Source organism: Microbacterium sp. NPDC076895 (assembly GCF_040687115.1).
GTDB lineage: Bacteria > Actinomycetota > Actinomycetes > Actinomycetales > Microbacteriaceae > Microbacterium.
The window spans coordinates 1-111,530 of record NZ_JBFBMQ010000004.1 but is presented as its reverse complement, the minus strand read 5'-3'; the positions used below and the strand labels follow the sequence as shown (position 1 = coordinate 111,530).

Below are 111,530 nucleotides of genomic sequence, written 5' to 3'. Positions count from 1 at the left end.
AGACCCGGCTCGTTGCCTCCGTAGTAGCCGTCCTTGATGAGCGACTCGAACTTGTTCTTCCGTTCGTCGCCGTTCGAGGTGCCGTGCCACTTGGCCTTGCCGCCCTCGAGCTTGTAGACGTAACCCATGTCGTTCAGGAACTGCTCGTAGTCGTCGCCGTACCCAAAGAATTTCAGTGCGTCTTGAGCCACCTGGGCACAGGTGGATTCCTTGGCCCCCGGGTAGACGTGTGGTTCGCCGTTGATCCAGAAAGTGTCGTTGTTGAACCACGAGCTTGGCGGAGTCTGGCCGTCGACGTCGAGCGAGGACTCGATGTCGCCGTACATGCGGTCCTGGATACATCCGCTCAGAGCAAGGTAGAGAGCCCGCCCCTTCACTTCCGAGGTTGGGTTCATGCTCGTGCATTTCGCCGCACGCTTCGGAGCGGCCGACTGCCAGGTGCCGCCGTTGTCGGCACAAGCACTGGACCACTCGCTGGTTGCCAGAGCGTCGGCCCGCGAGCTGGAGATGCCAACGACTCCGACCGCTACCAGCACGGCGAAGACCGCCAGCAGAGCGACTGGCGGACGAAACAAGTGAAGGCAGTTCCGAAGAACTGCCTTCACCGAGTCAGATATGTGAGCTAGTAGTGGACTTGGTTGTCGATACTGCATTTGCTAAAGCAATTTTAGCATAAGCAGATTATCTAGAGAAGTAGATTAGTTCCAGCCGTTGAGTACCCAGCGGTCACCTTCGGGAATCCAAGTGACGGCGGTCGTATCGACATACCCATCGAGCTTGGCCACGTTCGGGTTGTCGGGGTCGCCCTTGTAGTGGGTGACGGCGTCGATCAGGATTACTACCTTTTCGTCGCTTTGCGTGATGACCTCAAACGCGTCGACGGTCTGGCTCCGCTCAAGGACGTCCTGCCCGCCATTCCAACTGGCATAGTCTCCGAGGGCGTTGTTGACATTGTTCTCGTAGATGCCGTTGATGGCCGAGTCATCACGCCAACCCGCCTTGAACTGGGCGTCGTAGTAGAGATCAATCTGAGCCTTCGCGACCTTCTCCTCGAACTCGTTCTCGAGGAGGTAGGCGTCGGAGTACTCAGCGGTGTAGATATCGCCCGCGAGGTGGGTTGTCTCCATGGCGTTCATCCAGTCGTTCCACTTGGCGACGAACTCTTCAGGGGTGGCGTCAAGCGGGATGTCGAAAGCGTGAGGGTCTGCTTCAGCGGCGACCATCTCCTCGATGGTCGGCACGTCCTCGGTGACCTCTGGGCCCGGCGTCGTGGTCTCGACGGCGGCCGGGGTCGTGGCAGTCGGTTCACTGCCCTCTGGGGCACAACCAGCCAGAGCCAGTCCGGCGATGGCCAGGACGGAGGCGGTCTTCCAGCCCTCTCGCTTGAGGCGTTCGCTGAAAGTTGCTGGTGCTGTGGTTTCGTTTCGTTCCATGGAGGTTGGGTCTCCTTGCCGCGGTGCGGCGTGAAGTTGATGGGTGCAGCCCGTCCGGCGTCGCTGGACGACGCACTCCCCAGGTCGGGGTGTTCAGCATCTTGCCATATACAGGAGGCCGCTTAGGTATGACATCGCGAACGCACGGGCGACACACGCCCCCAGTTGGGGCGGTGCCGCGTCTCGACGACGGGCCGGCCAGCTCGAGCCCCGACCGGGGCTCTACGGCGATGTGATGCGGATGGGCCTACCGAGAGCCTCAGATTGGTATCTCGATAATGCTCGAATTATATCACAATTATCGCAATTGGTCAATATAATTGCCGTCAAGCTATTGACAATAGCTACCATATATGACATTATGAACATATGCCAAGTGGCGATACTCATATCGCAGCCTTGGCAGCATAAGTCGGCAGGCCGACCCCCTCTTGAATAGTTACTCGAGAGCGGCTCGGCCCGTCGACTTCCCGGCGGTCCCCGTAGCCCCGGTAGGGCAACTTCGAAAGGAGCCCTCGTGGGCAACTGGAGCGAACCAATGGGTGGAGCCGACGCGGACGGCAACGAGCTGACCGTCTCGTTCGGCAGCGGCCCGGCGGAGGGGCACACCCTCCTCGGCGACGGGGACCGGAGCATGTCGAACTTCTTCGACTCCGCGAACCACGACCACTACGGGTCGGGCAACGGCCCGCACGACAACGGCACCAGCCGCGACCAGTACACCGGCCTCGGCCACTGACCGAAGGTCGCCGTCTTGATGGAACGTTAAGCCATCCATCCCGAGCATGATGTAAAACTGCTCACTTATTTTTGAAATGATTTATAATTAGGTAATGAATATATCGAGAGAGGAACAGAAGGAATTCGCAAGGGCGGCGTTGTCCATCCTTGACCATGACTCGTCCCCCGACGTCATTAGCTCATTGAACAAGACCGTCTCACTCCTGGTCTCGTGGGTCGGCGAAGAGAACAGCATTGCCGTGAACCTGTCGGAGTACATCGGCGAACTCAATCACATCGCCCAGGATGGCAAGGACAGCGGTTGGAAAGACGAGTTCAAGCGGATTCTCGAGGCCGACCTGGGGATCTAGGTTCCCTTGCTCTCGGAGTGACGACTACCTTCCAGGCGGCAAACCTCGGAGCTAGTTGAAAGTGGCCTCAGTCCAGCTCCTCCGCTTGTCCGTAGTTCGCCCGCGAGGCTCCAAGCTGTGTGCAATCTCCGGGGCTTCGCTATTCGGGTTACCTCTCAAGACGACAGAAAACGCCTCGAGCCTTCGCAGCCGTGACAGTGGCCGCCAGCTCTGGACCAGTACCTCCGCCCAGAATCGACTTGGTGCAACGACCCGGTCAGGGAGCCTGCCCAAGAGGGTTTGGCCAGGCAGCAACGTAACCGTCTGTGCATCAAGCTGCTCCCCATCGAGCCAGATCAGACCGCATCCCCACACGCCCCCGTCAGTCGCATTGGCGTAGATGCCCTCTACGACAACCGTCGCTCGTCCGATGTTGGCGATGCGAATCTCCCAGACCGCCGGACCCTCCATACTGGCGACTATCTCTACTTCCGTCGGCCTATCCCGCCAGTCTTCCGGCAACAGGCTTGCCCGTGTGCGGACTGTCCAGAGTGCCAAGAGGGTGTCCGGGTACGCCTCACGGACGAAGAGGATTATCGAGATAACTGCAGAGAGAATGCCCAGTGCCAACGAAATGAGGCTCAGGGGGAAGGCCGCGATATCCATCTAGCTTTCCGAGCTAGGAGGCGGTGGCAGACAGGTGGTCGGCGAGATCCACCACCACAGAGTCTTCAAGGAAGGTCGCCGCGTAGTCATCGAAGAGACCGAACTCGGCAGTCGATTTGTGCAGATGGCCTCCGAGTTGATTGAACTGGGACCACACGACCTCAAGCAGCTGATCCGGATCGCGTGGATTCCAAGCAAAGACGAGTGCAGCCCCAAGGTCACCCTCGTAGCCGATCAGCAAAGACTCGAACCCGGGCGAGGAGGCAAAACCGTCTGCCGCAATCGCACGCAAAACGAAGGGAGAAACGGTCGCAACCTCCTCGATGATTTTGCCGATACCGAATGGGCCAGCCAGCACGACGGCCGTGGCCGTTGACGCCAACATCGCGTCGGCCCGAGCGTTCAAGTCGACGGTCATAGTGCCCTGTCTCCAGGACGCCAGTCATCCTCGCTGGAGCGGGTATTCAGGCTCGGGTGGTCTCGTTTGAGCTGGGCGATCTCGCCTTGCACTCGCTGGATCGTCTTCCATGCGTAGTCCTTGTCGATCTGGTCCGGGTAGTCATGCCACTTCCGCGTGTGTTCCCGAACGGCTCGCCGCTGCCCTTCGAGTTCGGCCCTTGCTCGTGCCGTGTTGTCGGCCATGCCACCACCCCGTCATCGTTCGATCGACTCAGCCTGCCATATACGGGAGGCCGCTCGCATCTGCCAGATTGCGGACGCTGGGGAGATGGCAAAGCGACGACCCACGGGCGACTGGGACGCCCTGGCGACGACGCTGGGCACAAACATCCAACGGGTGCGGGTCGAGCGTGGGCTCAGCCAGGAGCAGGTCGCTTACGCCGCGGGACTCAGCCGCTACACGTTCCAGAAGTTCGAGAAGGGCGAGTCGATGCCGGGCACTCCGGCGAACCCGTCGCTGCGGAACATCCTCGCCATCGCCCAGGTGCTTGAGGTCGACATCGACTCCCTACTCCCCGACCCGCTCCCAGATCTGCGAGCCGGACGACCGTAGTCTCAACCCATGTGCGGCCGCTACGTCACACCACGTCTGGAGGGCATCGAGCCCCTCTTCGAGGTCGATGTCATTGGCGAGGATCTGCCCGAGCAGAACTGGAACACCAAGCCGACCAACCTCGTGCCGGTCGTGGTGCAGACCGAGAAGGACGGGCGTCGGCTCGAGGCAGCTCGCTGGTCGCTGATTCCCACCTGGGCGAAGGAGCCGCCGAAGTACCCGACCTTCAACGCTCGTGCCGAGGAGGCTGCTGGCAAGGCGACGTGGAAGGCCAGCGTCAAGTCGAAGCGGTGTCTGGTGCCTGCTCAGGGGTACTACGAGTGGCTGACCGAGGGGAAGGTCAAGACGCCGTTCTTCATCTCGGACCCGGAGGCTCAGATGCTGGCCTTCGCCGGGCTCTACTCCTGGTGGCGTGCCTCGGAAGCCGACCCCTGGCTCCTGACCACCACCATCCTGACCAGAGCTGCCGTTGGCGGAGTAGCCCGCATCCACGACCGCACCCCGGTGACGTTGCCGGGCTCGGCATGGGCGGAATGGCTCGATCCGCAGACGGCCGGAGACCAGTCGCTGCTCGACTGGGCGGTGGCCGAGGCGACCCCGGTAGCAGAGCGGCTGGATGCCTACGAGGTGGCACCGCTCAGGGGCGATGGTCCGGAGCTGACTCTCCCGGTCTAGCTGGATGTCGGTCGGTCGGCGTAGGCTCACCCTCTCGAAGATACGTTCGATAGGAGTAGGGCATGCCGGAGCATCACGACGACCCCATCACGGTCGTCGTGGATGAGGATGGCCAGCCTTCGTCGTTCGTCTGGAATCGCTTCGAGTACTTCGTGACTGGCGTGCCGCAGCGTTTCTACCGACGTCGCGGAACCTGGTGGCGACAGCCTCGTCTGATCGACCGGCTCGACTTGGAACTCTGGCGGGTCGAGGCAGCGATGCTCGGAGACCAGGCACGCTCATTCGACCTGCGTCGTGACGCCGAGCCGGAGGCGTGGTTCCTAGAGCTGGCGTGGGAGTAGCCGGTGTTCACGCATCTCCACGTCGCCAGCTCCTACTCGATGCACCACGGAGTCTCCGACCCCGAGGTGCTGGTCGAGGTGGCTGCCGAGCAAGGTGCCACCGCCTTGGCCCTGACAGACCGAGATGGTCTCTACGGTGCGGTCAAGCATGTTCGAGCCTGCGTGCGGTTCGGTATCGCCCCGATTCTCGGTGCCGACCTCGACCTTGGCGAACATGGTCGGGTCACGGTGCTGGCTCGCTCTGGCGGCGGGTACGGCGAGCTGTGCCGGGTGGTATCGGCGGCACGCTCGAGCCAGCTGGATCGCACCGTGCTTGCCGGTAAGGAGAAGCTGGTGGTGCTGGTCGGGCCGGAGTCCGATGTCGGCAGGCTGGTGGCCGCACGGGAGATCTCAGAGGCACGCCGGGCACTGGAGGCCTGGCGTGCTGCCGTTCCGGCGTCGAGTCTGCGGGTCGAGGTGGTCTGCCATCTGGCCGAGCCGGGGCAACCGGAGTCGGTGACCACTGCCAGCCGGATGCTGGGGATGGCGGAGGCCCTGGGCATCCCTGCGGTACTCACCAACGCCGTCCGCTACTCGTCTCATCGGGAGGCGGCCACCGCCGACGTCGCCGATGCCGTCTCGGCCTTGAGTCCGCTCGACGTGCTGGAGCTGCCACTCACCGCCCAGGCCTGGCTGAAGCCGGAAGCTCAGATGCGGCAGGTTGCCCGGATGGTGGTCGACGTCGGAGACCATCCTCGTTCGGCGGTGCAAGAGCTGCTGGCCGAGACGGAGCGTCTGGCGGAGGCTTGTGCCCTCGATGCCGAGGCGGATCTCGGGATGAACCGGCCGCACATGCCGGAGCCGAGCGTGCTGGGGATCGGCTCGACCGAACCGCTGCAGGCCCTCTGGGAGCAGGCTCGGGCGGGCATCAACCGCCGCTACGGAGGCCTCGGCCGGGGGCGGTTCGAGCTGGCGGAGCGTCGGCTGGCTCACGAGATGCAGACGGTCGAGCAGCTTGGCTTCGCCCCGTACTTCCTGACCGTCTCGCGGGTGGCTCGCATCATCCGGGAGATGGGCATCCGCGTCCAAGCCCGCGGCTCTGGCGTTGGCTCGGTGCTGAACTATGCCCTCGACACGTCGGGTGTCGACCCGCTCAACGAGGGGCTGCTCTGGGAGAGACACCTATCGACGGAACGCTCCACCCTGCCGGACGTCGACATCGACGTGGAATCGGCTCGGCGGCACGACGTCTACTTCCGACTGTTCGAAGAGTTCGGGGCTGAACGCCTGACCCTGATGTCGATGGTCTCCACCTACGGCTCCCGTGGTGCGGTGCGAGATGCCGGGCTGGCCCTCGGGATGGAGCCGGACCAGATCGACTCCATCGCCAAGAGCTTCTGGCGGTTCTCGGCCAGGCGGATTCGGCAGGCTCTAGCCGAGAAGCCCGAGCTTCGCGATCTGGCCGAGGCGGTGCGTTCCTCGGAGCAGCTCGACCTCCTGATGGATGTCACCGAACGCCTCGACGGCCTGCCCCGGCACGTCTCGATGCACCCCTGTGGGGTCATCATCTCGGACGCCTCACTGCTGGACCGAACCCCGGTCGAGATGAGCGGCATCGGGCTGCCGATGAGCCAGTTCGACAAGCACGACATGGACCCGATGGGTCTCAGCAAGTTCGACATCCTCGGCGTGCGGATGCAGTCCGCCATGGCACACGCCGTGACCGAGATCGCCCGCACCACCGGCCAGCACATCGACCTCGACGCCGTCCCCAGAGACGACCCGGCCGTCTACGAGATGCTCCGCACCACCGAGAGCCTCGGCGTCTTCCAAGTCGAGAGCCCTGGGCAGATGCAGTTGCTCGGCAAGCTCCAGCCGGAGAAGTTCGACGACCTCACCCTGGAGATCTCGCTCTTCCGGCCGGGTGCCATGAAGAACGACATGGTGAACAACTACCTGGCCCGCCGCCACGGCGAGATGGACGTCCAATACGCCCACCCCAAGCTGGAGCCGATACTGCGGCAGACCCGGGGCGTCTTCGTCTACCACGAGCAAGTCATGCTGGCCATCGACCTGCTCACCGGCTGCGGGCTGGGGCGTGCCGACGAGATTCGCCGCCGACTCGCCGATCCCGAGCAGCTCCCCGGCATCGAGCTATGGGTGCGAGGGCAAGCCACCACGCGAGGCGTGCCCGGGACGGTCATGGACCGGCTCTGGCCGAGCATCGAAGGGTTCGGCAGCTTCGGATTCTGCAAGGCCCACGGTGCCGCCTTCGCCCTGCCGACCTACCAGTCCGCCTGGCTCAAGACGCACTACCCGGCCCACCACCTGGCCGGGCTCCTTACCCACCAGCCGGGCATGTGGGGCCAAGACGTCATCGCCGCCGAAGCTCGGCGACTCGGCATCCGGCTGCTGCCCGTCGACGTCCAGAAGAGCGGCCTCGACTTCCGCATCGAGCAGGCCGGCCCCTACGACACCCAAGCTTCCATCCGTGTCGCCCTGACCGAGCTGGTGGGCATCTCCGAGGCCGAACGAAGCCGGATAGTCGAGCATCAGCCGTTCAGCTCACTGGCCGACTTCCGCACCCGTGTGCGGCCGAGACAGGCGACGCTCGAGACGCTGGCGAAGGTCGGAGCGTTGGACGCCTTCATCGGCTACCAGCCCAAACGACGGCACGAGCTACTGGCCCACATCCGCTCGCTGAAGACCAAGCCCGAGCGAGTCGCCTCGACCCAGCTCTCCTGGGACTTCGAACTGGAAGTGCCACGACTCGAGGGAGCCGTGGCCGAAGACCTCCGAGGGCGAACCCAGACCGACCTGGAGCTGCAGACGATGGGCATGAGTACCGAGGGCCACCGGATGCAACGCTTCCACCAGCTCTTCCGAGAGCTGGGCGTCACACCATCCAGCAAACTCCTCGAGCTGCGAGGCGGAAGTGAGGTTCTCGTGGCCGGGGTGCGTCGAGCCACCAACACCCCGCCGATGAGATCTGGCAGGAGAACCGTGTTCGTGACGCTCGACGACGGCACCGGACTCTGCCACGTCGTCTTCTTCGATGACGCCCAAGAAGCAGTGGGAGCCAAGGCCTTCCGCACGCAGTACCTGCTGGTGCGGGGCAAGACGCAACGAGCCGGAGCGAAGACCGTATCCGTGATTGGCGAGATGGCCTGGGACCTGCTGGAGGTAGTTGCGGAGGTGGGTCAGAGGGAGGCTGCCAAGGAGGCGGCGATCGCGAGATGAGTCGCTCCAGGGGCTGTCGCTACTGGCGATGTCGCAGCTTCAGCCGGTCAGATGCGACTCCGGCCGCGATTTGTAGTTGAGCAAATTAGTTGTTCAGCCCTGGCGGGACGGACCCGGTCGGTTCCAGCTCCACCCCTACCGACCCAGGTTTCGCTTCGTTACCGGCTCAGCCTTCGGAAGGTCGGCATCGACAGCTCGGCCCGGGATCGATCGCCAGAGGGCACCGTTCTCGATGCTGAATTCGATAGTGGCCACCACTCCGGCCGGGACTTCACCGAGTTCAAAGATGTGAGTCTTGCCTGCATCGAGCGACGACAACACGAAGACGCGAGGGAACTTGTCCTCTCCCGCCCAGGTCACCTGAACACCGGTGATGGGCTTGTCGCGAAGGTTTCGGATGGCGAGCCTGCCGGTCGGCTCGACCCAGCTACGCACCGCCTCTCGAGCGGTGGCATCCTCGTCCCTGAGCTTCCTCCGAACGTCACGCCGCCCGGCGATAACGTTCCAGGCCGTGAATCCAGCGGAGGTGAACGCCACCGCTGCCGCGATGATCGAGATGACCACCGCGATGTTCCATGTCCAGAATTCAGCCTGCTGAGCCACGAGCCACTCTCCCGAGCGGGATGGCACTGAGGGCATAGGAGATCTGGAACACCGCGTCGCGGTCGATGGCGGCGTTGATGCAGAGGATGAGCAACGAGTCGACTAGTTCGACCACTTGCTTGCACCGAGTGATCCGCGTGCTGTTGGCACCGAACTTGCTCGCCGTGCGTGCTTCCTTCGACACGGCCCGGAGAACGTCGGCCACGACGTCACTGCTGCGGAGCGGGTCCTGGTCGACGCGGGTCGTCCATCGCTTCGAGAGGTACTTCCGCTTCCGGTACTCGAGTGTTCGTTTCTTGACCGCCGGAGGCTGGATGTCGTAGGTCTTCAGCCCCTCGACCTCCTGCCTCCACAGGGTGCTTCCGAGCCCGGTTCGGCCGCTGACGAGTGTGTCGTGGACAGCCTTGACACCGACGAGCTGAGGCAGGCGTGTTTCGCGGCGTTGTGCCAGGGTGCCCGCGGCATCTCCAGCCAGGGAGTCGATGAGGGCGGTAGCCCCGAGCAGGTCAGAGTGGGCTTGGCTGAGAGCCTGTTTGGCGGCTTGGCCGTGCGGGCGAACACAATGTCCCTTGACGGCCTCGCGAAGCGTCTGCAACGCTTCGATCAGTCCGAGCAGCTGTGGCTCCGTCACTGGCAACACTCCCACCCTTCAATACCTGCAGCCTCTTGCCACAGCCCTTAGCATGTTGCCAAAACTACAACGACGTAGTTCGCACCGTCTTGGTAAAATAGTAGTTAGGACGGAATAATCCATGGAACCGGAGAGCAAGACAGAACGAAGAATCCCAATCGATGACGGCAATGTCATCGACTATTCCGTTCTGGCTCTCTCCGAGCTTCTGGAAGACCGCAGCACCCCTCCCGCGGAGCGTCGACAGTTCGACCACGCGATGCAGGCCCTTGCCGACCTGAGCCTGGCCATGTTCCGGCACCTCCCTCGCGGGGAGGCCCTGGCTTTGGAGATGGGCGAGGCTGATGCTCGAGTGTGTCTGAATGCTCTCAAGCGATACATCGCCATGGATCGCTTGCCAGACTTCCTTCGGCATGACGACGACCCGGACCGGCTCAGCCATCTAGCGGATGGTCTCGAAGCTCGCCTCGTCGCCTAACCAAGAATTGCGAGCCGGAAGCCCACGCTTCCGGCTCTCTTTGTTTCCGCCAGTGTCTACTCCACCCTCTCGCCGGTGTCGCTGTAGTTGTAGTGGATGTCGTAGTTGGCTGGGTCGACGCCTTGGGAGGAGATCCACTTGGTGACTTCGGCCTTGTAGAGCGTGATGGTCTGGCGGCGGGAGGCTTCGTCACCAGAGAGATCGATGTCGGGGATGGACAGCTTGACGTTGAGGCGGAGCTTGTCGCCACCTGCGGTGGAGTCGGCGTTGATCTGGTAGGTCAGGTTCTTGTACGGCAGGTGCGAGACCAGCGGGTCGAGGTCTTCGGATTCGGCGGCGTAGAGGTTCTTGCAGCCGAAGTCGCCGTAGATGAGTTGGTCGGTGTCGAGGCAGTTGACCAGCACTGGGTAGCCGGACGTCGTGACGCCGGTGTTCGGAGCCGCGTACTCGTACTGGATCTCGTAGGACTGCTTGATGGAGGCGATGTCGACGATGAAGCTGCCGGAGTAGCCGGTGCCTTTGCCGTCGAGGTAGGTCTGCTTGGCTGAGCCGTCTCGGATGGTGGCGTCGCGGATGTCGCTGGCTTCGGCGTCGCTGATGCCGTTGTAGCGGACCATCTTCAGCAAGGCGGCTTCGAAGCCGTCGAGGTAGTCGCTCGGCAGGTTGTTGACCTGCCCGCTGTAGCCGCCGATCTCGACGCCCTCGCCGTACTGGTTGTCCTCGCCTCGAGGCCAGAGCCAGATGACCAGCCCGATGAAGAGCAGCACCAGCAGGACGGCACCGGCGATGACGATTCGCTTGCGTGGGGCGTCCATCAGTAGAGATCTCCCGAGCGGTCTGGGTTGAGGTTGTTCTTGGCGTAGAGGTAGGTGTATTCCCCGTTGCTCCAGGCGTCGAGGTCGTACTCGCGGGCGGCGGTGAAGCTCGGGTTGCAGTAGGCGGCTTCTCCGACGATGACCTTGTTGCGGGCGGTGTCGACGCCGAGGACGATGCCGGTGTGGCCGCATGGCAGTCCGTCGTCGCAGATAGTGCTGCCCTTGCGGGTGCCGAAGATGGCGTAGGTCTGCGGGACGGTGCCGACCTCGGCGTCAGGGTTAACCTCTGAGAGGGCGTTGACGACCTTGCCGCCGTCCGCTCCTTGCCAGTTGAGCGTTGTGTACTTGCGGACGAAGTACGAGCTGAAGGTCACGCAGTTGTCGGTGAGCAGATAGCAGGCTCCAGAAAGGTATTGGGCGTCGTTGTTCGGGTCGCCGTCGTCGATCTGCAGGTAGGTCTGCATGAACGCCTTGGCCTGGTCGAGGGTCATGCCCCCATCGGTCGGGCCGCTGCCACCGCAGGAGCTGGTGACGTTGGTGCCGAGGGTCGCGAGCAAGGCCTCGGCACTCTCGCCTCGGGCGGTCGCGGTCGCTTTGATGTCGCCGGGATACTCGTAGAGGTAGGTCCAGGCGATGGCGACGTCGCTGGCGGTCGAGAGGGTCGCCAGGTAGTCGTAGAGCGTGGTGTCGGTGCCGAAGCTCTTGTCGAAGTCCCGCTGGTAGTCACCGCGTCGGATGTTGTTCGGGTTCAGGCCCTTGATGTGGTCCAGCAGGTAGTTCAGCTCCGAGAGGAGGAACTTGTCGTTGACCTCGGTCGGCACCCCGTCAGGAACGTAGCCGTTGGACGCGAAGACGCTGCCGCCGTAGTCGTTCTTGTAGTACTTGTCGAAGAGGTCGGCCCCGATGTCGTTGCGGACGTAGGCCGTGGCGTCACCGCGTTGGCCCGGGTCCCAGGTGAACTGGGCGATGCCCCAGCCACCATCCGGCCAGACCGGCTTGCCATCGGCGTGCGGCATCTCTTGCCGGAACGGACTGAAGCCGCTCTCGTGCTGGATGCTTCCCGCGATACCGGCAGCCTGCTGGGCTGTGAGCCCGGCGTCGGTCCAGAAGTTGTAGATCTTCGAGGCGTTGTCGTCGCCACGGAGGGCCTCGACGGTCGCCGCTGAGCTTGCTCCACGGGCTGAACAAGCCACGGCTCTCGGGTCGTAGAAGAGAATCTCGTTGCTCGAGTAGAAGCGTTCGTCGAACACCGCGAAGGCCGCGTTCGGGATCGCCACGTTGAGCAAGACCGCGATGAGTGCGGCGAAGATGCCGACCGCCCGGCGGCGGAGCGTCAGGGCCCGCATCAGGCGGCACTGCCTCCGTCGAGGGTCAGGATGATGTTGTAGTCGGCGGTGAAGACCTTGAAGTAGCTCAAGACGCTTTGGCTGAGGTCGGCTCCGGTGCCGAGGCAGTTCTTGCCGATGACCCAGTCGCGGTCGTCGCCGTTGTCCTCTTCCGTGCCCTGCTCGCCGTATGGCGTGGTGCGGAAGGCACAGTTGTCGAGGTACTTGGCGTAGAGGCTGTCCTTGACAGCGACGTCTTCGACCGGGGCGTCTTCCTCGGCATCGTCCTTGACGTAGCCGTTGTTGACCATCCAGTCGGCGACCTCGCCGGTGTCCATCGCCAGCTCGTCGCTGGAGAAGCCGTAGCGGAGGTTGCACATCACGTCGGCCTTGATGCCGAGATCCTCGTAGTCCTCGTCCTCGCAGATGTTGAACTGCTCAGCCAGTGCAGCTGCGTTGACCGTGTTGCCGGTCAAGGCCGAGGCGAAACTCCTCGGAATCATGCCTAGGAAGCGATCGACGAAGCTCCCGGAACCAACGATTGAAGCCGTGTTGCGGATCAGGGTGCCGACGAACGAGTACGGGTTGCTGACGTCGAACGGTGTCGCGGCGGCGAGCTGCGACTCGGCCTTGGCGATCTGGGCTTGGCCGTCTTCACGGGTCTGCATGTAGTCGGTCAGGTTGGCCGCGGTCGTTGGTGTGGCCCCAGTAGCCGAGGCGACTGCTCCGTAGACGCCGGAGGTGCCGGTGTACATCGCGGCCGACATGTCGGTGTAGCGAGCCAGCTCGTTGATGTCGACGTCCTCGGCCTGCTCCATGATCATCGACTCGAGGTAGCCCATCGCAAGGTCGGTGGCGATGGTTCCGGCCACGGCCTTGATGACGGTGCCAGCAAGGCCGATAGGCGTAAGGCCAACGGCGAAGCCAACGATGGCGGAGCCTGCTCGAACCAGCGGGTTCTGCACGATGCCACAGGCCTGGGTGTTACCGCCCAGCAGTGACTTCGCCGTTTGGTAGACGCTGTTGAGCATGCCCGCACCCGTGCCGCCGACCATGAAGCTCGACATCGAGGTGCTGAGGGATGATTTCTTCGGAACTTCGCCGAGTGCGGCCAGCTTCCACATTGAGCTGTCGGTAGCGGACTTGCCGTAGTTCGGGTTGGCAATCGGCTGGCCGACGCCGTCGATGCCGATGGTCTCCCGTGGGTCCGTCTCGGTCCACTTCGTGGCCGCGTAGCTGACTTCTTCCGGCTTGGCCTGCCCGGCCTTGATTGAGCTGGAGACACCGAGCATGGCCATCGCGAACTGCATCAGACGTTCGTTGCGGATGACCTTGGCCGACAAGCTCAGCATGCGAGTCGCCTGGTAGATGGAACATGCCGAGTCCGCCGTGCCGATGATGCCAATGCCCTTGACGGCACCGGCCAGGCCTTTGCTGGCGTTGACTTCAGTCTTGGCCTTCTCGAGGCTTGAGTTCTGCTTGTCGAGTTCCGCCTGGTCGTACTCGGTGACGGTGCCATCCGCGTTGGTAATGGAGTACTTGCCGGTCTCGTTGCCGTCGTCGTCGAGGACTGGCTTGGCATCAACGCCATTGATCTTCGGCGGTGCCTCGGCGTTGACCGCCTTGTTCAGGCTCTCATCGAGTTCCTCCTTCGTGGAGCCCTTGATCTTCTTGGTCTTGTTCAGGCCACGCTCTTTCAGAGCCTTCGAGGCACTCGGGGTGTTCAGGCTGTACCACTTGACGTTGAAGGACTTGTAGAGATCTCGCAGCACGGCCGGGTTGCCACGAACCGAACTCCAGACCTTGGCCGGGTCACGCACCTCGGTGCCGTCCGGGAACTGCAGCCCCTGGATGCGGTTGCGGAACCGCTTGTCGCACGTGCCGTAGCCGTCGCCACAGTCGACCTTGATCCCTGCCCGCTCGAGAGCCGTGATCTGGCGATGCCCCGCGGTCGAGAATCGGCAACGTACCGAGACCTTCTCGCCGCAGATCCCGGAGGTCATGCCCTGGATGCGGGTCTTCACGACGTGGACGTAGCGAGACTGCAGCCCGGACGTGATGTCGTCGAGGGAGGTCGAGAAGATGTTCTCGGCGTACATCGGCAGCATCGACGGGGTCAGCACGACAGCCCCGCCGGTCAGAACGAAGACGATGATCCCAACGATGGTGAAAGTCGGCCCGCGACGGAACCGGCCCTTGCCAGTGACCTTCTGCGGCTGGTTCGCCGGAGCGGTGACGTTGGTGACCCAGTTGCCTGCAGCCTGTTCGGCGTTGCTGATGTTGTCGGAGTCCGGCTGTTCCTCCATCGCGGGAGCCCCACCGGCTTGCTCAGCGGCGGCCAGCTTGGCTTCGGGGTCCTGGTAGGCACCCTTGCCTTCAGCGAACTTCTCGTCGATGTTCTTCGCCATCGACTACCTCGAAGCGGGCTGCCTACCGAATAGTCCGCAGCTCATTAGAGAAGTAATACCAGTATGAAATTCCCCGAACCCCATTACTGCGGTTGATTATGAGGCTTGAGCGAAATGATTGCAATAGGCCACGAGGCCTGCCCATAGGCGACCCCTACATGCCGAGGTAGATAGCCCCCATGAGGAGAACCACGATCAGCCAGATGCCGAGCAGGGCGTCGACTCGAATGAGATCCCGCTCTTCCAGAGCCAGATAGAGCCTCATGAGAAAGGACGGCGGAGTGCGATGGGTGGACGGCGACTTCGTCATAACTGCCCCTGACTGTGAAGCATAAGCGTCACAAAATCAACACTTTTATGAGGGGGGGGGGGGCGAACTTTTCAGGGGTGGCCTGCGTTGTCGAGGCGACAACGAGCGAGCTTCTTCCCCGTCTCCGCCGCTCCATCCGCGATGATGCCGATCGGCACGGCACTGTGTCTGTCCTGTGCCAGCCGACCGTGCCCGGCACAGAATGGATGACCCATGACCACGCAACGCCCCGAGTGGCTCACCGAGCAGTGCCCTGACTGGTGCGAGATCGACCATGCCGAGCAAGTGCTGCCCGGCGACCGTCTCCATGCCGAGTGTGGCATCACGGTGCCGGTCATCGCCGAATACACGACCAGGGGCCACGACGGCGAGCTGCTCCATCACGAGGAGCCTGCCTATATGACCGTTGGCCGCTACCGCCGAGTTGGCGAGCAGACCAGCTGGCTCTCTATCGGCGAGGACGAGCGACAGCACCTGGAGATCTCGCTCGAGAGTGCCCACCGCCTCGTCGGCGTCCTCCGCGACGAACTCGGCCTCTGATAAGACTCGGGGTGGCGACCCCTTCGCCACCCCGACATCTGGGGTCTTGCCTAGGCCACCAATCCGCACCTGTATATGGCAATATCTGAGACACCCAGGATCTCCATAGAGAGCATCTACCCCTCGCCCAACTCACGAAGGACCCCATGCTGAAGCACGCCCTCGCGACGGTCGGGGCCGTCGCCGTCCTCGCTCTCGCCCTGACGGGATGCTCCGCCAGCCCGAACACCTCGGCGGAGCCGTCAAGCTCTACGGCCAGCGAGGTCTCCGACGACCAGCACCTCATCGAGGTCGCCCTCTGGAGCTACTACCAGTCCTGGTACAACTCCGACTGCGACTCGTTCGAGAAGCTGACCACGCCCGACCACCGCCAGGAGGTCATGCAGTACTACTACCAGCTCGACTACACCTGCGAGAACTTCCAGGCGTCGACTGAGGAGTGGTTCAGTGGCAAGACCGACGACAACCTGGTCATCGGCCAGGCGAACATCGACGGCGACACGGCCTCCGTGACCGCCGAAGAGAGCGTCTCCTGGGGTGACGACCCCGTCGTCACCAACTACCAGCTCACCCTCACCAAGGCGAGCGGGTCGTGGCTGGTCTCCTCGGAGAAGCTCACCGACGGCGAGCCCATCCCGAACGAGACGCCTACTTCGCCCAGTGCGGAGTACTCCTGCCCCGACGGATTCGCCGAGGCATTCGCGTCTGGCAACGCCATCGCCAAGGAGACCACTGAGACCGGTGTCACCACCGCCACTGAGTTGGGGTTCCCTGCACTCGAGGGTCTGGTGAGTTGCGTCGTCTACTACAAGGGTGTCGCTTACGAGGGTGACAAGAGGACCTGGGTTGCCTTCATCGGTGCCCCTGGTGTCTCGAAGGATGACCTGGGTGATGCTCTGACCGAGAGTGGACTCTCCTTGGTTGACCCCAAGGACGGTAGCTGGTTCGACGTCAACAGCCCGCTCTATGCAGACTGGTTCCGCCTGCGGAACTACGACGACCCGTCGCTGAGCAACACCTCCGATGACTGGGTTCTCGACTACCTCGATGAGTTCCCGGGTTCGGAGGCCTTCATCAGCGGCCACATCAAGGTCGCCGGTGCCAACTAGCCCATAGGGCAACGGCCACTTCGGTGGCAAGTCGGAAATTCCGGCGTCCCCATACTGCTTCGGCAGAGGCCTCCGATTCACTTTCGGGGGCCTCTGTCATGCATAAGGAAAAGCCCCCGCATCTGGATGATGCGGGGGCTAGGTGCCTCACTATGAGGCGGTGGTTGCGTCGAGTTCTCGGCGAACCACCTTGGCGATGTCAAGCAGTCGCTCCATGCTGATGCCCTGGTTAGCCGAGTGCGTCAGCAGCATGCAGTAGCCGAGCAGGATGTCGACCGGGGCGATGGCCTCGTCGGCCACCTTGAGCTTCTCGTCGCCGTACTCGCTCTCCGGACGGTAGAGCGGGCCGAGGCCGAGATGCATGAGAGCGAGGTCGAAGGCGTACATCATGTCGAGCGGGTCCGGCGTGCCGCCCTTGAAGAGCCGCCGCATGTACTCGCTGACGAACTGGTTCAGCACCATGTGCTGAATCGCCAGAGCCTCGGAAGGCTTGAAGCCTGCTTCGACCAGCAGCTCATGCCCGGCGATGTCGGCCTGGCTTTCGATGTGGCCGTAGTCACCGTATCGCGGGGACACGTTCTCGGCTGCCTCTACGAACGCTCGAATTCGAGCGTCCTCACGGGAATTGGACATGTTGCCTCCTCGGGCAGATGTATCTCTACCGGAGACGACGGGGTTGCCACGCTTCGGCAGACCAGTCCGCCCTCGTGTCAGAAATGACGGGATGCGAGGAGAGGCTGGTCGGCCGAAGCAGCTGCGTGAGAAGTGCTATCGGAGCTGTTTGGAAACGCTCAACGATATGCTCTATTTATAGCATATTTGTTCGATAAAGTCAATATGCCTATGACTTCGGCCCTCGCATGCAGTATTGACAAATCATCGCGTTTATGCTAAAATACGGATATTGCCGTTGAGCTTATCTAGTTCCGGCAGGCACTTCATTAGTTGCGTTTCTTCGACAGGCCAGCCTGCCCCGTTTCGACCATTTCAACGGGTCGAGGGCGGACTGGTCTGCCGAAGCATGGCAACCCCGTCGTCTCCGGAAGGGACGATGAAGTTGGGAGAGCCACATGGCTACATCAGCAAACATCCACCCCACCGCGATCATCCACCCGACCGTCGAGCTTGGCAACTGGGTCACCATCGGCCCCGGCGTCAAGATCGGTGCGAACGTCAAAGTTCTCCACAAGACCACCATCGGTGAGAACGTTGTCATCCAGAACGACTGCGAGATCAACGCCCGCGAGATCGGTGCCAACACAACGATCGAGTTAGGTGCTTACGTAGCGAGCCTTCGCATCGGTCGTCGCGTGACGATTGGGTACCACAGCCACATCACCGCGAACATCGGCGACCGCACCCGCATCGGAAGCAGCTCCCGCATCGGAGGCAGCTCCAGCCTCGGAGGCACCGTAGGCAAGTTCTGCCGCATCGGTAGTGGCGTTGTCGTGGAAGGTGGGCTCGGCAACAGCGTGACCATCAAGGACAACGCACTCATCGGTACAGGGGCACACATCGACGACAAGGCCACCATCGGCCGCTACGCCGTCGTCGGAGTCGGTGCCTTCGTGGACAGGTTCACAACCGTGCCCGAGCGAGCAACCGTGATCGGCCAGGGTGAGATTCTAATCCTCACCAAGTCGACGATGGACGAGTACCGCAATCGCAACCAATGAAGCGAACAGCCCCGCACAGCAATGTGCGGGGCTTCTTCTTTCAGCCCTACCAGTCGTCCGGGTGGCGATAGCTCAGCTTCTCCGGCGTTCCAGCCTCCAATAGACCACGCCAGACCTCAACCCCGACACCTCGCAGCTCCTCGGGAGCAGCCGACCGCCACAGCTCGTCAGCGTCAGTGCCGTCAAGACGATCCCCTGGCAGGACTTGCAGAATCAATGCCTGGGTGAGTCCTGCCGCACGTACCAAGTGCCGACGAACTGCAGAGGCCTCGGATTGCACGTCGTCAGGGTCTGCGTTATCGGCCAATCCGCTGAAGAGCCCTGACCAGTCGTGCAGGAAGCCCCAGGGCGTATCGATGTCTTCGAGTGCCTGGAGTACCGTCACCCATTCGACTTGGAGCAGAGGACGAACCGCCGCCCGACGCTGAGCAACATCCTTCGTGGTGACGGACTGAATGACCTCGAGCGAGTCCCACGACGCGGTGATACCCGAGCGTCGAAGAATATCGCGTCCAGTCGGTCGTGCCTCGAGCCGGGCAATGCAAGCATCCACCAGGGCGAATGCGACATACGTGCGGTCGGCCACCTGCGACCGTCTGATTTCACTGGGGTCGAGTGGAAACTCGCTCCGCCCCTTTCGATGCCGGAACTCGGCCATTCCGTAGGCCCAACGCTCGAGCCCGAAGACCAAGGTGGCGTACACCTGAGCGTGCCGAGCGAGCTGGCGAAGGTCCGCAACGTCCTCGCCCGACGCCTTGGCCCACGGTTGTTGTTCATCACGCTCATCCGCCGACGAGGCCTCGGCAAGCTGAGCAGCCAAGTAGCGAGCCTCGACCTCCGGGCGGGCGTACTTCATCTCCTCCAGGAGAGCCTGCTCTATGCGGTCTATGACCGCCGCCCTCATATCCCTAAACGGCTTGCCAGTCGGGAATCCCTCCAGCTTCTTCCGTCTGTTCGGGGCATCGAAGCCCTCGAAGCGTTTGCCAACCGCAAACACCATCTCGGCCAGTTCGCGGTCTTGCTCGCTCGGAAGCTCATCGATGGCGGCACCGATTCTCGCGGCCGTTGTCTGTGCAGCCCACTTCCGCACGGCCTCGTACTCGGTGACCTTCTCGCCGAAGAGTTCGACGAGAAGGTCCGGGTGGTCGCTGAGCCACTTGCTGCTGAGGGAGTGTGCCTGAGCCGGGTAGTCCTCAAGCCGGAACCTCAGCTCACTCTTCCCGTGACGGTTGGCCATGAACTCAGTCTGCCGTGCCGCGGCTTTCGCTATCGCTTCGCTATTGCTCTATCCCTCGGCTGTTCGAGCAGACCACCACGGCCTCAGAGTCAGAACCAAGCCCGGTGACAGCGGGTGTCCCAGTTCATCTCAACCCCGGAAGGTGGCTCAGGCCTCATGTCCATCATCACCATCAGCAACCCGAGCGGACCCCTCCTCCGCCAGTTGCTCACCTTCGAGGAGGCAGCGGCGAATCTCGACCAGATCCGCTCCTTCTTCTTCGAATCCGATCACGACTGGACCCTCACGGAGCTGGCGTACCTCCGCCAGCTCATGGGTCCGCTGTACACCCTCACGAACGTCATCGAGGAGCAGCTCGAGAACGAGACCGTGTGGGCCGAGGCGTCGGAGCAGTACAACGCCCGCCAGGCCAAGCAGGCTCACCCGGCGAACGGCCTCCGCAAGACGGGAGACCGCTCGTGAACGAGGAGACGAACGGCTACATCCTCCCGGCGAGCCGGATGCCGTCCACCGTGGTGGCTCCGGCGATGGGCCAGATGTCGGGGCTGCTCGGTGGGCAGCCGCTTCGCCGGCCCGTCCAGAAGCAGCTCGACCGTGACATCGAGCAGTTCACCGCCAACACGATCCTGGTCATCTACCGGCAGCAGGCCGAGCAGGGTCTGGCCCGGATGCAGGCCCAGGCGAACTACGAGCTGGCCCGCTTCACGGAGCAGGCCGAGGCCGAGCTGGCGACCATGCACGAGACCGGGCGTGGGCAGATCGCCGACGCGGCTCTGGTGCAGGTCGCGGCCACGGGTGCCCTGGCGGACTCCATCGCCAAGGCCAACCCGATGATCGCTCCGCAGGCGTTCAAGATCGTCGAGGCCCAGGCCACGGGTGCCGCCATCGCCCTGATGAGGTGGTGACGGCGATGCCTGTCGAATTCATGGCCGTCCTGACGTTCTGCGGGATCTGCCTGCTCGGCATCGCCGGGTACTTCGTCTGGGCTCACTTCCAGGGCAAGGCCTGGAGCCGTGGCTACGACTACGGACGCTCCCAGGCCCGCCCTGTCGAGCCCAGCCTCGAGTACCGGCTCCAGCAGCTCGTCGACGGACGCGAAGTCCTGAAGGTCAGCATCAACGAGGCAGTGGCCGAAGAACACGCTCGAGGGCACGACGCCCGCGTCGCCCTCGTGCGGCTGCTCAACTCGCAGGGAGGTGGAGCGGTCAAGTAAGGGCTAGAGCTTCCGCAACCAGCTCGAGGTACGGGGGTCGGGTCGACCGGCTCGACCCCCGCCTCCTCGGAAAACCACCTCAACGGGCCGTGTCGTTGTAAAAGTCACAACCACGGCTAGCGTCTCCACTTTTCACGGCATTGCACGGGCCTCTAACCCCGGTTGCCGAGCGGAGACGGGTCACGCAGGTCGGTGGGTTTAGTGCCCTCCGCACCCCTGTTCAGCACACCCATTTTCAGGCATAAGTAGCCCCAGAAAGCGTTGCGGCGTCAGGTCCGGCAACGTGAAAGGACATCCGCTCCATGAGCATCAAGAAGCAGAGCATCACCAAGACCGCCGAGGTCGTCACGCCCAAGAAGAGGTACTCGGTCATCATGGCCGACCCGCCGTGGGACGTGCAGCAGAAGGGTCATCTCGGGGCCAGCGAACACTACGACCTCATGACCATCGAGCAGATTAAGGGCATGGGCGACGCCGTCAAGGCCCTGGCCGAGGACGACGCCCACCTGTGGCTGTGGGTCACCAACGCGGTACTCCTGAACGGTGACGCCAAGGCCGTCATGGACGCCTGGGGGTTCACTCCCCGCTCGCCGCTGACGTGGGTGAAGCCCCGCATCATGCTCGGCAACTACCTTCGCAACTCGACCGAACACCTCATCTTCGCCACCCGCGGCAAGGCCCCGGTGCAGTTCAAGTCGCAGGGCACCTGGACGTTTGCTCCGCTGCAGGACCACTCGCACAAGCCCGAGGAGCAGTACGCCATCATCCGCCGTGTGTCGGGCGAGGACTCGACGAAGCTCGAGCTTTTCGCCAGGCGTCGTGAGCATGGCTGGGACGCCTGGGGCAACGAGATGCCTGACTCCGACGTCAGCCTCGCCCCGTGGGGCTTCCCGATCCCGGCCGACTTCACTCGTGACGAGAGGGACTCCGCCAAGGAGGCCCAGGCGTGATGTGGGACGACAACTATGCAGCCGAAGAACCCACTCTCCAGCCTTTTGGATGGCGTCATCGTCCTGCTGGCCGCCGCCATCCTCGCTTCGATCACGGTCTGGATCATCCAGCAGATCTGGGTGTGGCTCGTGGGCATCGCAGCCGCCGCCGTACTCGTCACGGCCGCCGTCATCGTCGTGCGAATCCTGCTCCGTCGACGCGGCCTGTGACGGTTGACCGCAATACCGGAATCGTTCTCAATAAGGGAACGACACGAATGAAGGGAGGGCGAAATGACCACTAACTACGAACCACCGAAGGGTGTGAAGGCACGGCGAAACTCGCCCTCCCGGAAGTTCCGGCTGGTGCCGGTCTGGCTCCCGCAGCCGGATGTCAGGAAGCTCGGCGAAGCGTTCCTGATGCTCGCCACTCACCAGGCCGAGATGGAAGCCCAGCGAGTAACGGAGTCGCAGCTCGACGACGCCGAGGAGGCCACCGATGAGCCGTCCTAAGAACGTCTGGGTGTGGCGTCAGATCTGGTGGCCGCGTCCCTTCTCGCCGGAGACGGCGGTCGAGGTGCTGGATCGTCTGGCGACCGACCGTCAGCTCGGGCAGCTCGTCTTCGAGGCGGTCGGCGAGCCTGGCGGAGTCAGCTATCGCGTCGGCATTCGCCCGCACCACGTTCGAGAGCTGACTTCCCTCCTATCCAAGCTGGTGCCGGATATCCACATCGCTGAGCCAGCCAGCGACGCTCGCCCCCAGCTGATGTTCGCGGGCCGAGTGAAGACCACCCACCCGCGTCTGGCCCTCAACGTCGACCGGGTCACGGCGATCAGTCGTGCCGTGCTGGCAGGACTTGCTTCGGCCAACGCCGAAGGCGAGCAGGTGGTGCTGCAGGTCCTGCTCGGGGAGCGTCAGACCCCGGAGTTCGTCAGCAACACCTCGACCGACCCACAGCAGTCCTGGTTCGACCTCCTTGTCGGCGGCACGGCCCGTGCCGGAGCGGATGCCCGCTCGAGCATGAAGACCCGCTCCGGCGTGCATGGCTTCCGCACCACCATCCGCATCGGGGCCACCGCAGACGCTCCCGCGAGGGCGAAGACGCTGGTCTCGACAGTGCTGAACGGTCTGCGAGTCGCCCAGTCCGCTGGAGTGCGACTGCACTTCACCGAGGAGGCACCACACCGTCTGGAGACGGTGGCGACGCCGTGGCAGTACCCACTGGTCCTGTCCACCCGTGAGCTGGCACCCCTGACCGGCTGGCCGCTGACTGCAGACCCCGACGCTGTCTTGCCGGGCCAGCCTGGGGCTCACCCCCGCGTGGTGGCACCGCCGGACTTCCTGGCCGCCAGCCAACATCCGTTCGCTGAGGCGACGGCACCTGGTCGGCAGATTCGCTTCGGCATCGACGCCCGCTCGAGTACCCGGCACAGCTTCCTCATCGGCCCGACGGGTGCCGGGAAGAGCAGCTTGATGCTCCCGCAGATTCAGGCGGCCATCGACGAGGGACGCAGCGTGCTGGTCATCGATCCCAAGACCGACCTCGTCACCGCCGTCCTCGAACACATCCCAGAACACCGCAAGAGGGACGTCGTGATCATCGACCCGCTCTCGGATAGGCCGGTCGGCATCAACCCCCTGAAGGGAGCCGGACGTAACGCCGGACTGGTCGCCGACACTCTGCTCGGCGTCTTCCGCGACCTCTCCGGCGAGGCCGCCTGGGGCATCCGCGTCAACGACGTCTTCGCCGCCGCCCTCACCACCCTGGCCCACTACGACGGAGCGACCCTGCCAATGCTGGTGCCGCTGCTGACCGACGAGCATTTCCGAGCCAAGGTGCTTCGCCAGGTCACCCATGACCCGCTCGGACTCGGTTCGTTCTGGGCCGAGTACGAGGCCATGACGCCGTCGATGCGAGCCCAGGTGGTCGCCCCGGCACTAACTCGAATCCGGCAGTTCCTGCTGCGTCCCCAGATGCGGGCGATGCTCGGCCAGGCCGACCCGAACTTCCACCTCAGCGAGCTGTTCACCAGCCGCAAGATCGTCCTCGTCCCGCTTGGGCGTGGACTGCTGGGACTGGAAAACGCTCGTCTGCTGGGCAGCCTCATCGTCGGGCAGCTGTGGCCGCTCATCCAGGCCCGTGCAGCCGTGCCACCGGAGCGACGTCACATCGTCTCGGTCTTCATCGACGAGATCGGCGAGTTCATCTCCGGCTTCGGCTCCTCCGACCTTGCCGACGCCCTCAGCCAGGCTCGCGGCTACGGGGCAGCGTTCACGATGGCCGCACAGTTCCGTCGCCAGGTACCGACTTCCCTGATCGAGGCCATCGATGGCAACGTCGGCAACAAGCTCGTCTTCGGACTCAACTCCGCCGAGGACGCCGCCGCCTACGCCAAGCAGGCACCCGGCCTGGAGCCCGCCGATTTCCAGCTCCTGGAGACCCGACACCTCTATGCCAACCTCACCCAGGGCGATCGCTCGACCGGCTGGTTCTCCGCCAAGGCACTCCCGCTCGCTCCGGCAAGCAGCGACCCCATCGAGCTGCGACAGCTCTCCGCCCAGGCCTACGGTCGACCTATCGGAGACGTCGAGACCGAGGTGCTGACCGCCATCGGCCTGCAGTCCAACGGCGAACGGCTCACCGAAGTCGACACCGAAGACGACGAGCCGGTCGGGCGTGCTGGTGGCCGAAAAGGCGACCGCTCATGAGCCCGGTCGACACCTATACGGGGCATCAGTTCGCCCATCACTTCGGGTCGAAGAACTACGGCGAAACCAGCCGGAACCGCCCCGATGCTCGCCCTGGCCGGGACAAGACTCTGCTCCCATTCCCAGCAGTTCGCTCCTGGCTGGCTCGCCCCGCCCACGTCCTGCAGTCCTGCCGTTCCCTCGACTCCCTCTCAGCCCTTGGAGGTCATCGATGACGCTCCGACGCCCTGACCTCGAGGCCATACTCAGCGACCGTGACTGGCTGATCCTCGGCTCCGTGCAGCAGTATCGCTTCCTCACCACCCGGCAGGTAGCCCGACTGCATTTCGACCTCAAGCCCGAGACGAAGCCCATACCCAGACGGGCGACCCTGGCGATGTCACGCCTCCGCGGCCTCGGGCTCGTCGAGAGTCTGCACCGTCGTATCGGCGGTGTCCGGGCCGGATCGGCCGGAATGGTCTGGCAGAACACCAACCTCAGCAGACAGCTTCTCGCCGGGCGTTCCGAATCCACCGACGCGGTGCCTGCGAGTCGGATGCGTCGGCACGAGCCAGGTGCCGTCTTCCTGGAACACACCCTCGCCGTGGCCGAGACCGCCATCGACGTGATGGACGCCACCAGAGACCGACACGTAGCCCTGGACCGCCTCGAGCTGGAGCCGGATGCCTGGCGAAGCTACCTCGGCAAGCACGGTGGAGTCGTTCGCCTCAAGCCGGATCTCGCCGTCTCGACACGTACCAGCTCGGGCGACGTCGACCACTGGTTCATCGAGGTCGACCGCGACACCGAACCCCCCGGCCGCATCCTCCGCAAGTGCATCCAGTACCAGGATCACCGCCGAGCAGGCACCGAGCAGAAACGACTCGGCGTCTATCCGGCCGTGGTCTGGATCGTGCCGAGCGACCGGCGACAGGAGCAACTCCGTCGCCGCATCGACCAGGACCCGCAAGTACAGAACCGACTCTTCGTGGTCATCCGCCCCGAAGAGCTGGACCTGCTGCTGACCCTCGGATTGGAGGACTTCCGCCTCCGGGCAGACCACTAGAGCCGGGCACTGCTGCTCCCGAGCAGCCCGGAAGCAATCAAGTAACGGGAAGGAGGAAACCAATGAAAGAAGAAACGAAACCGGACAGCGACTTCACCGAGGCACTCGTCGAGGAGGTAGTCGGCTGGCCGAAGGACGAGCAAGAAGTCCTGAAGATCATGAGAGGCATCATCAACCGGCTCAACAGCGGAGGTAACGCTGGCGAGTGGGACCTGTGGGAACACGGCAGTGCGATGGTGGCCTACATCCGCAACATCGACCCAGAAGCAATCGACAGTACGTACCTATGGCCCGACTTCGAAGGCTGCTTCATCGAGACGGCAGAGAGTTGGCCCATCGCACGAGCAAGCACCCTGGGTCTGTTCGCCGAGTGGATCATCCAACGAGCGGGGCCAGATGCTTCCATTTCGGAGGTTCTCGCCGACCTAAACCCTGAGTACTTCCGCGAGTTCATGAAGCGGATGCGGTTCGTCCGCTACGCGGGCGGTATCCACATCTTCCGAATGTGACCCGACCAGCGAACTAGTGCCCTCGGGGCGACCGGCCAGCCGTCACTGGCGAGCCGGTCGCCCCACCCCAACTTCACCCCGGCATGCCCGATGCCTGGCGTGAGCCATGCCGTTTTCAGGCAGCACATCAACTTCAGCGGGTGGGCAGAAAGGAGGGATACCCCTTCATGAACTACGAATATCAACACCAACCAGAGTCGACCGAGACTCGACCCGAGCCACAGCCCGACTACGAGCTGGTGGCCAACCGGCTCCAGACTGCGACGTCGCGAGCTGCGGCCCGCCGCATTCGCACCCTCTGGGAGCAACACGGCACGCCCGTGGCCGCCTTCTTCGAGATGGACGGCGTCGACCCCAGCTCCGAGACGCTCGAGCAGGACTTCACGGCGTCCTACGTCACCAGCTACGCCGACCAGGAAGACCTCATCGACGGCGAGATCGCCTCGTGGGGCTGGGTCACCGAGCTTCGCCAAGCCATCCAGAACTACGACCCGGTCCTCCAAGACATCACGGTCTTCGACCGCGACGCCATCGTCAGCTTCCTCTACGGGCACTACCTCATCACCGAGATGGGAGGGGCACTCCATGTCTTCAATCGGGACTACTAACCCCGGCGAGCAGGAGCCGAGTAGCCAGGGCAACCGCGAGATGGGGGTCCGACCGACACGGATTCTGGACTTCGCCGACGACCACATCGCTCGGCTGGCCAGCCAGGCACCAAGCCGACAGGCCGCCAGACGGCTCCGGACGGGGCTACAGGAGTACAGCACCCCGTTTGCCCTGTACCTCGAGCTGGATGATGTCGACCCCTACGCCGACACCCTTCTTGACGATTTCGAGGTGAACTTCCGCGGCTACTACCCATCGCGGCGGGAACTGATGGACGAGACCCTCGAGGTGCTGGGGTTGCGGCAGGAGCTGGATGACTTCTTCGACAGCCATGAGGAGTTCACCGGCCTGCTGACCTTCGACTACCAGACACTCTGGGAACTGCTGCAGGACCGCTTCGAGATGGTCGAGATCGCCGGAGGCCTCTATGTCTTCGAGCGATAGCGAACACCGCGGCCATGACCCCGCCGACCAGACGCCCGAGCAACGCCGGGAGCGATGGGATGCCGAAGCAGAGCGTCGGCACCGCATCCACCACGGCCTCCACGAGTACGGCGAAGAGCAGTTCCTGGCCTTCCTGCAACTGCCGGAGACCAACCCGGACGACCCGGAGCTGCTCGACAAGTTCGCCATGTACTTCGTGGAGAGCTTCAGTGACCCGATACGGGTCGCCCTGCGGTTCGTCGGCTCGACGTTCACCGGCGAGGAGGCCGCACGCTTCATCGTGGGCGTGGACCGCCGACGAGGCACCGTGACGGTCGATGTGACGCGAGCCGTCGAACACATCCGAGACCACTACCGGCTCGTCAGGATGGGCGACCGGACACACGTCTTCGAGCAGCCCGTCGAGGAGCCGAGACAGTGATTCCCGACGACGTGAGCCGGGCGGAAGCAGGCGGCGGCATCGACCCCCGTTACGGCCCGAACTTATCCACAGATATGCCTCTGACCGGCCATTTTCCTGACTCGAAAGGACTGGACTCTTTGCCCGAAAAGAGCGTCAATGGACAAGACGGAATAGGAGAACTCTCACCAATGAACCCAGTCGCACCATCGCCGCAACCACTCGCCCCGTTCGCTGGCTTTGCACAGTCGCTGGCTCCGAAGGTCGCCATCTCCTACATCCGGGTCTCGTCCGAACGGCAGGCCCGTCGAGGCGGTGGCGACGTCGAGGGCTTCTCCATCCCGGCCCAGCGTGAAGCCAACAAGGCGAAGGCTGCCAGCATGGGAGCCATCATCGTCAAGGAGTTCGTCGACGGTGGTGAATCCGGCACGTCGATCCGTCGCCGCAACGACCTCAAGGCGATGCTCGAGTACCTCGACGACCACGAGGTCGACTACGTCATCGTCCATAAGCTCGACCGCCTCGCCCGCAATCGAGATGACGATTCCGACATCACCCGCGTGCTTCGAGGACGAAGCGTGCGTCTGGTGTCCACGACCGAGCCGATTGACGAGACTCCTGCCGGGATGCTGCTCCACGGCATCCTCGCGTCGATGAACGAGTTCTACTCCCGCAACCTCTCCATCGAGGTCCTCAAGGGCATGAACATGAAGGCCCGCCTCGGGGGCACCAACGGCCGGGCTCCGCTCGGCTACCGCAACCTTCAGACCGTCGATGACGAAGGCCGCGAGTTCCGCACCGTCATCCTCGACGAGGAACGGGCTCCGCTCGTCAAGAAGGCATTCGAGCTTTACGGCACCGGGGACTGGACGCTCTCGACCCTCGCCGAACACCTCGGTGACCTCGGCCTGACGACCGTGCCGACCCCTCGGATGCCTTCGGTTCCCGTCTCGGAGACGCACCTGAACAAGGTGCTGAGCAACCCCTACTACACCGGCATCGTCACCTTCCGAGGAGCCCAGTACGAGGGACGTCACGAAGCCCTCATCGACCCGGTTCTCTGGCAAACCGTCCAGGGCATCCTCGCCAGCAAGGTCAACGGCGTTCGCACACGCAAGCACCCGCACTACCTGAAGGCGACCGTGTTCTGCGGCCACTGCGGCGAGCGGATGCGAGTGAACATGTCCAAGGCAAGGTCAGGGCTCCGCTACCCCTACTTCATGTGCGGAGGACGCCACTCGGGTCGAACGAAGTGCAAGTTCCAGGCCACCCTCATCTACGAGGTCGAGCAGAAGATCCCCGACCTCTACAAGGCAATCGAGCTTCGCCCCGAGTTCAGGAACAGCGTCGAGGCCATGATCCGCGAGAGCTTCAAGACCACCCAGGTGGCCGTCGCCCAGGAAAAGAACGCCCTCCAGACCGAACTCAGCAAGCTGGATCGTCAACGCCTCAAGCTCCTCGAAGCCCACTACGCCGGAGCCGTGCCGGTCGACCTCCTGGGCGTCGAGCAGGAACGCATCGCCAAGTCCATGACCAGCATCAAGGCCAAGCTGGAAGCCCTGCAGGGTCACAGCGACATCGTCGAGAAGAACCTCACAGCCGCACTCGACCTGACCGTCGACGTCGCACGGGCCTACGAGGAAGCCCCCGAACACATCAAGAAGATGTTCAACCAGGCATTCTTCGAGCAGATCCGCATCGTCCAGAACGACGACCACGCTGACGGCTTCCGCCTCGTCGGCGACCTGAACGAGCCGTTCGCCACCCTGCTCAGCAGCGACGTCCGAACCGCCGAGGCGGCCTGGACCCTCACCCAGAAAACCAAGAAGCCCGCTGATGCCAGCGGGCTTCTTGATGTTCACTATCGCGGTGTATCTACTCTGGCCAATGGTTTGAGTAAGACACTTTTGGTGGAGCCTAGGAGATTCGAACTCCTGACATCCTGCTTGCAAAGCAGGCGCTCTACCAACTGAGCTAAGGCCCCGGGGCTTGCGTGGGGCTACCAGGACTTGAACCTGGGACCTCTTCATTATCAGTGAAGCGCTCTAACCGCCTGAGCTATAGCCCCGTGTGGTGCCGGCACATCGCACCGTCAACCTCCAAGACTTTACCCGAAGCGACGCGGTTTCCACGAATCCGGATGCACGCTGGCCGGAGTTCGCTTAGCCGATCCTTCATTGCGCGCCGTCATGGCGAGTTGTTGACTGAGCGGCGTGACCGATGCAACGCACGCCCACGAACCGCACGCGACCGGCGTCAGCCAGAAACTGAACTGGCTCCGTGCGGGCGTTCTCGGTGCCAACGACGGCATCGTCTCCGTCGCCTCGCTCGTGGTCGGTGTCGCCGGCGCCACGACGGACACGCCGGCCCTCTTGCTCGCAGGTGTCGCGGGCCTCGTGGGTGGCGCGATCTCGATGGCCCTCGGCGAGTACGTGTCGGTCAGCAGCCAGCGCGACAGCGAGCGAGCGCTCATTGCGAAGGAGCGGCGCGAGCTCGCCGAGATGCCCGAGGAAGAGCTCGAGGAGTTGACCCAGCTCTACCAGGATCGCGGCCTGAGCAGAGACACCGCGGTGCAGGTCGCGAAGGAGCTCACGGCCCACGATGCGCTCGCTGCTCACCTCGAGGTAGAGCTGCACATCGACCAAGACGATCTCGTGAGCCCGTGGCAGGCAGCGTTCTCCTCTGCCGTCGCGTTCACGTTCGGCGCTCTCCTACCCCTGCTGGCGATTCTTCTTCCGCCGCCGGAGTGGCGGGTTCCGGTCACCGTCGTGGCAGTGCTCATTGCGCTGGCCGTCACCGGCTCGATCTCAGCGCGCCTGGGAGGAGCATCGCAGGGACGCGCGGTGCTGCGCCTGGTCATCGGCGGTGCGCTGGCGCTAGCTGCAACCTATGCGATCGGCACACTGCTGGGCACGACCGTCGTCTAGCCCGGCTTTCGCCGGCGACGCCGCGCGCGCGCCGCGTCAGTTCGAGGTGAATCCGACGAGCAAGCCGCCCGTGACCTTCACCGCAAGGTTGTAGATACCGGCAACGACGGCACCCATGACGGTGACGACCACGAGGTTCAGGATCGCGACGATCGCCGAGAACGCCAGCACCTGCGGGAGGGACAGCACTGCCGACAGCGAGAACGTGCCGTCCGTGAAGCTGCCGATGAACTCGTCAGCCTGACCAATCAGGCCCGTCGTCTGCAGGATGAGGAAGATCAGCACGAAGAACACGACGGTTGCGATCGCGATCGCCACCGCAGCCAGGAACGACAGCTTCACGGCCGACCAGAAGTCAAGGTAGACAAGGCGCAGGCGCACCTGCTTGGTCGTGGTCTTGCTGGACTTCTTGGCGAGTTTGTCGGCTACCGTCGTCATGCGTCGGGACTTCCTTCAACGATCTGGGGGGAGGCGGCGTCATCCGACGCATCCGTGGCCGCGGCGACTTCTGCCACAACCCGCTCTCCGTTACGCGCGACCGCGATGATGCGATCCTCGTCATCGGGGCGGGCGAAGACGACACCCATGGTGTCGCGACCCTTGGCGGGGACCTCGGCCACGGCAGAGCGTACCACCTTGCCGCTGGCAAGAACCACCAAGACCTCGTCGTCCTCCGAGACGATCAAACCCCCCGCGAGGACCCCACGATCCTCGGTCAGCTTCGCGACTTTGATGCCGAGGCCGCCGCGGCCCTGCTCACGATACTGGGCGACATCCGTGCGCTTCGCGTAGCCGCCCTCGGTGACGACGAACACGTACCCCTCGTCGCGAACCACGGATGCCGAAAGCAGGCAATCATCTCCACGGAACGACATTCCCTTGACGCCCTCGGTCGCCCGTCCCATGGGGCGAAGCGCAGAATCCGTGGCCGTGAACCGCAGCGACATGCCCTCGCGGCTGATCAACAGGATGTCGTCACCCTCGTCCACGAGCATCGCGGAGGTCAACTCGTCTCCGGCATCCTCACCCTCGCCGGCGCGCAACTTGATGGCGATGACGCCGCCCTGGCGGTTGGTGTCGTATTCGGTCAGGCGCGTCTTCTTCACCAGTCCGCTGCGGGTGGCAAGCACCAGGTAGGGCGCTGCCTGATAGTCACGGATGTCGAGGATCTGGGCGATCTCTTCCTCGGGCTGGAGCGCAAGGAAGTTCGCGACGTGCTGGCCCTTCGCGTCGCGCCCGGCCTCGGGAAGCTCGTACGCCTTCGCGCGGTACACGCGGCCCTTGTTCGTGAAGAACAACAGCCAGTGGTGGGTTGTCGTCACGAAGAAGTGCTCCACGACGTCGTCAGCCCGCAACTGCGCGCCCCTCACACCCTTGCCGCCGCGGTGCTGCGACCGGTAGTTGTCGCTGCGCGTGCGCTTGATGTACCCGGCGCGGGTGACGGTGATGACCATCTCTTCTTCGGGGATGAGGTCTTCGACCGACATATCGCCGTCGTAGCCGGGCATGATCTCGGTGCGTCGGTCGTCGCCGAAACGGTCGACGATCGCGGTGAGTTCCTCACGGATGATGGAACGCTGGCGCATCGGGTCGGCGAGGATCGCCTGGAAGTCCAGGATCTGAGCCTCGAGCTCGGTGGCCTCGTCGATGATCTTCTGTCGTTCCAGCGCTGCGAGCCGACGCAGTTGCATCTGCAGAATCGCGTCGGCTTGCACGTCGTCGATCTCGAGCAGGTCCTTCAGGCCCTCGCGCGCATCATCGACGGTCGCCGAGCGACGGATGAGGGCGATGACCTCGTCGAGCGCGTCGAGCGCCTTGAGGTACCCGCGCAGGATGTGCATCCGCTCTTCGGCCTTGCGGAGGCGGTATCGGGTGCGCCGGACGATGACCTCGACCTGGTGTTCGATCCAGTAGCTGATGAATCCGTCAAGCGGCAGCGTGCGCGGCACGCCGTCGACGATCGCCAGCATGTTCGCGCCGAAGTTTTCCTGCAGCTGCGTGTGCTTGTACAGGTTGTTCAGTACGACCTTCGCGACGGCGTCGCGCTTGAGGACGATGACCAGGCGCTGACCGGTGCGGCCCGATGTCTCGTCACGGATGTCGGCGATACCGGTGATCTTGCCCTCGCGGGCAAGGTCGCCGATCTTCACAGCGACGTTGTCGGGGTTGACCTGGTAGGGCAGTTCGGTGATCACCAAGCACGTGCGGCCCTGGATTTCTTCCACATTGACCACCGCGCGCATCGTGATGGATCCGCGGCCGGTGCGGTAGGCATCCTTGATGCCCTTGGTGCCGAGGATCTGCGCGGCAGTCGGGAAGTCAGGTCCGGGAATGCGCTCCATGAGCGCTTCCAGGAGTTCCTCACGGGTGGCCTCTGGGTGTTCGAGTGCCCAGAGGGCGCCCGCGGAGACCTCGCGGAGGTTGTGCGGCGGGATGTTCGTTGCCATGCCGACCGCGATACCCACGGAACCGTTGACCAACAGGTTCGGGAAGCGGGCAGGCAGAACGATCGGTTCCTGCGTCTGTCCGTCGTAGTTGGGCTGGAAGTCGACGGTCTCTTCTTCGATGTCCCTGACCATCTCCAGCGCGAGGGGCGCCATCTTGGTCTCGGTGTATCGCGGTGCAGCAGCGCCCTGGTTTCCCGGGGTCCCGAAGTTCCCCTGGCCGAGAGCAAGCGGGTAACGCAGCGCCCACGGCTGCACCAGCCGGACGAGGGTGTCGTAGATCGCCGAGTCACCGTGCGGGTGGTACTGACCCATGACCTCACCGACGACGCGCGAGCACTTCGAGAAGGACTTGTCGGGGCGGTACCCACCGTCGTACATGCCGTAGATCACGCGGCGGTGCACGGGCTTCAGGCCATCGCGCACGTCGGGAAGGGCGCGACCGACGATGACGCTCATCGCGTAGTCGAGGTAGGACCGCTGCATCTCCAGCTGCAGGTCGACCTGGTCGATTCGACCGTGGTTGTGCTCCGGCTCGGGACGTTGTTCGTCTGCCATGTCTGTCTCTACTTCGTCGTTTCGATGTGCTCGCGTACTCAGATGTCCAGGAAGCGGACGTCTTTCGCGTTGCGCTGAATGAACCCGCGGCGCGACTCCACGTCCTCGCCCATGAGAATCGAGAAGATCTCATCGGCGGCCGCAGCGTCATCGATCGTGACCTGCCGGAGCGTTCGGGTCTCGGGATCCATCGTGGTCTCCCACAGTTCCTCGGCGTTCATCTCACCGAGGCCCTTGTAGCGCTGGATCGCGTTGTCCTTCGGGATGCGTTTGCCCGCCGCGGCTCCCTCGGTCAGAAGCGCGTCACGCTCGCGGTCCGAGTACACGTACTCGTGGGGAGAGTTGGTCCACTTGATCCGGTACAGCGGGGGCTGCGCGAGGTAGACGTAGCCAGCTTCGATGAGACCTCGCATGTAGCGGAACAGCAGGGTCAGCAGCAGCGTCGTGATGTGCTGGCCGTCGACGTCGGCATCCGTCATCAGCACGATCTTGTGGTACCGAGCCTTCGCAATGTCGAAGTCCTCACCGATGCCCGTCCCGAAGGCCGAGATCATCGCCTGGACTTCCTTGTTACCCAGGGCTCGGTCAAGACGCGCGCGTTCGACGTTCAGGATCTTTCCGCGAAGGGCGAGGATCGCCTGCGTGTGTGGATCGCGACCACCGACAGCCGAACCACCGGCCGAGTCCCCCTCCACGAGGAAGATCTCGCTGATCGACGGATCCTTCGAGACGCAGTCCTTGAGCTTGTCGGGCATCGCCGCCGACTCGAAGACGCTCTTGCGGCGGGCGGTCTCCCGAGCCTTACGCGCTGCAAGTCGTGCGGTCGCAGCATCGATGGCTTTGCGGATGACGTTCTTGGCCTGCGCGGGATTGCGATCGAGCCAATCCGTCAACTGGTCGCCGACCACCTTCTGCACGAAAGCCTTTGCCTCGGTGTTTCCGAGCTTCGTCTTGGTCTGGCCCTCGAACTGCGGCTCAGAAAGCTTCACCGAGATGACGGCGGTGAGTCCTTCGCGGATGTCTTCACCCGTGAGGTTGTCGTCTTTCTCCTTGAGCATGCCCTGGGCACGGGCATACCTGTTCACCAGGGTCGTCAACGCCGCGCGGAATCCCTCTTCATGAGTTCCGCCCTCATGGGTGTTGATCGTGTTCGCGAAGGTGAACACATTCTCGGTGTAGCTCGTGGTCCACTGCATCGCCAGCTCGAGCGAAATGTGGCGCTCGGTGTCTTCGGACTCGACCTCGATGATCTCGTCATTGACGACCTCGGTCTTGCGCACCTTGTTGAGGTACTCGACATAGTCGACGAGCCCGCGCTCGTAAAGGAAGTCGTCGTGGGGCTGGGTAGCAGCCGTGCCGCTGGACTGGTCGTCGACGACGTAGGCGGACTCAGGACGCTCGTCTCGAAGCGTGATGCGCAGCCCCTTGTTGAGAAACGCCATCTGCTGGAAACGGGTGCGCAGGGTGTCGTAGTCGAAGTGGACGGTGTCGAAGATCCCGGCATCCGGCCAGAACGTGATGGTCGTTCCGGTCTCGTCGCTCGGCTCACCCTTCTCGAGCGGCGCGAGCGGAGTTCCACCGTCACGGAACGACTGACGCCAGACGAATCCCTGGCGCTTGACCTCGACCTCGAGGCGGGTCGAGAGGGCGTTGACGACAGAGGAGCCGACCCCGTGCAGACCACCGGAGACCGCGTATCCGCCGCCGCCGAACTTTCCGCCGGCGTGGAGTACCGTCAGCACGACCTCGACGGTGGACTTTCCCTCGGTGCGGTGCATGTCGACGGGGATTCCGCGGCCGTTGTCGACAACGCGCACGGCACCGTCTTCGAGGATCGTGACCGTGATCGTGTCGCAGTAGCCGGCGAGGGCTTCGTCGACCGAGTTGTCGACGATCTCGTACACGAGATGGTGAAGGCCGCGCTCACCGGTCGAACCGATGTACATGCCGGGCCGCTTGCGCACCGCCTCCAGTCCCTCGAGGACCTGGATCGCGTCAGCTCCATACTCGTTCTGGACCTTGCCGGCGTTTGCGAGCTGCGGATCTTCGGGAACGCTTTCCGGGACTTCTGAGGGCATGGTGAGAGGCGCTCCACATCGACGATAGGACTGTCGGTCAGTCTATCAAGTCCAGGCTCCGTTTGAGCGCTCTACGGGCCTGTGGCGCGATGAAAATCGTCGCGACGTCCCGGGAGGTGGTTCAGCCGTAGGTATCGCGTGGACCGCGGCCTGGAACGGCTCTCGGCCCCCATTTCCAGGAGGGGACGTCCGGCCCGATGAAGCGGACGCTCTCGACCCCAGCATCCGGGAAGCGACGAATGATCTCGGTGAGGATCTGTGAGCGCATGTTCTGCAGCTGCCGGGCCCACGCTGTCGAATCGGCCTGGACGGTGAGGATGCCGTCGACAAAGCCGACCGGACGGGTGTGGCGCGCTGTTTCGGCCCCCGCTACCTCGTTCCAGGTGAGAACCACATCCTCCCGAGCAAGCTGTGCGTCCCACCCGGCTTCCCGGGTGAGAGCGGTGAGAACATCGCCGACACCCTTCGGATCCCGGCCCGGAGTGAACGGCTCGTTCTCGTCATCCGTTCGACGCCGGCGTCGCCGCGCGACGCGGGCAGTGGGGGCGAGCCCTCGCAGGCGCAGGTACGTGGCGACGGTTTCGGGTATCGAGGATGACTGCTGCGCATCCATGCTCACGACGCACCTCCCTCAACCGGACCGTCTGCCCCGGTGCCGGGTGAGGTTCCGGAACCACTCAAGGTGCCCGCCTCGACACGGACAGTGCCGACGCGAAGCTCAGCAGGAACATCCTGCTCAACCGCGGCAGTCACGATGACTTGTTCGAACTGGCCCACGATGTCGGCGAGGCGCACCCGACGACCCGCGTCGAGTTCGGCGAAGACATCATCGAGGATGACGATCGGGTCACCGAGCTGCGACTCAGCTCGGAGCAGGTGAGCCGACGCAATGCGCAGGGCGAGGGCCAGCGACCACGATTCGCCGTGCGAGGCGTAGCCGCGTGCGGGCAGACCTCGAAGAGAAAGCAACAGATCGTCCCGGTGCGGACCCACAAGGTTGACCCCGCGCTCCAGCTCCGACGCGCGCTTCTCGCGCAGTGCGGCGCGGAATCTCTCGAACAGGTCACCGGTTTCGGTGACACGAGCCGGTCCCTCATCGTCATCGGGATCGGCACCATCCACAGACAGCACCCACCGCGCGTCCGGCGTGTGATCCGCGCCGGCTATCGATGCGTAGGCATCAGCGATGGGTCCCGCGAGGTCCCGCACGAGCGCCTCGCGCGCGCGCATGATCTCGACCCCGAGAGCGACGAGTTTGTCATCCCACACATCCAGGGTCGGCAAGGCCTCAGCGTCTAGGCGCCGGGCCCGTGCCGATTTCAGTAGCGCACCCCGTTGCTTGAGAACGCGATCGTAGTCGGCGAGCGTCGCCGACAGTCGCGGGTATCTCTGCACGAGAAGCTGGTCAGCGAATCGGCGCCGCGCGCCCGGATCACCGCGAACGATCTGCAGGTCCTCCGGCGCGAACAACACGACATGTGCGTAGCGACCAAGTTCGCCGGTGCGGATGCCGGTTCCATTCACCTGCGCACGGTTCGATCCCTGCCGATTGATCTGCACATCGACGTTCAACCGACGTTCACCGTGGGCAAGGGTTGCCCGAACGATCGCGAACTCCGAACCATCGCGCACCAGCGGAGCATCCGATGACACCCTGTGGGAGCCGGCGGTCGCGAGGTACGCGACAGCTTCCGCAAGGTTCGTCTTGCCCTGACCATTGCTTCCGACCAGCACCGTCGGTCCGGTGGAGAGCTCGAGCTCGGCGCGAGCGTAGTTGCGGAAGTCGGTGAGACTCAGCCGCTCGACGATCATCGGTACAGGCTATCCGCCACGAGGGACGCGCAACCCGCGTCGGGGATCAGCGCAGCAGCAGGTTGGGCTGCAGCAGGTACTTGAAGGAGTCCTCGCCCGAGCGGTCGACCGAGGTCTGCGCGGTGATGAGTACCGGACTGAGCTTGTTGGCGTTGTCGCTGGAGGTGAAGGTCACCCGTGCGAACTCGCTGCGAACCGCACCGAGCGCCTCGAGCAGGTACTGGGGGTTGAGGCCCAGCGTGACATCGTCACCGCTCAGCGTCGCATCGACAGACTCGGTAGCCCGCGCCTGTTCCGTGCCGGCGGCATCCATTGACACGCCCTCTGCAGTGAACGTGAACCGCAGCGGTGCCGACCGGTCCAGGACTAGCGATACCCGCCGGACCGCTTCGGCGAACTCCGAGGTGCTCACGACGGCGTGATGTTCGGTCTGCTCCGGGAAGAGCCTGCGCACCGGCGGAAAGTTGCCCTTGATCAGCAGCGACGTGACGGTCTTGTTGCCCGCGGTGAACGCGATGATCTCGCGGTCGCCACTGCCGGAAAATGCGATGGAGATCTGCCCCGAGTGTGCGAACGTCTTGCCGACCTCGGTGAGAGTGCGCGCGGGAACGAGTGCCGTCGCGCCCTCTTCGGATGCTCCTCCAGCGGGATCCCACGGGATCTCGCGCAGCGCGACACGATAACGGTCGGTGGCAACGAGGCTCAGGCGGGTCCCCGAAACTTCGAGCTGAACGCCGGTGAGCACCGGAGTGACATCGTCGCGAGAAGCGGCAAACGCGACCTGCGCGATCGCGGTGGCGAAATCCTCGGCCGGGACGAGTCCCGATTCGCCGGTGACCTCGGGGATTGCGGGGTACTCGGCAACCGGCATGGATGCCAGGGTGAAGGTCGCCGACCCACAGGTGAGCAGGATGCCGCCGTCATCGTCGACGCGCACAGTGACCGGGGCGTTGGGCAACCGGTTCGCGATCTCGGACAGCAGTCGTCCGTGGACGAGGATCGTGCCCGGGTCATCGACAGTCGCCTCGATGAGGGTTCGCGCCGACGCCTCGTAGTCGAAGGCCGAGAGCGAGAGGCCGTCTGCGCTGGCCTCGATCAGGATGCCCGCAAGGATCGGCTGCGGGTTGCGTTGTGGCAGGAGCTTGACGACGAACGACACAGCCTCGCTGAACACATCGCGGTTGACTTCGAACCTCACGTGCGCTCCCTCGATCCGGTTGGGCTCTCCCATGCTAGTGCCCACATGTCTTGTGACCTCAAGAGATCCGCTGGGCTCACGCTGACCCCCGAGCCGCACTTAAGGTCATCGAACCGGATTCATTTCAAGAAGTTCTTTGTCATGGTGTTAACGCCTGTGGAAACTGGGGATGAATCTCCCGATCCCTTGTGCCGAGCCGAAACCACATTCGTGTCATTTGTGGAGGGGCTGCGGATGAGTTGCGTGAAGCGGTGTGCTGGAGCTCACCGCTGACGCCCGTGTTCCACAACCGAGGGTCGTTTCACTCACAGCTGAGAGCGCTGCTTCCACACTTATCCACAAGTTATCCACACTGTGGGGAACGCGTATTTTTGTGCCCGCGATAGCGCTGTGTCAAGTGAGAATCCATGAGGCTCCTATGAGCCCCAGATTGCGCGTGTGAGAAGACGCCTCAGCGTCCGTTTCGACCGAGCTGAGCGGTGATCTCGGAGACCTGGTTGTAGATCGAGCGCCGCTCCTTCATGAGGTCGCTGATCTTCTTGTACGCGTACATGACCGTCGTGTGGTCGCGGTTTCCGAAGAGTTGACCGATCTTGGGGAGCGAAAGACTCGTGCGTTCGCGGCACAGATACATGGCGATCTGTCGAGCGGTGGCGACTGCCTGCGAGCGGCTCGATCCGTACAGGTCATCGACCGAGAGCTTGAAGTAGGTGGCGGTGGCCGCGATGATGTCGGTCGGCGAGACGACGTTGGCGTCATCTTGATCGATGATGTCGCGCAGCACGGTTTGGGCAAGCGAAATATCCAGGCTCGAGCGATTCAAGCTGGCAAAGGCCGACACCCGGATGAGCGCGCCCTCGAGTTCACGGATGTTCGACGAGACCGCGGTGGCGATGTACTCGAGCACGTCGTCGGGAATGTGGAGCCGCTCGCTCTGCGCCTTCTTGCGCAGGATCGCGATGCGGGTTTCGAGGTCTGGTGCTTGAACGTCTGTGATGAGCCCCCACTCGAACCGGCTCCGTATCCGATCTTCGAATCCGGTCAGGTGCTTGGGTGGCACGTCGCTGGTGATCACCACTTGCTTGTCGTGATCGTGGAGCTGATTGAAGGTGTGGAAGAAGGCTTCCTGGGTCTCTGCGCGGCCCTGCAGGAACTGGATGTCATCGATGAGCAGGATGTCGACATCCCGGTACCGAGCCTGGAAGGCGGCGCCGCGGTTGTTGGCGATCGAGTTGATGAAGTCGTTCGTGAACTCTTCGCTCGAGACGTACCGAACTTTGATGCCGGCATAGAGGCTGATCGCGTAGTCGCCGATTGCGTGCAGGAGGTGGGTCTTGCCGAGGCCTGAGTCGCCATAGATGAACAGCGGGTTGTACGCCTTCGCGGGAGCTTCCGCGACGGCGACTGCCGCTGCGTGAGCGAACCGGTTGGACTGCCCGATGACGAAGTTGTCGAAGGTGTACTTCGGGTTCAAGCGCGTGTCGGTGCGTGAGGAGGTACTCGTCGATTCGACGGGCTCCTCGGCAGCGCGGTGCACGGATGCCGAGGGCGGTGCCGCCAACGGCATGACCGCCGTCAGGTGAGACTCGGCAAGGTCCGGATTTACGACGACACGGAAGGCCGACACGCTCTCGCCACTGCCATCTTCGGCGTGTGCGAGCGCCTCGAGGATCGGCGCGCGCATCCTCTTGTTGATCTGCGCGGCGGTCAGTTCGTTCGGAACATCCAGGTAGAGGGTGCCCCCCATGACGCCCTGAGCTACCGCGAGATTGAGGAACCCCTCCAGCTGCGGGGTGATCCGATCGTCTCCACGCATGATCTCTAGCGCGGCGGTCCAGACCGGAACATCCGGAATCTCCTGGGTCGACATGGCCCCCCTCAGGCTTCAGCGGCATCGGTGCGGCGAGCCCGTCCCCGGCTGTGGATAACTTTCGGAGCAACGGTAGTCAGCGGCATCCGTCAGCGCAAAATCAACTGTAGACGCCATGCGCGTGTCGTCTCCAGATGGTGGATGACGCTGGGGATAATGTCCCTTCGCCTCCACTCGGTTTGAGTTCGAGCGCTGCGCGACGTACCCTTAGTCGGTTGACTTGTGCCCTCGCGGCAGTCCCCGATTCATCGTCCCGGTGTGAGCATCCCGGCGACACCTCATCCGGAAGTGATCTCATGAGCAAGCGTACGTTCCAGCCCAACAACCGCCGCCGCGCCAAGAAGCACGGCTTCCGCGCCCGCATGCGCACCCGCGCCGGCCGTGCCATCCTCTCGGCTCGCCGCGCCAAGGGTCGCAGCGAACTTTCGGCCTGACCTCACAGTGCTTGCGCGCGCCCACCGGATCACCCGGGGCGCGGACTATCGTTCCGTCGTCCGCCGGGGTCGCAGGTGTGTGGGCGCGCATCTCATGAGCTACACGGCGGTTTCGGTGGATGCCACTCCGTCGCGGTTCGGGTTCATCGTCAGTAAGCAGGTGGGTTCTGCTGTCACCCGCAATACGGTGCGCCGCCGGCTGAAGGCGATCAGCGCGGGTCTCGTGGACGAGATTCGCCCCGGCTCGCAGGTCGTCATCCGTGCCTTGCCCGCCGCAGCCGACGCACCGTACGAGGTCCTCGCGGGCGAGGTCAGGCGTTGCCTCACGGGAGAGCACCGATGAGTGAGTTGCCCTCGTACGCGCTCGGCCATGCTCACCTCGACGCTGTCGACGCGGCGCGTGCGCTCCCGCTTGTTCCTCGTAACGCTGTGCTCGCGGTGCTCCACGGGTATCGCGCGACGATCTCCCACCTTTACGGCGACGTGTGCCGGTACTATCCCTCGTGCTCGGCCTATGCCGTGGGTGCAGTACAACAGCACGGCGCTCTCAAAGGATCGGCGCTTGCTGCGGCACGGCTGAGCCGATGCCACCCGTGGGCCGAGGGTGGCGTCGATGACGTTCCGCCCCACGAGCACTTCCGATTCGATCTCACCCGGCACGGGTTCGTCGTGCCACGCAGAAAGGACTGATCCTTGCTGGATCTCCTCGCCAGTGCGACACCCTCCCCGTCCCCCACCGCGGCGGCTGGAGGCGGCTTCGACCTGTTCGCGATCATTCTGTGGCCGCTGAAGTGGGTCGTCGAACTCATCCTCGTCGCGTGGCATTGGCTCTTCACCGCGATCGGACTGCCACCGGCCGACGGCATCACCTGGGTACTCGCGATCGTCGGACTCGTCGTGGTCGTGCGCGCCGCGCTCATCCCGCTGTTCGTCAAGCAGATCAAGTCGCAGCGCAAGATGATGGAGATCGCTCCGGAGCTGCGGAAGATCCAGGACAAATACCGCGGCAAGAAGGACCAGCTCTCGCGAGAGGCCATGAGTCGCGAGACGATGGCGCTCTACAAGAAGCACGGGACGAGCCCCGTCTCCGGTTGCCTTCCACTGCTGGTGCAGATGCCGGTCTTCTTCTCGCTGTATTCGGTGCTGAGCAGCGTGAAGGTCAACGCGGAGCTGGGTCTCGGTGGCGTCGGAGCCCTCAGCCCCGAACTTACGAAGCAGTTCTATGACGCTTCCCTCTTCGGCGTCGCATCGCTCCACGAGACCCTCATCGATGCCTGGAACACGGGTAACACCCCGGCGGTCATGATCCTCGTGGTGCTCGTGGTTCTGATGATCGCGTCGCAGTTCTTCACCCAGCTGCAGATCATTTCGAAGAACCTCTCCCCCGAGGCAAAGACCGGCCAGGCCTACCAGATGCAGCGCATCATGCTGTGGGTACTTCCGTTCGCGTTCGTCTTCTCGGGCGTCTTCTTCCCGCTGGGTGTCGTTCTGTACTGGTTCACGAGCAACATCTGGACGATGGTTCAGCAGTTCATCGTCATCCGCGAGATGCCGACCCCCGGCTCTGAGGCGGCGAAGCAGCGCGAGGAGCGACTGGCCCGCAAGGGGAAGGCCATCGACTCCAGCGGCAAGGTCGTTCCGATGGACAAGTACCTGGCCGAACAGCAGCGACTGCTGGAAGAGGCCGAGAAGGCTAAGGCTCAAGCTCCGAAGCGTGAGCAGCCGATGAGCAAGCAGCGCGCGAAGAAGCAGGGCCAGCGGCCGACGGGTGGGACCAGTTCCCGGCCGCAGAACCAGCGTCCCCCAGGCAGTGCGGCGGAGGGCTCATCACCCACCCCGGAACCGAACAACTAGGAATATGAGGGTGGAGATGACAACGACCCCCGACACCGCTTCGTCTCGCGCGGAGGCGACCATCGAGGAGCTGGAGCAGGAAGGCGACGTCGCCGCTGATTTCCTAGAAGGCCTTCTCGATATCGCGGATATCGACGGCGACCTCGCATTGGACGTCCGCAACGGTCGTGCCTACGTGTCGATCGAACGGGACGGTGGAGAAGGAGCCGCGGGCCTCGGCGCTCTCTCCGACCCGATGACCGTGCAGGCGCTGCAGGAACTCACCCGCATCGCGGTCCAGAATCAGACGGGCCGTTTCTCCCGCTTGATCCTGGACATCGGTGGGTCGCGCGACACCCGGCAGCGAGAGCTCGACACTCTCGTCGATCGCGCCGTAGCTCGGTTGGACGAAGGAGCATCGCAGGCCTCACTCCCGCCGATGTCCAGCTACGAGCGCAAGCTCATCCACGACCTCGTTGCTGAGCGTGGCCTGGTTTCGGAGTCGTACGGCGAGGGCGCCGATCGGCACACCGTCATCCGTCGCGCGTAAGTGCATGTTTCACGTGAAACATCGATGAGCACTCTTGAGGCAGAGCCTCTGGCAGCCGCGGGTCTCTTCGGCGATCGCATCGGTCTCGCCCGTCTATTCACCGCAGCGCTGGCCGATCAGGGCGAGACCCGTGGGCTCATTGGACCCCTCGAGCTGCCGCGGCTGTGGACGCGACACATCCTGAACAGTGCGATCGCTGCCCCGCTGTTCCAGGGGCACGTCGCCGACATCGGTTCGGGCGCAGGACTTCCCGGGATCGTGCTGGCGATCGCGAGGCCTGATGTCAGGTGGACACTCGTGGAACCGATGGAGCGGCGTGTTGCCTGGTTGACGGAGCAGGCTCATGCGCTGGGGCTCGACAACGTCGCGGTCGTTCGAGCACGCGCCGAAGAGTGGGCTCCCGCGGAGCCCGTGGACGTCGTTACGGCGCGTGCTGTGAGCGCGCTTCGCACACTGATCCCGATGACAGCTCCACTCGTGCGTCCTGGGGGCAAGCTCATCCTGTTCAAAGGACGTGGCGCCGAGGCGGAGATTGACGCCGCGCAAAAGCAGATCCGCCGATTCGGGCTTACCGACGTCGGGGTGCTGACCCTTGGTGAAGGCGTTCTCGATGAGACGACTCGCGTCGTGCACGCCACGGTGGGTGACTGAGTGTGCGAAGCAATGACGACTGTGAAGCGGATGTTTCACGTGAAACGGTGAGCCGCCACGACCGACCCGGGGTCGATTCGGTACCCGCACATAGAGTAGAGAAGCCCTTGACCCGATCGGAGCGTTTCACGTGAAACACGACGAGGATCCCGCGACGGACTCGTTCTACGACACCCCCTTGGCGCGCGAACTCGCAGACCTCACGGCACGCCGCCGAGCCCTTGACGCTATCCCGCTGGAGTACTCGGGTCGGCGACGGATCTTCACGGTGTCGAATCAGAAGGGTGGGGTCGGCAAGACCACGTCGACCGTCAACCTCGCAGCTGCATTCGCGCACATGGGTGCCACGGTGCTGGTCGTCGACCTCGACCCGCAGGGCAACGCGTCCACTGCGCTCAGCATCCCGCACAATGCGGAGACACCGAGCGTCTACGACGTTCTCGTCGAGGAGCGACCACTGTCAGAGGTCGTCCAGCAGAGCCCTGAGTCCCCCAGGCTCTTCTGTGCTCCGAGCACGATTCACCTCGCGGGAGCTGAGATCGAACTCGTTTCTCTCGTGGCTCGCGAGCGGCGGTTGCGGACAGCACTGGAGAAGTATCTGTCCACGACGGGCGCGGACATCGACATCGTGCTGATCGACTGCCCACCCTCCCTCGGCCTGCTCACCATCAACGCGTTCACCGCCGCCGACGAGGTCCTCATTCCTATCCAGTGCGAGTACTACGCGCTCGAGGGGCTCAGCCAGCTGATGGGAACGGTATCCATGATCCAGAAGCACCTGAACCCCACGCTGGAGCTCTCGACGATTCTCCTCACGATGTACGACGGCCGCACCCGTCTCTCGCAGCAGGTGGCTGATGAGGTTCGTGCGCACTTCGCTGATCAGGTGCTCACCACGGTCATCCCGAGGTCGGTTCGCATCTCCGAGGCGCCGAGCTTCGGGCAGACTGTGATCGCCTACGATGGGCAGTCCGTCGGAGCGGTGGCGTATCGCGAGGCTGCCGTGGAAATCGTCCGGCGTGATCAGCACCCGGATGTCGCGACCGCGGAAGCCGCTGGGATATCTCCGCACGATCGTGGCACTGAAGAGAGGGACGCGTGATGGCCAAGAGAACAGGGCTTGGGCGGGGAATCGGCGCACTCATTCCCACCACCGATCAGGGCGAGAGCCGCCCCGTCGACGTGTTCTTCCCCGAGGCGGCGCCCGCCGAGGATCTCGTCACGGTGCCGGGAGCGCGGCTGATCCACGTCGATCCGAACACGATCGTGCCGAATCCTCGGCAGCCTCGCACCAACTTCGACCCGGACGAGCTCGCGGAACTCGTCCACAGCGTGCGCGAGTTCGGGGTGCTCCAGCCCGTCGTGGTCCGCGATCGTGGCGATGGCACCTATGAGCTCATCATGGGCGAGCGCCGCACCCGGGCCTCTCGGGAAGCGGGTCTCGACTCGATCCCGGCAATCGTCCGCGATACGGCAGACGAGAACTTGCTGCGAGACGCTCTGCTCGAGAACCTGCACCGCTCGCAGCTCAATCCGCTCGAAGAGGCGTCGGCGTACCAGCAGCTGCTCGAGGACTTCGGCATCACGCAGGAGGAGCTTGCGGGCCGCATCGGGCGGTCTAGGCCCCAGATCAGCAACACGATCCGCCTGCTGAAGCTGCCGATCCCGGTGCAGCAGCGAGTCGCAGCTGGGGTCATCAGCGCCGGCCACGCCCGCGCGATTCTGTCGGTTGAGGGCGAAGCGGCCATGGCTCGGCTCGCCGACAAGATCGTGAACGAGGACCTTTCCGTGCGTGAGGCGGAAGCTGCAGCAAAGGGTGCAGCATCCGCCGGGCGCAAGCCGGCCAAGCCGCAGGCTGGTAGCCGTCGCGGTCACCTCGACGAGCTCGCCGAGCGGCTCGGTGATCGCCTAGACACTCGCGTGAAGATCACCCTCGCTGCCAAAAAAGGGCAGATCAGCATTGATTTCGCTAGCATTCAGGATCTCAATCGCATTCTCGCGGAGCTCGGTGTCGACGGCTTCGGGTCCTGATCATCCACAGCTGGGCAACCCGGGCTCACGGCGACGTACGCTGGAGTCATGACGCGCGAGAATTCGGCCCCGACTCGTCGGGCGAGTCTTGAGCTGTTGCGCGCCGAAGCGGCCGATGAACTGTCGGTTCTGGTCGAGGAAAGGCTGCGAGCGGGCGAGGATCCGTGGGAGTTCATGGAGGATCTCCCCACGGTGGATGAGCTCGTCGTGTTGATGCTTCGCGCCGAGAACATCCTCACGACCGGGTTGCCCTCCACCGGCATCCGGCATTACCGCGTGCTCCGGCAGATAGCGCTCGACTATCCGCCACTCACCCGAGCTGTGTGGCGGCTCCTCGGCTCCTCGCGCCACCGCACCTGGGACGCGCTGCTCCCCGACGTCCCCTGACTCGTACGTGTCAGCTGTCGCGCTGAGCGCAGAAAGACGGATGCCGCAGTTCCGAGGAACCGCGGCATCCGTGTGGTGGCGAAGATCAGCCGATGAAATCGGCCAGATCCTGCTCGAGGGCGTACTTCGGCTTGGCGCCGATGATGGTCGTCTTGACCTCGCCGCCCTGGAAAACCTTCATCGCCGGGATCGAGGTGATCTGATACTTCATCGCGAGATCGGGGTTCTCGTCGACGTTGAGCTTGAGAATGGTGATCTTGTCGGGGTGCTCGGCCTGGATCTCATCCAGCACCGGGGCGACCATGCGACACGGGCCGCACCACGCCGCCCAGAAGTCGACAAGAACGGGGCCATCGGCCTGCAGGACATCCTGGTCCCACGTCGCCGAGGTGGTTGCAGCGGCAGTCATGTGTTCTCCTTCGTCAAATCTCTCGGTTGTGAAAACGCGTCAGTGGGCTCGATTGTTCCTGGGCATACCCCGGCGCTCAGGCCAGAGCCTCGCTGGGGACGTCGACAGGCTCGTCAGGCAGCGGGTCGGTGGCGTCCTCGAGCAGGGCGGCGAGGTAGTGCTCAACGTCCAGGGCAGCAACCGCGCCCGATCCGGCGGCGGTGACTGCCTGCCGGTAGGTCGGGTCGATCACGTCACCGGCGGCGAAGACGCCGGGAAGTGACGTGCGCGAGGAGCGGCCTTCGAGCTGGATCGTGCCATCCTCGGTGAGGTCGAGCACGCCATGCACGAGGTGCGTGCGCGGGTCGTGGCCGATCGCGACGAAGATCCCGTCGAGCGCGAGCTCGGAGGTCTCGCCGGTGGTGGTGTCGCGCAGCGTCGCACCCGTCACCTGGTCGCCACCACTGATGTCGATGATCTCGCTGTTCAGGATGAACTCGATCTTCTCGTTCGCGAACGCGCGATCCTGCATGATCTTCGATGCGCGCAGCTCATCGCGGCGGTGAATGATGTACACCTTTGAGGCGAATTTGGTGAGGAACGTCGCCTCCTCCATGGCGGAGTCGCCACCGCCGACCACCGCGATCACGCGCTCGCGGAAGAAGAACCCGTCGCAGGTCGCGCAGTACGAGACTCCGCGGCCCGAGAAGGTCTTCTCACCCTCGATGCCGAGCTTGCGAGGCGCGGAGCCTGTTGCGAAGATCACGGCGTGAGCTTCGTGCACCGCTCCCGACCCGAGGGTCACGGACTTGACCGGGCCGTCGAGTGACGCGGAAACGACGTCGTCGTAGACGATCTCAGAACCGAATTTTTCTGCCTGGACCTGCATTTTTGCCATGAGGTCTGGACCCATGATGCCTTCGGGGAAGCCGGGGAAGTTCTCGACCTCGGTGGTGTTCATGAGTTCACCGCCGGCTTCGACCGAGCTTGCGATGACGAGCGGCTGGTGCCCACCACGGGCCGCATAGATTGCTGCGGTGTATCCGGCAGGGCCGGACCCGATGATGATGACGTTGCGCATGAGCGACCCTTCGTTGCGGTTCCGGATGCTTCAACACATGCTATCCGCGCGGCATTCCCCGGGTCCGGTGGCCTGGAGTGTCGTTCACCGTTCGGAGGAGAGACGTTCACCGTCGAGAGATGATCCGCCGGATGGTCTGCCATGCCGCGGTGAGCTCGGGAACGCGCAGCAAAGCGAGGATGCCGATATAGACCGCCAGGGCGACGACGCCGATCAGAGCCGAGCCGAGTGCGCCGGTGAACTGATTCTGGAGCATCCAGCTGGTTTCAGCGCCGGACAGAAGGTACACACCCCAGCCGACCAGTCCGGCTGGCACGGCAGCCGCGGCAAAGAGCGCAAGGGACGGCATCCATCGTCTGATTCCGATGCGGGAGAGGCGGCGACGGAGGAACCAGGTGGCCAGGGCCAGCTGGACGCACACCGCGAGAGACTGACCGAGCGCGATCCCGGCGGTGACGAACGCTGTCGGCAGGTTCAGTGCGAGCACCGCCGTGATGATGACGATGCTCGCCTGCACGAGGGTGAAGAAGAACGGGGTTCGGGTGTCGTTGTAGGCGTAGAAGACGCGCCCGATGATGAACAGCACGGTCTGGGGGATGAGCCCGACGAGGAAAGCGAGCAGCACCCACGACGCATCCACTGCGTAGTCCGCTGTGGTGGTGAAGATTCGGGAGGCCGGTACTGCGGCGGCGGCGAGGACCGCGGTGGAGATCACCATGAACAGGCCGAGAAGACGGATGCTGCGCGCGATGTCGGCGCGGACCTCTTCGTCTCGGCCGGCGGCTGCGTGCTCGCTCAGCTGCGTGAAGTAGGGGGTACCGATCGACAGGACGAACACCGAGAAGGGCAGCATGTACAGCAGCCACGCGTTGGCGGCGACGGTGGCGGCCGGAGCGTCACCCGACACGACCGACATGATCTGGCTCTGCACGATCCCCGCGACCTGACCGACCACGACCATGAGGAAGGTCCAGCCTGCGAGGCGTCCGATGTTGCGAAGGCCCACGCCTCGCCACGCGAAGTCGGGGCGCAGGTGCAATCCGGCCCGCACCCAAAAGACCATGAGCACGGCCGCCTGCACGACGATGCCGAGGGTGGCGGTGCCTGCGAGCAGCGCGATCATCGTCGGTGTCCAGTCGGCGACCTCCGTGACCGGGCCTCCGAAGATCACGATGAAGACACCGAAGCCCGCGATCGAGATGACATTGTTGGCGATCGGCGCCCACGTGAACGGGCCGTAGACGCGCCGGGCATTGAGAATCTCGCCGAGGAGGGCGTAGAGCCCGTAGAACAGCAGCTGCGGGATGCACCAGTAGGCGAACGCGGTAGCGAGAGCCAACTGGTCGGGCGTGAACTGTGACGCGTACAGCTGCACGAGCAGGGGAGCTGCGATCGTGCCGATGGCAGTGGTCGCAACGAGCGCGACGGTGCCGAGAGTGAACAGCTTCGAGATGAACGCGCGACCGCCGTCGGCATGCGCGGCGGCCTGCACGATCTGTGGCACGACGACCGCTGTCAGCAGGCCCGTCGAGATGATCGCGTAGAGGTTGTTGGGCAGCTGGTTCGCGATTGTGAAGGCGTCGGCTGCGCGGCTGCCCACGGAGCCGACGGCTGCGACCAACACGACCGAGCGAAGAAACCCGGTGAGCCGCGACACGAGCGTACCGGCGGCGATGAGGGTGCTCGCACGCCCAATGGAACTCACGACTGCTCCTCCGCTGCGGTGCTGTCGGCATCCGTCGCAGCCTGAGCATCGTCTGTTTCGGGGCCCTCTGCTTCAGGGCGGCGACGGATGCGACGGACCGTTCGGACCGCGCCGATAGCGAGGAACGCAGCCGCTAGAACCGACAGGATGACCAGACCGATCGTCTCCCAGTCGGCGCGCACGTTGACTTCCAGTGACTGGTCGTCGCCGATCCGCACGCCCGTCGGGCTTGTCAGCGACAGATCCACTTCGACGGTTCCGCTGCCAACCCGCGCCTTCACCGGCAGCGAGGCCCGCGTGCTCTGCTGTGGTCCGATCTCGACCTCGATGTTCTCGGTGACCTCGAGCCGCAGATCGTCGCTGTGGGCGTGCAGGGTGACGGTGACGGGGTAGGGCAGGTCATTCTTGATGCCCACGGGGATCTCGGCGTCGGCGGCGACCAGCTGAATCGGGCTCGGCGGCAGGATCGCAACCGATGACAGGGTCGCCTCGGTGTCCGCGGCGTGGGCATCAAGTGCTTCCTCCCACGCGGCATCCTGCCCCGCCCAGCCGAGACTCAGGAGCTGCAGAATCTCAGCGCGTTCGACGCCGGTCAGCAGCAACGGGTCGGCGATGACACTCGCGAAAGACTCGATGCGCTGCTCGCCGGACAGCAGCGCCGGCACGGCCTCGACCCGGGCTGTCGCGAGAGGCTCGTCGGCGATGGAAACCTCGCTCGGTTCGCTGCCGATAAGGGCGCTGAGTCCGCGCGGCTGGGCACCCGGCAAGGTCCGAGCGCCGTCAATGGCCGCACGCAGGGCGACGGCAGTGCGGGTCGGGTCGCGCTGGAGCGCAACGACCGTCGTCGTTCCGGTCAGCGGGAGAGTCTCGAGGGCGGATGCCTCGGCGAGGGATGCCGCGCGGTCCAGGGCATCGGGGCTGGCGGCGGCCGCTGACAGTGCAGCGCTCACGTCGGCGTCGGCGACGAGTAGTCCGGCATCGCCTGCGCGGGCATGCGCCGCGGGCGAGGAGGTCGCGACGGCTGTCGTGTCGGTGAGCGTCAGCGCGCCACCGGTGCCGAGCGCCGCGACGACGTCGGCAGTCACCGCGTCGGGCCACCAGATGTCAGTCGTTGCGCCGACGTCCAGCAGCTCGTCGAGCGTGGGGAGCCCGGACTCGTCATCCGTGTCGGATTCGGACGGAGCCGTGGAGCCGGTGGGTGTCGGCTCGGGGTCGTTGCCCGAGAGGCCGGCGGGGTCGATGTACGCGGCCAGCGAGGTCGGCACCAGCGGCGGCACCACCCCGGCGGCGACCTGGGCGGAGGGGTCGGCGTCGCCGAACTGCAGTGCGAACCGATCGTTGGGCAGCGCCTCGAAACGTGCGAGCCAATCGCGTGCGGTCGCCGGGGCGGTAGTGCCGAGCACCCGGATCGCGGCAACGATGGCGGGGTCGATCGCGATGATGGCGTCAGTGCCCTGCACCCCGGTGAGTGCTGCCGTCAGTGCGCCGTCCTCAGCCGTCAGTGACGCTAGTGCCTCGGCGCTGAGCAGACCTCGTCCCGTCGGCGGGGCCGTGATCGGCACGATGACCGCGACATCCGCGGCGGCCCCGGTGGGGACGACGAACACTGACGCCGACTGCAGGGTCCGCCCCGCAACCGTGACGCTCGCGAGCACGGGGTACACGCCCGGGGCTCGGTCGGTGAGCACTGGGTCGTTTGCCAGGACGCGCACGATGGCGCTTGCTCGCTCGCCGGCCGCGGCAGGGTCGAGCGAGGCGGTGCCGACGATCGTCGGCGCGCGCTCGCTACGGGGGGAGGTGAGCCAGTTGCCGACCTCTGCCCGTGTGGACAGGGGTTCCGTGCCAATCGCGACCGTCGCCTCGCTGGCGGGCAGCGGCGCCGAACCTGCCGTGAGACCGAGAGAGATGGCCAGCGAGTCGCCGGGTGAGACGACACCGCCGCCGAGTGAAGCGGCCACGAGCTGCGGATCAACGGCTGTTGCGGTCGGGGCCGGCGTTGCTGCCGCAGCGGCTGGCGCGGCATCCGTCGTGAGCCCACCGGCTGCGAGAAGAACCCCGATCACGACCGTTGTCGACAGGCGCCGGACGAGTCGTCTCAGACCGGTGCGGCGGCGCGGCACAGGGTGGCCGGGGGGCACGGATGCGGGGAGCGGGGTGGGCGCGGTCATGTCGTGTCGCGGGACGACCGCTGATCGTGCGGATCCCGCCGGAATTCTACGGTCCGCGGCTCGGAGCATCCCGCAGGCCGTCCGCGCTTGAATGGATCCGTGACGATGCCTCTTCATCCCGACCCCATGATCTGCGCCGCCCTCGCGTCTGACCTGACCGCCGCCGGATTCACCGCTGAGGCTTTGCGAAGTGCCTGGGGCTCTGTCGGCGACGCCGCGATCGGACGCGGACTGCGCGACCCGGCTGTCCGTGCGCTCGTGGGACGGGGCGACGCGCTTGCGACGCTCGCTCGCCTGCTCGGACTCGGGATGCAGCAGCCGGTGAACGCCGTCGATGCGGCGCTGCCCCGCACCGGCGTGGCGGGACTCGTCACGCTCGGCCTCGCGGCGATCGAGGGTGACGCCGTCGTACCGACTGCCCTGATCAGGCCGCAGGAATGGGGCGGTGGGGCGGATGCTGATGCCGGCGAGTGGTGGATCGCGAGCGATCTCGACGAAGCTGCTCTGGGGGGCGCTCTGCCGACCGATCACGTGCTCGGTGTTGGGGGAGCGTCGCTGACCTTGGCGGGCCTGCAGGTGACCACGCCGGCTGGGCGAGTCCTTGACCTCGGTACCGGATGCGGCATCCAAGCCCTTCGCGCCCGCTTGTACGCCGGCGACGTCATCGCCACCGACATCTCGACCCGTGCCCTGGGGTTCGCGCGCCTCAGCGCCGCACTCAACGGCGTCGACGGCATCGATGTGCGCCACGGCAGTCTCTTCGAGCCGGTTGTCGGCGAGCGTTTCGACCGTGTGGTCTCCAATCCACCGTTCGTCATCACGCCCCGCGGTGCGACCGCCGGAGGTATCTCGGTTCCCGCCTACGAATACCGCGACGGTGGTGCGGTCGGGGACGATCTCGTGCGGCAGGTCGTCACCGGAGTGGCCGGCGTGCTCGCCGACGGCGGCATCGCGCAGTTCCTGGGCAACTGGGAGTATCGCGACGGCCGCGATGGCCTCGACCGCGTGCGGGAATGGGTGGCGGCGGCATCCGTGCCGATGGATGCCTGGATCATCGAACGCGAGATCCTCAGCCCCCTCGACTATGCGCAGTTGTGGGTGCGCGATGGCGGTACGCCGCCGGGCTCGCCCGAGTACGCCGCACTCATCGACCTGTGGCTGGAGGATTTCGAGGAACGCCGGGTGACCGGCATCGGCTTCGGTTATGTTCTGCTGCGCCGGCCCGCTTCCGCCACGGTTCCCCTTTCGCGCTTCGAGCGCGTGAGCTCGCCTGCTCCGCAGGAGGGGCTGGGCGCGGATCTTGCCCGGGCCCTCGAGGTGCACGATGTGCTGGGCACTCGCGATGACGTCGGGCTTGCAGCATCCGCCTTCACGACCCCCGCCGATGTCACTGAGGCGCGCCACTTCGTTCCCGGTGCCGAGGACCCGACCATCATCGAGCTGCGTCAGGGTCGGGGCTTCGGCCGCACGCTCGCGGTCGATCCGGGGCTCGCGGCGCTCGTCGGCGCGTGTGACGGCGAGCTCCCGATCGGGGTGCTGATCGATGCGATCGCCGAGTTGCTCGAGGTGGATGCCGCAGCGCTTCGCGCCGATCTGCTGCCTCGCGTTCGCGAACTCGCCTTCCTCGGCTTCCTCGACCCCGTCGCCTGAGCCTCGGGACCGGCATCCGCCCAGAAACCGGGAGCGGAGCGGGGTGCGGGTCAGGGGGCTGGCACCGGGTCTGGCGGGAGCCGACGCTGGGTCGCGGCGCGAGGCATCCGACCAGAAACCGGGAGCGGAGCGGGGTGCGGGTCAGGGGGCTGGCACCGGGTCTGGCGGGAGCCGACGGAGTCGGCGAGGGCATGTCCCCCTGACCCGCACCCCGCGCAGCGGACTCCCGGACCGCGCAGCGGACTCCCGGACCGCGCAGCGGACTCCCGGACAGCGCAGCGGGCTCCAGGACGCCGCAGCGGACTCCAGGACGCCGCGGGCGACCGAACACCCACCGGTAGGCTCGGAGCCATGCTGAACATGGCTGAGGGTGTCGCGCGCCTGGGCGCCCTTGCCACCTCTCCCGTCGTCGCTGCCGTTGCGGCGGCCTTCGAGGAGGCGGGCTTCGAGCTGGCGATCGTCGGCGGTCCCGTGCGCGATGCGCTGCTGGGACGAACCACGCACGATCTCGACTTCACGACGAATGCGCGACCCGACGACATCCTGCGCATTGTTGCGCCGTTGAGCACGGCGCACTGGGATATCGGGCGGGATTTCGGCACGATCGGGGCGCGGATTGCGCTTCCCGTTGGAGGTGCTGAACAGGTCGAGATCACGACCTATCGCGCTGACAGCTACGACGGTGTGACCCGCAAGCCGACTGTCGAGTTCGGTGACACGCTTGAGGGCGATCTCGTGCGGCGGGATTTCACCGTCAACGCCATGGCGCTGCGGGTTCCGTCACAGAAGCTCGTCGATCCCTCCGGCGGAGTGGAGGATCTCCTCTCCGAGCGGCTGCGAACACCGGCCGATCCCGATGTGAGTTTCGGTGACGATCCGCTTCGGATGCTGCGCGCCGCCCGCTTCGCCTCCCAGCTGGAGTTCGAGGTCGATGCCGACACCATCTCGGCGATGCACCGGTTGCGCGAGAGCATTCAGATCGTCAGCGCCGAGCGCATTCACGGTGAGCTCGTGCGGCTCATGCAAGCCGATGACCCGTTGCGCGGCATCCGTCTGCTGGTCGAGACGGGTCTCATGGAGCAGTTCCTGCCCGAGGTTCCGGCGCTGCGGCTTGAGATCGACGAGCATCACCATCACAAGGATGTCTACGAGCACTCACTGACCGTCGTGCGCCAGGCGATAGAGCTCGAGCACGAGCGGCACCCCGGTGCCGCACCCGACGTGCCGCTGCGGCTTGCTGCGCTGCTGCACGACATCGGCAAGCCGGCCACGCGTCGCCTCGAGCCCGGGGGCGGGGTGACCTTTCACCACCACGACATCAAGGGCGCGCGGATGGCGCGAAAGCGCCTGAAGGAACTGCGGTTCGATGCAGCGACGATCGACACGATCACGACGCTCATCGAGCTGCATCTGCGGTTCTTCGGGTACGCCGAAGGGGCGTGGACCGACTCCGCAGTGCGCCGGTATGTGCGGGACGCCGGTGACGAGCTCGAGCGCCTCCACATCCTCACCCGCGCCGATGTCACGACCCGTAACAAGCGCAAGGCAGCGCGTCTGGCATCCGCGTATGACGACATCGAGCGACGGATCGCTGAACTTGCCGCGCAGGAGGAGCTCGACGCGATGCGCCCCGAGCTCGACGGGAACCGGATCCAGGAGGTGCTGGGTATCGGTCCCGGCCGCGAGGTCGGCGAGGCTTACCGGTTCTTGCTTGACCTGCGGCTGGATGAGGGAGTGCTCGGCGAGGCCGAGGCCGAGAAGCGCCTGCGCGAGTGGTGGTCAGCGCGGGGCTGACCCCCGGGTCAAAACCCCCACGGTTCGACTGTCACAGAACGCTGATTCCGAGCCCCGCGAGTCGCAGTCTGTGACAGCGGAAGGGGCGATGGGGCGTCAGCGCAGGTCGCGCGCGAGCGCGATGGCGTCGCCGGCCAGGGCGGCCGACGTGTCGGCATCCCGCATCCACAGCGGAACCGCGCGGGTCGGGATGCCGTCCACGGCGAGTCCATCGACGGATGCCGCGTCTTCCTCCGCGACGAGCCAGCCATCCAAGACGCCCTGCGCGCCCCGAGCTGCATCCGCGCCCCGAGCTGCATAGTGGCGGGCGATGGCGGCGGCATCCGTGTCGACTCCGATCGCCGTGAGGCAGGCATCGGCCATACCGCGTACGACCCTGCCGCCGATGACCGGCGCGACCCCGACAACCGGAGCGGATGCCGTTCGGAGCGCGTCGCGCATCCCCGGAATGCCGAGGATCGGCCCGATCGAAACGACGGGGTTCGAGGGGGCGATCAGGATCACGTCGGCATCAGCGATGGCTTCGAGGGCCCCGGCGGCCGGTCGCGCCGTCTCGATTCCGTCGTTCTCGAAGCGCACCGCCGGGATTGTGGCACGGTGCCGGGTCCACCATTCCTGAAAGTGCATGCGCTGACCGTCGGCGGTGTGCACGTGGGTGTCGATCTCGTCCTCGGTCGCCGGAAGGAGCGTCGCTCCGAGAGGCCAGCGCGTCCCGAGCCGGCGGTAGACCTCGCTGAGCGGCACCCCGCTTCGAAGCCAGGCGGTGCGCGCGATGTGCACGCCGAGGTCGAGGTCACCGAGGGTGAACCAGTCGGGTGTCACCCCCCAGGCCTGAAGCTCCGAGGCGACTCGCTCGGTCTCGTCGCGCCGACCCCATCCCCGGTCCTGGTCGTTCTGACCGCTCAGCGAATACAGCAGTGAGTCGTGGTCGGGCGCGATCCGCAGGCCCGCTAGCCACCAGTCGTCTCCGGTGTTCACGACCACGCGGATGTCGTGAGCGTCGTCGTCGGGAAGGCCCTGCGCCGCGGCATCCCGCCGCGCCCACCCGCGCACTCCGCTCACGAAACGAGCCCCGCCGACGCCGCCCGAAAGTACCGTGATCCGCACGCAGCCACGCTACCCGGCGACACCGGCCGCCGCCGCGCCTACACTGGACCGCACCGGCGCGCACAGACGCCCGCGCCCATCACGATCAGTGCCGATCGGAGTCCCCATGCCCTCGCCGTGGTCCCCCGGGTCGGGTACCACCCCCGACGCCTCGAGGCTGATCATCGAGCGCGCCCGCGAGGAGTTCGTGCTCGGCAACGATACTGATGCGCGGGTCGGCGACGTGCGGGGCGTCGTGCGCGAGAGCTGGCGGCGTTCGCGCGACGGACGTGTGGGCGTCGAGGGTCTTCCCCCGCTCGCCCTGAGCGCCGAAGAACTCGAGCTGCTTCGGGCGCAGCATCCGCTCGGTTCTGTCATGGACATGATCCGGGGACTGCTGATCCCGGGAGCCGCCGAGGAATCGGGGGTGATCGTCGCGATCGGAGATGCCGCGGGACGGCTGCTGTGGGTCGAGGGCGACCGCACGTTGCGATCCCTCACCGGCGATATGGGCTTCGTGCCCGGAGCCGACTGGTCGGAGAAGGCAGTCGGCACGGCGGCGCCGGGAACCGCCCTCGCCCTGGATCGTTCGGTGCAGATCCGCGGCGCCGAGCACTTCAACCGGCTCGTGCAGCCCTGGTCATGTACCGCGGCGCCAGTGCACGACCCCGAGACCCGCCGCCTTCTCGGGGTCATCGACGTGACCGGAGGCGACCCTGCCGCGTCGGCCCAAGCGCAGCTGCTGGTGGATGCGACAGCCCGTGCCGTCGAGGGTGAGCTGCTGCTCTCTCGTCTGCGGGAGCGGGCTTCCGGCCCGCGCGCTGCCGCGGACGGGGTTGAGGTCGACACACCCAAACCCCGGCGGGCCCGGCCGGCTTCGGCATCCGTCGTGGCGACCCTTCGCGTGCTCGGCCGAGACCGCGCCCTGCTCGAGACCCTCTCAGACGGACACCTGCGGGTGAGTGAGCTGACAACGCGGCACGCCGAGATCCTGCTGTGCCTCGCGACCCATCGCCAGGGCGTCTCGGCCGAATCCCTCGGTGAACTCGTGTACGGCGATCCTGATGCGGGAACGACGCTGCGGGCCGAGATGGTTCGGCTGCGCAAGGTTCTCGAGCGGATCGCGCCGTCGCTCGCGCCGGAATCCCGGCCCTACCGGCTCACGGTGCCGCTCGAGACCGATGCGCATCAGCTGCTTTCGCTCCTTGATCGCGGCGCGCACCGGGTTGCGCTCGCGGCTTATCGCGGCGATGTGCTCCCCGACTCGGCGGCCCCCGGCGTCGAGGAGTTCCGCGATACCGTCCGGGTGACCCTGCGCGAAGCGATGCTGGCAGAGGCCAGCCTGGATGTGCTCCTCGCCTTCGCTGACACGGATGCCGGAGCCGACGACGTCGAGGTGCTTCGCCTGTGCCTGTCCATGCTCCCTGCCAGGTCTCCGAAGCGGGCCGGCTTGGTCGCGCGCATCGACCGTCTTGAGCGCGTCGACCCCTGACGCGTTCCCCGCCGAGTTGGTGTTCGTCTTGCCGAGTTGGTGTGCCCAGGTCAGGACAACTCGGCTGGATAAGGGACAACTCGGCTGAATGAAGTGCAACTCGCCTGGGGTGTTTCACGTGCAACGGATGCCGTGAGCCCCGTGCAACGGAATGCAACGTTGCCTCACCTAGCGTCGACCCATCGCGACGACGGCCGTCGCGACGCAGTCGAAGGAGACTCAGCATGACCATCGTCGAAGAGGGCGTTTCGAGCGTCTACGCCGCGCCGGGCGAGCGCGGGTCCGTTGCCACCTACCGTCCCCGATACGGCCACTACATCGGCGGCGAGTTCGTCGAACCGATCAAGGGCCAGTACTTCGAGAACATCACCCCCGTCACCGGCAAGCCCTTCTGCGAGGTCGGCCGCGGCACCGTGGAAGACATCGACCGGGCAGTGGATGTGGCCTGGAAGGCCTTCCAGAGCTGGAAGCGCACCACCCCCGCAGAGCGCGCGGTGATCCTCAACAAGATCGCCGACCGCATGGAGGCGAACCTCGAGGCCATCGCCGTCGCCGAAACATGGGAAAACGGCAAGCCCGTCCGCGAGACGCTGGCCGCCGACATCCCCCTCGCGATCGATCACTTCCGCTACTTCGCCGGCGTGCTGCGTGCCCAGGAGGGGTCGCTGAGCCAGATCGACGAAGACACCGTCGCGTACCACTTCAACGAGCCCCTCGGTGTGGTCGGCCAGATCATCCCGTGGAACTTCCCGATCCTCATGGCGACCTGGAAGCTTGCGCCCGCGCTCGCTGCCGGCAACTGCGTCGTGCTCAAGCCTGCCGAGCAGACGCCGGCGTCGATCCTGTTCCTGTTCGATCTCATCGGTGACCTGTTGCCGGCGGGCGTGGTGAACATCGTCAACGGCTTCGGCATCGAGGCGGGGGCTCCGCTCGCGCAGCACAAGGGCATCCGCAAGGTCGCGTTCACGGGTGAGACCACGACCGGGCGCCTGATCATGCAGTACGCGTCGCAGAACCTCATCCCGGTCACCCTCGAGCTCGGTGGCAAGAGCGCCAACGTCTTCTTCGAGGATGTCGCCCGCGAACGCCACGACGACTACTACGACAAGGCGCTCGAAGGCTTCACGTTCTTCGCCCTCAACCAGGGCGAGGTCTGCACCTGCCCCTCGCGCGCACTCATCCAGCGCTCGATCTACGACCAGTTCCTCGGCGACGGCCTGGAGCGAGTCGGCAAGATCATCCAGGGCAACCCGCTGGACCCGGCCACCATGATCGGGGCGCAGGCATCCAACGACCAGCTCGAGAAGATCTTGTCGTACATCCAGATCGGCAAGGATGGCGGGGCCAAGCTGCTCGCCGGTGGCGAGCGGGTCGACCTCGGCGGTGACCTGAGCGGCGGCTACTACGTCGCGCCGACCGTGTTCGAGGGCACGAACGACATGCGGATCTTCCAGGAGGAGATCTTCGGCCCGGTCGTCTCGGTCACCTCGTTCGACGGGTTCGATGACGCCATCCACATCGCCAATGACACGCTCTATGGCCTCGGCGCCGGGGTGTGGAGCCGCTCGGGCGACACCGCCTACCGCGCCGGCCGCGCGATCGAGGCGGGCCGCGTGTGGACGAACACGTACCACCAGTACCCGGCACACGCCGCGTTCGGTGGTTACAAGCAGTCGGGGATCGGTCGCGAGAACCACCTGAAGATGCTCGACCACTACCAGCAGACCAAGAACCTCCTGGTCTCCTACGCCGAAGGCCCGATGGGCTTCTTCTAAACCGGCACCGTCGGGGCGGCATCCATCAGGGGTGTCGCCCCACGTCCCGAATGCAGGATCAAACGGCCATCCGGCCGCTGAATCACGCAGCCGGCCCCTGTTTATCCTGCGTTCGGCACCGGCCACTTCGATCAAGGAGACACCATGGTCAGCATCGGCACGTACGAGCGTGTCGCGGTCACCGACGAGGCTGCAGCGCTGCTGCGGGAACTCGCCGGGCAGCACGGCGCCCTCATGTTCCACCAGTCGGGCGGATGCTGCGACGGCAGCGCACCCATGTGTTACCCGGTCGGGATGTTCCTGACCGGTCCCAGCGACGTGAAGCTCGGCATCCTCGAGATCGACGGGATCGATCCGATCGAGTTCTTCATGTCGCAGTCACAGTTCGAGTACTGGAAGTACACGCACCTGACGGTGGACGTGGTCCCGGGCCGCGGCGCGGGGTTCAGCGTCGAGAGCCCGACGGGTAAGAGGTTCATCATCCGCTCCCGGATGCTGAACGACGCCGAACTCGAGTACTTCGGCCTCGGCCCCACGGCCTGATGCGGGCGCCCGACCTCCGCTCGGCGATATGGCGGGGGCGGCGGGGTAGTACGGTGTCGGCATGACGGATGCCGAGTCTCGCGCTGCCGATGAGCAGCGGGCGGCGGATGCCGAGATGCCCTCTGCGGAACGGCTGAAGGCCTTCACGGATGCCGTCGTGGCGATCGCCATGACGCTGCTGATCCTGCCGCTCATGGACAGTGTGACCGACGCCACCGAGTCGGGGGCGGGAGCTTGGGTGGCTGCGGAGTGGCCGAGCCTGCTCACCTTCATGCTGAGCTTCGTGCTCATCGCCAACTTCTGGATCACCCACCACCGCATGTTCGCGAAGGTCGAGCGTGTGAACCAGGCCCTGCTGTGGCTGACCATCCTGTGGATGTTCACGATCGTGTGGCTCCCTGTGGCCACGGCGATCACCAGCACATTCGAGCCGGACCCGATCGAAAAGCTCTTGTACGTCGGTTCGCTCATCGTCACGAGCCTGGTGCTGACCCTGACGCGCGTCTACCTCATCCATCACCCCGAGCTGCACCGCGAGAAGCCGTCGCGGCTCCGGGAAGGGCTGATCGTCGGTGTCATCATCACGGCGCTCTTCACCGTCGCCCTCCTCATGATGCTCATCGTCCCGACGCTCAACTACTGGTGGATGTTCCTGCTGTTCCTGACCAGCCCACTGCACGCACTGGTGATGCGGATGCGGGGCGAGACGCCCGGACGCCGCGCCTGAGACCCGGGCCGCACCGGCAGCGGAGAACGGCCGGTTGGGCCGCGGATGCCGCATCCGATACACTGTGAAGGTTGTCCGGCATCCGCTCATGCGGAATCAGTCCGGACACGTGCACACACCCTCCTGCTGTCGGGAAATGCCCGACAGCCGTTCTAGTCCGAAGGAGGTGGGTCAGTGACGCACACACACCAGTACGAACTCATGGTGATCATCAACCCTGAGATCGACGAGCGCCAGGTCCCCACGACCCTCGACAAGTTCCTCGCAGTCATCACCAACGATGGTGGCTCGATTGAGAACGTCGATGTCTGGGGCCGCCGTCGCCTGGCTTACGAGATCCAGAAGAAGACCGAGGGCATCTACGCCGTCGTCAACTTCACCTCGACCAGCGATGCCGCACAGGAGCTCGACCGTCAGCTCAAGCTGAACGAGCAGATCATGCGCACCAAGGTGCTGCGTGCCGAGGAGGCCATTGCGATGGTCGCGTCGGAGGCAAAGCGCGCCGAAGAGAAGGCGGCCCGCAAGGCTGCCGCACCGGCTCGGGCTGCGAAGGCGTAATCGTCATGGCCGGCGAAACCGTCATCACCGTTGTGGGCAACCTCACGGCTGATCCCGAGCTGCGCTACACGCAGAACGGGCTTCCGGTCGCGAACTTCACGATCGCATCGACGCCGCGCACTTTCGACCGTCAGGCCAATGAGTGGAAGGACGGCGAAGCGCTGTTCCTTCGCGCGAGCGTCTGGCGTGACTTCGCCGAGCACGTCGCCGGCTCGCTGACCAAGGGCTCCCGCGTCATCGCGACCGGGCGCCTCAAGCAGCGCAGCTACCAGGACCGCGAAGGCAACAACCGCACCGCCATCGAGCTGGAGGTCGACGAGATCGGCCCGTCGCTGCGTTACGCGACAGCTCAGGTCACGCGCGCCGCGAGCAGCGGTGGCGGCGGTGGCGGTAGCCAGTCCCGCGGTCAGGTTGCCGACGAGCCCTGGTCGACCCCCGGTTCCTCGAACGCCGACGCTTGGGCTGCCCCCGGCAGCTACGGCGACGACACCCCGTTCTAAGCACTACGGATGCCGCGGCATCCGTTCACACGTAAGGAAATCCCATGGCTGGAAAGTCAAGCGGCGATCGCCGCAAGCCGCGCAAGGGCGGCAAGCCGGTAGCACCGGCAAAGGCAATCCGGGTCGGCGTCATCGACTACAAGGATGTCGCAACCCTCCGCAAGTTCATCTCGGAGCGCGGCAAGATCCGCGCCCGTCGTATCACCGGTGTTTCGGTGCAGGAGCAGCGTCTGATCGCCCGCGCGATCAAGAACGCGCGCGAAATGGCGCTCCTGCCTTACGCCGGCGCTGGCCGCTAAGGAGTCCCCATGTCGAAGCTCATTCTCACGAACGAGGTCGCCGGGCTCGGTAGCGCCGGTGACGTTGTCGAGGTCAAGGACGGGTACGCCCGTAACTACCTCATCCCGCAGGGATTCGCCGTGGCCTGGAGCCGCGGTGGCGAGAAGCAGGTCGCCTCGATCCGCGCTGCACGCGAGGCTCGTGCGATCCACGACCACGAAGAGGCTGTTTCGCTCAAGCAGAACCTCGAGTCGAACAAGGTCAAGCTCGCCATCAAGGCTGGCGCCGAAGGCCGCCTGTTCGGTTCGGTCAAGCCCGCGGATGTCGCGGACGCTGTCAAGGCCGCCGGTTTTGGTGACCTCGACAAGCGCAAGATCCACATCACGTCGCCGATCAAGTCGGTCGGCGAGCACGAGGCCACGATCCGTCTGCGCGACGACGTGACCGCCGTGATCACGCTGCAGGTCGTCGCCGCGAAGTAATCGCGAGACGCCCCGAAGGGCGGATGCCGCAGACACGCAGTCTGCAGCATCCGCCCTTCTGCGTCAGCGGCGTGCAGGGCGTCGGGCGACCAGTGTCGCGGTGACGCCGACGTCATCCGCTGAGGATGCGTGTCCATCGTTCGCCTCCGCTCCCCGAACAGCCGGTCATTGAACGCACGATTTGCGCGGGATCAGACGCCGATTCGCGTGAAGCACAATCCCCGTTGCCCCTGCAGGACGTTTCGCCCTTTGCTCGTCCTACTTGCACGTTCGCGGGGTCCCTGGTAGGAGAATCCCCGCCGTTTGTACACAGTGGACGGTCCCGAAGCGAACCTTCAATCCCAGGTTCAACCACAACCTTGTCCACAATCTGTGCGTAAAACAAAACCCAGATCACGTGGATATTCGCATGCCCATTTCCGTAGACCCCCAGGCTTTGTCCACAGGCACTTCTCACAAGCTCCACGGCGTTTCCCGCATCTTCTCCACAAAGTTATCCACAGGCTGTGTTGCGGGTGTCGGACCCCATCCCTAGCGTGGTCCTGCCCGGTGGGGAGGCGATCCGCATTCGGCGCGGAAACCGGATAGCTGTACGGCCTCGGCAACCAGCCCGAACGCTCGCCCCAGCGAGTCGCGGGCAGTGAACGCACGACGGTTGACGTCATCACAGTGAAGGGGGATACATGTCGATTGCGGACATCTCGGAGGATCGGCTCGGCGGACCCCGTGAGCACGAGCGCACTCCGCCGCACGACATCCTCGCCGAGCAGAGCGCACTCGGCGGCATGCTGCTGTCGAAGGATGCCGTCGCCGATGTCATCGAGACCCTGCGCGGCGCTGACTTCTACATCCCCAAGCACGAACTGATCTTCGAGGCGATCCTCACGCTCTACTCGCACGGTGAGCCGACCGATGTCATCACGGTCACCGACGAGCTCATCAAGACGGGTGAACTGCAGCGCGCCGGCGGCGCCGACTATCTGCACACGCTCACCTCGATCGTCCCTACCGCCGCCAACGCCGCCTATTACGCGTCGATCGTCGCGGAGCGCGCGCTCCTGCGTCGTCTCGTCGAGGCCGGTACCCGCATCGTCCAAATGGGATACGCCGGGCAGGGCGAAGCCGTAGACCTCGTCAACTCCGCGCAGGCGGAGATCTACTCGGTCACCGGCGCCGAGGCAGCCGAAGACTATGTGCCGCTCGAGACCGCGGTCGATGCCGCACTCGAAGAGATCGAGGCGGCCCGGGGCCGCGATGGCAAGATGACCGGCATCCCGACGGGCTTCAGCGGTCTCGATCAGCTCACGAACGGGTTGCACCCCGGCCAGATGATCATCATCGCCGCTCGTCCCGCGATGGGTAAGTCGACGCTCGCCCTCGACTTCGCGCGGGCCGCGGCGATCAAGAACAACATGCCGACGATCTTCTTCTCACTCGAAATGGGGCGCAGCGAGATCGCCATGCGCCTCATGAGTGCCGAGGGCGCCGTGCCGCTGCAGAACATGCGCAAGGGCACGCTCGACTCCCGCGACTGGACGACGATCGCCGCCACCCGAGGCCGCATCAATGAGGCACCGCTCTACATCGACGACAGCCCGAACATGACCCTCGTCGAGATCCGGGCAAAGTGCCGCCGACTCAAGCAGCGCGCCGGCCTGAAGATGGTCGTCATCGACTACCTGCAGCTCATGACAAGCGGCAAGCGGGTCGAGTCGCGTCAGCAGGAGGTCTCGGAATTCTCCCGTGCGCTGAAGCTGCTCGCCAAGGAACTCGGGGTTCCCGTGATCGCGTTGTCGCAGCTGAACCGTGGTCCCGAGCAGCGTGCCGACAAGAAGCCGGCGCTGTCTGACCTGCGTGAATCGGGTTCGATCGAGCAGGATGCCGACATGGTCGTGCTGCTGCACCGTGAAGCGGCCTACGAGAAGGACTCACCCCGCGCTGGCGAGGCCGACCTGATCGTCGCCAAGCACCGTAACGGACCCACCGACACGATCACCGTCGCATTCCAGGGCCATTACTCGCGCTTCGCCGACATGGCCCCCGGCGACTTCGGGTAGGTGTAGGTTCTCGGCGAAGATGGCGGATTCTCAAGTGAAGTGGCGGGCAAATGGCGGTTCCGCCACTTGTGTGAGAACGATGCGAGGCGCAGCGCCCGTGTGGATGATAGGTCGGCGACCGCGTCGACGACTCGATGAAGAGGAGTGGGCGTTTGGGTCTTGCTGAACTGATGACGGCCGTGGAGGGCGCGCTCGGACTGAGCAACGTGAAGCCCATTGGATCCGGCGGGCAGAAGATCGTGGCGACCGCCGACTTCGGTAGCCAGTCCGCCATTGTGAAGATCGTGCTGATCCCGCCAGGCCCGAACGGTTTGATGATGCTCGAGCGCGCGCATCGCGAGGTGGAACTGTTGGCTGCAGTGGACTCGATCGCCGTGGTTAAGGTTCTGACCGACGCCGTTGAGATCGGCGATTCACCCGACGCAGTCTGCTGGGTGGAAGAGCGTCTCGAGGGAGATGACCTCGATCACCATCTGACTTCGCCGTGGGACGAGAGTGACGTGTGGACCCTTGCTGAGGACCTTGCCATCGCGCTTGAGGCCTGTCATGAACAGGAGGTCGTGCACCGCGACTTGTCGCCCCGGAACATTCGATGCCTTCCCACAGGCCGGTACGTGGTCATGGATCCGGGACTCGCCCGTCACCTTGCCAGGGCGGCCTTAACGGGGTTTATGCAACCCGGAAGCTTCGGATGGATGTCGCCAGAGCACGTTCCCGGGGGACGTGCCATCCCGGCAAGCGACATATTCTCCGTCGGCGTGCTTCTCTACTGCGCGCTTACGACCGAGCTCCCGATCCCCTACGCACATGATGATCCGGACTACTATCGACGGCTTGCTCACGATCAGGCGCCGTCAGTTCGCGCGGCCCGAGCTGACATTTCAGACGAGCTCGTTCGATTGGTCGACCGGTGCCTGAGTCGACAGGCGGCCCGACGGTTCCTTGACGGCGACGAACTTCTCGAAGCTGTGCGATCGATGCGGGGAGGCATCTAGTGGCTGGGGTTCTGATTCACGATGGGCGGCGGATCGGGCATCGATCTTGGACGGTCGATGCCGTCCGAGGTGGCCACGCGGCGGGAGCGGTCCTCACTCCGTTCTCCACCCCGCGGATCTCGAAACCACGGCATCCAAACGTCCGTGAGGTCGCTGATGATGTCCGCAGTGTCGGCGGTGAGGTTCTGTTCGACGCGATGACACACGCTCGACAACTGCCCACGACGAATCGCACCGACTTCTACGACGAGTGGGAGCTCTGGGGTGGTGCGGGACGAGGACTGGACACGCCTGCGATGCGTCTTGAGCACGTAGAGCGAGTCTTCGGGTATCAGACTGGACTCGGAGTCCCGCTCCTTACGCCAACGCTGGTCCTGAGCTCACCGAGCTCCCCCGAGGCTAATCAAGTGCTCGAGACTGCGAGTCTGGCGCGGGGTCTCGACCCGATGGCGTGGCAATCACTAGCGGGGACACACAGCTTCTGGGCAGCCGGACCAGAGTTGGATGCTTTCGTAGGGACGCTTGCCGGGCTTCGAGCACCGAACTGGGTGCTCACTCTAGCGAACCAGGTTTTGATAGATGGGGTTCCAGACTTCAGCAACACGGACGCCCACGTTGGTCTGGCGCGAACCATTCACTCCCTCTCGCTGCGTTCGCGAGTGATTCTGGCGCACTCGGACTATGTCGGGTTGCCGGCAATCGCTGCTGGTGCGGATACCCTCGGGAGCGGTTGGGACAGGGGACAACGGTACTTCGATCCTCAGACATTTCGCATCGACTCGAACCCGGGCCCTCGGATTCCGGCCTCGTATGTCACACAGGGTGGGCTGCACGCGGTACTTCGTCGCGATATGGCGGAAGCCGTGGAACGGTGGAACCCGGTACGCGCGTCGGCGATCCGAGGCGGCCCGATGCCGCCAAGTGACAATGTCGAGCGGGTGCATCATCTCGCCCAGCTCACCGGTGTCGTTCGTTCCGTGGCCTCGATCAACGATCGGCGGGATCGAGTCGCCGCGATGCGCGCTCGCTACGCGGCGGCTGCTGGCGCGTTTGAAGAGATCATGCAGAATGTGCCACGGGTCATTCGCCAGCAGGACAAGCGGGCGTGGTGCGAAGACCCGGACGGGGTTGTCGCCGCCTACGCCGCGGGCGAGGGGCTATAGCTTCTTCTGTTCACGACCCCGTCGAAGCGATGTCGCTCGCGAGTTGCTCCGACAGTGCGAGGCGACGGCCCGGGTCTGGGTGCCCGATCAGTGGTCGGACGAACCAGGAGTCACCGATCGCGAGTCCGATCCGCATAGCCTTGAACTGAGACTTAACCGCCTGCAAGTCTGCCGGGCGCTCTAAGAGCACCACGCCGACGGCGTCTGCCCAGGATGCGTAGCGGAAGGCCTGTGACAGACCCCTTCTCCAGTCACCAACCTTGGCTTCGAGTGCGTACGCGCGCCCGATCGGCTCGAGACCATCCCGCCGACGGTAGCCTCCGCCGAATTGCTGCGCGGCGCCTGCGCGAGATAGTGCTTGCAGGCGGCTCCGGGCCTGGCGCCCTGTCGTCCCGAGCGCGCCCGCCAGATGCTCGGACGTTCGTGTCGCACGGGGTGAGAGTCGGGCGAGCAGCGCGCTGTCGGCTTCAGAGGTGACGAACGGGATGCCCTCGGCGATTCGTTCTGCGAATCGATCTCCCACGCGGGTGACAGCCAACAGGTCCACGACTCCTCGTGCACCGCGGAACTCGGGAGCCAGGACCAGACCCTTGTCAGCTCCAGGCAGGCGAAGTGCGAGAGATCGGAGGGCGGGGTCGAGTTCTCGTTCACGAATCGGTGCAAATCGCTTTCCGCGCTGGGCGGATTCACCCAGTTCAGTAACGGCACGATCCGATATCAGCACTCGATCAGCGTAGTCGCGTGCCGATTGCCTCTCTTGCCGGCGGAGTGCCGACCGCGCGACTGACTGCTCAGCGATCTTGCGGTCGACTCCGTCGGGTCGAGACGCCGCTAAGACGCGTTCCGCTCATCATCCGCCGCACGGCGGTCCTGAGCGTAGCGACGGGCGGCTTCCCACCAGTAGTTGTCGCGCACCCGATACAGCAGGGTCCGCTCGCCGGGGACCCTGCCGACGAACTCGAGGAAGTGCGCATCGCGCAGCTTGTGGATGAGCGGGTGGACGATGCTTCCCAGCAGACCGGTTGCTGTGACGATCTGCTTGGGCGAGAAGGTGTCGCCTTCGAGGGCCGCGATCTCGATGACGACAGCGTTCATGTAGCTGTTGCCGAAGAACAGGCGCGACTCCTCTGGTGCGATCGGCTCCACTATCGTCATGCCCCGAGTTTCGCACAGGTGGCCGACGTCGGGCACTCGCGCGAAGGAGATTCTGAGGCGACTTCCTTCCCTATGTTGTCTATCTCACATACACAACTTGATTCTGCCCGTTTCGAGGGTACAGTGAATGTGACATTCATTAGAACGTACGTCACGTAGTACGGAATTGCTCAGATCACAAGAGCGATTCGGTATCACGTGACTTACGTAATCGTGGTGGTTTCGTGCATGGATGCGTGCGCGAGTGAGCGGCCATGATGGCCGCATGTTCACAGACCAGCCCAGCTCTGAATCTGGCTCAAGCCTGTTCTCGCACCGGGGAGTGTCGGGACTGTGACCGGGCCGGCGTCGACGATCCGGATCCGCAGACCGGATGATCAGGTCGACGTCGTTGCTCTGGAAGATGTCCGTCTCCGACAGTTCGACACAGCGATCCCCTGGCGCGAGTTCCGCTGGCATCGCAAGCAGCGGCACTTCTCTGGCTCGTACTGGTCGGCGACGATGGAGGCGCCGGTCGGGTACGAGTCGCGGCTGGAGTACGTGAACCTCCTGTTGGCGGACTTCGACCCGCGAGTGGTGTGGATCCTGTCACAGCCGTTTCTGGTCGAAGGTGACGACCGCGGAACTGCCCGCCGCCACGTCCCGGACTATCTGTTCTTTCACGCCGATGAGTCGGCATGCGTGGTCGATGTGAAGCCGGCGGAGAGGCTGTCACGCCCGAAGGTGCGCGATTCGCTGGCGTGGTCGCGTCGGGTGGTCGAGGGCCACGGCTGGGAGTACCGGGTGCAGTCCGAACCTGACCCGGTGCTGCTGGCCAACGTGCAGTTCCTCGCCGGCTATCGGCGCGGGTTCCAGTTCCGGAACGCCGAGGTCGTAGCCGCGGCCGAGGAGGTTCTGACGCCACAGACGCTCGGTGAGGCGGTGCGAGCCGTCACCCCGATCACGGGCGACATTAGGTTCGCCCGCTCCCTTGTGCTGCACCTGCTGTGGACGCGGCAGCTGCGCACGGACCTGAGCCAGCCACTGAGCACCACCAGCCTCTTGGAGCCCGAATGAACCCCAACGACCTGCGCCGCGGCCTGACGTTCTCGCACCACCGTGACTCCTTCGTCGTCCGCCGCGTTCTGGGAGGCACGGTCATCGCCCAGGATCAGCGCACCCATTGCACCCGACACCTCGCCATCGACGTCGTCCTTCGGGCGGTCGAGGAAGGAACCCATGGTTCTGCCAGTGCGGGCAAGACCACCGGCCATGACCTACGCCGTGTGTGTGCACGCATGGGGATCCCCGAGATCGCGGCGACCTCCGGTGCCGGCTCCAAGTCCGCCGTGGAGTCCATGTTCCGCGTGATCGACGACATGCTGAGCGACCTTCCTGGCCGCCGACGTGTCGCGTGACCATCAGAGAGGAAGTCCAGATGAGGAACACATGGAAAATCACTCCGGGCGCACAACTCGCCTACGACGGGGAGATGTGCACCGTCGCGGAGATCGGCGACGGCGCCGTCATCGTCCGCACCGCGAGAGGGAGCACCCGTCGGCTGCGGATGATCGACGTGCTGCGGCCCGCTTCGGAAGGCGGCAAGGCTCACATCCCAGGAAGGCTGGGTGACGACGAGGAGTCGCAGCCGTTGATGCTTGTGTGGTCGGATGCGACGGAGTCCGCGCAGGCCACCGCCCACGACCGCGCCGACCATGTTCGTGAGGTGCTCACCGGGTACAAGTCGGGAAGCCGGGAGATCGCCCGTGAGGGAGAACCTCGACTGGAGTATCACCCGCAACGTCCGCTGCGGGAACGACAGAAGGCCAAAGCCAAGGAACTCGACGTCGGGCTGCGGACGCTGGAACGGTGGGTGGCCCGCTACCGGGACACCGGCGAGGCCGCTCTGGTCGACACTCGCATGTCGCGCACGGGACTGGCGCTGACGAACTTCGATCCGCGCTGGGTTGACGCCGCTCGAACCGTCCTCGACGAGCAGGACGATCAATCCAAGGTGCAAAAGAAGATCATCCTCGCCCGGATCCGAGCACGCACCGAGCGACTCCACGGCCCCGACGTCGTCCCGCTCCCGTCGACCGCCAGCGGGTACCGGGCGCTGGGCGAGCTCACTCGAGGCCGGGGAACCTTCGCCGGGTCGACGAAGGCCAAGCGGTCGATCGCCAACCGCCCGCCCGCCCCCTACGGCCGGCTGACTGCGACTCGCCCGGGCGAGTTCGTCCTCCTGGACACCACCCCGCTGAACGTGTTCGCGGTCGCGCCCGTCACCGGGAAGTGGGTGTGCGCGGACCTCACGGTCGCGATCGACCTGTACTCGAGGTGCATTCTCGGGTTGAGGCTGACGCCGGGGTCGACGAAATCCATCGACGTGTCCGGTGTCCTCGCCGAAGCGATGCAGCCCTTTGACACCCCCAAGAACTGGGCAACGACGGCCCGCTGGCCGTACCACGGGGTCCCCGACACGGTTCTCGTCGACCCCGCCCGCACCGATGTGGCCCGCTTCACCCGGGCGGGGATCCTGCCGGAGACGATCGTCATCGACCACGGCCGCCCATTCCTCTCCGAGCATGTCACCACGGCATGCGCGCGCCTGGGCGTTTCGATCCAACCCGCCCGCATCTACCAGCCGACCGACAAGAGCCCCGTGGAGCGGTTCTTCCGCACTCTTGACTCTCTCTTGCAGGAACTCCCCGGCTACAAGGGCGCCGATGTGTCCGGTCGCGGTGACGACGTGGAAGGAGAGGCGGTGTACACCGTCCCGCAGCTGGAGCAGATCATCCGCGAGTGGATCGCGACGGTCTACCATCTCCGACCCCACGAGTCTCTCGCCGATCCGAACCTGCCTGGCGTGAAGATGAGCCCCGCGCAGAGGTACGACCAGGGGCTCGCCGTGGCGGGGGCACTGCGGATGCCCACTGACCGAAACGTGCTGCTGGAACTCCTGCCTGTCGTGAAGCGCCAGTTCAATCACTACGGGGTGGAGATCCACAAGCTCCGCTACACCGGCGAGTCGGTCGCGAAGTACCGCAACCGTGCCCGGTCGATCCACCGGGACAAGGGCACGGAGTGGCCGTTCGTGGTGAACCCGGATGACTTGACCAAGATCTACTTCCACGACCCGGAGGACCGCACCTGGCACACCCTCGAGTGGGAGCACAAAGACGCGTTCGACACCCCGTTCAGTCTGGACGCGCTCGAGTACGCGAAGAAGATCGCCATCAAGCAGGGCCGCCCTTCACAGGTCGACGACGTCGCCGCGCAGCTGCTGGAGGACTGGGGTGCCGGCCGGGCGCTCACCCCGTCTGAACGGCGGATGAGTGCACGGACGGCCGCGCGCCTCAACGACCGTGAGCCTGACCCGGACGGGGTGTGGTCGTTGCGGTCGATCCAGCGGCTCCTCGACGCTGAGCTCGCTCCCGCCGCCGAGCTCGCAGACGAGCTGACGGGCTCGGTGCGCGATCCGCGCCGGCGCGTCAACGTGCCGGAGGGTGGTGATGACGACGACGAGGACGACGTCGACGAACCCACGATCCGATCCGACTATCACTTCGAGCCGATGGAGATGATCCGATGACCGCTGCAGCAGCCGCACCCGCAACCGCAACCGCGCCGACTCTCGACCGGCGTCAGCGGAGCCTGTCCACATATGAGGGGTGGAAGGACTTCGCCGAGCGGCCACCCCGCGAACAGCCCGAGACACTGACCGTGGATCAGCTCGACGCGCTCGACCCGGGCGCGCAGGCACGATACGACGCTGAGCGGCGGGCGTGGCACGCGAACATCCTGCTGCGCACCCGTCAGGTGCATGGCGTGCACACCCAGCTGGCCGACATCCTCGACAGCAACCTGCAGGACTCCGACCGGGTCAAGTCGGCCGCCGCATTGGATGCCCCACCGGCGTTGGGGAAGTCGACGGTGGTGAACACGTTCGGGCGGGACTTCCACCGGCAGCGGATCGCCGAGATCGGTGAGTACCTCGACGCGGATCGCGACGTCCCGCATCTTCCGGTGTGCCACATCACGGTGCCGGGCAGGTTGACGATCAAGGGCCTGCACATGATGATCCTCGGGTTCTACGCACACCCCGCAACAGCCGGCATCCTCCACCGGTCGATGGCAGGCAGGGACCTCGCACGTGCCGCGGCGGACTGCATCGAACGGCACGACACCCGCCTGGTGATCATCGATGACCTGCACTTCCTCAGCATGCGTACCCGTGACGGGGTGGAGGTCGCGAATCAGTTGAAGTGGCTGTCCAACGAGTACAGCGCCACGTTCCTGTTCGCCGGCGTCGCGCTGCGTGAACGCGGTCTCGTCGGTGAGGGAGCGGTAGGCAAGGAGGCGGCGATGGCGCAGACGTTCCGGCGGTGGACGGTGCTGAGCCTCGACCCGTACAGCCTGCGCACCAAGCACACCCGCGACGATTGGTGCAGCCTGCTCTGGCACATCGAACAGGCGCTCGTGCTTGCCGATTCCCGCGACGGGATGCTCGTCGATATGTCCCGCTACCTGTTCGCCCGCACCACCGGCAATATCGGGTCGCTGATGGACCTGATCCGTCGTGGAGCGTCCCGCGCCATTCGCACCGGCCAGGAAAGCATCGACCGGGCGCTGCTCGACGACATCCGCATCGATGAGGGCGCGGAGACGGAGCGCGGCGAACTCGAGGCCCGCCTCGACAAGCAGGAGGCCGCGCTTCGGGAACGGCGTCGCGCCAAAGCAGCAGCGAAGCAGCAGCCCGCGGAAGAGAAGCCGGCCGCCTGATGGGCGACATGACCGACGAGGTGCGTGTCCTCCCGTTCCGGGTTCGTCCGCTGCCGGATGAGCCGTTCGATTCGTGGGTGGAAGCGTTGGCGGCCGCCAACCGTGCGACGATCGCGGAGATGGGGTGCGCGCTCGGGCTGATCGAGCAACGCGATGGCAGGGCAGTGTCGGCGACATCGTGGATGGCAAGCCAATGGGCGACCGAGTTGACGGATCGGCAGGCGCAACGGCTGGAGCAGTCGACGGGAGTCCCAGCAGTGCAGTTCCAGGAGATGACGAGGATGCGGTTCGCGCGCCACGCAATCCGATACACCCGGCAAGGAAGAATCAGCTCCCGATGCCCGGTCGGAGGGACGGCCGGCCGCTACTGCCCGGAGTGTCTTGCCGACTCCGGAGGCAGGTGGCGGATGTCATGGCAGTTCCCGTTCACCTTCGCGTGCGTCCGTCACCGGCGGATCCTTGCGGACGAGTGCCCCGAGTGTGGCCGGCCGCCCCGCCGCACCGGGCACCCGCTCGCCGGCATCCCTCAGCCCGGCCACTGCCACAATCCCCTCAAGGGTGCCGGCACGGGACCGATCGCCAGCCGCTGCCGCACCGACCTCACGACGAACACGGAACGTATCGCCGCTCCGGATGCGGTGCTGCACGCGCAACGCCGCATGATGCAGATCCTGGCCACAGGGCAGGGACGGTTCGGGATCTACGAGCACGCCCCTCAACCGGCCGTCACCGTGCTCGAGGACATCCGGCTCCTCACCCGAACGGCAGGAGTCGCACTGTCCAAAGGTGACCGCATCGAGGTGCCGAAGCTGGATGCCGAGCTCCTCACGCGTGCGCGCAAGGAGAAATCGGAATGGTCATGGGCGGGACCGACGAAGGCTGCAGACGGTGCTGTTGCCGCCGCGATCGCCGTCGCTGCGCTGGAGGATCCGGACCGGGCGGTGACCCTGATGACCGGTCGCGTTGCCGTCAGCACCTCCTACGCCGGTCAGACGCCGCAGCTGCAGACCCTGATCGCGGCAGCGCTGGGTCGTCGTCGTCGGCCCACGGTGTTCCTGCAGTCCGCGCCCCCGTCCGGGATGAGCCCGACCGAACGGGCCCGGGAGGTGCCCGCACAGTTGTGGGGCGAGTGGGTCACCCGATACGCGCCGCAACGGGTCGGAAACGAGATCGCGGCGTCGGCTCTCGCGGCGGCGGTGGTGTTCACCGGCACAAGGCTCACACACTCCGCAGCCCTCGCGCTGCTCGACCCACATGCACCGGCCCGGCAGGTCACTCATGTGATGCGTGACCTCGGTCGCAGCTCACACGACGTCGACACTCTGCACGCGATCCTCCGGCTGACCACGTTCCTAGACACCCACCACGTGCCCATCGACTACGCCCGCCGGCGCGACCTCGACTACACCGGGATCCTCCCCGAATCCCAATGGCAGGAAGTGTGCCGGGCGGTGGGCGTGTCTCCCGGTAGTGGACGACGATGGCGTCTGGCTCGCGCATTCCTGTACCGGATGCTGTCCGGGAACCCGCTTCGGACGCGCCCGGCGGGGTTGGACGCAGCGGGAGTCACCTCGCACACCGTCGCCCGCTTCATCGAAGAGCTGCCGCAGGCGGTGCGGGCACGGCTCGAACAGGTCGCCGCCGAGTTCCTGGCCGCCAACGGCATCGACGAGCCAATCACCTGGATCCCCCCATTCGTCGCCATGACCTCGGCGGATGATGGTCAGCTCGGCCCGGCGTTATGGCCGCCCAGCCGTCCAGCGCGGGCCGCGGTCACCGCAACCTTGCCGCCAGGGGAGTTGGTACGGGCGTACGCGGCGGGTGCGTCGACCTATGAGATCGCCGCGGACACGAACGTGTCCCGGCAGACCGTGGGTCGCATCCTCGCCGACGTCGGTACCCCGACGCGTCGAGGACGACCCCCCGCCTTCACCCTCGATCCTGACTGGCTGCGCGATCACTATGAGACGCAGAAGCGGACCATGGCGCAGATCGCGCACCTCGCCGGATGCAGCGAGATGACCATCAACCGCCACCTACACCTCGCCGGCATCACCGTCCGCCAGCGGGGAAAGCGCGAACCGGACCTCAACATTCCGGCCGAGTCTTCGACGAGCACGCCAATGCCAGACAAGCCAAGGACGTCATGATGACTGAGAAGAAGCGAACCTCCCGGCGACTGCAGCACTCTACCCGGAAACGCATGAGGGTGACGGGAGAGAAGTACACCGCGGCGCTGCAAGCAGTCATCGAGGCGGCGCCTTTGCCGGGTTCAGCCTCGCCGCGCGATCCGAGCGAGAAGCTGGCGCCTCCCGCTGTGGCGGAGCACACTTCCGATGACGCCCGTGCTTAGGGCTGAGCTCGGCGGCGGATCGTCTGGGATGACAGCCGGGGAGAAGTTGCCTCGTGACGTGGAGCGTATCTGGCTGGGAGGCCAAGCCGTGGTCGGCATCGCACCTCGCGCCGCTGTTCACGCAGCTCACTGCTGACGAGACGGCGCCGGTGTGGGCGCGTCGCGCCGTGAGGTTCATTCACCGCTTCGCGCGCGAACACGGTCAGTCGCCGAGCTTCCGGGAAGTGTTCGCCGAGCTCGCCGCGCATGATCCCGACGCCGCGGTGCATCAGGAGGCGTGGTCGTCGGCGTCGCTGCGGTATCTGACGATGGTGCACTGGCGGCGCCGCGGATGGATCCGCTTCCGACGGGAACCGCGCACCCTCCGATCCGGTCCCGCCGCGGGCGAATTGTTCACCCCCACGGTCGCGCGGGATATGCCGATGCGGCAGTCCGACCTCTAGGCGATGTTCGGGGGCGAGTCGGGGTGGGAGGAGTCGAGTGCGCCGAGGAGTTCTTCCAGCGTGACCCGTAGCTCGTTGTAGCCCATCACGTAGAACAGCGCGTCGGAGTTCGAGGTTTCGCTGGCGTCGAAGTCCGCGATGAGCCGACGGGCCTCACGGATCGCCACATCGAGCCACGGCTCGACATCCGGCAGGCCGCGGATCCACGTGTCGATGATGGTGAACGGTACGGGTGTGTATGCGTGGGCGTCGACGCCGACGTGGAACTGGTGTCCGTTTGGGCCGTGGTCGCGGGCGTGGGTGTGGCCGTGTAGCAGCGGGATCCCGTCGTCCCAGCGGGGTCGGTGCGTGGTGTGCCGGTCCGACTCCTGGGAGTCGCCCTTGTACGGGTAGTGGGAGGCGAGGATCCGATACCCGCGCCGGGTGCCTTCGATGACCTCCGGCAGTATCGTCCACCTGGCCGCCTCGTAGAGGGGCGCGAACCGTTCGATCGCCTTCCTGGACTGGGTTGCTGGCGAGACGCGGTCGTGATTGCCGGGCACCAGGTATCGGCGGCCGTGCAGCTGCGCGGTCAGACCGATCGATTCTTCGATCGGCCCCAGCGCGACGTCGCCGAGGTGCAGCACCACATCGGTCGGGCCGACCGTCTCGTTCCAGCGGCGGATGAGTTGGGTGTTCATCTCCTCGACGGTCGCAAACGGGCGCCCCGCAAGCTCGCTGATCCGAGCGTGGCTGAAGTGGGTGTCCGCGGTGACGAAGTCGACCCGGTTGAAGTCGAACCACGAATACTCGCTCACGTCTACGCCTCTCGCAGTTGGGGTGTCTTGCAGAATCTAGCGACGTCTAGCGTTTCCGTAGACCCGGATAGATATCCCTAGAGTTCGTCGAGGTCGATCCCGAACTTCCGGGCGACGTCGGCGAGCGGGATATCTTCGCTTGTCGCGGGACGTTCCCGGGCGATGCGGGCGATCTCCTCATCCTCGGCCGCATCCTCCGCCTCGGCGATCGCCGCGAGTTCCTCGAGCAGGATCTCGACGGGGGTGCTCTCGGCGGTCGCGCGGCGCCGGATCTCGGCGGCGGCATGGGCGAGGGCGTACATCCGCTCCCACGGGTAATCGCCGTGGCGGGCGATCGCGACGGTGTCGCGGGTGTAGCTGCGCTCATCCCCGGGGACGAGCCACCTTTCGGTGCCGTCAGAGGCGAGGAAGAAGTCCACGTAGCAGTTCCCGCACGGCATCCGGTAAACCCCCGGTTCGGTGGGCGCGGACTCCGTGCTGCGCGCGATCATGTCGCGGATGACCCGCTCCCAGTCGACGCTGTCATCACCATGCGACACAGGTACCCCCTTCGATACAGAACAGAGGAGCATGTCATGCCGTCAACGTTCTGTCCACAGGAACTGCCGCCTACTACTCGGAGGACGTGGTCTGGGAGACTGTCCGGATGCGTTCGACAGCCTTGATTCACCCGGGAGTGCCATCTATCCGGGCGCGGCGGTCGGCGATGTTTGTGGTGTTCGCGCTGGCCGGGGTGGGGTTTGCCACGTGGGTGTCTCGTATCCCGTTGATCCGGGATCATCTGGGGGTCAGCACTGCTGGGATGGCGGTGCTGCTGTTCGGCCTGTCGGCGGGGGCGGTGCTCGGGTTGACGCTGGCGCCGCTGGTGCATCACTGGCTCGGTTCCCGCCGTGGCCTACTGGTCTCCCTGATCGGTGTGGCCGGGGCGTTGGTGCTGATCGGTGTCACCGCCGACGTGTTCCGGGTCGCCGTGTTGGCGTTGTGTGCGCTGGTCGTGTTCGGGTTCTTCTACGGCACCACGGATGTGCTGATCAATGTCGAGGGTGCCGCGGTGGAGCGCGAGTTCGGGAGGACGTCGCTCCCGCTGATGAACGCGTTCTTCAGCATGGGAACCGCCGCCGGGGCCGGGATCGGGGCCGCGGCGTCCGCGTTCGGTGTCTCGGTGGTTCTGGACTTCACGGTGATCGCGGCGGTGATCGTCCTGTCGGCGGTGGTCGCCGCGCGTTCCATCGCGCGTCCCCACCCCGAAGGACAGGACGTCCATGACGACGTCGACGAGCCAGGGAAGGAGCGGGCGCGGTCCAGCGCGCTCGGCAATGTTGCTGGGATGTTCCGGGATGGGCGGCTGTTGCTGATCGGGTTGATGGCGGTGGGCGCGGCGTTCGCGGAGGGCTCCGCGAACGACTGGATCGCGCTGGCCGCGACCGACGGGCACGGGTTCTCGAACACGGCCGGCGCGCTGGTCTACGGCACCTTCGTCGCGGCGATGACGGTCACGCGCATCGTCAGCGGACCCGCGATCGACCGGCTGGGACGCTTCCCGGTCCTGGCCGCGTCCGCGGTCGTCGGGCTCGTGGGCCTGGTCGTGTTCATCACGGTCCAGACTCCCTGGGTGGTGTTCGTCGCCGCGGCGCTGTGGGGCGTCGGGGCGTCGCTGATCTTCCCGGTCGGGGTGAGCGTCGCCGCCGACCATCCGACCCGATCGGCGCATCGCGTCGCCTTCATCTCGATGTTCGGGTACGCGGCGTTCCTGATCGGCCCGCCCGTCATCGGCATCCTCGGCGAGCACATCGGCATCCTCGAAGCCCTCTGGTTCGTCGCGATCATGCTGCTGCTCTCCCTCATCGCCATGCCCGCCATCCGCAACAAGCGCACCGCCCGCCGCCGATCCTGACGACCATGGGCACGATGCCATGCGTTCCCGGCTGATGGGCCCGCGTTCTCGGACGGAGGTTGCTGTCCTCCCTTCCCGCGTTCTAAGTCCGGCGCCGGCTCGGCGAAGCGCGGCCGGTCGTGGTCCTGCGTCCGAGCGAGGCGGTGCGGCGTGTGCAGGGTCGCAACACCCTAGACGCCTCCGCCGTGTCCGCGACGGCTGCCGCCGCCTGGCAGCAGGCAGCGGACGAGATCGAACGGCTCAGCACCCTGCTCTGAGGGGATCGTGCCCTGGCGCACGCCGCGTGGATGATCCCGGCCGCGCAACAATAGTACAGGTGTGCATTAGCGGGAGTAGGCTGGTGCCCGACCGCGCTCTGCGCTGGTCCGCCTCGCGATCGACGACACCGGGAGAAGCATCCATCATGACCACGCAACAGGCTTGGCTGTTCACCGACGCGGATCAGCCGCTCGAGCTCGTCGAGTTGCCCGTCCCGACGCCTGCGGAGGGTGAGGTGCTGCTGGAGGTGAAGGCGGCGGGACTGTGTCACTCGGATGTCGGCATCATCACCGGGGTCGGGAAGGGTTGGAACGCGAAGCAGCCCATCGTCCTGGGTCATGAGGTCGCTGGCGTCGTTGCGCAGCTCGGCCCGGGTGTGGACCGGTTCCAGGTCGGTGACCGGGTCGCGGTGTCGCTGCCGGTGCATCCGATCGGGCGCGGCTGGACCGCCCGCGCCGACGCGATCGGGCTCGGCCGCGACGGCGGGTACGAGCACTACACGTCCGCGCGCGCGGACGAGCTCGTGCCGATCCCGGACGGGGTGCCGTTCACGCAGGCGGCCGGCGCGACCGACTCGGTCACGACCGCCTACCATGCCGTCCGGGTCACCGGCGGGGTGACCGAGGGAACGGTCATCGGGATCATCGGGCTGGGCGGGTTGGGCCTGAACGGCGCGCGGATCGCCGTGCTCGCCGGCGCCACGGTCTACGGCGTCGACACGAACACGAAGGTCTTCGACGCGGCGAGGGAGGCCGGCCTTGCCGGCGTCTATACGGATGCGGCGGAGCTGGCCCAGCACGACCCGGATGTCGTCATCGACTTCGCCGGCTTCGGCGCCACGACCACGGCGGCGATCCACAACGTGAAGGGGGGCGGCCGGGTTGTGCTCGTGGGTCTGGGCGTGAACCGGGCGGAGTTCGACACGGTCGAGCTCGTCTCCCGCAATGTCACCCTGGTCGGTTCGCTCGGCGCGAGCAAGGACGACCTGGTCGAGGTCGGCAGGCTCATCTCCAGCGGAGACCTGCAGCCGATCGTCACCGAGATCTCTTTCGAGGAGATTCCCGACGGGCTCAAGCGTCTCACCGAAGGCGGCGTGATCGGACGCCTTGTCGCCCGCATCAACGACTAGCCCCCCGTGAGCGAGAGTCGGGAGCCGTGGCGGGACGACCCGCGCGCCGCGCGCGTCGCGGGGCGTCTGCGCCGGGTCGTGCTCGACCTCGCTGAGGAGCGCCCGATCGCCGAGATCGGCGTCGCCGAGATCTCCCGGCTCGCGGGGATCAGCCGCAGCACCTTCTACAAGCACGCCGCCAGCCCGGCGCGTCTCCTCAAGAGCGTGCTGACCGAGGAACTGCTGCACATCGCCAACACGGTCCAGACGCGGCTGCGGTCGGGCGAGGGTGACCTCCGCGCGCTCACCCGGGACGGGCTCGGCGCAGTCCTGGACCATGTCCGCGCGCACGAGCAGATCTACCGGCTGGCGCTCAGCGAGACAGGCAGCCCGGAACTGCACCGCCTCCTCGCCGACCACTTCCGGCAGAGCGTGCTCCTCGTGTTCCAACTCTCGCACCTCCAGGCCCCGCCGCTACCCCGGACGAGCCCCGAACCGGACGACACCTGGGAGCTGTTCGCCGCGTTCGTCGGCGGCGCCTACGCGGAAGTCATCACCGTCTGGCTGCGCGAGCCCACACCACGCACACCCGAGTCCGTGATCGACATCCTCCTCGCCGCCCTGCCGGCGTGGATGCTCCACCCGAGACCGTCGCCGGCGGTCCGGTGAACTGAACAGGCGGCGCGGGCATCGGGCCGCGCGGTCGCATCGACACACAACACGGAAGCAGAAAGCGAGAGTCGCCATGTCGCAACGAGGTTGGGTCTTCTCCGAAGCCGGCCGCTACCCGGAGCTCCAGGAGCTCCCGGACCCGGTGCCGGGGACGGGTGAAGTCGTGTTGGAGGTGCGGGCCGCGGGACTGTGCCATTCGGACATCGGCATCATCGAAGGTCCGGGCGCGTCTTGGGTCAGCGCTCTGCCGATCGTCCTCGGGCACGAGATCGCCGGCGTCGTCGCCGAGCTCGGGGACGGGGCCGAGGGCTTCGCGGTCGGCGACCGGGTCGCGGTGTCGCTCGGCCCGCACCCGTTCGTGAAGGGAGCGTCCGCGGCGTTCACCTCCCCCGGCCTCGCCTACGACGGCGGCTACGAAGAGAAGGTGCGCGTCAGCACCGCGAAGCTCGTGCGCATCCCCGACACCGTCCCGTTCTCCCAGGCCGCGGGTGCCACCGACTCGGTGGTCACCGCCTACCACGCGGTCAAAGTCACCGGCGAGGTCACCGCCGGAACGGTCGTCGGCATCATCGGTCTCGGCGGCCTGGGACTGAACGCCGCCCGCATCGCGGTCCTGCTCGGCGCCACCGTCTACGGCGTCGACACGAAACCGGATGTCTTCGACACAGCGCTCGCGCAGGGCGTCACCGCCACCTACACCGACGCCGCCGACCTCGCCCAGCACGAACCGGACGTCATCTTCGACTTCGCCGGCTTCGGCACCACCACCGCAGCCGCCATCCAAGCCGTCACCCGCGGCGGCCTTGTCGTGCTCGTCGGTCTCGGCGTGACCGAGGCCACCTTTTCGACCAACGCGATCGTCACGCGCAACGTCGAGCTGCGCGGCTCCATCGGCGGCAGCAAGCAGGACCTCGTCGACGTGTACGAGCTCATCGCCTCGGGGAAGCTGCAACCCCTCATCACCGAGATCCCCTTCGAAGAGATCGGCGACGGGCTGCAGCGACTCCACCAGGGCGGCGTCACCGGCCGCCTCGAGGCCATCATCAACCCCTGAGCTCGAGCGCCGGCGGTGGGCTGGGCGGGTCCGCCGCGGTTCTTGGCGGCCGGCGCGGATGCGGCGATCGGCGACACCCTTGTGAGGCCGCGGGTCGCGCTTACCCGACGGTGTCCAGCGGCCAGCCGGTGTAGGCCTCGGCGAGGTAGGTGCGACCTGCCTCGGACTCGACGACTGAGCGCAGTTCGCCGAGTTGGCGGAGTCGGTCGAAGTCGGATGCCTCGGGGGTGACGTGGAGCATGTTCGTCATCCACCACGAGAAGTGCTGCGCCTTCCAGATGCGGTGCAGCGCCGTGTCGGGGAATGCGTCGATGAGCCGCTCGTCGGCCTCGGTCAGCAGCGCCTGCAGCGCCCGGGCCAGCAGCAGCACGTCGGCGACGGCGAGGTTCATGCCCTTCGCGCCCGTGGGGGGCACCGTGTGGGCGGCGTCGCCGACGAGGGCGATGCGGCCGCGGCGGAGCTCGTGGGCGACAAAGCTGCGGAAGCGCAGCACGTCGCGCTGGAAGATCGGGCCCTCTTTCAGCGTCGTGCCGGGGACGCGGGCCTGCAGCTGGTCCCACAGCTGGGCTTCGCTGAGGGCGTCGGGGTCGGCATCCGGATCGCACTGGAAGTACATCCGCTGCACCGTGGCGCTGCGCTGGCTGATGAGCGCGAAGCCGTCCGGCGAGTTGCTGTAGATCAGCTCGTCGGCACTCGGCGGCGCTTCGGACAGGATGCCGAACCATGCGAACGGGTACTCCCGGAAGTAGCCGCCGCGCGACCCCGACAGCGCCTCCCGCACGATGCTGCGCGAGCCGTCGGCGCCCACGACGAAGTCGGCCTCGATCTCGAGGGCCGCGCCGTCGGCGTCCGTCGCGATGACGCGGGGACGATCGGATGCCGCGTCCTCGACTCGCTCGGCGGTCACTCCGAAGCGGAGGTCCTGGCCCTTGTCGAGTCGCGCGGCGATGAGGTCCTTGAGAGCCTCGTGCTGCGGATACAGCCACACGCCGCGGCCGACGAGCTCGGCGAAGTCGATGCGGTGCCCGTCGCCGGCGAAGCGCAGCTCGATGCCGTCATGACGGCTGCCGACGGTGCGGGCACGGCTGAACTCGCCGAGCGTGTCGAGGATCTCGACGGTGCCCTGCTCGAGGATGCCGGCACGGATCGTGGTCTCGATCTGCTCGCGTGAGCGCTGGTCGATGACGACCGAGTCGATGCCGGCGTTCCCGAGCAGGTGGGAGAGCAGGAGGTGCGGATGGTGGTGGACATGGCGTCTCCTTCGACGTGTGAGCTCGTGCCTGCCCAGTGTGCTCCGCGTCAGCGCAGGCAGTGGAAGGATTCCTGTTCATCGGGAAGTCTATGCATCGCCCCGCGTCACCGGCGGTCCGCGCGCAGCGCGGTCTCGATCGCGGCGGCGGCTGCGCGCAGCGCCGCGATCGCCGGCTCCGTCACTGTCTCGCGGGGGAGCACGACCGACAGCGCCGCCGCGACCTCACCGGCGTCGCGGATCGGCACGGCGACGCCCGTCGAGACGGCCTCGATCGATCCCGGCGCCACGACGACGCCGGTGCGGCGCACCTCGGCGAGCAGGCGCCGCAGGCGCGCGGCATCCGTCACCGTCTCACGCGCGACGGCGCGCAGCGGACCGGCGAGCACGCGCTCTCGCACCGGCGACGGTGCGTACGCGAGCAGCAGGAGACCCGACGAAGATGCGTGCAACGGCAGGCGGCCGGCGATGCGCGTGATGTTCGCCCCGGCGTCGGGGTGCGACAGGCGTTCGAGGAAGAGTGCCTCGTCCTGCTCGAGCACCGCGAGCTGGGTGTGCTGGCGGATCCGTGTCTGGAGCTGCTCCATGTGGGGGAGGGCGGCCTGGCGCAGGCGCAGGGCAGTGGAGCCGCGCAGGGCGAGCTCCCACAGGCGCATGCCGAGGTGCACGCGGCGGTCCTCGTCGCGTTCGAGCAGGCCCGCCGCGACGAGCTCGTCGACGAGGCGGTGCGCCGTCGAGGACGGTAGGCCCGCGCGGCGGCCGATCTCGGACGCCGACTGCATCGACCGCTCGGCCGTGAACGTGTCGAGCACGCGCACGATGCGCTCGGTCATCGAGTCGCCGGAGGGCGAGTTGGCCATGCGCCCAGGATGACACGGCTCCCACGGATGCGGGTCACCGCATGCGCGGCATCCCTGCGCGACGCCGGCGGCGGTAGCCTCGATCCATGTCTTCTCCTGTGCCGTTCGCCGAGACGCGGTGGGAGCCCCTCTGGCCCCGGGCCGTGGCGGACCTGCTCGGTGGGACCTCAGCCCGATGGTGGCTGTCGGGTGGAGTCGCGCTCGATCGGTGGCTCGGCCGGCGGATCCGCGAACGTCCCAACACGGATGTCAGCACGACGGCGGTGGGGTTGGCGCCACTGGTCGAATGGCTGCCGGCCGGGTTCAGCGCGTGGGCGCCCGCCGGCGACGATGCCGTGATTCCCTGGGCTGATGCTCCCGATGTCACCGATCTCCAGCCTGTGCGCGTCCGCGACGAGAGCACCGGCGCCTGGGTGCTCCAGGTGAATGTCGAGGACGGCACGGACGCGGCCTGGGTGTATCGGCGCGACCCGCGTCTGCAGCTGCCGTGGGACCGTGCCGTGCTCGACGTCGATGGCATCCCGACCGGCGCCGCCGAGGTGCAGCTTGTCTGGAAGGCGCTGCGGCCGAGGCCCCAGGACGACCTCGACAAGCATGCCGTTCTCCCCGAGCTCTCCGAGGAGGCGCGCGTCTGGTTCGAGCGTGCCATCCTCTCGATCCACCCGCACTCGAACTGGTCCATCCACGTGCGCAGCCCACTCACCCCGGCGAAGGCCAGCTGGAACCGCACCAAGAGCTAGCTCTCTCGGTACTCGCCGGCGACCACCGCGTCGAGGACCACGGCGCGGAACCACCGCTGCGCGGGGGACAGGCTGCCCTCGAGTCGCGTGTAGAGGGCGACCGGGGTGCTGCGCGCGGGCCAGGGGAGCTCCGCGATGCGAAGGCCGGGGAACCAGCCGCAGAACACCTCTGCGACGTGCCGTGGCAGAAGCACGACGAGATCCGTCGCCTCGAGCACCGCGGGCACGGTCGCGTACTCTTCCACCGTCAGCGTGACCTGGGGCATCAGCACCTGCTCGATCATGGCCTGGAGGGGGTAGACGTGTCCGCCGCGGGCGGAGACCCGGACGAAGCGGCGTCCGGCGAACATGTCCGGGCCCCGTCGGCGGCAGCGGGTGGGCCGCGGAGGAGAGCGCGACATACATCAGGGTGTCCGATGGACATGGCAGGCGTCAGCCGCGTACAGCGTGCCTGCTCGACGGTGAGTAGATCGAGACGAGCCGACGCGACCGGTAGAATCCGATTCGACTACAGTCGACGTGGCGGACTGGGTGATGCGGCCCGGGGGCCGTCGACGGGATTGAATGTGGCGGCGAAGGAGTCGCTGAGTGGGAGTCTCGTGGACAAGATCCAGCCCGGCGAGTCGATGATCAGTCGACTCGTGAGCATCCTGACGGTGTTCGACCGGGAACAGGCCGTCCTGACCGCCGCGGAGATCTCCGCGCAGTCGGGCCTCCCGATCTCGACCACCTACCGTGTGCTCAACGACATGACCCAGTGGGGACTTCTCGAGAAGGACGCCCGCGGGCGATTCCGCACAGGCGTGCGGCTGTGGGAGCTCGCCCTGCGTGGCTCGCGGACGCTCACACTTCGCAATGCCGCGCTGCCGTTCATGGAGGACGTCCAGTACATGGTCCGCCAGCACACGCAGCTGTCGATCCTCGAGGGAACGGACATCCTCTACATCGAGCGGCTCTCCGCACACGTCGGCGTGGTGAACATCACCAGCGTCGCCGGTCGTCTGCCCGCCCGCGTGTGCTCGCCCGGGCTTCTGCTCGCCGCATTCGCGTCCTCGAGCGTGCAGGATCAGGTCATCGCGACCGAGCCGCCGCCCGAGTACTGCGGACCGAACCTGTCGTCCGCCGAGCTGCGCGCGATGCTGGCGCAGATCCGACTGCAGCTGTACGCGCGCGCCGACGGTTGGATCGACAAGGCGGCGTCCGGTGTTTCTGCTCCGATCCGGGACTCCTCGGGCAGCGTCGTCGCGGCGATCTCGGTCATTGTTCCCAACGACGGGACCACCCCGCAACGGACGATCCCGATCCTCCAGACCGCCGCCGTCGGCATCTCGCGGCGACTGGGGTGGCGACCGGACAAGCGTGCCCCGTTCGCCGGCGTCCCGTCGCCGGAGTAAGCGCGCGGCCCGCGGCTCCCACTCGCCGAGAGGGCCGGTCGCGCGCGGCGACGCCACGGCTCTACCGTGACACTGATCGTCGCGACGCAGCGGCAGGGGAGTGCACAATGACGGATGACTTCACGGGCAGGACGCTCCTGCTGACCGGGGCCGCAGGCGGCATCGGCGCAGCGATCGCACGGGAGTTCCTCCGGCTCGGTGCGAACCTCGCGCTCAGCGACCGGCGGGCAGAGGATCTCGACGCTCTCGTCCGCACCCTCGACGGCACTCCCGGGCGGATCGTCCTGCGAGCCGGCGACGCGGCAGCAGCCGACGACGTCGGTGACCTGGTCGACACAGCCGTGCAGGCGTTCGGCGCTCTCGACTTCGTCGTCCCCTGCGCGGGCGTGTTCGAACGTCTCCCGATCGAACAGCTGACGCCGGAGGCGTGGCGGCGCACATTGGGCATCAACCTCGAGGGCCCGTTCGAGCTCGTACGCAGATCGTTGCCGCACTTCGCGCCGGACGCCTCGATCGTGTTCGTCTCGTCGCTCGCCGCCCACCGCGGGCTGCCGACGCACGCCCAGTACGCCGCATCGAAGGGCGGAGTCGTCTCGCTCACGAAGAGCCTCGCGCTGGCTTTCGCGCCGCAAGTGCGGGTGAACGCCGTGGCGCCCGGACTCATCGAGACGCCGATGACCGCGACCCTGCAGCAGTCGGAGCAAGGTCGGCGCACGCTCGCGCAGACGCCCCTCGGACGCGCGGGGCGCCCCGCCGAGGTCGCGTCAGTCGTCAGGTTCCTCTGCAGCCAGGACGCCGGCTACATGACCGGACAGGTGCTGCACGTCAACGGCGGCACCGCCATGGTCGGGTGACGCCCGGCCGGATCCCGGCCGCTACCGCGTCGTGTAGCCGCCGTCGACGACGTACTGCGCACCGGTGATGAACGATGCGCTCTCCGACAGAAGGAACGCGACCAGCTCGGCCACCTCGGCGGGCGCGCCCAGTCGGCCGATCGGGTGCTTGGCGATGATCGCATCGTAGAAGGCGGGCTCGCGACCGGCGATCAGCGGGGTGTCGATATAGCCGGGATGCACCGAGTTGATCCGTACGCCCTTGTCGGCATACCCGAGGGCGGCCGCCTTGGTGAGGCCCGTGACGCCGTGCTTCGCGGTGACGTGGGGGACGACCTCGGCGTCGCCCACGAGGCCGAGTATCGACGAGACGTTCACGATCGCACCGCCGCCCGACGCGATGATCTTCGGGATCTGGTAGTGCAGTCCGTAGAAGACCGAGTTCAGGTTGAGGTCGATGAGCCGCCGGTAGCCGTCGATGTCGATGTCAGCGGCCAGTCCGCGCACCGCCGCACCGCCGACGTTGTTGACGGCGAGGTGCAGGCCGCCGAAGGCCGTCACGGCGGCGTCGACGGATGCTTCGACGCTGGCCGGATCGGTGACCTCGCCGCCGAACGCGGTCGCCGCTCCCCCCGCCGCAACGATCTCCTCCGCCACGGCGGCCGCCGCGTCCTCGCGCAGATCGTTCACGGTGACGGAGGCGCCCTGCCTCGCGAGCGTCGTTGCGATGGCTCTGCCGATGCCCGACCCCCCTCCTGTCACGAGCGCGATCCTGCCTTCGAGCGCGTTGCCCATGTTGCCCGCCTCTCCTCGTCCGCCCGACTGCCGGTGCCGGCGATCCGGTGCTGCCCTCACACCGCCGTGTAGCCGCCGTCGATCACGAGCTCGGACCCGGTGGTGAACGTCGACTCGTCGGAGGCCAGGTAGAGTACGCCGTAGGCGATCTCCTCCGGCTGTCCCTGCCGGGGGAGCGGGTTGCCGCCCACGAGCTGCTCGTAGTACGCCTCGACCCCCAGCGGGCTCATCTCGGCCGACCGGCGGCTCATCCTGGTGTTCATGGAACCCGGGTGGATCGAGTTGACGCGGATGCCGTACTGGCCGTAGCCGACGGCGTCCGCCTTGGTGAGAAGGCGCACGGCGCCCTTCGTCGCGTGATAGAGCGGGACGTTCTTGCCCCCCGTGATGCCGTGGATCGACGAGAAGTTGATGATGCTGCCGCGGCCGGCCTCGATCATGTGCGGGACGACGAACTTCGTCGTGAGCCAGGTGCCCTTGACGTTCACGTCGAAGATCCGGTCGAACTCGTCCGGAGTGGACTCGTGCGAGAGGGAGGCCCGTCCGATGATGCCGGCGGTGTTGACCAGGATGTGGGGGGAGCCGAGCTCCTCGACGACGCGAGCGACGGTCCGCTCGACATCCGCCGGGTCGGTGATGTCGACGACGTAGGACCTCACCGTATCTACATCCCACGGCTCGGTGGCCTCTACCACATCCAGATTCGCAACACGCGCGCCCTCTGCGGCAAGCAGTCGCACCGTGGCTCCGCCGAGGTCGCCGCTGCCGCCGGTCACGATCGCCACTTTCCCTGCGACGCGTCCACGGGTGGTCGGGTTGTCCGTCGTCACTGTCATCTCCTTTGACTGGCGCCCGTCGTCGTCGATGACGGGAAGGACGGCCTCCGCCACGTTAGTCGGGCACCGGTGGACCGTCCGTTCGGTTCTCAGTGAGTGATACGCGAACGCGCTCCCCGGCGACCCGCCTCCGTGATTCGCCGCCGAGCGAACGAGATCGATCTCGGTCACCGAGAACGCCCTTTCGGCTCTCGGCGGCCGCGCCATAGCGTGTGCATCCCGACAATGCCGTCCGCACCACGCACAGGGGAGTGTCAGAAGTGTCCTTCATACCGCGCGTCCCGCCGCCACCTCCAGACTTCCTCTCTCATGGGGCGAACACCGGCGGCTCCGCCTCTCGGGAAGCCGGATCGCGATGATCGTCCAATTGCTGAACGGCCTGGCGTTCGGAGTCCTGCTGCTGGTGCTCTCGTCCGGCCTCGCGCTCATCTTCGGGCTGCGCGGAGTGGTGAACTTCGCCCACGGCGCGTTCTACATGCTGGCGGCCTACCTGGCGATGACCATCTCGGGAACTGTCAACTTCTGGGTGGCGCTCATCGTGACGCCGCTGCTCATGGCGCTGCTCGGCGTCCTCCTCGATCGTTTCGGCCTGCGATACCTCGAGGATCGACCCGCCCTCGACCTGGTGCTCCTCACGTTCGGCGTGGCGCTGGTCATCGGCGACATCGTGCTGTCGGTGTGGGGGAGCCATCCGTACTCGATCAACCCGCCGCCCGGGCTTCAGGGATCGCTCGACATCCTCGGAACGAGCTATCCGACCTATCGGCTGTTCGTGGTCGTGATCGGCCTCGTCGTCGGGACCGCGCTCGTGCTGTGGCTGCGCCTCACCCGCGTGGGGCTGTATGTGCGAGCCTCCAGCACCCGTCGCGTGGCCTCGGGCGTCGCGGGCGTCGACATCGATCGCGTCAGCGCCACGGTCGTAGGCCTGGGCCTCGGCCTTGCGGGTCTTGCCGGCGTCCTCGCCGGCCCCTACCTCGCGCTGACCCCTTCGATGGGACTTGACATCCTCGTGCTCACCTTCATCGTCGTGATCATCGGCGGTCTCGGGAGCATCGTCGGCGCGATGATCGCGGCCCTGGCGCTGGGCATGATCAACAGCTTCGGATCGGTCTACATCCCGGATGTCGCGCAGTACGTCCCCTACGTGCTCATGCTGGCCGTGCTGCTCGTGCGGCCGCTGGGCGTCGCCGGAGCGAGGAGCCACTGATGAGCAACGACACGTCCCCGGCGACGATCGCGCCACGCAGCGGCCGCCCCGCGACCGCACCGAGACGCGGAAAGCGGATCGCCGGCGAGCCGGTTCGCGCGAAGGCGATCGTGTGGGCGGCCGTCACGGTGCTCGGCATCGGCGTGCCGTTCGTCGCGAGCACCTACTACACGCAGATCCTCACCCACGGGGTCGTGGTCGGCATGCTCGCGTTGAGCATCGGATGGCTTCTGCAGAAGACCGGGCTTCTCTCATTCGGGCACGCGGCGTTCTTCGGACTGGGCGCCTACACCGTGACGCTGACCTCGCTGCGCTGGGAGGTCAGCGCACCCGTCGCGATCCTCGTCGCCGTGCTCATCACCACGACCTTCGCCATCGCGATCGGCGCCATCATCGTGCGGGTTTCGGGCATCGCCTTCGCAATGCTGACGCTCGGCATCGGACAGCTCCTGTATCTCTACAGCACCCTCAACCGCGATCTGACCAACGGCACGGACGGCCTCATCGCGTCCTTCCGCGGCAACGTCTTCGGAGTGGATGCCGCGATGCTGACGGACCCGAAGTCCGCCTGGCCCCTCGTGTGGATCGCCCTCATGCTGGTCGTCGCGCTGCTGTGGGCGGTCGGCCGCACCCCGCACGGAAGATGGCTGACCGCCATCCGCGAGAATGAGGAGCGCGCACGGTTCTCAGGAGCCCCCACCTACTGGCCGAAGCTCGCGGCATACGCCCTGTCCGGCGCCATCGCGGGGATCGCCGGCATCCTCTCCGCGCTCACCATCGGCCTGGTATCCCCCGCGAACCTGCATTGGAGCACGTCTGGGAACGCGTTGATCTACGCGATGCTCGGCGGGACGGGGACGCTGTGGGGGCCGGTCGTGGGCGGCGTGTCGCTGACCTCTCTCGAGTCGGCGTTGTCGGGCAGCACCAACTACCACGCGATCATCGGGTTGGCCCTGATCCTCGTCGTCGTCTTCGCGCCGGGCGGGATCTCGGGGCTGGCGACGCGGTCGTGGTCCTTTCTGCGCAAGGTCACGAGGAGGCGAAGCGATGCTTGAGATCCAGGGACTGTCGTTCGCCTATGGCGGCGTGCGAGCAGTGAACGGAGTGGACCTGGTCGTCCACGAGGGCGCCATCCACGGCCTCATCGGCCCGAACGGCGCAGGCAAGACCACCACGATCGACCTCATCTGCGGGGCGAAGAAGCCTACGACCGGCACGATCCTGTTCAAGGGGCACGACGTCACTCGCGCGACGCCGCGCTCCCACCGCAGGGCGGGCATGGCGCGTTCGTTCCAGAGGATCAGCGTGTACCCGGGACTCAGCGTGCGAGAGCAGCTGGACCTGGCCGCGTGGGCGGTCGGAGAGGAGGACGTCGACTCGATCGTCGAAGCGCTCGACCTCACCGGCGTGATCGACCAGCGGTGCGAGAGCATCAGCTACGGTGAGCAGCGCAGGGTCGACATCGCACTCGCGCTGGTCGGCGCACCGACCCTGGTGCTGCTCGACGAGCCGGCGGCCGGACTCTCTCGCGATGAGAGCATCACCCTCGCCGACCACCTCGCCGGTCTCGCGCAGGAGCGCGGCACGACGATCCTCCTCGTCGAGCACCACCTCGAGGTCGTGTTCCGGATCTGCGACCGGCTCACCGTGCTCGATCTCGGCCAGGTGATCGCCGACGGCGCACCGGACGAGATCCGCAAGGATCCACGAGTGATCGACGCCTATCTGGGAGCATCCGCATGACCTCGGTCCTTGAATTCGACTCCGTCCGCGCCTTCTATGAAGACGCCCTCATCATCGACGGTGTCAGCCTCACCGTCGACGAGGGAGAGTGCCTTGCGCTTCTGGGCCCGAACGGGGTGGGAAAGACCACCACGCTCAACTCGATCTACTCGATCGCCCATGTCCGCGGCGGGAGCATCGCCGTGGGAGGGCGTCGCCTGCGCACCCGGAAAGCGCACGAGCCGACCCGCCTGGGCGCCTCGCTGGTGCCGCAAGGACGATGGATCATCCCCAACCTCAGCGTGGAGGAGAACCTCATCCTCGGCTCCGCCTCGGGCCGGCGCGGCCACTGGAACCTCGCACGCGTGTACGAGATGTTTCCCGACCTCAAGGGACGCCGGGCATCGCCGGGCACGGCCCTCAGCGGCGGTCAGCAGCAGATGCTGGCGATCGGGCGGGCGCTGATGGCGAACCCGCTGGTTCTGCTCCTCGACGAGCCCTCCGAAGGACTCGCCCCCGTGATCATCGATCGCCTCGGCGACGCGCTCTCCCAGCTACGTGAGGAGGGCACGTCGATGCTCCTCGTCGAACAGCGCCTCGACCTCGTGCTCCGGCTGTCGGACCGATTCGCCGTCATGTCGAAGGGAACGATCGTCAGCACCGGGCGGACGTCCGACGTCGGCCCCGCCGAGCTCAAGGACTACGTCGCACTCGTCTAGAGAGCCGGCAAGGCCGCCGGCTCCCAGCAGAAAGGAAAGACACGTGAACAAGAACGGAATGAGGCTCGTGGGCATCGCGAGCGCGGTAGTGCTCGGAGCGTCCCTGGTCGCCTGCAGCAACGACCCATCCGGCGTCGACGACGCCGACGGCGAGAAGGAGCCGATCCGCATCGCGTTCATCGCGCCGGAGTCCGGTGCCCTGGCGACGCTCGGAGAGGACCAGCGGGCGGCGCTGGAGTTCGCCGTGAAAGAGGCCAATGCGAACGGCGGCGTCGACGGACGTCGGGTCGAGTTCGTGACTGCGGACAACCGCGGCACACCCGAAGGAACGGTGAGCGCCGCCCAGCGGCTCGTGCGCGAGGAGAACGCGCCGTTCATCACGGGGCCGGTGGCAAGCCCCGACTCCCTCGCCCTGATCCAGCAGCTCAAGGCCCTCGACGCGCTCTACGTCGGCGCGCAGAGCCAGGGGAACGCGCTGACCGGGGAGTCCTGCAACCCCCGCTACTTCCGCGCGACGTACAGCGACAGCATGGTGAACGCGGGGCTCGAGATCTGGGCATCCGACCGGCCGGAGCGCGACTGGGAGACGATCGGCTCGGACTATTCCTACGGCCGCGACTCCACGGCCGAGTTCGCCCGGGCGATCGACGAGCTTGGCGGAACGGCGCGCAACGACGTCTTCGCCCCCCTCGGGACGACCGACTTCGCGCCCTTCCTCGACCGGCTCGCCCCCGCAGAGGGTCTGCTCACCGCGATCCCCGGGAACGATGCTGTCACGTTCTTCCAGCAGGGGCTGCAGTTCGGCGCCTTCGACCAGTACGAGACGGTGGTGAGCAACTCCGGCATGAACACGACGACGATCGCGGCCGTCGGCGAGGGCACGATCGGGTTCTGGGGCGCGGTGACGTGGAGCGAGACGCTCGACACGCCCGCGACGAAGGCCTTCGTGGACGCATACCGGGAGGAGACCGGGGACTACCCGGGATCGTACGTCGGCCAGAGCTACACCGCCATCCAGATGCTCTTCGCGGGCATCGAGAAGGCGGGCAGCATCGATCGTGCCGAGGTGGCCAAGGCCATGCAAGGCATGACCTTCCAGGGACTGCAGGGCGAGCTCACGGTGCGCGCCGACGACAATCAGCTTCTGGTGCCGGTCGTCGTCAGCCAGGTCGAGGAGATCGACGGACGCCTGCAGTTCGCCGCGAAGACGGTCATCCCGGGGGAGGATGCCTCGCCGAGCGCGTCGCCCGACTGCACGATGACCGAGCCCTGATCGCGAGGAGCACGATATGTCGACCGAGTACGACCGCGACGACACCTCCCGGAGCCTGGAGGACAGGCTCCGGGAGGTGGAGGACCGGCTTGCGATCCTGCAGATCGAGGGCGCCTACAGCTCGACGTACGACGGCGGGCGAGGCCGCGACTGGGCGGCCCTGTTCACCGAGGACGGCATCTACCAGGGAAGACGTCTCGACGGCATGGCCGAGCAGAACTTCGTCCAGGGCCGGGAGGCGCTCGCCTCTTTCTGCGATTCGAACCGGATCCGGTGCATCCACTACCTCAGCGTCCCCGAGCTGTCGATCGCTGGCACCGAAGCCACCGGGCGGGTGAACTTCACGTTCCGGGGCTTCGGCGTCGATGGCTACGGGCGGGTGAACGTGACCGAGGCGGAAGGCTACTACGACGTCGCGTATCGGCGCACCGCCGAGGGCTGGCGGATCCGCCGGAGGTTCACCGTCTACTTCGAGCGCGGGCAGCGCACGGCGTTCGGGTACGAGCCGAGCTATGCACCGTTCGAGACCGAGAACCCGGTCCCAGAGGATGCTGCCGGCGGCTTCCAGGATCGCCGCTAGCACTTCGTTTTCGGTCAGTGCGAACGCCCCTCCGCCGATCGGTGAGGGCGACCGATAGTAGACCAACAACTCATTCGGGAGTAAAGGACAACGAGGTCATGAACAGTCTGATCGACACGCCGGTCGCCATCGAGCCACGAGTGCTGGACGCAGTCGTCGTGGGTGCAGGGTTCGGAGGCATCTACGCGCTGCACCTGCTTCGAGGCCAGGGACTCCGGGTCGCCGTGCTCGAGGCCGCCGACGCCGTGGGAGGCACGTGGTACCACAACCGGTACCCGGGAGCTCGCTGCGACATCGAGAGCCTCGACTACTCCTACTCCTTCTCCGACGAGCTTCAGCAGGAATGGGTGTGGGCAGAGCGGTACGCGAGTCAGCCCGAGATCCTCGCCTACATCAACCACGTGGTCGACCGCTTCGACCTGCGCACGGACATCCAGCTGGGCGTTCGGGTGGTGTCCGCCGAGTTCGACGAGCCGCGCGGTCGCTGGCTGGTGACCACCGACAGCGGCGACCGCTACGACACGAAGTACTGCGTCATGGCCACCGGCGTGCTCTCGGCCGTGCAGGTGCCCGACCTGGAGGGTCTCGAGCACTTCTCCGGGCGCTGGTACCACACCGCCGACTGGCCCGAGGGTTTGGCGGACTTCTCGGGCGATCGGGTCGCGATCATCGGCACCGGGTCGTCGGGCACCCAACTGATCCCGGTGATCGCCGAAACCGCCGCCCACCTGACGGTCCTGCAGCGCACGCCGAACTTCTGCATGCCGGCGCGCAACGAACCCCTGTCGGATGCGGATCAGGCCCGGTGGAAGGCGAACTATCCGGAGCGGCGGCGTATCGCTCGAGCATCGAGCAACGGGCACAACCAGCCCGCGAACAATCAGTCAGGACGGGACGTGAGCTCGCGGGAGCGGCTCGAGGAGTTCGAACGGCGCTGGAACCTCGGCGGCCACTACATGCTCCGGGCGTTCAACGACATCCTCATCGACGAGGACGTCAACGACGCGGCATCCGAGTTCGTCCGCGACAAGATCCGCACGATCGTGAAGGACGCGAAGACCGCCGAGGCGCTCCTGCCCCGGATGTACCTCGGCACGAAGCGGCTGTGCACCGGCACCGACTACTACGAGACCTTCAACAGGCCCAACGTCGAGCTCGTCGACGTCAAGGCGAACCCGATCGTCAGGGCGACGGAGTCCGGCATCGAACTCGAGGACGCCACGGCCGTCGATGCCGACGTCATCGTGTTCGCCACCGGATTCGACGCGATGACGGGGTCGCTGTCGCGCATCGACATCAAGGGCCGGCACGGGCTCACCCTGCAGGAGAAGTGGGAGCACGGACCTCGCACCTACCTCGGTCTGATGATCGAAGGATTCCCGAACCTGTTCCTCGTGGCCGGTCCTGGCAGCCCCTCGGTGTTCAGCAACATGGTGACCTCCATCGAGCAGCATGTCGAGTGGATCGCCGGCTGCATCGCCGACCTCGAGTCCGAGCGTGTCGCGACGATCGAGGCGACGGCGGATGCCGAGCAGTTCTGGGTCGATCACGTCAACGAGACGGCGGACAAGACCCTGTACGGCCGGTTCAAGAACTCCTGGTTCTACGGAGCGAACACTCCCGGCAAGCCGCAGGTGTTCCTCCCCTATGTCGGGGGCGTCGGCCCGTACGTGGAGCGGATCACGAAGGCGGCGCGAGACGGCTACGACGGCTTCACGCTCACACCGCTGCAGAAGGCGGTGCCGCAGACGGAGCATGCGTCGGCCCGGTGAACGCCCGGGGGCTCGTCTGTCCCCCCGGGTCGCGCCCGGCTCACGCGACGTCGCCCCCGGACGTCACGTCAGGGAGGACGCGTTCGAGGACTCGAACCGCGCGCGCGACCACGAGCCGATGTCGTCGATGGCCCGCTGAGCCTGGGGGATGATCCCGAGAAGGCCGGCGAACCCGTGGACCATGTCCGGATGCCGCGACACCGCGACCGGCACCCCGGCCTCCTTGAGGGCCTCGGCATAGAGCAGGCCCTCGTCGCGCAGCGGGTCGTGATCGGCGATGACGAGGAAGGTGGCGGGCAGACCCGCGTGGGTGGCGAGGCGAAGGGGCGTCACTTCGGCCCGGGTGCGTTCGGCGACGTCGGGGACGTACTGGTCCCAGACCCATTCCATGTCCGCCCCCGAGAGCAGGGGGGTCACCTCGTAGGTCTCCGCGTACGACGGGCGGGTGGTGTCGCTGTCGAGCACCGGATACGCCAGCGCTTGAAGGACGACCCGTCCCGCGCCCGAGTCGCGATCGACCGCAGCGCAGTAGGCGGCGAGATTGCCGCCTGCGCTGTCGCCCGCCACGCCGATAGGGGAGTCCGGGTAGGCCGTGGCCACCCACGCGAGCGCCGACCGTGCGTCGTCGTGGGCGGCCGGAAATGCGTGCTCGGGGGCTAGGCGGTAGTCGACGCTGATCACGCGCGCGCGTGACGTCGCCGCCAGCTCGCGCATCAACCTGTCGTACGTGTTGACGCTGCCGATCACCCAGCCGCCGCCGTGGAAGAACAGAAGCGTTCCGATGGGGTCGGCGGTGTCGTGGTACACGCGTGCGGGGATGCCGCCGTCGCCGCCGGGGATCACGACGTCCTCCACGCGTCGGATCGGACGGCCGGGTGGGGCGCTCTGCGCGCGGAGCTCCAGCATGGCGCGACCTTCCTGCGGCGATCCCAGCCGGAGCGGCTGCCTTCCCGCAGACGCGGTGGTCAAGAGGTACTCCGTCAGCACCGGATCCAGCATGGAGACCCCCTCGGTCTTCGTCGACATGGTGAGCGATCCGGCCACGTCGCTGCTCGCGATCAGCCAGGTCCTTCCATCCTGGGGCGTGCCGATGAGTGGGCGCCGCCGCGTTCTCGGTCACCGGAAATCGGCTCGGTCACCGGAGATCGACTCCGTCGAATGGGAAGCAGGCGCTCATCACGTCTCTGCGACCGTGAAGTCGACGGAGACGATCTGCGCGCTGAATGTCGCGGACAGGGCGATCAGAGGCAGGTGAGCGGGATGCACCCCATACCCGTCGAGGGCGTCCCGCGAGTCGAAGTCGGCGACCAGAGCGTGGTCCCAGGAGCGCTCCAGATGGAGAATGTCGGGTCCATGGCTGAGCGCGCGCAGGCCCGGCACGGCACCGAGGAGCCCGTCGATCCCTTCGCTCCACTGCTGCACGGCAGACTCGTCGTGGCCCTCGACGAATCGGAAGAACACGATGTGCCGGATCATCGCGGCGCCGCCGCCGGCTCGGATCGCTCGAGACCCGCGACCGTCCTCCCCGCGAGGTAGCCCATCGTCATGATGGGACCGAGGGTGGCGCCCGCGCCCGGGTAGCCGGCCCCGTAGGCGTTCTCGGTGGAGTTGCCGACCGCGTAGAGTCCCTGGATCGCCACGCCATCCGTGTCGATGACCCTTGCGAGACCATCTGTGGCGATTCCGCCGCTCGTGCCGAAGCATCCGTTCACTACCGCGAGGGCGTAGAACGGGCCGGTGTCGAGCGGTGCGAGGCTCGGATTGGGGTAGGGGTTCTCGTCGTCGCCCCAGTAGCGGTCGTAGGCGCTGACGCCGCGGCCGAAGTCGGGGTCCTCGCCCTTGACCGCGTGCTCGTTGAAGCGCTCGACGGTGGCCGTGAGTGTGTCTGCCGGCACGTCGATCTTCGCGGCCAGCTCCTCCAGGGTCGCGGCCTCGACGAGCCACTCCGGCGTCGGCTGGCCGGCCCGGTGGGTGAGCAGGCCGTAGTTCTCGAGGTAGCGCTGGTCGAAGACGATGTGCACCGGAGAGTTCAGGGGACGGTAGTTGGCGGAGTCCCAGGACTGCAGCGACCGAGCGAGGTCATTGTAGTTCTGCGACTCGTTCGCGAAGCGCTTGCCGTCCCGGTTGACCATGATCGATCCGGGTCCTTGCCGCTCGAAGCGGAGCAACGTCCCGATCTGCCTGCCGTCGCGCAGGTCGCCCGGAATGATCGACATGGGCGCCCACCACGCGTTGCGCAGACCGCCGAAGCTCGCGCCCACTCGTTGGGCGAGCCGGTACCCGTCGCCCTCGTTGGTCGGCGGGGAGCACTTGGTGAAGATGCGCGCGGCGAGCATGCTGTCGGCGAGCTTGTCATCCCATTCGAATCCTCCCGCGGCGATGACGACCCCGTCCCGCGCCGAGATCGTACGGTCGCCGACGGTCACGCCGGCGATGCGCCCGCCGTCGGTGACGAGCCTGTCGGCGCGCGCGTCCACCGCGATCGTCACGCCGAGTGAGACGTTCGCGGCCAGCAGCGACGCGACGAGAGCCTGGCCCTTCGCCACCTTGCCGTCGGTCTGGCGCTGCGTGAGCTCGTCGATGGGGAACCTCGTGAAGGCACCCCATCGTTCGTACTCCTGCATCGTGAACGGGAGCCGGCCGTCCACCCGTACCAGGGGTCGCAGTGATCCGAGTGCGCTCTCGGCGTCGAAGAGCGCCGGCTCGATCGTGCGCCCTCCCGGGCGGGAGCCGGCCAGGTGCAGGCAGTAGTCGGGAAAATCCTCGAGGAAGATGAACCTCAGGCCGAGCTCGTCCTCGACGAACCGCAGCATCTCATCGCCCCGCGTGACGGCCGCGTCGAGCAGCTCGTCCCGACCGCGGCCCCGACCCACCTCGCGGACGTAGACGGCGGCATCCTCGACGGAGTCCTCGAGCCCGGCGGCGCGGGCGAGGTGATTGGCGCCGATCCAGAGCATCCCGCCGGAGACGGCCGAGGTGCCGCCGATGAGCGAGGCCTTCTCGAGGACCAGCACGCTGCGCCCCGCATGCGCTGCGGTCGCGGCGGCGGTCAATCCACCTGCTCCCGAGCCGAGCACGATGACGTCGTACGCGTCCTTCTCGGTACCGGTGATGATCTCCACGGGCATGGCTCCTGTCCTCCTTGACGCACCACGATCTCCGTTGTCGTGATGACTATGCACAGCTTGCCTGTGACATTGACGACGTTGGTCGATCTTCCCGTTCAGCGGAAACGTCGTTGGGGCGAGACGGTCGCGCGGCTCTCCGCCGTCAGACGGTGTCTCCGAGTACGCGTGAGATGCCTCGGGCGGCGGTCTTGAGGGCCGGGACGGTCGAGCTCAGATCCTCCTCCCCGCGGTGCACGATCACGTTGAGGGCGGCGACGGCCCTGTGCCCGCGCTCGAAGACCGGCACGGCGATGCCGGTGGACTCGGGGATGATGATGCCGGGGACGGAGGCGTATCCGAGGGTGCGGATCTCGGCGAGCTTGCGGCGCAGCAGGACGGGGTCGGTGATCGTCTGGTCGGTGTAGCGCCTCAGCTCCTGCGAGAGCATGTAGTCCTGGTAGTCGGGAGTCGAGTGGGCAAGCAGCACCAGGCCCGAAGAGCACGCGTGCACGGGGAGGCGTCCGGCGACGGTCGCGATGTTGCGGGTCTTCGAGTGCGAGGAGAGACGCGTGAGGTAGAGGACCTCGTCATGGTCGAGCACGCCCAGCGTGGTGTGCTGCTGGACCACGGCATGCACGTCCTCCATGTACGGCAAGGCGCGTTCGGCGAGGCCGGCTTCGCTCGAGCCCCGAGAAGCCAGCTCCCAGAGCCTGCGTCCGAGGCGGATCCTGCGGGTCTCGTCCCGCTCCAGGAACCCGCTGTCGACGAGTTCTGCCACGAGCCGGTGCGTCGTGCTGAGCGGGAGGTCGACCGCACGCGCGAGTGCAGAGACGGTGAGCGTCGGCTGGCGGGCTCCGAAGGCCTCGATGATCCGGACGACACGCGAGACGACCGTCTCGCCTGCTCGTGAGTTCGCCATTCGTGCCCGTCGCGCCGTGCTAGGCGGGCCGCTCCGCCTGCGTGGGTTCCTCGCTCGGAAGACAAGACCGCATTCGGTCCAATGTTAGTCGACGTGGTTGCCATAGCCGCGATGAGATGGCACAACGGTCCAACCAACCACTGTTTCATCTGTTTCGTTTCGTCGCGAGTGTGCAAAGGAGCACTGATGGCCATCAAGCTTCCGGTATCCGGCAAGACCGTCAACATCGATTTCGACCCCGCGGAGGTGCGTGCCCGCTACGCGCAGGAGCGCGAGCGCCGTCTCCGCCCAGAGGGCATCAAGCAGTTCGTCGAGGTCGCGGGCGAGTTCAGCCACCTCGACCGCGATCCGCACGCCGATCCGATCTCGCGGGATCCTCTCGACATCACGACCGACGTGCTCATCATCGGCGGTGGATTCGGCGGTCTCGTGACCGGCGCGCACCTGCGCGACGCGGGGTTCGACGACATCACGATCATCGAGCAGGGCGGGGACTTCGGCGGGACGTGGTACTGGAACCGCTACCCCGGGGTGCAATGCGACATCGAGTCCTACATCTACCTTCCGCTGCTGGAGGAGACCGGATACGTCCCGACCGAGAAGTATGCCCACGGTGCCGAGATCTTCGAGCACGCGCAGAGGATCGCCCGTCACTACGACCTCTACCGCGCCGCACTGTTCCAGACCAGGGTCACCGACGTGACGTGGCACGACGACTCGGGTACCTGGGTGGTGACGACAGACCGCGGGGACCGCGTCGAGGCACGCTTCGTCGTACGGGCGAATGGCCCGATGAACAAGCCGCGACTGCCCGGCATCCCCGGCATCGCGGGCTTCCAGGGCCGCGTCTTCCACACCAGCCGGTGGGACTACGCGTACACCGGCGGTCATTCCAGGGGCGAGCTGAGCAACCTCCGCGACAAGCGGGTGGCGGTGATCGGCACGGGGGCTACGGGGATCCAGGTCGTCCCTTATGTCGCACGCGATGCGAAGGAACTGTACGTCGTGCAACGCACCCCCAGCGCGGTCGACACGCGGCGCAACCGGCCGACCGATGCCGAGTGGGCGCAGAGCCTGGCACCGGGTTGGCAGCGCGAGCGGATCGACAACTTCAACCGGAACATCGGCAACGACTTCCAGGATGTCGACCTCGTCCAGGACGGGTGGACCGAGCTCTTCCGTGCCTACCTGGGCGAGGCGCTCGTCGACTCGATCGACGCGCTGCCCCCCGAGGACACGTCGGCGCTCGCCTCGATCAGCGATCTCGTCGTCATGCAGCCGATACACCGGCGGATCGAGACCATCGTCAAGGACAAGGCGACGGCGGAGGCGCTCAAGCCCTGGTACGGTCGCAGGTGCAAGCGGCCTGCATTCAACGACGGCTATCTCGAGTCGTTCAATCGGGACAACGTCACCCTGCTCGACTCCGCCTCCGGCGTCGAGCGGATCACCGAGACCGGGCTTGTCGTGAACGGCGTGGAGCACGAGGTCGACGTCATCATCTTTGCCACCGGCTTCGAGACGGGCACATACTCGGCAAAGCGCTTCGGCTACGACGTCCACGGAAAGGACGGCGTCACCCTGAGCGCGCACTATGCCCATGGCCTGCGCACACTGCACGGGTTCTTCAGCCATGGCTTCCCGAACTTCTTCGAAGAAGGGCTCAGCCAGAACGGCTACATCGTGAACTTCACCTTCATGCTCGATCAGAAGGCGAGGCACATCGCGCGGATCATCGAGCACGCGCGGGACAACGGCATCTCCCGCATCGAGCCGACCGCCGAGGCCGAGGCCGCGTGGGTGGAGACCGTCCACGCGAAAGGCGCGATCCGTCAGGCATACTTCACCAACTGCACTCCCGGCTACTACAACGGAGAAGGAAACCTCGACGAAGGCTTCTTCAAAGACGTCTACCCCTCCGAGCTGGATTTCTGGGCGCTGATCGACGACTGGTGGGCCGACGGCCGGCTCGAGGGCTTGCAGTTCACTCGAGAGGCCGCACTGACGCCGAACGCGGGCTGATCCAAGCCCGGAGGCGGAATCGACAAGCGAGGAGAGCACGATGACACTTGATGCGGACGCCCAGGCAGTCGCAGACCGGCTCGAGCAGTTCCTGCCGAACGGCCTGTCGGGATTGGGGGTGCAGGGCGCAAGGACGTTCTTGGCCCAACTGGCCGCAGCTTCGCCACCACCACCCGAGATCCACGAGGTGACCGATCGCACGATTCCCGGCCCGCGCGGCGAGATCCCGATCCGCGTGTACCGACCCAGCGACGACCGCGACCTGGCTGTCCTCGTCTACTTCCACGGCGGCGGCTGGGCGACCGGCGATCTTGAGGGAGGGGTCGATAGGCTCGCTCGGAAGCTGAGTGAGCAGGCCGGGATCGTCGTCGTGTCGGTCGACTATCGGTTGGCGCCTGAACATCCGTTCCCGGTGCCGTTCGACGATGCCTTCGCCGCGGTCGAGTGGGTGGCGGCGAACGCCGAGAGCATCGGCGCAGACCGTGACCGGATCGCCGTGGGCGGTGACAGCGCCGGGGCGAATCTCGCCGCAGCCATCACGCTGCGCGCCCGGGATGCCGGAGGCCCGGACATCCGCTTCCAGCTGTTGGCCTATCCGATCACCGAGTACGCGGTCGAACGCCCTTCGTGGATCGAGAACGCCGATGCCCCACTGCTCACGACCGCCGATGTGCTGTGGTTCTGGGACAGATACCTCGCGGACGAGGCCGATCGAGCCAATCCGCTGGTCACGCCGTCGAACGCGGACTCGCTGGCCGGGCTTCCGGCTGCGTTCATCCTGACGGGGGAGCACGACCCGATCCGGGACGACGGGGAGAACTATGCGAGGCTGCTCGAAGAAGCAGGCAACGACGTGGTTCAGCGTCACTATTCAGGCGTCTTTCACGGATTCTTCACGATCGCCGGCATCGCCAAGAGCGACGAAGCCGTTGCGGATGCGGTCGCGCAGTTGAATCGGAACCTCGGCCGGTCGTGAGTCCGCTCGTTCTCACGGACAGTGAGAGTATTCCGTCCAATGGGAGATGACCCGTACGCGGGCCTGGCTCAGGCTTAGCTGGGATGGTGCAGATCGGCCGCCAGATGGGGCGGCGCGGCCAGGTCTCGAACCGAGGATCGATGTCGATCGAAAGGCAGAACTACGTGGGCGGCAAGACAGTGGAGTGTGACGTGCTGGTCGTCGGATCCGGCGCCGCGGGGCTGGCGGCTGCGATCAAGGCGGCGAGCCAGGGTCTGGACGTTATCGTGGCCGAGAAAGAAGAGTACTTCGGCGGCACGGCCGCGATCTCGGCGGGTTGGGCGTGGGTGCCAGGCAATAAGCAGGGCGTCGCCGAGGGTGACACCCGCGAGGAGGTCGAGACTTATCTGAAGAGTCTCTCGCCGGATGACTACGACGAGGCGGGTGTCGCGGCGTTCCTGGACACGGTCCCCGAGGCCATCGACTTCTTCGAGAACGAGACCGAGGTGCGCTTCACCTATCCGGAGAAGGCCCCGGACTATCAGATGGACCTCCCCGGCGCGCGGGCATCCGGGCGTGCGATCATCCCGCAGGATGTCGATGCCCGCTACCTGGGCGAGAACCGCCTGAGGGTGCAACCGTACATGAGCAGCTACACCGTGTTCGGGTACATGCCGCAGGTCGGCCCCGACATCGCCCAGTTCTTCCTCGTCAACCGGTCACTGAGATCGTTCGTGTATGTGGCGCGCAAGCTGCTGCGCACGTGGTTCGACACCGCGGTCTACCGTCGCGCATACATCCGCACCAACGGCAACGCGCTCATCAGCCGCATGGTCAAGACCGCCGCGGACCTGGGCGTGCGACTGTGGACCTCCACCCCGGCGCTGGCGGTGAAACGTGGCGACGACGGCGTCATCGACGCCGCGGAGCTGGGCGGGGAGCACCAGGGCACGGTGCGGGTGCGGCTCGGCGTGATCCTCGCGTCTGGCGGGTTCTCGGGCGACCGGGAGCTGCGCAAGCGGTACTTTCCGCACGACCCCAAAGGCGACGACCACTTCACCCCAACGATCGGGCACCGTGGCGACAGTGTGAAGATCGCCCGGGCCGTGGGCGGCTACATCGACGACACCGTACACAGCGTGGGCTCGTGGGCGCCGGTCACCGTGTTCCGCTATCAGAGCGGCAGGCAGCGTCTCTATCCGCACCTGCGCGCGTTCGGACTGCCGGGACTGATTGCGGTCGACCGCTACGGGAAGCGGTTCGCGAACGAGTCGTGGTCGTACCACGACTTCGGCGGCGCGATGATCGCCCACAACGCCGGTGAGGACAAGACGTTCGGGTACGTCATCGGCGACGCGAAGGCGATGCACAAATACGGCATCGGCTACGCCAAGCCCTGGCCGATGCCGCGCGACTACTTCTACCGCATCGGCTATCTCACCAAGGGCAGGACACTGGACGACCTGGCCGCGAAGATCGGCGTCGACCCGGACGGTCTGAAGGAGACGATCGCCGAGTTCAACGTCGGCGCAGCGGTCGGGGAGGATCCGGTGTTCGGGCGCGGCTCGAACTGGTATCAGAACTTCAAGGGCGACCCGACCCACAAGCCGAACCCGAACCTCGAGCCCCTCGACAAGGGCCCCTACTACGCGGCCAAGGTGCAGATGGGCGATCTGGGCACGTTCGCCGGCCTTGCCGTCAACGACCGCTCCGAAGTGATCACCGAAGACGGCGCCGCCATCCCCGGCCTCTACGCCGTCGGCGCCGCGGCGGTCAGCGTCTTCGGAGGCGGCTACCCCGGATACGGGTCGCACATCGGCCCCGCCCTGGTCTTCGGATACCGAGCGGGCCGTGACATCGCGGCGCACGCGTCCGATCGGCAGGCCGACCTCGAAACGAGGGGAGAAACGCGCGTCGGTAAGAAGTAGGGCGGCGCAATGGTCCAACCTCCCAAAGGCGGGCAGCGGTAGGATAGGGGCTGTGAGCAAAGGCGGAGCAGGCACTTCGCCGCAAACAGTGGGAGCTCGATTGGCAGAGGAAGCCTCGAACAAGGGTGTCAGGTTCGCGCCGGCGAAACCGCGGCGAGCCTTCGACGACATCATCGAGCAGGTACGCGACCTCCTACAGTCGGGTGAGCTCAAGCCGGGCTCGAAGCTTCCCAGCGAGCGTGACTTCGCCGAGCAGCTCTCGGTGAGCCGCAATACCGTGCGCGAGGCGTTGCGGATGCTGGAGGTCGCGGGCCTCGTCACCCTCAAGCGGGGGGCAACCGGAGGAGCCTTTGTCGCCGGCTCGAACTCGGGGGCGGTTTCGCGAGGGCTCGTCGACGGAATGAATCTCACGCAGTTCTCCCTCGCCGACATCATCGAGGCCCGGATTGGACTAGAGACCCTCATCGTGGCGAAGGTCTGCGAGCGCGCGAGCGACGAAGAGTTCGACGAGCTCGAGGAGATCATTCAACGCGCGAGCACCATCTCCTCCGAGGTCGACTGGCCCGGAAGACTGGCGGCTCACCTGCACTTCCACGAACGGCTGGCCGACCTCACCCAGAATCCGCTCTTGCCGATTCTGTTCAAGCCGCTCCTGGAGCTGGCTGGGAGCGTGTCGATGCGTCTGGGCCCATTCGGCGATGACTTCATCGCGGAGTCTCGCTACCGTTTGCTGGCGGCCCTCCGGTCGCGCAACGCCGACGCCGCGATCGAAGAGCTGAACGCCTACCTCTCGCTTCTGTACGAGCGCTGGGTGAACAGGCCGATCGACAGCTGATCTGTGCTCGCTCAGACGAGCGCGGGGCCGCCGGAGCATCTCTTGACGGATCGCGAGTCGTCGTGATCCGCGCTGCCCACGGCGCCGTGAACGCACGGTCTGCGCGTATGTGTAGGGGCGTCCAGACGGCGTCGAGCCGTGCATTCGGTGCCGGCGGCGATGACGACGGCGGGGATCTCGCGGTGCGCGTGTTGACACGGGGCGCATTCATCATCCATACTCGGTCAATGGATGGACCAAAGGTGGTTTCCTTGGGCTGAACGCCCTTGGGATGGGGGCGCTGCCGTCCGGTTACCGCCTTCCACGAGGACTCAATGAAGAGGATCGATGTCACACAGCACTCTAAGAAAAGCCGTCCGGCGGATGCCGGTCGTCGCGCGCATTCTTGAGCACGGTTCCACGGCCGGGGCGAGGAAGCAGCGTCAGCGATGATCCCGCCGCTGCTCAACGGGCTTGCCTTCGGGATGCTCCTGCTGGTGCTCGCCTCCGGTCTCGCCCTCATCTTCGGGCTCCGCAACGTGGTCAACTTCGCACACGGTGCGCTCTACATGCTGGGTGCATACATCGGCGTCACTGTCACGGAGTGGACCAACTACTGGCTGGCGATCATCGTCGCCCCCGCGGCTCTCGCCACGATCGGTGTCCTCTTGGATCGCTTCGGTCTGCGTCGGCTCTCAAGACGCCAGGCGCTCGATCTGGTCCTGCTAACCTATGGGCTGACTTTCGTCATCACCGGTGTCGTCCACGCCATCTGGGGCTCGGCCCCGCGATCACTGTCGGCCCCGGCGGGCCTGACGGGCAGCACGTCTGTTCTCGGGACCGAGTACCCGACTTATCGGCTGTTCGTCATCGGGGTTGGACTGGTCGTGGGCATCGGTCTCGTCGTCTGGCTGCGAAGCTCACGGACTGGGCTGTACATCCGGGCCTCGACGACCGATCGCGCGGTCGCCGGAGTCGTCGGGATCGACGTCGACCGGGTCAGTGGCATCGTGGTCGGTCTGGGAGCCGGCCTTGCAGGTCTTGCCGGAGTGCTCGCTGCCCCGTATCTCACGGTGTCGCCCACGATGGGCGCAGAAGTGCTTGTACTCGCGTTCGTCGTTGTCATCGTTGGCGGGCTGGGCAGCATCGGCGGCGCCATGGTCGCCGCTCTGGTCCTCGGCCTGCTCAACAGCTTCTCTGCCGTCTACCTGCCGGCCGTCTCTGCCTATGTGCCGTACCTGTTGATGGCTGGAGTGCTCCTCCTGCGTCCGCAGGGATTCGCGGGAACGAGGACCGCATGACCGCGTCGACCACCGACGGAAACAAGACGTCGGCTTCGAATCCAGCCCAGATCGTCTCTGTGCAGGACGCACTACGGCCCAATAGGCGGAAGCTCCTGGCGCTTGGGGCGACATGGGTCGTGCTGCTCGCCGCAGGGCTGGGTCTGCCATGGGTCGTGGGGCTCTACGATCTCCAGCTCGCGGTGCAGGGCGCGACGTTGGCGATCCTCGCCCTCAGCGTCGGGTGGCTTCTCCGCCAGACCGGTCAGTTGAGCTTCGGTCACGCGGCCTTCTCGGGTGTCTCTGGGTATGCCGCGGCCATTCTCAGCACACGAACCGGCCTTGATACGGGCATCACACTGCTGCTCGGGATCGTGTTCGCCACCGTGTTCGGATTCGTCGTCGCCTGCCTCATTGCGCGGCTGCCCGGCATCACCTTCGCGATGCTCACTCTCGCCGTAGGGATGCTCGTCTGGGTCGCAAGCACACAACTGCGGTTCCTGACAAATGGTTTCGACGGCCTACTCGTCGACTTTTCGGACACGCTTTTCGGGCAACGGGCTGGCGCGTACACGAACCCAGTGGTGGCCTGGCCGCTGGTATGGGTGCTGATGATGGTGACCGTCGCGGCTCTCTGGGCCGTGAGTCGAACCGTGTTCGGTCGTCGGTTGACGATGGTGCGGGAGAACGAGGAGCGGACGCGGTTCGCCGGTCACGGGACATACTGGCCGAGGGTGCTGGCGTTCACGATATCGGCGGGCGTCGCGGGCGTCGCCGGTGCGTTCCAGGTGCTGAATCTGGGGTTCATCTCACCCGAACAGTTGTTCTTCGACAAGTCGGGCCTGCCGCTGATCGTTGCCGTGATCGGCGGGATCAGCAGCGTCGCCGGCCCCGTCGCGGGAGCGTTCGTGTTCACCTTCGTCCAATCGTGGCTATCGGGAACCGCTTGGTACGAGATCGCGATCGGCGCTGCACTCATGCTTGTCGTCGTGATCGCCCCCGGTGGTGGCGCCGACGTCGTCAGGCGCATCTCTGGCTGGATTCGACGCCGAGTCGGGAGGAAGAAAGATCATGCTTAGCCTGAGCGGATTGACGTTTGCCTATGGGGCGGTGAAGGCGGTGAACGGTGTGACCCTGGACGTGCCGCAGGGCAGCATCCGGGGGTTCATTGGCCCTAACGGCGCGGGGAAGACGACGACCATCGACCTGATTTCGGGGCGTCGCCGTCCGACCGCCGGAGTGATCACCTATCAGGGGGAAGACATCACCCAGTGGTCGATCATCCGGCGCCGCCATCATGGCATCTCCCGCTCCTTCCAGCGCATCAGTGTGTTCCCCGGACTCACGGTCGCCGACCAGCTCGATCTGGCGGCACGAGCGGTCAAGGAACCCGACGTCGATCTGATCGTCGACGCGCTCGATCTGGGATCCACGCTGCGCCGTACCACTTCCGAGATCGGCTATGGAGAGCAGCGTCGCGTCGACATCGCCCTCGCCCTGCTGGGAGAGCCGGATCTCGTACTGCTCGACGAGCCGGCCGCCGGCCTCTCGCGTGAAGAAAGCCTGCAATTGGCCGATCACCTCGCGACGCTCGCCCGGGAACGCAAGTCGACCTTCGTGCTCGTCGAGCACGACATGGAAGTCGTGTTCCGCATCTGCGATCACCTCACCGTGCTCGACCACGGCGCCGTCATCGCGGACGGAGCCCCTCAGGACGTGCGGGCCGACCCGGCCGTTGTCGAGGCCTATCTCGGAAAGGCGGCCGCCTGATGCCCAGCGTGCTCACCTTCGAGGCAGTACGTGCCTACTACGGCACGGCACTCATCGTGGACGGGCTGAGTTTCGAAGTGAACGAAGGTGAGTGCTTCGCCCTGCTCGGTCCGAACGGGGTGGGCAAGACGACCAGTCTGAACGCCATGTATGGTATCGCTCGCCTGCGTGGCGGGTCGATCCTGGTGGACGGCAAGCGGCTGAGCGGACGACGTGCGCATGAGGCCGCCCGTTTCGGGGCCGCGCTTGTCCCGCAGGGACGTTGGATCGTCTCCACCTTGACCGTCGAGGAGAACCTCCTGATCGGTCAGGCGTCGCGACGTGCCGGGCCGTGGAACGTGGAGGCGATCTTCCGGCTCTTCCCAGCTCTGCAGGAGCGACGCAAGTCGGGAGGCACGAACCTCAGCGGGGGCCAGCAACAGATGCTCGCTATCGGACGCGCGCTGATGGCCAATCCGCGGGTTCTCATCCTGGACGAACCTTCCGAGGGCCTTGCGCCCGTCATCATCGACCAGCTCAGCGACACACTCGCAGAGCTACGGAACCAAGGGACCTCGATGCTGCTCGTGGAACAGCGGCTCGACATTGTCACCCGCCTCGCCGACCGCTTCGCTGTGCTGGCGAAAGGCCGCGTCGTATCTGAAGGGAGTATCGCGAACACCACCGACGAGCGATTGAGAGAGCTCGTCGCCGTCTAGCAGCACATCACCGTCATTCACAGACAAGGAAGTCAAGAGATGCAATCACACAAGAAAAGGTCTCTCTTCGCCGGGGCGCTCTTGGCGTCGGCTCTTCTGGCGCTCAGCGCCTGCAGCGGCGGTGCCGCTAGTCAGCCCGCCGAGCCGGGTGCAGACGACCCGATCCGTATCGGCCTCGTCACCTCGCACTCAGGTCCGTACGCCGCGTACGGTGAGGAGGCTCGCACAGGATTCAACTATGCGTTCGACGAGTTGAACGCGAACGGCGGCATCGACGGCCACCCGATCGAGGTCTTCGAAGGCGATGACCTCGGAACCGCGGAAGGCGCAGTGGCCGCCGCACAGAGGCTGGTGCAACAGAACGAGGTCGATTTCCTCGTCGGGCCGATCGCGACCCCCGTCGTGCTCGCCCTCGCGCAGAGAGCTGAAGACTGGGGAGTCCTGTTCATCGGCCACAGCGCGCAGGGAATCGACCTGACGGCGGACTCGTGTACACCGAACTTCTTCCGAGCCAACAACAATGACACACAGATCATCAACACCGTCACGGCCTGGCTCGAGCAGAATCCTGATCTCACGGATTGGGATGCCATCGGTGCCGACTACTCGCTCGGACATGACACCATCGCAGCCCTCAAGGACACCATCGGCGCGGACGGGAACTCTCTTGGGCAGGAGCTGTACGCGCCGTTCGGGACGACGGACTTCGGCGCCTATCTCAGCCAGCTCGATGGCGGCGACGGCCTCTTGATCGTGAACGCCGGAAACGATCAGGTGAACCTGCTCAGCCAGTCCCTGGAGTTCGGCACTCTTGAGAACTACGACGCGGTCGTGACCACCGTCGCGGACGCGACACTGCTCGACGCCATCGGAGACGATCGAATTCAGGGTTTGATCGGGGCATCCCCCTGGGCATCCACCATCGACAACGCGGACTCGCGCGCCTTCACGGAAGCGTTCCTCGAGGCGACCGGCAAGGACTTCGTGGCCTACAACGAGGGGTCGGCCTACATCGCCACGCAGACCCTCGTCGCCGGTATCGAGGCAGCGCAGAGCATCGACCCGCTGGAAGTCCGGGATGCTCTGGAGGGTCTCACCTACACAACCCTCAAGGGTGAGACCACGATGCGCGCAGAGGATCACCAAGCGCTCACCCCGGTCTACCTCGGACCAGTGGCACGGGTGGATGGCGTGCTGAACATCGTGCCGGAGTTCGTCGGGCTCCCCGAGGCCATCGACCCGGAGCCCAGCCCGGGGTGCCAGTTGCCGTCGCGATAAGCGGATGACTGTCGTGGGGACGTGGTCCCTGCGGGCCTACGTCCCCACGACAGAGACCTCCTCGGCTCGCCAGCGGCGCCGAGGACAGATGGGAAAGGATGCGGGATGTCGGTCACGACGCACGACACTCACGAGAAGGCGGACCCGTCGCAGGCGGCCGGCGACGGGGATCCGCCCGTCCTCAGCGCACTGGCGGCGTTCGCGACCTCGATCGGCGAGGCGTCCGTGCCCGCGCGGGTCCGAGAGCAGGCCGCTCTGTGCCTGCTGGACACGCTCGGATGCATGATCGCCGGATCGGTGCTGCCCGAGGTGGGCCAGCTGATCGCAGCGGAAGGAGCGCTGAGCGCATCGGAGACGGCGCTGTCCGTGCCCGCACAGGCACGAGTCCTCGGATACGCCGGCGACGTGCTCGAGCTCAACGACCTGGTGGGCGGCCATGCCAGCATCGGCACCGTCGCCGCGACGGTGAGCGCGGCCCGAGGGCGCGGCGTGTCGGGCACCGAGCTGCTCGATGCGATCGTCGCAGGCGACGAGGTCACCGCGAGGCTCTACGAGGCCTCGGCCTGGACGCGGAAACCATACACGGAGTCGGGCATCGTCATCCCGAGCCTCATCTCGTCCATCGGAGCCGCCGCCGCAGTGGCCCGGCTCCACGACTTGCCCGTCGACCTGGCCGCCGAGGCCATGGCGATCGCTGGCACGATCGCCAGCTGGGGACCGGCCGAGGTGGTCTTCGGCACGGGCGGAACGATCAAGCCCATGCTGTTCGGAGCAGCCCCGGCCGCGAGCGCGATCCAGGCCGTCGCGTACGCCCGGCACGGGATCACCGGGCCCCTGCGGCTGGTGGAGAGCCCGATCGGACTCATGACGGCGACCGCGGCGAACTACGACCTGGACAAGCTCTACGACACGAAGAGCTGGTATCTGCTCCAGCCGCAGCGCAAGCTCCATGCGTCGTGCGGTTACACCCATTCGAGCATCGACGCTGTCGCGGGGCTCGTCAGGCAGGGGGTCCCGGTCGCCACGGCCGAGCGAATCGAGGTGCAGTTGCCGGAGTACCTGCTCGCGGCCGTTCGCAAGGAGCAGCCCCCGCGGACGCCGAACGAGGCGCGCTTCCACCTGCAGTACTGCGTCGCCCTCGCCGCCAGCGGCGTCGACGTGATCGGCCCGGAGCACACCGTCGAGTTCGCACGCCACTCCGCGCTCCCCGAGATCGAGTCGCTGGTCAGCCGCATCGCGGTCGTTCCGCTCGATGTGACGAGCAGCATCCACTCGAAGCCCTACAACGTCTCGCACGTAGTCGTGACGCATGCCGACGGCAGCGTGACCGAGGGCGGCTGCGAGGCGCCTCGGGGCTCGTCGGGGAATCCGCTCAGCGATCACGACGTGATCGCCAAGTTCCGGCGGGTCGCTGCCGCGCGGCTGTCCGCCAGTGCGGTGGACGACTGCGTCGAGGCGGTGCTGCACCTCGACGAGCAGTCCGACATCGCCTGGCTCGGCGACCTGGTGGGACTGATTCTCGGCGAGTGATGAGAGCGGGCGCGCGGCGCTCAACCGAACGAGAGAGAAAGGAATCTCAATTGGCTTGTCAAGCGGCGATGGGCGTGGTGGGTGGTGATTCCTGATGGAAGGTTGTGCCGTCGCGCAGGAGTGCCCAGATC

At 65.9% G+C, this 111,530-nt stretch carries 114 protein-coding genes, 2 tRNA genes and 1 pseudogene (1 of these 117 running past the window's edge); 77 read left to right on the top strand and 40 right to left on the bottom strand.

Going from position 1 to position 111,530, the window contains the following annotated elements; translation table 11 throughout:
* Positions 1-575, bottom strand: partial view of a hypothetical protein gene (locus AB0O89_RS04975; RefSeq protein WP_363494758.1) — the beginning only. It extends 2,290 nt beyond the left edge of the window; the window shows 575 of its 2,865 coding nt (coding positions 1-575); the start codon lies at positions 573-575; its stop codon lies beyond the left edge, outside the window.
* Positions 576-698: 123 nt separating this feature from the next.
* Positions 699-1,433: a hypothetical protein gene (locus AB0O89_RS04970; RefSeq protein WP_363494756.1), complete on the bottom strand. Its 735-nt coding sequence runs from the start codon at positions 1,431-1,433 to the stop codon at positions 699-701.
* 517 nt (positions 1,434-1,950) lie between these two features.
* Between AB0O89_RS04970 and AB0O89_RS04965 the strand changes: the two genes are divergently transcribed.
* Together AB0O89_RS04965 and AB0O89_RS04960 are read left to right on the top strand one after the other, a co-directional pair.
* Positions 1,951-2,172 carry a hypothetical protein gene (locus tag AB0O89_RS04965; RefSeq protein ID WP_363494754.1) on the top strand — a complete coding sequence of 74 codons (222 nt, stop codon included), beginning with the start codon at positions 1,951-1,953 and terminating at the stop codon, positions 2,170-2,172.
* A gap of 94 nt (positions 2,173-2,266) precedes the next feature.
* Entirely contained in the window at positions 2,267-2,524 is a 258-nt protein-coding gene (locus AB0O89_RS04960; RefSeq protein ID WP_363494752.1) for a hypothetical protein, read from the top strand.
* A gap of 658 nt (positions 2,525-3,182) precedes the next feature.
* Here AB0O89_RS04960 and AB0O89_RS04955 read toward each other — a convergent pair.
* Complete coding sequence (locus AB0O89_RS04955) at positions 3,183-3,587, bottom strand: hypothetical protein (RefSeq protein ID WP_363494750.1); 405 nt, start codon at positions 3,585-3,587, stop codon at positions 3,183-3,185.
* Positions 3,584-3,811 carry a hypothetical protein gene (locus AB0O89_RS04950; RefSeq protein ID WP_363494748.1) on the bottom strand — a complete coding sequence of 76 codons (228 nt, stop codon included), beginning with the start codon at positions 3,809-3,811 and terminating at the stop codon, positions 3,584-3,586. Before AB0O89_RS04950 ends, AB0O89_RS04955 begins: the two co-directional genes overlap by 4 nt.
* An 85-nt stretch (positions 3,812-3,896) precedes the next feature.
* Here AB0O89_RS04950 and AB0O89_RS04945 point away from each other — a divergent pair, with 85 nt between their 5' ends.
* The 4 genes from AB0O89_RS04945 (at position 3,897) to dnaE (ending at position 8,416) form a co-directional block, all read left to right on the top strand.
* Entirely contained in the window at positions 3,897-4,181 is a 285-nt protein-coding gene (locus AB0O89_RS04945) for a helix-turn-helix transcriptional regulator (RefSeq protein WP_363494746.1), read from the top strand.
* 9 nt (positions 4,182-4,190) lie between these two features.
* Positions 4,191-4,856 carry an SOS response-associated peptidase gene (locus AB0O89_RS04940; RefSeq protein WP_363494744.1) on the top strand — a complete coding sequence of 222 codons (666 nt, stop codon included), beginning with the start codon at positions 4,191-4,193 and terminating at the stop codon, positions 4,854-4,856.
* Positions 4,857-4,918: 62 nt separating this feature from the next.
* On the top strand, positions 4,919-5,197 hold the full coding sequence (locus AB0O89_RS04935) for a hypothetical protein (protein WP_363494742.1): 279 nt from the start codon (positions 4,919-4,921) through the stop codon (positions 5,195-5,197).
* A 3-nt stretch (positions 5,198-5,200) separates the two neighbouring features.
* Positions 5,201-8,416, top strand: a complete 3,216-nt coding sequence (gene dnaE, locus AB0O89_RS04930) for a DNA polymerase III subunit alpha (RefSeq protein WP_363494740.1) — start codon at positions 5,201-5,203, stop codon at positions 8,414-8,416.
* A 135-nt stretch (positions 8,417-8,551) separates the two neighbouring features.
* Here the strand turns inward: dnaE and AB0O89_RS04925 are convergent, their stop codons facing one another.
* Both AB0O89_RS04925 and AB0O89_RS04920 read right to left on the bottom strand, forming a co-directional pair.
* Positions 8,552-9,019, bottom strand: coding sequence for a hypothetical protein (locus tag AB0O89_RS04925; RefSeq protein WP_363494738.1), 468 nt, complete (start codon positions 9,017-9,019; stop codon positions 8,552-8,554).
* Positions 9,003-9,650 carry a hypothetical protein gene (locus AB0O89_RS04920; protein WP_363494736.1) on the bottom strand — a complete coding sequence of 216 codons (648 nt, stop codon included), beginning with the start codon at positions 9,648-9,650 and terminating at the stop codon, positions 9,003-9,005. The genes AB0O89_RS04925 and AB0O89_RS04920 overlap by 17 nt, the downstream gene beginning before the upstream one ends.
* Before the next feature lie 121 nt (positions 9,651-9,771).
* Here AB0O89_RS04920 and AB0O89_RS04915 point away from each other — a divergent pair, with 121 nt between their 5' ends.
* Complete coding sequence (locus tag AB0O89_RS04915; protein ID WP_363494734.1) at positions 9,772-10,128, top strand: hypothetical protein; 357 nt, start codon at positions 9,772-9,774, stop codon at positions 10,126-10,128.
* Between the two features lie 56 nt (positions 10,129-10,184).
* Here AB0O89_RS04915 and AB0O89_RS04910 read toward each other — a convergent pair whose 3' ends face one another.
* The 4 genes from AB0O89_RS04910 to AB0O89_RS04895 all read right to left on the bottom strand — a co-directional run bounded on the left by AB0O89_RS04910 (position 10,185) and on the right by AB0O89_RS04895 (position 14,986).
* A complete protein-coding gene (locus AB0O89_RS04910; RefSeq protein ID WP_363494732.1) occupies positions 10,185-10,943 on the bottom strand; it encodes a hypothetical protein in 759 nt (252 codons plus the stop codon).
* Positions 10,943-12,289, bottom strand: a complete 1,347-nt coding sequence (locus AB0O89_RS04905) for a phage tail tip lysozyme (protein WP_363494730.1) — start codon at positions 12,287-12,289, stop codon at positions 10,943-10,945. Before AB0O89_RS04905 ends, AB0O89_RS04910 begins: the two co-directional genes overlap by 1 nt.
* Positions 12,289-14,676, bottom strand: coding sequence for a hypothetical protein (locus AB0O89_RS04900; protein WP_363494728.1), 2,388 nt, complete (start codon positions 14,674-14,676; stop codon positions 12,289-12,291). Before AB0O89_RS04900 ends, AB0O89_RS04905 begins: the two co-directional genes overlap by 1 nt.
* Before the next feature lie 154 nt (positions 14,677-14,830).
* Positions 14,831-14,986: a hypothetical protein gene (locus AB0O89_RS04895; RefSeq protein WP_363494726.1), complete on the bottom strand. Its 156-nt coding sequence runs from the start codon at positions 14,984-14,986 to the stop codon at positions 14,831-14,833.
* A 213-nt stretch (positions 14,987-15,199) separates the two neighbouring features.
* Between AB0O89_RS04895 and AB0O89_RS04890 the strand changes: the two genes are divergently transcribed.
* Both AB0O89_RS04890 and AB0O89_RS04885 read left to right on the top strand, forming a co-directional pair.
* Positions 15,200-15,526, top strand: coding sequence for a hypothetical protein (locus AB0O89_RS04890; RefSeq protein WP_363494724.1), 327 nt, complete (start codon positions 15,200-15,202; stop codon positions 15,524-15,526).
* 146 nt (positions 15,527-15,672) lie between these two features.
* On the top strand, positions 15,673-16,635 hold the full coding sequence (locus AB0O89_RS04885; protein WP_363494722.1) for a hypothetical protein: 963 nt from the start codon (positions 15,673-15,675) through the stop codon (positions 16,633-16,635).
* Between the two features lie 150 nt (positions 16,636-16,785).
* On the opposite strand, the gene AB0O89_RS04880 is transcribed toward AB0O89_RS04885, so the two are convergent.
* Positions 16,786-17,268, bottom strand: coding sequence for a hypothetical protein (locus AB0O89_RS04880; RefSeq protein ID WP_363494720.1), 483 nt, complete (start codon positions 17,266-17,268; stop codon positions 16,786-16,788).
* Between the two features lie 437 nt (positions 17,269-17,705).
* Here AB0O89_RS04880 and AB0O89_RS04875 point away from each other — a divergent pair, with 437 nt between their 5' ends.
* A complete protein-coding gene (locus tag AB0O89_RS04875) occupies positions 17,706-18,311 on the top strand; it encodes a DapH/DapD/GlmU-related protein (RefSeq protein ID WP_363494718.1) in 606 nt (201 codons plus the stop codon).
* 46 nt (positions 18,312-18,357) lie between these two features.
* Here the strand turns inward: AB0O89_RS04875 and AB0O89_RS04870 are convergent, their stop codons facing one another.
* The gene (locus tag AB0O89_RS04870) at positions 18,358-19,548 is read right to left on the bottom strand and encodes a hypothetical protein (RefSeq protein ID WP_363494716.1); all 1,191 of its coding nucleotides are present in this window, start codon (positions 19,546-19,548) and stop codon (positions 18,358-18,360) included.
* A gap of 156 nt (positions 19,549-19,704) precedes the next feature.
* Here AB0O89_RS04870 and AB0O89_RS04865 point away from each other — a divergent pair, with 156 nt between their 5' ends.
* From AB0O89_RS04865 to AB0O89_RS04805, 13 genes and pseudogenes are all read left to right on the top strand, one after another.
* Positions 19,705-20,010: a hypothetical protein gene (locus tag AB0O89_RS04865; RefSeq protein WP_363494714.1), complete on the top strand. Its 306-nt coding sequence runs from the start codon at positions 19,705-19,707 to the stop codon at positions 20,008-20,010.
* A complete protein-coding gene (locus AB0O89_RS04860; protein ID WP_363494712.1) occupies positions 20,007-20,453 on the top strand; it encodes a hypothetical protein in 447 nt (148 codons plus the stop codon). Before AB0O89_RS04865 ends, AB0O89_RS04860 begins: the two co-directional genes overlap by 4 nt.
* A 5-nt stretch (positions 20,454-20,458) precedes the next feature.
* Positions 20,459-20,761, top strand: coding sequence for a hypothetical protein (locus tag AB0O89_RS04855; protein ID WP_363494710.1), 303 nt, complete (start codon positions 20,459-20,461; stop codon positions 20,759-20,761).
* A 302-nt stretch (positions 20,762-21,063) separates the two neighbouring features.
* A complete protein-coding gene (locus AB0O89_RS04850; RefSeq protein ID WP_363494708.1) occupies positions 21,064-21,711 on the top strand; it encodes an MT-A70 family methyltransferase in 648 nt (215 codons plus the stop codon).
* A 15-nt stretch (positions 21,712-21,726) separates the two neighbouring features.
* Positions 21,727-21,921 carry a hypothetical protein gene (locus AB0O89_RS04845; protein ID WP_363494706.1) on the top strand — a complete coding sequence of 65 codons (195 nt, stop codon included), beginning with the start codon at positions 21,727-21,729 and terminating at the stop codon, positions 21,919-21,921.
* 63 nt (positions 21,922-21,984) lie between these two features.
* Positions 21,985-22,203, top strand: a complete 219-nt coding sequence (locus AB0O89_RS04840) for a hypothetical protein (protein WP_363494704.1) — start codon at positions 21,985-21,987, stop codon at positions 22,201-22,203.
* Positions 22,190-24,400, top strand: a complete 2,211-nt coding sequence (locus AB0O89_RS04835) for a type IV secretion system DNA-binding domain-containing protein (protein WP_363494702.1) — start codon at positions 22,190-22,192, stop codon at positions 24,398-24,400. The genes AB0O89_RS04840 and AB0O89_RS04835 overlap by 14 nt, the downstream gene beginning before the upstream one ends.
* A 211-nt stretch (positions 24,401-24,611) precedes the next feature.
* A complete protein-coding gene (locus AB0O89_RS04830; RefSeq protein ID WP_363494700.1) occupies positions 24,612-25,445 on the top strand; it encodes a replication-relaxation family protein in 834 nt (277 codons plus the stop codon).
* Between the two features lie 62 nt (positions 25,446-25,507).
* A complete protein-coding gene (locus AB0O89_RS04825) occupies positions 25,508-25,954 on the top strand; it encodes a hypothetical protein (protein WP_363494698.1) in 447 nt (148 codons plus the stop codon).
* A 167-nt stretch (positions 25,955-26,121) separates the two neighbouring features.
* A complete protein-coding gene (locus tag AB0O89_RS04820; RefSeq protein WP_363494696.1) occupies positions 26,122-26,562 on the top strand; it encodes a hypothetical protein in 441 nt (146 codons plus the stop codon).
* On the top strand, positions 26,540-27,007 hold the full coding sequence (locus tag AB0O89_RS04815; RefSeq protein ID WP_363494694.1) for a hypothetical protein: 468 nt from the start codon (positions 26,540-26,542) through the stop codon (positions 27,005-27,007). The genes AB0O89_RS04820 and AB0O89_RS04815 overlap by 23 nt, the downstream gene beginning before the upstream one ends.
* A complete protein-coding gene (locus AB0O89_RS04810; RefSeq protein ID WP_363494692.1) occupies positions 26,991-27,428 on the top strand; it encodes a hypothetical protein in 438 nt (145 codons plus the stop codon). Before AB0O89_RS04815 ends, AB0O89_RS04810 begins: the two co-directional genes overlap by 17 nt.
* 74 nt (positions 27,429-27,502) lie before the next feature.
* Positions 27,503-28,615 (top strand): annotated as a pseudogene (locus AB0O89_RS04805) (recombinase family protein); the annotation flags it as partial.
* Here AB0O89_RS04805 and AB0O89_RS04800 read toward each other — a convergent pair.
* The 3 genes from AB0O89_RS04800 to AB0O89_RS04790 form a co-directional block, all read right to left on the bottom strand.
* Positions 28,604-29,269, bottom strand: a complete 666-nt coding sequence (locus AB0O89_RS04800; protein WP_363494690.1) for a hypothetical protein — start codon at positions 29,267-29,269, stop codon at positions 28,604-28,606. The pseudogene AB0O89_RS04805 and the gene AB0O89_RS04800 sit on opposite strands and share 12 nt — an antisense overlap.
* 46 nt (positions 29,270-29,315) lie before the next feature.
* A tRNA-Ala gene (locus AB0O89_RS04795) sits at positions 29,316-29,391 on the bottom strand.
* A 10-nt stretch (positions 29,392-29,401) separates the two neighbouring features.
* Positions 29,402-29,475, bottom strand: a tRNA-Ile gene (locus tag AB0O89_RS04790).
* 145 nt (positions 29,476-29,620) lie between these two features.
* On the opposite strand from AB0O89_RS04790, the gene AB0O89_RS04785 reads away from it, so the two are divergent.
* Positions 29,621-30,334 carry a VIT family protein gene (locus AB0O89_RS04785; RefSeq protein ID WP_363494688.1) on the top strand — a complete coding sequence of 238 codons (714 nt, stop codon included), beginning with the start codon at positions 29,621-29,623 and terminating at the stop codon, positions 30,332-30,334.
* A gap of 36 nt (positions 30,335-30,370) precedes the next feature.
* On the opposite strand, the gene AB0O89_RS04780 is transcribed toward AB0O89_RS04785, so the two are convergent.
* The 7 genes from AB0O89_RS04780 to dnaA all read right to left on the bottom strand — a co-directional run bounded on the left by AB0O89_RS04780 (position 30,371) and on the right by dnaA (position 40,240).
* Positions 30,371-30,772, bottom strand: coding sequence for a DUF3566 domain-containing protein (locus tag AB0O89_RS04780; protein WP_300591334.1), 402 nt, complete (start codon positions 30,770-30,772; stop codon positions 30,371-30,373).
* Positions 30,769-33,336, bottom strand: coding sequence for a DNA gyrase subunit A (gene gyrA, locus AB0O89_RS04775; protein ID WP_363494686.1), 2,568 nt, complete (start codon positions 33,334-33,336; stop codon positions 30,769-30,771). Before gyrA ends, AB0O89_RS04780 begins: the two co-directional genes overlap by 4 nt.
* 38 nt (positions 33,337-33,374) lie before the next feature.
* A complete protein-coding gene (gene gyrB, locus AB0O89_RS04770) occupies positions 33,375-35,414 on the bottom strand; it encodes a DNA topoisomerase (ATP-hydrolyzing) subunit B (protein WP_363494684.1) in 2,040 nt (679 codons plus the stop codon).
* A 121-nt stretch (positions 35,415-35,535) separates the two neighbouring features.
* A complete protein-coding gene (locus tag AB0O89_RS04765) occupies positions 35,536-36,027 on the bottom strand; it encodes a DciA family protein (protein ID WP_363494952.1) in 492 nt (163 codons plus the stop codon).
* Between the two features lie 2 nt (positions 36,028-36,029).
* Complete coding sequence (gene recF / locus AB0O89_RS04760) at positions 36,030-37,226, bottom strand: DNA replication/repair protein RecF (protein WP_363494682.1); 1,197 nt, start codon at positions 37,224-37,226, stop codon at positions 36,030-36,032.
* 46 nt (positions 37,227-37,272) lie between these two features.
* Positions 37,273-38,424: a DNA polymerase III subunit beta gene (gene dnaN / locus AB0O89_RS04755; protein ID WP_341578272.1), complete on the bottom strand. Its 1,152-nt coding sequence runs from the start codon at positions 38,422-38,424 to the stop codon at positions 37,273-37,275.
* 451 nt (positions 38,425-38,875) lie between these two features.
* On the bottom strand, positions 38,876-40,240 hold the full coding sequence (dnaA, locus tag AB0O89_RS04750) for a chromosomal replication initiator protein DnaA (protein ID WP_363494950.1): 1,365 nt from the start codon (positions 40,238-40,240) through the stop codon (positions 38,876-38,878).
* Positions 40,241-40,590: 350 nt separating this feature from the next.
* Between dnaA and rpmH the strand changes: the two genes are divergently transcribed.
* The 9 genes from rpmH to AB0O89_RS04705 all read left to right on the top strand — a co-directional run bounded on the left by rpmH (position 40,591) and on the right by AB0O89_RS04705 (position 46,180).
* Positions 40,591-40,728, top strand: coding sequence for a 50S ribosomal protein L34 (gene rpmH, locus AB0O89_RS04745; protein ID WP_193597422.1), 138 nt, complete (start codon positions 40,591-40,593; stop codon positions 40,726-40,728).
* On the top strand, positions 40,676-41,071 hold the full coding sequence (gene rnpA, locus AB0O89_RS04740) for a ribonuclease P protein component (protein ID WP_363494679.1): 396 nt from the start codon (positions 40,676-40,678) through the stop codon (positions 41,069-41,071). The genes rpmH and rnpA overlap by 53 nt, the downstream gene beginning before the upstream one ends.
* A complete protein-coding gene (gene yidD, locus AB0O89_RS04735) occupies positions 41,068-41,418 on the top strand; it encodes a membrane protein insertion efficiency factor YidD (protein ID WP_300595141.1) in 351 nt (116 codons plus the stop codon). The genes rnpA and yidD overlap by 4 nt, the downstream gene beginning before the upstream one ends.
* A gap of 6 nt (positions 41,419-41,424) precedes the next feature.
* On the top strand, positions 41,425-42,582 hold the full coding sequence (gene yidC / locus AB0O89_RS04730; RefSeq protein ID WP_363494948.1) for a membrane protein insertase YidC: 1,158 nt from the start codon (positions 41,425-41,427) through the stop codon (positions 42,580-42,582).
* 16 nt (positions 42,583-42,598) lie between these two features.
* Entirely contained in the window at positions 42,599-43,111 is a 513-nt protein-coding gene (locus AB0O89_RS04725; RefSeq protein ID WP_300595139.1) for a R3H domain-containing nucleic acid-binding protein, read from the top strand.
* 24 nt (positions 43,112-43,135) lie between these two features.
* Positions 43,136-43,762, top strand: coding sequence for a 16S rRNA (guanine(527)-N(7))-methyltransferase RsmG (gene rsmG, locus AB0O89_RS04720; RefSeq protein ID WP_363494676.1), 627 nt, complete (start codon positions 43,136-43,138; stop codon positions 43,760-43,762).
* Positions 43,763-43,892: 130 nt separating this feature from the next.
* Positions 43,893-44,864, top strand: coding sequence for an AAA family ATPase (locus AB0O89_RS04715; protein WP_363494674.1), 972 nt, complete (start codon positions 43,893-43,895; stop codon positions 44,862-44,864).
* Positions 44,864-45,793: a ParB/RepB/Spo0J family partition protein gene (locus tag AB0O89_RS04710; protein ID WP_300593594.1), complete on the top strand. Its 930-nt coding sequence runs from the start codon at positions 44,864-44,866 to the stop codon at positions 45,791-45,793. Before AB0O89_RS04715 ends, AB0O89_RS04710 begins: the two co-directional genes overlap by 1 nt.
* A gap of 48 nt (positions 45,794-45,841) precedes the next feature.
* Positions 45,842-46,180 carry a tryptophan synthase subunit alpha gene (locus AB0O89_RS04705; protein ID WP_300593591.1) on the top strand — a complete coding sequence of 113 codons (339 nt, stop codon included), beginning with the start codon at positions 45,842-45,844 and terminating at the stop codon, positions 46,178-46,180.
* A gap of 85 nt (positions 46,181-46,265) precedes the next feature.
* On the opposite strand, the gene trxA is transcribed toward AB0O89_RS04705, so the two are convergent.
* From trxA to AB0O89_RS04685, 4 genes are all read right to left on the bottom strand, one after another.
* Entirely contained in the window at positions 46,266-46,589 is a 324-nt protein-coding gene (gene trxA / locus AB0O89_RS04700; protein ID WP_363494671.1) for a thioredoxin, read from the bottom strand.
* A gap of 76 nt (positions 46,590-46,665) precedes the next feature.
* Positions 46,666-47,649, bottom strand: coding sequence for a thioredoxin-disulfide reductase (gene trxB / locus AB0O89_RS04695; protein ID WP_300593587.1), 984 nt, complete (start codon positions 47,647-47,649; stop codon positions 46,666-46,668).
* A 106-nt stretch (positions 47,650-47,755) separates the two neighbouring features.
* Positions 47,756-49,354, bottom strand: coding sequence for a murein biosynthesis integral membrane protein MurJ (gene murJ, locus AB0O89_RS04690; protein WP_363494669.1), 1,599 nt, complete (start codon positions 49,352-49,354; stop codon positions 47,756-47,758).
* On the bottom strand, positions 49,351-51,522 hold the full coding sequence (locus tag AB0O89_RS04685; RefSeq protein WP_363494667.1) for a DUF6049 family protein: 2,172 nt from the start codon (positions 51,520-51,522) through the stop codon (positions 49,351-49,353). The genes murJ and AB0O89_RS04685 overlap by 4 nt, the downstream gene beginning before the upstream one ends.
* A gap of 105 nt (positions 51,523-51,627) precedes the next feature.
* Between AB0O89_RS04685 and AB0O89_RS04680 the strand changes: the two genes are divergently transcribed.
* A complete protein-coding gene (locus AB0O89_RS04680) occupies positions 51,628-53,172 on the top strand; it encodes a class I SAM-dependent methyltransferase (protein ID WP_363494946.1) in 1,545 nt (514 codons plus the stop codon).
* 351 nt (positions 53,173-53,523) lie between these two features.
* Positions 53,524-54,966 carry a CCA tRNA nucleotidyltransferase gene (locus tag AB0O89_RS04675; RefSeq protein ID WP_363494665.1) on the top strand — a complete coding sequence of 481 codons (1,443 nt, stop codon included), beginning with the start codon at positions 53,524-53,526 and terminating at the stop codon, positions 54,964-54,966.
* Positions 54,967-55,062: 96 nt separating this feature from the next.
* Here the strand turns inward: AB0O89_RS04675 and cofD are convergent, their stop codons facing one another.
* Positions 55,063-56,073 carry a 2-phospho-L-lactate transferase gene (gene cofD, locus AB0O89_RS04670; RefSeq protein WP_363494663.1) on the bottom strand — a complete coding sequence of 337 codons (1,011 nt, stop codon included), beginning with the start codon at positions 56,071-56,073 and terminating at the stop codon, positions 55,063-55,065.
* Positions 56,074-56,179: 106 nt separating this feature from the next.
* Here cofD and AB0O89_RS04665 point away from each other — a divergent pair, with 106 nt between their 5' ends.
* From AB0O89_RS04665 to AB0O89_RS04615, 11 genes are all read left to right on the top strand, one after another.
* On the top strand, positions 56,180-57,544 hold the full coding sequence (locus tag AB0O89_RS04665; RefSeq protein WP_228179196.1) for a GAF domain-containing protein: 1,365 nt from the start codon (positions 56,180-56,182) through the stop codon (positions 57,542-57,544).
* Between the two features lie 224 nt (positions 57,545-57,768).
* Positions 57,769-59,319 (top strand): aldehyde dehydrogenase family protein, encoded by a 1,551-nt coding sequence (locus tag AB0O89_RS04660; protein WP_363494660.1) that lies wholly within the window; start codon positions 57,769-57,771, stop codon positions 59,317-59,319.
* A 144-nt stretch (positions 59,320-59,463) separates the two neighbouring features.
* On the top strand, positions 59,464-59,862 hold the full coding sequence (locus tag AB0O89_RS04655; RefSeq protein WP_363494658.1) for a DUF779 domain-containing protein: 399 nt from the start codon (positions 59,464-59,466) through the stop codon (positions 59,860-59,862).
* Positions 59,863-59,923: 61 nt separating this feature from the next.
* Positions 59,924-60,589, top strand: a complete 666-nt coding sequence (locus AB0O89_RS04650; protein ID WP_363494656.1) for a TMEM175 family protein — start codon at positions 59,924-59,926, stop codon at positions 60,587-60,589.
* Positions 60,590-60,790: 201 nt separating this feature from the next.
* Positions 60,791-61,147 carry a 30S ribosomal protein S6 gene (gene rpsF / locus AB0O89_RS04645; RefSeq protein ID WP_228179254.1) on the top strand — a complete coding sequence of 119 codons (357 nt, stop codon included), beginning with the start codon at positions 60,791-60,793 and terminating at the stop codon, positions 61,145-61,147.
* Between the two features lie 5 nt (positions 61,148-61,152).
* Positions 61,153-61,647: a single-stranded DNA-binding protein gene (locus tag AB0O89_RS04640; RefSeq protein WP_228179192.1), complete on the top strand. Its 495-nt coding sequence runs from the start codon at positions 61,153-61,155 to the stop codon at positions 61,645-61,647.
* 44 nt (positions 61,648-61,691) lie between these two features.
* The gene (rpsR, locus tag AB0O89_RS04635) at positions 61,692-61,946 is read left to right on the top strand and encodes a 30S ribosomal protein S18 (protein WP_195692622.1); all 255 of its coding nucleotides are present in this window, start codon (positions 61,692-61,694) and stop codon (positions 61,944-61,946) included.
* A 9-nt stretch (positions 61,947-61,955) separates the two neighbouring features.
* A complete protein-coding gene (gene rplI / locus AB0O89_RS04630; protein ID WP_228179191.1) occupies positions 61,956-62,408 on the top strand; it encodes a 50S ribosomal protein L9 in 453 nt (150 codons plus the stop codon).
* 683 nt (positions 62,409-63,091) lie between these two features.
* Positions 63,092-64,465 carry a replicative DNA helicase gene (gene dnaB, locus AB0O89_RS04625; protein WP_228179190.1) on the top strand — a complete coding sequence of 458 codons (1,374 nt, stop codon included), beginning with the start codon at positions 63,092-63,094 and terminating at the stop codon, positions 64,463-64,465.
* Positions 64,466-64,635: 170 nt separating this feature from the next.
* Positions 64,636-65,460, top strand: coding sequence for a serine/threonine-protein kinase (locus AB0O89_RS04620; protein ID WP_363494653.1), 825 nt, complete (start codon positions 64,636-64,638; stop codon positions 65,458-65,460).
* 851 nt (positions 65,461-66,311) lie between these two features.
* On the top strand, positions 66,312-66,623 hold the full coding sequence (locus tag AB0O89_RS04615) for a hypothetical protein (RefSeq protein ID WP_363494651.1): 312 nt from the start codon (positions 66,312-66,314) through the stop codon (positions 66,621-66,623).
* Between the two features lie 10 nt (positions 66,624-66,633).
* Here the strand turns inward: AB0O89_RS04615 and AB0O89_RS04610 are convergent, their stop codons facing one another.
* Both AB0O89_RS04610 and AB0O89_RS04605 read right to left on the bottom strand, forming a co-directional pair.
* Complete coding sequence (locus AB0O89_RS04610) at positions 66,634-67,347, bottom strand: hypothetical protein (RefSeq protein ID WP_363494649.1); 714 nt, start codon at positions 67,345-67,347, stop codon at positions 66,634-66,636.
* A 107-nt stretch (positions 67,348-67,454) separates the two neighbouring features.
* Positions 67,455-67,778: a hypothetical protein gene (locus AB0O89_RS04605; RefSeq protein WP_363494647.1), complete on the bottom strand. Its 324-nt coding sequence runs from the start codon at positions 67,776-67,778 to the stop codon at positions 67,455-67,457.
* Positions 67,779-68,111: 333 nt separating this feature from the next.
* On the opposite strand from AB0O89_RS04605, the gene AB0O89_RS04600 reads away from it, so the two are divergent.
* The 6 genes from AB0O89_RS04600 to AB0O89_RS04575 all read left to right on the top strand — a co-directional run bounded on the left by AB0O89_RS04600 (position 68,112) and on the right by AB0O89_RS04575 (position 75,335).
* On the top strand, positions 68,112-68,834 hold the full coding sequence (locus AB0O89_RS04600; RefSeq protein WP_363494645.1) for a TnsA-like heteromeric transposase endonuclease subunit: 723 nt from the start codon (positions 68,112-68,114) through the stop codon (positions 68,832-68,834).
* Positions 68,831-69,175 (top strand): hypothetical protein, encoded by a 345-nt coding sequence (locus tag AB0O89_RS04595; RefSeq protein WP_363494643.1) that lies wholly within the window; start codon positions 68,831-68,833, stop codon positions 69,173-69,175. The genes AB0O89_RS04600 and AB0O89_RS04595 overlap by 4 nt, the downstream gene beginning before the upstream one ends.
* A 20-nt stretch (positions 69,176-69,195) precedes the next feature.
* The gene (locus tag AB0O89_RS04590) at positions 69,196-71,349 is read left to right on the top strand and encodes an integrase (RefSeq protein WP_363494641.1); all 2,154 of its coding nucleotides are present in this window, start codon (positions 69,196-69,198) and stop codon (positions 71,347-71,349) included.
* Positions 71,346-72,539, top strand: a complete 1,194-nt coding sequence (locus AB0O89_RS04585) for a TniB family NTP-binding protein (RefSeq protein ID WP_363494639.1) — start codon at positions 71,346-71,348, stop codon at positions 72,537-72,539. The genes AB0O89_RS04590 and AB0O89_RS04585 overlap by 4 nt, the downstream gene beginning before the upstream one ends.
* Positions 72,539-74,689 (top strand): TniQ family protein, encoded by a 2,151-nt coding sequence (locus tag AB0O89_RS04580; protein WP_363494637.1) that lies wholly within the window; start codon positions 72,539-72,541, stop codon positions 74,687-74,689. Before AB0O89_RS04585 ends, AB0O89_RS04580 begins: the two co-directional genes overlap by 1 nt.
* A 256-nt stretch (positions 74,690-74,945) precedes the next feature.
* On the top strand, positions 74,946-75,335 hold the full coding sequence (locus AB0O89_RS04575) for a hypothetical protein (protein ID WP_363494635.1): 390 nt from the start codon (positions 74,946-74,948) through the stop codon (positions 75,333-75,335).
* Here AB0O89_RS04575 and AB0O89_RS04570 read toward each other — a convergent pair.
* Together AB0O89_RS04570 and AB0O89_RS04565 are read right to left on the bottom strand one after the other, a co-directional pair.
* On the bottom strand, positions 75,332-76,132 hold the full coding sequence (locus AB0O89_RS04570) for a metallophosphoesterase (protein WP_363494633.1): 801 nt from the start codon (positions 76,130-76,132) through the stop codon (positions 75,332-75,334). The two genes, AB0O89_RS04575 and AB0O89_RS04570, sit on opposite strands and share 4 nt — an antisense overlap.
* Positions 76,133-76,209: 77 nt before the next feature.
* Positions 76,210-76,671, bottom strand: a complete 462-nt coding sequence (locus AB0O89_RS04565) for a zinc ABC transporter ATPase (RefSeq protein ID WP_363494631.1) — start codon at positions 76,669-76,671, stop codon at positions 76,210-76,212.
* A gap of 107 nt (positions 76,672-76,778) precedes the next feature.
* On the opposite strand from AB0O89_RS04565, the gene AB0O89_RS04560 reads away from it, so the two are divergent.
* The 5 genes from AB0O89_RS04560 (at position 76,779) to AB0O89_RS04540 (ending at position 81,118) form a co-directional block, all read left to right on the top strand.
* The gene (locus tag AB0O89_RS04560; RefSeq protein ID WP_363494629.1) at positions 76,779-78,026 is read left to right on the top strand and encodes an MFS transporter; all 1,248 of its coding nucleotides are present in this window, start codon (positions 76,779-76,781) and stop codon (positions 78,024-78,026) included.
* 119 nt (positions 78,027-78,145) lie between these two features.
* Complete coding sequence (locus AB0O89_RS04555; protein WP_363494627.1) at positions 78,146-78,283, top strand: hypothetical protein; 138 nt, start codon at positions 78,146-78,148, stop codon at positions 78,281-78,283.
* A 146-nt stretch (positions 78,284-78,429) separates the two neighbouring features.
* Positions 78,430-79,413 (top strand): zinc-binding dehydrogenase, encoded by a 984-nt coding sequence (locus AB0O89_RS04550; protein ID WP_363494625.1) that lies wholly within the window; start codon positions 78,430-78,432, stop codon positions 79,411-79,413.
* A gap of 6 nt (positions 79,414-79,419) precedes the next feature.
* Positions 79,420-80,061 (top strand): TetR-like C-terminal domain-containing protein, encoded by a 642-nt coding sequence (locus tag AB0O89_RS04545; protein WP_363494623.1) that lies wholly within the window; start codon positions 79,420-79,422, stop codon positions 80,059-80,061.
* A 76-nt stretch (positions 80,062-80,137) separates the two neighbouring features.
* Complete coding sequence (locus AB0O89_RS04540) at positions 80,138-81,118, top strand: zinc-binding dehydrogenase (protein ID WP_363494621.1); 981 nt, start codon at positions 80,138-80,140, stop codon at positions 81,116-81,118.
* A gap of 100 nt (positions 81,119-81,218) precedes the next feature.
* Here the strand turns inward: AB0O89_RS04540 and AB0O89_RS04535 are convergent, their stop codons facing one another.
* Both AB0O89_RS04535 and AB0O89_RS04530 read right to left on the bottom strand, forming a co-directional pair.
* Positions 81,219-82,406: a 4-hydroxybenzoate 3-monooxygenase gene (locus AB0O89_RS04535; RefSeq protein WP_363494943.1), complete on the bottom strand. Its 1,188-nt coding sequence runs from the start codon at positions 82,404-82,406 to the stop codon at positions 81,219-81,221.
* A gap of 68 nt (positions 82,407-82,474) precedes the next feature.
* On the bottom strand, positions 82,475-83,227 hold the full coding sequence (locus tag AB0O89_RS04530; protein WP_363494619.1) for an IclR family transcriptional regulator: 753 nt from the start codon (positions 83,225-83,227) through the stop codon (positions 82,475-82,477).
* A gap of 86 nt (positions 83,228-83,313) precedes the next feature.
* On the opposite strand from AB0O89_RS04530, the gene AB0O89_RS04525 reads away from it, so the two are divergent.
* Positions 83,314-83,967 carry a hypothetical protein gene (locus AB0O89_RS04525; protein ID WP_363494617.1) on the top strand — a complete coding sequence of 218 codons (654 nt, stop codon included), beginning with the start codon at positions 83,314-83,316 and terminating at the stop codon, positions 83,965-83,967.
* Here AB0O89_RS04525 and AB0O89_RS04520 read toward each other — a convergent pair.
* On the bottom strand, positions 83,964-84,317 hold the full coding sequence (locus tag AB0O89_RS04520) for a LysR substrate-binding domain-containing protein (RefSeq protein WP_363494615.1): 354 nt from the start codon (positions 84,315-84,317) through the stop codon (positions 83,964-83,966). The genes AB0O89_RS04525 and AB0O89_RS04520 overlap by 4 nt on opposite strands.
* A 249-nt stretch (positions 84,318-84,566) precedes the next feature.
* Here AB0O89_RS04520 and AB0O89_RS04515 point away from each other — a divergent pair, with 249 nt between their 5' ends.
* Both AB0O89_RS04515 and AB0O89_RS04510 read left to right on the top strand, forming a co-directional pair.
* Positions 84,567-85,361 (top strand): IclR family transcriptional regulator, encoded by a 795-nt coding sequence (locus AB0O89_RS04515; RefSeq protein ID WP_363494613.1) that lies wholly within the window; start codon positions 84,567-84,569, stop codon positions 85,359-85,361.
* A gap of 107 nt (positions 85,362-85,468) precedes the next feature.
* The gene (locus AB0O89_RS04510) at positions 85,469-86,215 is read left to right on the top strand and encodes an SDR family oxidoreductase (RefSeq protein ID WP_363494611.1); all 747 of its coding nucleotides are present in this window, start codon (positions 85,469-85,471) and stop codon (positions 86,213-86,215) included.
* A 21-nt stretch (positions 86,216-86,236) separates the two neighbouring features.
* Here AB0O89_RS04510 and AB0O89_RS04505 read toward each other — a convergent pair whose 3' ends face one another.
* Together AB0O89_RS04505 and AB0O89_RS04500 are read right to left on the bottom strand one after the other, a co-directional pair.
* On the bottom strand, positions 86,237-86,989 hold the full coding sequence (locus AB0O89_RS04505; protein WP_363494609.1) for an SDR family NAD(P)-dependent oxidoreductase: 753 nt from the start codon (positions 86,987-86,989) through the stop codon (positions 86,237-86,239).
* A 56-nt stretch (positions 86,990-87,045) separates the two neighbouring features.
* Positions 87,046-87,819, bottom strand: coding sequence for an SDR family oxidoreductase (locus AB0O89_RS04500; RefSeq protein ID WP_363494607.1), 774 nt, complete (start codon positions 87,817-87,819; stop codon positions 87,046-87,048).
* Positions 87,820-88,180: 361 nt separating this feature from the next.
* On the opposite strand from AB0O89_RS04500, the gene AB0O89_RS04495 reads away from it, so the two are divergent.
* From AB0O89_RS04495 to AB0O89_RS04465, 7 genes are all read left to right on the top strand, one after another.
* Positions 88,181-89,032, top strand: a complete 852-nt coding sequence (locus AB0O89_RS04495; protein ID WP_363494605.1) for a branched-chain amino acid ABC transporter permease — start codon at positions 88,181-88,183, stop codon at positions 89,030-89,032.
* Complete coding sequence (locus AB0O89_RS04490) at positions 89,032-90,087, top strand: branched-chain amino acid ABC transporter permease (protein WP_363494603.1); 1,056 nt, start codon at positions 89,032-89,034, stop codon at positions 90,085-90,087. The genes AB0O89_RS04495 and AB0O89_RS04490 overlap by 1 nt, the downstream gene beginning before the upstream one ends.
* Complete coding sequence (locus AB0O89_RS04485) at positions 90,080-90,775, top strand: ABC transporter ATP-binding protein (RefSeq protein ID WP_363494601.1); 696 nt, start codon at positions 90,080-90,082, stop codon at positions 90,773-90,775. Before AB0O89_RS04490 ends, AB0O89_RS04485 begins: the two co-directional genes overlap by 8 nt.
* Positions 90,772-91,473 (top strand): ABC transporter ATP-binding protein, encoded by a 702-nt coding sequence (locus AB0O89_RS04480; protein WP_363494599.1) that lies wholly within the window; start codon positions 90,772-90,774, stop codon positions 91,471-91,473. The genes AB0O89_RS04485 and AB0O89_RS04480 overlap by 4 nt, the downstream gene beginning before the upstream one ends.
* Before the next feature lie 43 nt (positions 91,474-91,516).
* Positions 91,517-92,746: an ABC transporter substrate-binding protein gene (locus AB0O89_RS04475; RefSeq protein WP_363494597.1), complete on the top strand. Its 1,230-nt coding sequence runs from the start codon at positions 91,517-91,519 to the stop codon at positions 92,744-92,746.
* 16 nt (positions 92,747-92,762) lie between these two features.
* Positions 92,763-93,326: a nuclear transport factor 2 family protein gene (locus AB0O89_RS04470; protein WP_363494595.1), complete on the top strand. Its 564-nt coding sequence runs from the start codon at positions 92,763-92,765 to the stop codon at positions 93,324-93,326.
* A 98-nt stretch (positions 93,327-93,424) separates the two neighbouring features.
* The gene (locus AB0O89_RS04465) at positions 93,425-95,098 is read left to right on the top strand and encodes an NAD(P)/FAD-dependent oxidoreductase (protein ID WP_363494593.1); all 1,674 of its coding nucleotides are present in this window, start codon (positions 93,425-93,427) and stop codon (positions 95,096-95,098) included.
* Between the two features lie 63 nt (positions 95,099-95,161).
* Here the strand turns inward: AB0O89_RS04465 and AB0O89_RS04460 are convergent, their stop codons facing one another.
* The 4 genes from AB0O89_RS04460 to AB0O89_RS04445 all read right to left on the bottom strand — a co-directional run bounded on the left by AB0O89_RS04460 (position 95,162) and on the right by AB0O89_RS04445 (position 99,124).
* Positions 95,162-96,124 carry an alpha/beta hydrolase gene (locus AB0O89_RS04460; protein WP_363494591.1) on the bottom strand — a complete coding sequence of 321 codons (963 nt, stop codon included), beginning with the start codon at positions 96,122-96,124 and terminating at the stop codon, positions 95,162-95,164.
* Between the two features lie 150 nt (positions 96,125-96,274).
* Entirely contained in the window at positions 96,275-96,574 is a 300-nt protein-coding gene (locus AB0O89_RS04455; protein ID WP_363494589.1) for a Dabb family protein, read from the bottom strand.
* Positions 96,571-98,226: an FAD-dependent oxidoreductase gene (locus AB0O89_RS04450; RefSeq protein WP_363494587.1), complete on the bottom strand. Its 1,656-nt coding sequence runs from the start codon at positions 98,224-98,226 to the stop codon at positions 96,571-96,573. Before AB0O89_RS04450 ends, AB0O89_RS04455 begins: the two co-directional genes overlap by 4 nt.
* Before the next feature lie 142 nt (positions 98,227-98,368).
* Complete coding sequence (locus AB0O89_RS04445) at positions 98,369-99,124, bottom strand: IclR family transcriptional regulator (RefSeq protein ID WP_363494585.1); 756 nt, start codon at positions 99,122-99,124, stop codon at positions 98,369-98,371.
* 186 nt (positions 99,125-99,310) lie between these two features.
* Here AB0O89_RS04445 and AB0O89_RS04440 point away from each other — a divergent pair, with 186 nt between their 5' ends.
* From AB0O89_RS04440 to AB0O89_RS04395, 10 genes are all read left to right on the top strand, one after another.
* Positions 99,311-101,146 carry an NAD(P)/FAD-dependent oxidoreductase gene (locus AB0O89_RS04440; protein WP_363494583.1) on the top strand — a complete coding sequence of 612 codons (1,836 nt, stop codon included), beginning with the start codon at positions 99,311-99,313 and terminating at the stop codon, positions 101,144-101,146.
* Between the two features lie 40 nt (positions 101,147-101,186).
* Positions 101,187-102,122: an alpha/beta hydrolase gene (locus tag AB0O89_RS04435; protein ID WP_363494581.1), complete on the top strand. Its 936-nt coding sequence runs from the start codon at positions 101,187-101,189 to the stop codon at positions 102,120-102,122.
* A gap of 140 nt (positions 102,123-102,262) precedes the next feature.
* The gene (locus AB0O89_RS04430) at positions 102,263-104,029 is read left to right on the top strand and encodes an FAD-dependent oxidoreductase (protein WP_363494579.1); all 1,767 of its coding nucleotides are present in this window, start codon (positions 102,263-102,265) and stop codon (positions 104,027-104,029) included.
* A 52-nt stretch (positions 104,030-104,081) separates the two neighbouring features.
* Positions 104,082-104,864 carry a GntR family transcriptional regulator gene (locus tag AB0O89_RS04425; protein WP_363494577.1) on the top strand — a complete coding sequence of 261 codons (783 nt, stop codon included), beginning with the start codon at positions 104,082-104,084 and terminating at the stop codon, positions 104,862-104,864.
* 428 nt (positions 104,865-105,292) lie between these two features.
* On the top strand, positions 105,293-106,144 hold the full coding sequence (locus AB0O89_RS04420; RefSeq protein WP_363494575.1) for a branched-chain amino acid ABC transporter permease: 852 nt from the start codon (positions 105,293-105,295) through the stop codon (positions 106,142-106,144).
* Positions 106,141-107,202 carry a branched-chain amino acid ABC transporter permease gene (locus AB0O89_RS04415; protein ID WP_363494573.1) on the top strand — a complete coding sequence of 354 codons (1,062 nt, stop codon included), beginning with the start codon at positions 106,141-106,143 and terminating at the stop codon, positions 107,200-107,202. The genes AB0O89_RS04420 and AB0O89_RS04415 overlap by 4 nt, the downstream gene beginning before the upstream one ends.
* Positions 107,195-107,893, top strand: a complete 699-nt coding sequence (locus AB0O89_RS04410; protein ID WP_363494571.1) for an ABC transporter ATP-binding protein — start codon at positions 107,195-107,197, stop codon at positions 107,891-107,893. The genes AB0O89_RS04415 and AB0O89_RS04410 overlap by 8 nt, the downstream gene beginning before the upstream one ends.
* Positions 107,893-108,591, top strand: coding sequence for an ABC transporter ATP-binding protein (locus AB0O89_RS04405; protein ID WP_363494569.1), 699 nt, complete (start codon positions 107,893-107,895; stop codon positions 108,589-108,591). The genes AB0O89_RS04410 and AB0O89_RS04405 overlap by 1 nt, the downstream gene beginning before the upstream one ends.
* Before the next feature lie 39 nt (positions 108,592-108,630).
* Positions 108,631-109,869 carry an ABC transporter substrate-binding protein gene (locus AB0O89_RS04400; protein WP_363494567.1) on the top strand — a complete coding sequence of 413 codons (1,239 nt, stop codon included), beginning with the start codon at positions 108,631-108,633 and terminating at the stop codon, positions 109,867-109,869.
* Between the two features lie 105 nt (positions 109,870-109,974).
* Positions 109,975-111,399 carry an MmgE/PrpD family protein gene (locus tag AB0O89_RS04395; RefSeq protein WP_363494565.1) on the top strand — a complete coding sequence of 475 codons (1,425 nt, stop codon included), beginning with the start codon at positions 109,975-109,977 and terminating at the stop codon, positions 111,397-111,399.
* Positions 111,400-111,530: the final 131 nt, after the last annotated feature.

Excerpts from the sequence above, each read along its gene's own strand:
- AB0O89_RS04970 (WP_363494756.1), bottom strand. The coding sequence starts at position 1,433 with ATGGAACGAAACGAAACCACAGCACCAGCAACTTTCAGCGAACGCCTC.
- AB0O89_RS04960 (WP_363494752.1), top strand. The coding sequence starts at position 2,267 with ATGAATATATCGAGAGAGGAACAGAAGGAATTCGCAAGGGCGGCGTTG.
- AB0O89_RS04955 (WP_363494750.1), bottom strand. The coding sequence starts at position 3,587 with ATGACCGTCGACTTGAACGCTCGGGCCGACGCGATGTTGGCGTCAACG.
- AB0O89_RS04950 (WP_363494748.1), bottom strand. The coding sequence starts at position 3,811 with ATGGCCGACAACACGGCACGAGCAAGGGCCGAACTCGAAGGGCAGCGG.
- AB0O89_RS04945 (WP_363494746.1), top strand. The coding sequence starts at position 3,897 with ATGGCAAAGCGACGACCCACGGGCGACTGGGACGCCCTGGCGACGACG.
- AB0O89_RS04940 (WP_363494744.1), top strand. The coding sequence starts at position 4,191 with ATGTGCGGCCGCTACGTCACACCACGTCTGGAGGGCATCGAGCCCCTC.
- AB0O89_RS04935 (WP_363494742.1), top strand. The coding sequence starts at position 4,919 with ATGCCGGAGCATCACGACGACCCCATCACGGTCGTCGTGGATGAGGAT.
- AB0O89_RS04915 (WP_363494734.1), top strand. The coding sequence starts at position 9,772 with ATGGAACCGGAGAGCAAGACAGAACGAAGAATCCCAATCGATGACGGC.
- AB0O89_RS04910 (WP_363494732.1), bottom strand. The coding sequence starts at position 10,943 with ATGGACGCCCCACGCAAGCGAATCGTCATCGCCGGTGCCGTCCTGCTG.
- AB0O89_RS04905 (WP_363494730.1), bottom strand. The coding sequence starts at position 12,289 with ATGCGGGCCCTGACGCTCCGCCGCCGGGCGGTCGGCATCTTCGCCGCA.
- AB0O89_RS04900 (WP_363494728.1), bottom strand. The coding sequence starts at position 14,676 with ATGGCGAAGAACATCGACGAGAAGTTCGCTGAAGGCAAGGGTGCCTAC.
- AB0O89_RS04895 (WP_363494726.1), bottom strand. The coding sequence starts at position 14,986 with ATGACGAAGTCGCCGTCCACCCATCGCACTCCGCCGTCCTTTCTCATG.
- AB0O89_RS04890 (WP_363494724.1), top strand. The coding sequence starts at position 15,200 with ATGACCACGCAACGCCCCGAGTGGCTCACCGAGCAGTGCCCTGACTGG.
- AB0O89_RS04885 (WP_363494722.1), top strand. The coding sequence starts at position 15,673 with ATGCTGAAGCACGCCCTCGCGACGGTCGGGGCCGTCGCCGTCCTCGCT.
- AB0O89_RS04880 (WP_363494720.1), bottom strand. The coding sequence starts at position 17,268 with ATGTCCAATTCCCGTGAGGACGCTCGAATTCGAGCGTTCGTAGAGGCA.
- AB0O89_RS04875 (WP_363494718.1), top strand. The coding sequence starts at position 17,706 with ATGGCTACATCAGCAAACATCCACCCCACCGCGATCATCCACCCGACC.
- AB0O89_RS04870 (WP_363494716.1), bottom strand. The coding sequence starts at position 19,548 with ATGGCCAACCGTCACGGGAAGAGTGAGCTGAGGTTCCGGCTTGAGGAC.
- AB0O89_RS04865 (WP_363494714.1), top strand. The coding sequence starts at position 19,705 with ATGTCCATCATCACCATCAGCAACCCGAGCGGACCCCTCCTCCGCCAG.
- AB0O89_RS04855 (WP_363494710.1), top strand. The coding sequence starts at position 20,459 with ATGCCTGTCGAATTCATGGCCGTCCTGACGTTCTGCGGGATCTGCCTG.
- AB0O89_RS04850 (WP_363494708.1), top strand. The coding sequence starts at position 21,064 with ATGAGCATCAAGAAGCAGAGCATCACCAAGACCGCCGAGGTCGTCACG.
- AB0O89_RS04845 (WP_363494706.1), top strand. The coding sequence starts at position 21,727 with ATGCAGCCGAAGAACCCACTCTCCAGCCTTTTGGATGGCGTCATCGTC.
- AB0O89_RS04840 (WP_363494704.1), top strand. The coding sequence starts at position 21,985 with ATGACCACTAACTACGAACCACCGAAGGGTGTGAAGGCACGGCGAAAC.
- AB0O89_RS04835 (WP_363494702.1), top strand. The coding sequence starts at position 22,190 with ATGAGCCGTCCTAAGAACGTCTGGGTGTGGCGTCAGATCTGGTGGCCG.
- AB0O89_RS04830 (WP_363494700.1), top strand. The coding sequence starts at position 24,612 with ATGACGCTCCGACGCCCTGACCTCGAGGCCATACTCAGCGACCGTGAC.
- AB0O89_RS04825 (WP_363494698.1), top strand. The coding sequence starts at position 25,508 with ATGAAAGAAGAAACGAAACCGGACAGCGACTTCACCGAGGCACTCGTC.
- AB0O89_RS04820 (WP_363494696.1), top strand. The coding sequence starts at position 26,122 with ATGAACTACGAATATCAACACCAACCAGAGTCGACCGAGACTCGACCC.
- AB0O89_RS04815 (WP_363494694.1), top strand. The coding sequence starts at position 26,540 with ATGTCTTCAATCGGGACTACTAACCCCGGCGAGCAGGAGCCGAGTAGC.
- AB0O89_RS04810 (WP_363494692.1), top strand. The coding sequence starts at position 26,991 with ATGTCTTCGAGCGATAGCGAACACCGCGGCCATGACCCCGCCGACCAG.
- AB0O89_RS04780 (WP_300591334.1), bottom strand. The coding sequence starts at position 30,772 with ATGACGACGGTAGCCGACAAACTCGCCAAGAAGTCCAGCAAGACCACG.
- gyrA (WP_363494686.1), bottom strand. The coding sequence starts at position 33,336 with ATGGCAGACGAACAACGTCCCGAGCCGGAGCACAACCACGGTCGAATC.
- gyrB (WP_363494684.1), bottom strand. The coding sequence starts at position 35,414 with ATGCCCTCAGAAGTCCCGGAAAGCGTTCCCGAAGATCCGCAGCTCGCA.
- AB0O89_RS04765 (WP_363494952.1), bottom strand. The coding sequence starts at position 36,027 with ATGGATGCGCAGCAGTCATCCTCGATACCCGAAACCGTCGCCACGTAC.
- recF (WP_363494682.1), bottom strand. The coding sequence starts at position 37,226 with ATGATCGTCGAGCGGCTGAGTCTCACCGACTTCCGCAACTACGCTCGC.
- dnaA (WP_363494950.1), bottom strand. The coding sequence starts at position 40,240 with ATGCGTGGAGACGATCGGATCACCCCGCAGCTGGAGGGGTTCCTCAAT.
- rpmH (WP_193597422.1), top strand. The coding sequence starts at position 40,591 with ATGAGCAAGCGTACGTTCCAGCCCAACAACCGCCGCCGCGCCAAGAAG.
- yidD (WP_300595141.1), top strand. The coding sequence starts at position 41,068 with ATGAGTGAGTTGCCCTCGTACGCGCTCGGCCATGCTCACCTCGACGCT.
- AB0O89_RS04725 (WP_300595139.1), top strand. The coding sequence starts at position 42,599 with ATGACAACGACCCCCGACACCGCTTCGTCTCGCGCGGAGGCGACCATC.
- rsmG (WP_363494676.1), top strand. The coding sequence starts at position 43,136 with ATGAGCACTCTTGAGGCAGAGCCTCTGGCAGCCGCGGGTCTCTTCGGC.
- AB0O89_RS04710 (WP_300593594.1), top strand. The coding sequence starts at position 44,864 with ATGGCCAAGAGAACAGGGCTTGGGCGGGGAATCGGCGCACTCATTCCC.
- AB0O89_RS04705 (WP_300593591.1), top strand. The coding sequence starts at position 45,842 with ATGACGCGCGAGAATTCGGCCCCGACTCGTCGGGCGAGTCTTGAGCTG.
- trxA (WP_363494671.1), bottom strand. The coding sequence starts at position 46,589 with ATGACTGCCGCTGCAACCACCTCGGCGACGTGGGACCAGGATGTCCTG.
- trxB (WP_300593587.1), bottom strand. The coding sequence starts at position 47,649 with ATGCGCAACGTCATCATCATCGGGTCCGGCCCTGCCGGATACACCGCA.
- AB0O89_RS04685 (WP_363494667.1), bottom strand. The coding sequence starts at position 51,522 with ATGACCGCGCCCACCCCGCTCCCCGCATCCGTGCCCCCCGGCCACCCT.
- AB0O89_RS04680 (WP_363494946.1), top strand. The coding sequence starts at position 51,628 with ATGCCTCTTCATCCCGACCCCATGATCTGCGCCGCCCTCGCGTCTGAC.
- AB0O89_RS04675 (WP_363494665.1), top strand. The coding sequence starts at position 53,524 with ATGCTGAACATGGCTGAGGGTGTCGCGCGCCTGGGCGCCCTTGCCACC.
- AB0O89_RS04665 (WP_228179196.1), top strand. The coding sequence starts at position 56,180 with ATGCCCTCGCCGTGGTCCCCCGGGTCGGGTACCACCCCCGACGCCTCG.
- AB0O89_RS04660 (WP_363494660.1), top strand. The coding sequence starts at position 57,769 with ATGACCATCGTCGAAGAGGGCGTTTCGAGCGTCTACGCCGCGCCGGGC.
- AB0O89_RS04655 (WP_363494658.1), top strand. The coding sequence starts at position 59,464 with ATGGTCAGCATCGGCACGTACGAGCGTGTCGCGGTCACCGACGAGGCT.
- AB0O89_RS04650 (WP_363494656.1), top strand. The coding sequence starts at position 59,924 with ATGACGGATGCCGAGTCTCGCGCTGCCGATGAGCAGCGGGCGGCGGAT.
- rpsF (WP_228179254.1), top strand. The coding sequence starts at position 60,791 with ATGGTGATCATCAACCCTGAGATCGACGAGCGCCAGGTCCCCACGACC.
- AB0O89_RS04640 (WP_228179192.1), top strand. The coding sequence starts at position 61,153 with ATGGCCGGCGAAACCGTCATCACCGTTGTGGGCAACCTCACGGCTGAT.
- rpsR (WP_195692622.1), top strand. The coding sequence starts at position 61,692 with ATGGCTGGAAAGTCAAGCGGCGATCGCCGCAAGCCGCGCAAGGGCGGC.
- rplI (WP_228179191.1), top strand. The coding sequence starts at position 61,956 with ATGTCGAAGCTCATTCTCACGAACGAGGTCGCCGGGCTCGGTAGCGCC.
- dnaB (WP_228179190.1), top strand. The coding sequence starts at position 63,092 with ATGTCGATTGCGGACATCTCGGAGGATCGGCTCGGCGGACCCCGTGAG.
- AB0O89_RS04620 (WP_363494653.1), top strand. The coding sequence starts at position 64,636 with ATGACGGCCGTGGAGGGCGCGCTCGGACTGAGCAACGTGAAGCCCATT.
- AB0O89_RS04615 (WP_363494651.1), top strand. The coding sequence starts at position 66,312 with ATGGCGGAAGCCGTGGAACGGTGGAACCCGGTACGCGCGTCGGCGATC.
- AB0O89_RS04605 (WP_363494647.1), bottom strand. The coding sequence starts at position 67,778 with ATGACGATAGTGGAGCCGATCGCACCAGAGGAGTCGCGCCTGTTCTTC.
- AB0O89_RS04595 (WP_363494643.1), top strand. The coding sequence starts at position 68,831 with ATGAACCCCAACGACCTGCGCCGCGGCCTGACGTTCTCGCACCACCGT.
- AB0O89_RS04590 (WP_363494641.1), top strand. The coding sequence starts at position 69,196 with ATGAGGAACACATGGAAAATCACTCCGGGCGCACAACTCGCCTACGAC.
- AB0O89_RS04585 (WP_363494639.1), top strand. The coding sequence starts at position 71,346 with ATGACCGCTGCAGCAGCCGCACCCGCAACCGCAACCGCGCCGACTCTC.
- AB0O89_RS04580 (WP_363494637.1), top strand. The coding sequence starts at position 72,539 with ATGGGCGACATGACCGACGAGGTGCGTGTCCTCCCGTTCCGGGTTCGT.
- AB0O89_RS04560 (WP_363494629.1), top strand. The coding sequence starts at position 76,779 with ATGCGTTCGACAGCCTTGATTCACCCGGGAGTGCCATCTATCCGGGCG.
- AB0O89_RS04550 (WP_363494625.1), top strand. The coding sequence starts at position 78,430 with ATGACCACGCAACAGGCTTGGCTGTTCACCGACGCGGATCAGCCGCTC.
- AB0O89_RS04540 (WP_363494621.1), top strand. The coding sequence starts at position 80,138 with ATGTCGCAACGAGGTTGGGTCTTCTCCGAAGCCGGCCGCTACCCGGAG.
- AB0O89_RS04530 (WP_363494619.1), bottom strand. The coding sequence starts at position 83,227 with ATGGCCAACTCGCCCTCCGGCGACTCGATGACCGAGCGCATCGTGCGC.
- AB0O89_RS04525 (WP_363494617.1), top strand. The coding sequence starts at position 83,314 with ATGTCTTCTCCTGTGCCGTTCGCCGAGACGCGGTGGGAGCCCCTCTGG.
- AB0O89_RS04520 (WP_363494615.1), bottom strand. The coding sequence starts at position 84,317 with ATGTTCGCCGGACGCCGCTTCGTCCGGGTCTCCGCCCGCGGCGGACAC.
- AB0O89_RS04510 (WP_363494611.1), top strand. The coding sequence starts at position 85,469 with ATGACGGATGACTTCACGGGCAGGACGCTCCTGCTGACCGGGGCCGCA.
- AB0O89_RS04505 (WP_363494609.1), bottom strand. The coding sequence starts at position 86,989 with ATGGGCAACGCGCTCGAAGGCAGGATCGCGCTCGTGACAGGAGGGGGG.
- AB0O89_RS04495 (WP_363494605.1), top strand. The coding sequence starts at position 88,181 with ATGATCGTCCAATTGCTGAACGGCCTGGCGTTCGGAGTCCTGCTGCTG.
- AB0O89_RS04490 (WP_363494603.1), top strand. The coding sequence starts at position 89,032 with ATGAGCAACGACACGTCCCCGGCGACGATCGCGCCACGCAGCGGCCGC.
- AB0O89_RS04485 (WP_363494601.1), top strand. The coding sequence starts at position 90,080 with ATGCTTGAGATCCAGGGACTGTCGTTCGCCTATGGCGGCGTGCGAGCA.
- AB0O89_RS04480 (WP_363494599.1), top strand. The coding sequence starts at position 90,772 with ATGACCTCGGTCCTTGAATTCGACTCCGTCCGCGCCTTCTATGAAGAC.
- AB0O89_RS04470 (WP_363494595.1), top strand. The coding sequence starts at position 92,763 with ATGTCGACCGAGTACGACCGCGACGACACCTCCCGGAGCCTGGAGGAC.
- AB0O89_RS04465 (WP_363494593.1), top strand. The coding sequence starts at position 93,425 with ATGAACAGTCTGATCGACACGCCGGTCGCCATCGAGCCACGAGTGCTG.
- AB0O89_RS04460 (WP_363494591.1), bottom strand. The coding sequence starts at position 96,124 with ATGTCGACGAAGACCGAGGGGGTCTCCATGCTGGATCCGGTGCTGACG.
- AB0O89_RS04455 (WP_363494589.1), bottom strand. The coding sequence starts at position 96,574 with ATGATCCGGCACATCGTGTTCTTCCGATTCGTCGAGGGCCACGACGAG.
- AB0O89_RS04450 (WP_363494587.1), bottom strand. The coding sequence starts at position 98,226 with ATGCCCGTGGAGATCATCACCGGTACCGAGAAGGACGCGTACGACGTC.
- AB0O89_RS04445 (WP_363494585.1), bottom strand. The coding sequence starts at position 99,124 with ATGGCGAACTCACGAGCAGGCGAGACGGTCGTCTCGCGTGTCGTCCGG.
- AB0O89_RS04440 (WP_363494583.1), top strand. The coding sequence starts at position 99,311 with ATGGCCATCAAGCTTCCGGTATCCGGCAAGACCGTCAACATCGATTTC.
- AB0O89_RS04435 (WP_363494581.1), top strand. The coding sequence starts at position 101,187 with ATGACACTTGATGCGGACGCCCAGGCAGTCGCAGACCGGCTCGAGCAG.
- AB0O89_RS04430 (WP_363494579.1), top strand. The coding sequence starts at position 102,263 with ATGTCGATCGAAAGGCAGAACTACGTGGGCGGCAAGACAGTGGAGTGT.
- AB0O89_RS04420 (WP_363494575.1), top strand. The coding sequence starts at position 105,293 with ATGATCCCGCCGCTGCTCAACGGGCTTGCCTTCGGGATGCTCCTGCTG.
- AB0O89_RS04415 (WP_363494573.1), top strand. The coding sequence starts at position 106,141 with ATGACCGCGTCGACCACCGACGGAAACAAGACGTCGGCTTCGAATCCA.
- AB0O89_RS04410 (WP_363494571.1), top strand. The coding sequence starts at position 107,195 with ATGCTTAGCCTGAGCGGATTGACGTTTGCCTATGGGGCGGTGAAGGCG.
- AB0O89_RS04405 (WP_363494569.1), top strand. The coding sequence starts at position 107,893 with ATGCCCAGCGTGCTCACCTTCGAGGCAGTACGTGCCTACTACGGCACG.
- AB0O89_RS04400 (WP_363494567.1), top strand. The coding sequence starts at position 108,631 with ATGCAATCACACAAGAAAAGGTCTCTCTTCGCCGGGGCGCTCTTGGCG.
- AB0O89_RS04395 (WP_363494565.1), top strand. The coding sequence starts at position 109,975 with ATGTCGGTCACGACGCACGACACTCACGAGAAGGCGGACCCGTCGCAG.